This is a genomic window from Maribacter luteus, assembly GCF_009674825.1.
Lineage (GTDB): Bacteria > Bacteroidota > Bacteroidia > Flavobacteriales > Flavobacteriaceae > Maribacter_A > Maribacter_A luteus.
In genome coordinates this window covers 519045-634387 of sequence record NZ_WKJH01000001.1, presented here as the reverse complement: position 1 = coordinate 634387, position 115343 = coordinate 519045, and the positions used below count along the sequence as shown (strand labels likewise).

Annotated in this window: 95 protein-coding genes (2 of these 95 cut by a window edge); 47 read left to right on the top strand and 48 right to left on the bottom strand. The window is 39.2% G+C overall.

Annotated elements, in window-relative coordinates; all coding sequences use genetic code 11:
• Together GJ691_RS02615 and GJ691_RS02610 are read left to right on the top strand one after the other, a co-directional pair.
• Positions 1-294, top strand: partial view of an Hsp20/alpha crystallin family protein gene (locus tag GJ691_RS02615; RefSeq protein ID WP_154363451.1) — the 3' portion only. It extends 201 nt beyond the left edge of the window; the window shows 294 of its 495 coding nt (coding positions 202-495); the start codon falls outside the window, past its left edge; the stop codon is at positions 292-294.
• 122 nt (positions 295-416) lie between these two features.
• The gene (locus GJ691_RS02610) at positions 417-911 is read left to right on the top strand and encodes a hypothetical protein (protein WP_154363449.1); all 495 of its coding nucleotides are present in this window, start codon (positions 417-419) and stop codon (positions 909-911) included.
• A gap of 42 nt (positions 912-953) precedes the next feature.
• Here the strand turns inward: GJ691_RS02610 and dinB are convergent, their stop codons facing one another.
• Positions 954-2054, bottom strand: a complete 1101-nt coding sequence (gene dinB / locus GJ691_RS02605; RefSeq protein WP_154363446.1) for a DNA polymerase IV — start codon at positions 2052-2054, stop codon at positions 954-956.
• A 39-nt stretch (positions 2055-2093) separates the two neighbouring features.
• Between dinB and GJ691_RS02600 the strand changes: the two genes are divergently transcribed.
• The 8 genes from GJ691_RS02600 (at position 2094) to GJ691_RS02565 (ending at position 12640) form a co-directional block, all read left to right on the top strand.
• Positions 2094-2750: an NAD(P)H-binding protein gene (locus tag GJ691_RS02600; protein WP_179955005.1), complete on the top strand. Its 657-nt coding sequence runs from the start codon at positions 2094-2096 to the stop codon at positions 2748-2750.
• Between the two features lie 103 nt (positions 2751-2853).
• Positions 2854-4623, top strand: coding sequence for a class I mannose-6-phosphate isomerase (locus tag GJ691_RS02595; protein ID WP_154363444.1), 1770 nt, complete (start codon positions 2854-2856; stop codon positions 4621-4623).
• An 11-nt stretch (positions 4624-4634) separates the two neighbouring features.
• Positions 4635-7874: a GH92 family glycosyl hydrolase gene (locus GJ691_RS02590; protein ID WP_154363442.1), complete on the top strand. Its 3240-nt coding sequence runs from the start codon at positions 4635-4637 to the stop codon at positions 7872-7874.
• A 7-nt stretch (positions 7875-7881) separates the two neighbouring features.
• Complete coding sequence (locus GJ691_RS02585; protein WP_154363440.1) at positions 7882-9174, top strand: GH36-type glycosyl hydrolase domain-containing protein; 1293 nt, start codon at positions 7882-7884, stop codon at positions 9172-9174.
• 40 nt (positions 9175-9214) lie between these two features.
• Entirely contained in the window at positions 9215-9952 is a 738-nt protein-coding gene (locus GJ691_RS02580; protein ID WP_154363438.1) for a GntR family transcriptional regulator, read from the top strand.
• Between the two features lie 11 nt (positions 9953-9963).
• Positions 9964-10893: an ROK family protein gene (locus GJ691_RS02575; RefSeq protein ID WP_154363435.1), complete on the top strand. Its 930-nt coding sequence runs from the start codon at positions 9964-9966 to the stop codon at positions 10891-10893.
• An 11-nt stretch (positions 10894-10904) separates the two neighbouring features.
• On the top strand, positions 10905-12071 hold the full coding sequence (locus GJ691_RS02570) for an MFS transporter (RefSeq protein ID WP_154363433.1): 1167 nt from the start codon (positions 10905-10907) through the stop codon (positions 12069-12071).
• Between the two features lie 101 nt (positions 12072-12172).
• Positions 12173-12640 (top strand): CYTH domain-containing protein, encoded by a 468-nt coding sequence (locus tag GJ691_RS02565; protein WP_154363431.1) that lies wholly within the window; start codon positions 12173-12175, stop codon positions 12638-12640.
• 133 nt (positions 12641-12773) lie between these two features.
• Here GJ691_RS02565 and GJ691_RS02560 read toward each other — a convergent pair whose 3' ends face one another.
• The 20 genes from GJ691_RS02560 to GJ691_RS02465 form a co-directional block, all read right to left on the bottom strand.
• Positions 12774-14177 carry a TolC family protein gene (locus GJ691_RS02560; protein WP_154363429.1) on the bottom strand — a complete coding sequence of 468 codons (1404 nt, stop codon included), beginning with the start codon at positions 14175-14177 and terminating at the stop codon, positions 12774-12776.
• A gap of 2 nt (positions 14178-14179) precedes the next feature.
• Complete coding sequence (locus tag GJ691_RS02555) at positions 14180-17329, bottom strand: efflux RND transporter permease subunit (protein WP_154363427.1); 3150 nt, start codon at positions 17327-17329, stop codon at positions 14180-14182.
• Positions 17330-17362: 33 nt separating this feature from the next.
• Complete coding sequence (locus tag GJ691_RS02550; RefSeq protein WP_154363424.1) at positions 17363-18448, bottom strand: efflux RND transporter periplasmic adaptor subunit; 1086 nt, start codon at positions 18446-18448, stop codon at positions 17363-17365.
• Positions 18449-18530: 82 nt separating this feature from the next.
• A complete protein-coding gene (locus GJ691_RS02545) occupies positions 18531-19013 on the bottom strand; it encodes a GbsR/MarR family transcriptional regulator (protein WP_154363423.1) in 483 nt (160 codons plus the stop codon).
• 182 nt (positions 19014-19195) lie between these two features.
• Positions 19196-19591 carry a hypothetical protein gene (locus GJ691_RS02540; protein ID WP_154363421.1) on the bottom strand — a complete coding sequence of 132 codons (396 nt, stop codon included), beginning with the start codon at positions 19589-19591 and terminating at the stop codon, positions 19196-19198.
• A 9-nt stretch (positions 19592-19600) separates the two neighbouring features.
• Positions 19601-20620: a phenylalanine--tRNA ligase subunit alpha gene (gene pheS, locus GJ691_RS02535; protein WP_154363419.1), complete on the bottom strand. Its 1020-nt coding sequence runs from the start codon at positions 20618-20620 to the stop codon at positions 19601-19603.
• Between the two features lie 113 nt (positions 20621-20733).
• Positions 20734-22599: a SulP family inorganic anion transporter gene (locus tag GJ691_RS02530; RefSeq protein WP_154363418.1), complete on the bottom strand. Its 1866-nt coding sequence runs from the start codon at positions 22597-22599 to the stop codon at positions 20734-20736.
• Between the two features lie 90 nt (positions 22600-22689).
• A complete protein-coding gene (locus GJ691_RS02525) occupies positions 22690-23316 on the bottom strand; it encodes a carbonic anhydrase (RefSeq protein WP_154363416.1) in 627 nt (208 codons plus the stop codon).
• Between the two features lie 99 nt (positions 23317-23415).
• Positions 23416-24045 (bottom strand): carbonic anhydrase family protein, encoded by a 630-nt coding sequence (locus tag GJ691_RS02520; RefSeq protein WP_154363414.1) that lies wholly within the window; start codon positions 24043-24045, stop codon positions 23416-23418.
• Positions 24042-24917 (bottom strand): universal stress protein, encoded by an 876-nt coding sequence (locus tag GJ691_RS02515; RefSeq protein ID WP_154363412.1) that lies wholly within the window; start codon positions 24915-24917, stop codon positions 24042-24044. Before GJ691_RS02515 ends, GJ691_RS02520 begins: the two co-directional genes overlap by 4 nt.
• Positions 24918-24940: 23 nt before the next feature.
• Positions 24941-26533 carry a SulP family inorganic anion transporter gene (locus GJ691_RS02510; RefSeq protein WP_154363410.1) on the bottom strand — a complete coding sequence of 531 codons (1593 nt, stop codon included), beginning with the start codon at positions 26531-26533 and terminating at the stop codon, positions 24941-24943.
• A gap of 159 nt (positions 26534-26692) precedes the next feature.
• Entirely contained in the window at positions 26693-26992 is a 300-nt protein-coding gene (locus tag GJ691_RS02505) for a hypothetical protein (RefSeq protein ID WP_154363408.1), read from the bottom strand.
• Positions 26993-27050: 58 nt separating this feature from the next.
• Positions 27051-27809, bottom strand: coding sequence for a tetratricopeptide repeat protein (locus tag GJ691_RS02500; RefSeq protein ID WP_154363406.1), 759 nt, complete (start codon positions 27807-27809; stop codon positions 27051-27053).
• A 3-nt stretch (positions 27810-27812) separates the two neighbouring features.
• A complete protein-coding gene (locus GJ691_RS02495; RefSeq protein WP_154363404.1) occupies positions 27813-29591 on the bottom strand; it encodes a BatD family protein in 1779 nt (592 codons plus the stop codon).
• Positions 29591-30499 carry a tetratricopeptide repeat protein gene (locus GJ691_RS02490; RefSeq protein WP_154363402.1) on the bottom strand — a complete coding sequence of 303 codons (909 nt, stop codon included), beginning with the start codon at positions 30497-30499 and terminating at the stop codon, positions 29591-29593. The genes GJ691_RS02495 and GJ691_RS02490 overlap by 1 nt, the downstream gene beginning before the upstream one ends.
• A complete protein-coding gene (locus GJ691_RS02485; protein ID WP_154363400.1) occupies positions 30474-31526 on the bottom strand; it encodes a VWA domain-containing protein in 1053 nt (350 codons plus the stop codon). The genes GJ691_RS02490 and GJ691_RS02485 overlap by 26 nt, the downstream gene beginning before the upstream one ends.
• Before the next feature lie 3 nt (positions 31527-31529).
• Positions 31530-32528: a vWA domain-containing protein gene (locus GJ691_RS02480; RefSeq protein ID WP_154363398.1), complete on the bottom strand. Its 999-nt coding sequence runs from the start codon at positions 32526-32528 to the stop codon at positions 31530-31532.
• Positions 32529-34187: a BatD family protein gene (locus GJ691_RS02475; protein WP_246200088.1), complete on the bottom strand. Its 1659-nt coding sequence runs from the start codon at positions 34185-34187 to the stop codon at positions 32529-32531.
• A 2-nt stretch (positions 34188-34189) separates the two neighbouring features.
• A complete protein-coding gene (locus tag GJ691_RS02470; RefSeq protein WP_154363396.1) occupies positions 34190-35056 on the bottom strand; it encodes a DUF58 domain-containing protein in 867 nt (288 codons plus the stop codon).
• A 90-nt stretch (positions 35057-35146) separates the two neighbouring features.
• On the bottom strand, positions 35147-36148 hold the full coding sequence (locus GJ691_RS02465) for an AAA family ATPase (protein WP_154363393.1): 1002 nt from the start codon (positions 36146-36148) through the stop codon (positions 35147-35149).
• Positions 36149-36533: 385 nt separating this feature from the next.
• Here GJ691_RS02465 and GJ691_RS02460 point away from each other — a divergent pair, with 385 nt between their 5' ends.
• The 3 genes from GJ691_RS02460 (at position 36534) to GJ691_RS02450 (ending at position 39088) form a co-directional block, all read left to right on the top strand.
• Entirely contained in the window at positions 36534-37292 is a 759-nt protein-coding gene (locus tag GJ691_RS02460) for an SDR family NAD(P)-dependent oxidoreductase (RefSeq protein ID WP_154363392.1), read from the top strand.
• A gap of 1 nt (position 37293) precedes the next feature.
• Entirely contained in the window at positions 37294-38430 is a 1137-nt protein-coding gene (locus tag GJ691_RS02455; RefSeq protein ID WP_154363390.1) for an ATP-binding protein, read from the top strand.
• A gap of 148 nt (positions 38431-38578) precedes the next feature.
• Positions 38579-39088 carry a DUF3124 domain-containing protein gene (locus GJ691_RS02450; protein ID WP_154363388.1) on the top strand — a complete coding sequence of 170 codons (510 nt, stop codon included), beginning with the start codon at positions 38579-38581 and terminating at the stop codon, positions 39086-39088.
• A 71-nt stretch (positions 39089-39159) separates the two neighbouring features.
• On the opposite strand, the gene GJ691_RS02445 is transcribed toward GJ691_RS02450, so the two are convergent.
• From GJ691_RS02445 to GJ691_RS02435, 3 genes are all read right to left on the bottom strand, one after another.
• On the bottom strand, positions 39160-41067 hold the full coding sequence (locus GJ691_RS02445) for an alpha-amylase family protein (RefSeq protein ID WP_246200086.1): 1908 nt from the start codon (positions 41065-41067) through the stop codon (positions 39160-39162).
• A gap of 29 nt (positions 41068-41096) precedes the next feature.
• On the bottom strand, positions 41097-42047 hold the full coding sequence (locus GJ691_RS02440) for a carbohydrate kinase family protein (protein ID WP_154363384.1): 951 nt from the start codon (positions 42045-42047) through the stop codon (positions 41097-41099).
• Positions 42048-42243: 196 nt separating this feature from the next.
• The gene (locus GJ691_RS02435; protein WP_154363383.1) at positions 42244-44787 is read right to left on the bottom strand and encodes an adenosylcobalamin-dependent ribonucleoside-diphosphate reductase; all 2544 of its coding nucleotides are present in this window, start codon (positions 44785-44787) and stop codon (positions 42244-42246) included.
• A gap of 289 nt (positions 44788-45076) precedes the next feature.
• On the opposite strand from GJ691_RS02435, the gene GJ691_RS02430 reads away from it, so the two are divergent.
• The 4 genes from GJ691_RS02430 to GJ691_RS02415 all read left to right on the top strand — a co-directional run bounded on the left by GJ691_RS02430 (position 45077) and on the right by GJ691_RS02415 (position 49146).
• Positions 45077-46216, top strand: coding sequence for an SPFH domain-containing protein (locus GJ691_RS02430; protein WP_154363381.1), 1140 nt, complete (start codon positions 45077-45079; stop codon positions 46214-46216).
• Between the two features lie 59 nt (positions 46217-46275).
• A complete protein-coding gene (locus GJ691_RS02425; RefSeq protein WP_154363378.1) occupies positions 46276-47358 on the top strand; it encodes a TFIIB-type zinc ribbon-containing protein in 1083 nt (360 codons plus the stop codon).
• The gene (locus GJ691_RS02420; RefSeq protein WP_154363376.1) at positions 47355-48089 is read left to right on the top strand and encodes a metallophosphoesterase; all 735 of its coding nucleotides are present in this window, start codon (positions 47355-47357) and stop codon (positions 48087-48089) included. The genes GJ691_RS02425 and GJ691_RS02420 overlap by 4 nt, the downstream gene beginning before the upstream one ends.
• Before the next feature lie 61 nt (positions 48090-48150).
• Positions 48151-49146, top strand: coding sequence for an acyl-ACP desaturase (locus GJ691_RS02415; RefSeq protein WP_154363374.1), 996 nt, complete (start codon positions 48151-48153; stop codon positions 49144-49146).
• A gap of 41 nt (positions 49147-49187) precedes the next feature.
• Here the strand turns inward: GJ691_RS02415 and GJ691_RS02410 are convergent, their stop codons facing one another.
• Both GJ691_RS02410 and GJ691_RS02405 read right to left on the bottom strand, forming a co-directional pair.
• Positions 49188-49763: a hypothetical protein gene (locus GJ691_RS02410; RefSeq protein ID WP_154363372.1), complete on the bottom strand. Its 576-nt coding sequence runs from the start codon at positions 49761-49763 to the stop codon at positions 49188-49190.
• A gap of 27 nt (positions 49764-49790) precedes the next feature.
• The gene (locus GJ691_RS02405; RefSeq protein WP_154363370.1) at positions 49791-50696 is read right to left on the bottom strand and encodes an OmpA family protein; all 906 of its coding nucleotides are present in this window, start codon (positions 50694-50696) and stop codon (positions 49791-49793) included.
• Between the two features lie 414 nt (positions 50697-51110).
• Between GJ691_RS02405 and GJ691_RS19785 the strand changes: the two genes are divergently transcribed.
• Complete coding sequence (locus GJ691_RS19785) at positions 51111-51233, top strand: hypothetical protein (RefSeq protein WP_281351200.1); 123 nt, start codon at positions 51111-51113, stop codon at positions 51231-51233.
• A 150-nt stretch (positions 51234-51383) separates the two neighbouring features.
• Here the strand turns inward: GJ691_RS19785 and amaB are convergent, their stop codons facing one another.
• The 4 genes from amaB to GJ691_RS02385 all read right to left on the bottom strand — a co-directional run bounded on the left by amaB (position 51384) and on the right by GJ691_RS02385 (position 54521).
• Positions 51384-52937 carry an L-piperidine-6-carboxylate dehydrogenase gene (amaB, locus tag GJ691_RS02400; RefSeq protein ID WP_154363369.1) on the bottom strand — a complete coding sequence of 518 codons (1554 nt, stop codon included), beginning with the start codon at positions 52935-52937 and terminating at the stop codon, positions 51384-51386.
• 102 nt (positions 52938-53039) lie between these two features.
• Positions 53040-53402 (bottom strand): DUF1304 domain-containing protein, encoded by a 363-nt coding sequence (locus GJ691_RS02395; protein WP_154363368.1) that lies wholly within the window; start codon positions 53400-53402, stop codon positions 53040-53042.
• Positions 53403-53405: 3 nt separating this feature from the next.
• On the bottom strand, positions 53406-53945 hold the full coding sequence (locus tag GJ691_RS02390; RefSeq protein WP_154363366.1) for a 3-hydroxyanthranilate 3,4-dioxygenase: 540 nt from the start codon (positions 53943-53945) through the stop codon (positions 53406-53408).
• 99 nt (positions 53946-54044) lie between these two features.
• The gene (locus GJ691_RS02385; protein WP_154363364.1) at positions 54045-54521 is read right to left on the bottom strand and encodes a CAP domain-containing protein; all 477 of its coding nucleotides are present in this window, start codon (positions 54519-54521) and stop codon (positions 54045-54047) included.
• 333 nt (positions 54522-54854) lie between these two features.
• On the opposite strand from GJ691_RS02385, the gene GJ691_RS02380 reads away from it, so the two are divergent.
• The gene (locus GJ691_RS02380; protein WP_154363362.1) at positions 54855-60374 is read left to right on the top strand and encodes an alpha-2-macroglobulin family protein; all 5520 of its coding nucleotides are present in this window, start codon (positions 54855-54857) and stop codon (positions 60372-60374) included.
• A gap of 18 nt (positions 60375-60392) precedes the next feature.
• Here GJ691_RS02380 and GJ691_RS02375 read toward each other — a convergent pair whose 3' ends face one another.
• Together GJ691_RS02375 and GJ691_RS02370 are read right to left on the bottom strand one after the other, a co-directional pair.
• A complete protein-coding gene (locus GJ691_RS02375) occupies positions 60393-60845 on the bottom strand; it encodes a hypothetical protein (RefSeq protein WP_179955004.1) in 453 nt (150 codons plus the stop codon).
• A gap of 397 nt (positions 60846-61242) precedes the next feature.
• The gene (locus GJ691_RS02370; RefSeq protein WP_154363708.1) at positions 61243-61752 is read right to left on the bottom strand and encodes a CvpA family protein; all 510 of its coding nucleotides are present in this window, start codon (positions 61750-61752) and stop codon (positions 61243-61245) included.
• A gap of 144 nt (positions 61753-61896) precedes the next feature.
• Between GJ691_RS02370 and GJ691_RS02365 the strand changes: the two genes are divergently transcribed.
• The 3 genes from GJ691_RS02365 to pbpC are packed head-to-tail and all read left to right on the top strand — an operon-like array spanning position 61897 to position 64975.
• The gene (locus GJ691_RS02365) at positions 61897-62253 is read left to right on the top strand and encodes a hypothetical protein (protein ID WP_154363360.1); all 357 of its coding nucleotides are present in this window, start codon (positions 61897-61899) and stop codon (positions 62251-62253) included.
• 57 nt (positions 62254-62310) lie between these two features.
• Positions 62311-62613, top strand: a complete 303-nt coding sequence (locus tag GJ691_RS02360) for an antibiotic biosynthesis monooxygenase family protein (protein ID WP_154363358.1) — start codon at positions 62311-62313, stop codon at positions 62611-62613.
• A complete protein-coding gene (gene pbpC / locus GJ691_RS02355) occupies positions 62597-64975 on the top strand; it encodes a penicillin-binding protein 1C (RefSeq protein ID WP_154363356.1) in 2379 nt (792 codons plus the stop codon). The genes GJ691_RS02360 and pbpC overlap by 17 nt, the downstream gene beginning before the upstream one ends.
• A 67-nt stretch (positions 64976-65042) precedes the next feature.
• Here the strand turns inward: pbpC and GJ691_RS02350 are convergent, their stop codons facing one another.
• Positions 65043-66044 carry an NAD(P)H-dependent glycerol-3-phosphate dehydrogenase gene (locus GJ691_RS02350; RefSeq protein ID WP_154363354.1) on the bottom strand — a complete coding sequence of 334 codons (1002 nt, stop codon included), beginning with the start codon at positions 66042-66044 and terminating at the stop codon, positions 65043-65045.
• Between the two features lie 185 nt (positions 66045-66229).
• On the bottom strand, positions 66230-67078 hold the full coding sequence (locus tag GJ691_RS02345) for a helix-turn-helix domain-containing protein (RefSeq protein WP_154363352.1): 849 nt from the start codon (positions 67076-67078) through the stop codon (positions 66230-66232).
• A 216-nt stretch (positions 67079-67294) separates the two neighbouring features.
• Between GJ691_RS02345 and GJ691_RS02340 the strand changes: the two genes are divergently transcribed.
• Positions 67295-68269: a phytanoyl-CoA dioxygenase family protein gene (locus tag GJ691_RS02340; protein WP_246200084.1), complete on the top strand. Its 975-nt coding sequence runs from the start codon at positions 67295-67297 to the stop codon at positions 68267-68269.
• 80 nt (positions 68270-68349) lie between these two features.
• On the top strand, positions 68350-69927 hold the full coding sequence (locus GJ691_RS02335; RefSeq protein WP_154363350.1) for a SulP family inorganic anion transporter: 1578 nt from the start codon (positions 68350-68352) through the stop codon (positions 69925-69927).
• 76 nt (positions 69928-70003) lie between these two features.
• Here the strand turns inward: GJ691_RS02335 and GJ691_RS02330 are convergent, their stop codons facing one another.
• From GJ691_RS02330 to GJ691_RS02320, 3 genes are all read right to left on the bottom strand, one after another.
• A complete protein-coding gene (locus GJ691_RS02330) occupies positions 70004-70483 on the bottom strand; it encodes a c-type cytochrome (RefSeq protein WP_154363348.1) in 480 nt (159 codons plus the stop codon).
• A 75-nt stretch (positions 70484-70558) separates the two neighbouring features.
• Entirely contained in the window at positions 70559-71518 is a 960-nt protein-coding gene (locus tag GJ691_RS02325) for a YheT family hydrolase (RefSeq protein WP_154363346.1), read from the bottom strand.
• Positions 71519-71531: 13 nt separating this feature from the next.
• Positions 71532-72506, bottom strand: a complete 975-nt coding sequence (locus GJ691_RS02320; protein ID WP_154363344.1) for an NAD(P)H-dependent flavin oxidoreductase — start codon at positions 72504-72506, stop codon at positions 71532-71534.
• 120 nt (positions 72507-72626) lie between these two features.
• Between GJ691_RS02320 and GJ691_RS02315 the strand changes: the two genes are divergently transcribed.
• Entirely contained in the window at positions 72627-73103 is a 477-nt protein-coding gene (locus GJ691_RS02315; protein ID WP_154363342.1) for an acyl-CoA thioesterase, read from the top strand.
• On the opposite strand, the gene GJ691_RS02310 is transcribed toward GJ691_RS02315, so the two are convergent.
• Positions 73087-73980, bottom strand: coding sequence for a DMT family transporter (locus tag GJ691_RS02310; RefSeq protein ID WP_154363340.1), 894 nt, complete (start codon positions 73978-73980; stop codon positions 73087-73089). The two genes, GJ691_RS02315 and GJ691_RS02310, sit on opposite strands and share 17 nt — an antisense overlap.
• Positions 73977-74330, bottom strand: coding sequence for an arsenate reductase family protein (locus tag GJ691_RS02305; RefSeq protein WP_154363338.1), 354 nt, complete (start codon positions 74328-74330; stop codon positions 73977-73979). Before GJ691_RS02305 ends, GJ691_RS02310 begins: the two co-directional genes overlap by 4 nt.
• Before the next feature lie 96 nt (positions 74331-74426).
• Between GJ691_RS02305 and GJ691_RS02300 the strand changes: the two genes are divergently transcribed.
• Positions 74427-74894, top strand: coding sequence for a DinB family protein (locus GJ691_RS02300; protein ID WP_154363336.1), 468 nt, complete (start codon positions 74427-74429; stop codon positions 74892-74894).
• A gap of 2 nt (positions 74895-74896) precedes the next feature.
• Here GJ691_RS02300 and GJ691_RS02295 read toward each other — a convergent pair whose 3' ends face one another.
• Positions 74897-75640, bottom strand: coding sequence for a DUF3298 and DUF4163 domain-containing protein (locus GJ691_RS02295; protein WP_154363334.1), 744 nt, complete (start codon positions 75638-75640; stop codon positions 74897-74899).
• A gap of 88 nt (positions 75641-75728) precedes the next feature.
• Between GJ691_RS02295 and GJ691_RS02290 the strand changes: the two genes are divergently transcribed.
• From GJ691_RS02290 to GJ691_RS02275, 4 genes are all read left to right on the top strand, one after another.
• Complete coding sequence (locus tag GJ691_RS02290) at positions 75729-76883, top strand: cystathionine gamma-synthase (protein WP_154363332.1); 1155 nt, start codon at positions 75729-75731, stop codon at positions 76881-76883.
• Positions 76884-77073: 190 nt separating this feature from the next.
• Entirely contained in the window at positions 77074-78417 is a 1344-nt protein-coding gene (gdhA, locus tag GJ691_RS02285; RefSeq protein ID WP_154363330.1) for an NADP-specific glutamate dehydrogenase, read from the top strand.
• 106 nt (positions 78418-78523) lie between these two features.
• Entirely contained in the window at positions 78524-79243 is a 720-nt protein-coding gene (recO, locus tag GJ691_RS02280; RefSeq protein WP_154363328.1) for a DNA repair protein RecO, read from the top strand.
• The gene (locus GJ691_RS02275) at positions 79227-81656 is read left to right on the top strand and encodes a TonB-dependent receptor (protein WP_154363326.1); all 2430 of its coding nucleotides are present in this window, start codon (positions 79227-79229) and stop codon (positions 81654-81656) included. Before recO ends, GJ691_RS02275 begins: the two co-directional genes overlap by 17 nt.
• Positions 81657-81710: 54 nt before the next feature.
• Here GJ691_RS02275 and GJ691_RS02270 read toward each other — a convergent pair whose 3' ends face one another.
• Positions 81711-82130, bottom strand: coding sequence for a hypothetical protein (locus GJ691_RS02270; protein ID WP_154363324.1), 420 nt, complete (start codon positions 82128-82130; stop codon positions 81711-81713).
• Positions 82131-82319: 189 nt separating this feature from the next.
• Between GJ691_RS02270 and ileS the strand changes: the two genes are divergently transcribed.
• The 4 genes from ileS to GJ691_RS02250 all read left to right on the top strand — a co-directional run bounded on the left by ileS (position 82320) and on the right by GJ691_RS02250 (position 87470).
• Positions 82320-85721 carry an isoleucine--tRNA ligase gene (gene ileS / locus GJ691_RS02265; RefSeq protein WP_154363322.1) on the top strand — a complete coding sequence of 1134 codons (3402 nt, stop codon included), beginning with the start codon at positions 82320-82322 and terminating at the stop codon, positions 85719-85721.
• A 3-nt stretch (positions 85722-85724) separates the two neighbouring features.
• Positions 85725-86108: a TraR/DksA family transcriptional regulator gene (locus GJ691_RS02260; protein ID WP_154363320.1), complete on the top strand. Its 384-nt coding sequence runs from the start codon at positions 85725-85727 to the stop codon at positions 86106-86108.
• Between the two features lie 107 nt (positions 86109-86215).
• Positions 86216-86776, top strand: a complete 561-nt coding sequence (locus GJ691_RS02255) for a hypothetical protein (protein WP_343033447.1) — start codon at positions 86216-86218, stop codon at positions 86774-86776.
• Positions 86777-86810: 34 nt separating this feature from the next.
• Positions 86811-87470, top strand: coding sequence for a lipoprotein signal peptidase (locus GJ691_RS02250; protein ID WP_154363316.1), 660 nt, complete (start codon positions 86811-86813; stop codon positions 87468-87470).
• On the opposite strand, the gene GJ691_RS02245 is transcribed toward GJ691_RS02250, so the two are convergent.
• Positions 87455-88015, bottom strand: a complete 561-nt coding sequence (locus GJ691_RS02245) for a 5-formyltetrahydrofolate cyclo-ligase (RefSeq protein ID WP_154363314.1) — start codon at positions 88013-88015, stop codon at positions 87455-87457. The two genes, GJ691_RS02250 and GJ691_RS02245, sit on opposite strands and share 16 nt — an antisense overlap.
• Before the next feature lie 548 nt (positions 88016-88563).
• Here GJ691_RS02245 and uvrC point away from each other — a divergent pair.
• The 8 genes from uvrC (at position 88564) to GJ691_RS02205 (ending at position 101944) form a co-directional block, all read left to right on the top strand.
• Positions 88564-90351 (top strand): excinuclease ABC subunit UvrC, encoded by a 1788-nt coding sequence (uvrC, locus tag GJ691_RS02240; protein ID WP_154363312.1) that lies wholly within the window; start codon positions 88564-88566, stop codon positions 90349-90351.
• Positions 90352-90404: 53 nt separating this feature from the next.
• Positions 90405-92663: a patatin-like phospholipase family protein gene (locus GJ691_RS02235; protein WP_154363310.1), complete on the top strand. Its 2259-nt coding sequence runs from the start codon at positions 90405-90407 to the stop codon at positions 92661-92663.
• A 181-nt stretch (positions 92664-92844) separates the two neighbouring features.
• A complete protein-coding gene (gene hppD, locus GJ691_RS02230; RefSeq protein WP_154363308.1) occupies positions 92845-93987 on the top strand; it encodes a 4-hydroxyphenylpyruvate dioxygenase in 1143 nt (380 codons plus the stop codon).
• Positions 93988-94328: 341 nt separating this feature from the next.
• The gene (locus GJ691_RS02225; RefSeq protein WP_317663056.1) at positions 94329-95075 is read left to right on the top strand and encodes a DUF3108 domain-containing protein; all 747 of its coding nucleotides are present in this window, start codon (positions 94329-94331) and stop codon (positions 95073-95075) included.
• Positions 95076-95082: 7 nt separating this feature from the next.
• Positions 95083-96054, top strand: a complete 972-nt coding sequence (locus GJ691_RS02220) for a tryptophan 2,3-dioxygenase family protein (RefSeq protein ID WP_154363304.1) — start codon at positions 95083-95085, stop codon at positions 96052-96054.
• The gene (locus GJ691_RS02215) at positions 96054-97337 is read left to right on the top strand and encodes a peptidoglycan DD-metalloendopeptidase family protein (protein WP_154363302.1); all 1284 of its coding nucleotides are present in this window, start codon (positions 96054-96056) and stop codon (positions 97335-97337) included. The genes GJ691_RS02220 and GJ691_RS02215 overlap by 1 nt, the downstream gene beginning before the upstream one ends.
• Position 97338: 1 nt before the next feature.
• Positions 97339-98976, top strand: coding sequence for a glucose-6-phosphate isomerase (gene pgi, locus GJ691_RS02210; protein WP_154363300.1), 1638 nt, complete (start codon positions 97339-97341; stop codon positions 98974-98976).
• A 172-nt stretch (positions 98977-99148) separates the two neighbouring features.
• Positions 99149-101944: a TonB-dependent receptor gene (locus GJ691_RS02205; RefSeq protein WP_154363298.1), complete on the top strand. Its 2796-nt coding sequence runs from the start codon at positions 99149-99151 to the stop codon at positions 101942-101944.
• 123 nt (positions 101945-102067) lie between these two features.
• On the opposite strand, the gene GJ691_RS02200 is transcribed toward GJ691_RS02205, so the two are convergent.
• Positions 102068-102559: a threonine/serine exporter family protein gene (locus GJ691_RS02200; protein ID WP_154363296.1), complete on the bottom strand. Its 492-nt coding sequence runs from the start codon at positions 102557-102559 to the stop codon at positions 102068-102070.
• Positions 102559-103317 carry a threonine/serine exporter family protein gene (locus GJ691_RS02195; protein ID WP_154363294.1) on the bottom strand — a complete coding sequence of 253 codons (759 nt, stop codon included), beginning with the start codon at positions 103315-103317 and terminating at the stop codon, positions 102559-102561. The genes GJ691_RS02200 and GJ691_RS02195 overlap by 1 nt, the downstream gene beginning before the upstream one ends.
• A gap of 132 nt (positions 103318-103449) precedes the next feature.
• Between GJ691_RS02195 and GJ691_RS02190 the strand changes: the two genes are divergently transcribed.
• Together GJ691_RS02190 and GJ691_RS02185 are read left to right on the top strand one after the other, a co-directional pair.
• The gene (locus GJ691_RS02190; RefSeq protein WP_154363292.1) at positions 103450-103905 is read left to right on the top strand and encodes a hypothetical protein; all 456 of its coding nucleotides are present in this window, start codon (positions 103450-103452) and stop codon (positions 103903-103905) included.
• Between the two features lie 49 nt (positions 103906-103954).
• On the top strand, positions 103955-104548 hold the full coding sequence (locus tag GJ691_RS02185) for a 3-keto-disaccharide hydrolase (protein WP_154363291.1): 594 nt from the start codon (positions 103955-103957) through the stop codon (positions 104546-104548).
• A gap of 3 nt (positions 104549-104551) precedes the next feature.
• On the opposite strand, the gene GJ691_RS02180 is transcribed toward GJ691_RS02185, so the two are convergent.
• On the bottom strand, positions 104552-105589 hold the full coding sequence (locus GJ691_RS02180) for an endonuclease/exonuclease/phosphatase family protein (RefSeq protein WP_154363289.1): 1038 nt from the start codon (positions 105587-105589) through the stop codon (positions 104552-104554).
• A gap of 157 nt (positions 105590-105746) precedes the next feature.
• On the opposite strand from GJ691_RS02180, the gene GJ691_RS02175 reads away from it, so the two are divergent.
• Both GJ691_RS02175 and GJ691_RS02170 read left to right on the top strand, forming a co-directional pair.
• Complete coding sequence (locus tag GJ691_RS02175; RefSeq protein ID WP_154363287.1) at positions 105747-108428, top strand: peptidase associated domain and porin domain-containing protein; 2682 nt, start codon at positions 105747-105749, stop codon at positions 108426-108428.
• A gap of 133 nt (positions 108429-108561) precedes the next feature.
• Positions 108562-109932, top strand: a complete 1371-nt coding sequence (locus GJ691_RS02170) for a DUF5689 domain-containing protein (protein ID WP_246200082.1) — start codon at positions 108562-108564, stop codon at positions 109930-109932.
• Between the two features lie 10 nt (positions 109933-109942).
• Here the strand turns inward: GJ691_RS02170 and GJ691_RS02165 are convergent, their stop codons facing one another.
• From GJ691_RS02165 to GJ691_RS02155, 3 genes are all read right to left on the bottom strand, one after another.
• Positions 109943-110344, bottom strand: a complete 402-nt coding sequence (locus GJ691_RS02165) for a response regulator (RefSeq protein ID WP_154363285.1) — start codon at positions 110342-110344, stop codon at positions 109943-109945.
• The gene (locus GJ691_RS02160) at positions 110310-112184 is read right to left on the bottom strand and encodes a PAS domain-containing sensor histidine kinase (RefSeq protein ID WP_154363283.1); all 1875 of its coding nucleotides are present in this window, start codon (positions 112182-112184) and stop codon (positions 110310-110312) included. Before GJ691_RS02160 ends, GJ691_RS02165 begins: the two co-directional genes overlap by 35 nt.
• Before the next feature lie 244 nt (positions 112185-112428).
• The gene (locus GJ691_RS02155; RefSeq protein ID WP_154363281.1) at positions 112429-113034 is read right to left on the bottom strand and encodes a DinB family protein; all 606 of its coding nucleotides are present in this window, start codon (positions 113032-113034) and stop codon (positions 112429-112431) included.
• Between the two features lie 237 nt (positions 113035-113271).
• Between GJ691_RS02155 and katG the strand changes: the two genes are divergently transcribed.
• Positions 113272-115343, top strand: the 5' portion of a protein-coding gene (gene katG, locus GJ691_RS02150; protein ID WP_154363279.1) for a catalase/peroxidase HPI. Its footprint extends 127 nt past the window's final position; the window shows 2072 of its 2199 coding nt (coding positions 1-2072); the start codon lies at positions 113272-113274; its stop codon lies off the right edge, out of view.

Below are 115343 nucleotides of genomic sequence, written 5' to 3'. Positions count from 1 at the left end.
GCCGTTCCGGGAATGAAGAAGACCGACTTCCATATTGATCTGGATAATAAAGTGTTGTCCATTTCGAACGATGTCGTAGAAAAAAATAAAGAAGAAAGCGGTAAAAACGAGGAGGAAGGAAATTATACTCGCAGGGAATTCGGGTATGCTTCTTTCAAACGTTCTTTTTCATTACCTGAAACCATTAAGGAAGAGAATATTAAAGCGTCATACTCCGATGGTATTTTGAGCATTCATCTCCCCAAAAAAGAGGAATCTATTCAGAAACCACCAAGAAGTATAAAGATTTCGTGACATTGATTATGGGAGGTCGTTAAAAAGGGCCTCCCATAATTAATTTGCTTAGAAGCTCTTTAAAACGGAATCATAGTCCTTGGAATACGAAACAATAGTAGTAATCATAAAATTATCGTATCATGAAAAAGTATGTTGTATTGGCTATTTCTGCTCTTTTAACCATAAGTTGCAATAGCCAGGAAAAGAAAAGTAAGGATGACACCCATGAAGGAACTAAGGCTCAAATTACCGAAGAACCTAAGGGTAGTTGGAAGGTCAACAGGGAATTTGATGAAGAGGGTAACTTAATTCGTTATGATTCCATTTATTCTTGGTCTTCCGGTACGGATCTTAATGAACTGGCAGCTATGGATCGGGATAGCATATTAAAATCAATGCAATCCAGGTTTTATCGAAATTTCTCCCATTTTGACCATAAGGATTTCCCCATTTTATTCGAAGACGATTCATTGTTCGCTAAACGGTTTTTTAACGATGATTTCTTCGATAGCGATTTTGGTCATGATTTTATGGATATTGACAAAGTGCGTGAGCGAATGGAAAATATGCAACGCAATTTTTTAGAACGTTATGGAGCCGATTTCTCTAGTAAAGAAGAAAAGGATGAAGAATAGTTTCTGTAAAATCTCAGGGCATTTTCTTTTAGGTCAGTGCTTTTAAAATTCAAATTGCAATTGCAATGAAACCGAGTCTTTTTTAGCTTCGGTTTTCTTTTTATCGGTATTAAGATTATGAAGGGAAATGCCCAAAAGACGTACCGAGTTTTCCATCTTCTCTTGGTATAGTAGTTCTTTTGCCGTATCCAATATCAAGGATTTATCAGTTACGAAATAGGGTAGTGTTTTACTACGCGTCTGCAATGTGAAGTCGCTATACTTGATCTTTAGGGTAATGGTCTTACCTGCTATTTTGGATTTTTTCAATCGTTTTTCAAGTTCTGTCGCAATATGTTCCAAACGCTCCAGCATAAAGACCTCACTGCTCAGATTTTCACTGAAAGTACGCTCAGCCCCAACCGACTTGGGTATGCGATGGGGTTTAACGGGACTGTTGTGTATGCCTCGGACGATATTAAAATAATGGCCGCCACCTTTACCAAAATTCTTTTCAAGAAATTCAAGGGATTTTTCTTTTAGGTCCTTCCCGGTAAAAATACCCAAGCGGTACATTTTTTCTGCGGTAACCTTACCAACACCGTAGAATTTCCTTATTTCCAGATCTTCCAAAAATTGCAAAACCTCTTCTGGGTTTACGGTTTTCTGACCGTTGGGTTTATTAAAATCACTTGCTACTTTGGCTATGAATTTATTTATCGATATTCCGGCAGATGCCCTTAAACCAATTTCATCGAAAATCCGCTTCCTGATTTCACGGGCGATCAGGGTTGCTGAAGGATTACCCTTTTTATTGGTTGTGACGTCTAAATAAGCTTCATCCAAAGAAAGGGGTTCTACCAAATCGGTATATTCGAAAAAGATACTGCGTATGCGTTGTGATATTTCTTTATAACGGGCAAAACGTGGTTTTACAAAGGTTAGGTGTGGACAGTTCTTTTTGGCCAAATAACCGCTCATGGCACTCCGGACTCCATACTTTCGAGCCTCATAATTGGCGGCGGACACAACTCCCCTAATTTCATTTCCGCCCACCGCAAGAGGTTTGCCGATTAATTCCGGATTATCCAATTCTTCTACCGATGCATAGAAAGCGTCCATATCAACATGTATGATCTTTCGTAAAGGGAAATCCGTTTTCATGTTGTAAATTTATAATAACTTTTAACCAATTCAACAGCGGTGAAAACAGCAATAATCTTAGGGGCAACAGGACTGACGGGAGGTAGGCTCTTAGAACTCTTGTTGAATGATTCCAGATATTCCAGAATAAAGCTATTCTCGAGAAGTTCGGTAGGTATTTCAGATCCAAAACTCCAAGAATTTCTGGGTGATATGTTCAGCTTGGAAGATTTTAAAGAAAATTTTAAGGGTGATGAGGTTTTCTGTTGTATTGGAACAACAAAATCAAAAACCCCAAATAAGGTTTTTTATAAGAAGATTGACTTAGGTATTCCCAAAAATGCGGCCTTACTTGCGAAAGAGAACGGAATAAAAACATTCATTGTCATGTCGGCTTTGGGGGCCAATGCCAATAGTTCTATTTTTTATAATAGGATAAAAGGACAAATGGAGGAGGCCGTATTAAAGGCTCAAATACCTAGAACGTATATTCTGCAACCCTCATTGATAGGTGGTAAACGAAAGGAAAAAAGAATTGGGGAATGGATCTTTAAACAATTGATGCGGGTGGCCAATTTCGTTATGGCCGGATCTTTGAATAAGTATAGGTCAATTTACCCCGAAACCATTGCAAAAGCCATGATTTGGTTGGCAAATAATGATTTTGAGGTAAATAGGATACCATCCGATGTTATCCAGGATCTAGGTCAACGATAATAAGTAAGTTTAGATAAGGAACTTTTGTTATTATAATTTAATATGTATAGACATATGTACATATAATTTTATTATCTTCGTTTGCTACTATTGAAAACTAATAATGAAAAGAAAGACATCTCAATTTTTGATTCCAGTTGAAAAAGAAAGCCACCAAGATTCGTCCTATGATATTTATCCTTCATTTCCTGTTGAAAATGGGGCTATCAAAAAAGGGTATTCCACCTTGGCAGATGAATTGGCCAATTCCGAAATAGTAATTTTAGATGGTTATGTTGGTATTGACTGGGATGAGGTAATTACCTCAATGCGTGCGGAATTTGATAGAAAAGGACTAAAAACATCTTTCCAGGACATAAATGCTTTTTTGAAGTCGGAAGATGATATTTCTTCCTTGATAACCCCGTTTTTAGGTGGTGATGACCCGATTTTTGGTTATAAAGCTTCGATTCAAATCAGGGATTATTTCGTTGAAGAAAAATTGGGCCATTACAAATTAGACCCAGATGCAAATATCAACATAATCTATGGCACAGGGGCAAGTACACTTCGCGTAGACGGAAGGCTGGTTTATTTTGACTTGCCTAAAAACGAACTTCAATTTCGTATGAGAGCCAATGCCATAACTAATTTGGGTTTTAATTCGCCAAAGGCCCATAAACAAATGTACAAGCATTTTTACTTTGTAGATTGGCCTATGCTCAACAGAGAAAAAAAGAGACTACTACCAAATATTTCAATAATAGTAGATCAACAAAGGCCGGGAAATCCGGTTTGGATGGCTGGTGAAGATTTAAGGGAGGCCCTTACCAGCATGTCTAAATTCTATTTCAGGGTGAGGCCATGGTTTGAACCTGGAGTTTGGGGAGGGCAATGGATGAAAGAAAGGTTTAAGGAATTGAATCCGGATGTGCCCAATTACGCTTGGTCCTTTGAGATGATCGTACCGGAGAACGGTTTGTTGTTTGAAAGTGATGGGGCCTTATTGGAAGTCTCTTTCGACATGTTGATGTTTCAAGAAAGTGAAAACGTTTTAGGAAAGGCAGCAAATAGGTTTGGTGATGAATTTCCGATTCGGTTCGATTTCTTGGATACTTTTCAAGGGGGGAACCTATCGGTGCAATGTCATCCGAAACCGGAGTATATCAAAAAAGAGTTTGGTGAGAATTTTACACAGGACGAAACATATTACATTCTGGATGCCGGTGAAGATGCCGAAGTGTATTTGGGTTTCCAAGAGGGTATTGACCCTAAAGGTTTTAAAAGGGCCTTGGAACATAGTTATACATCGAAGGAGGAATTGGATGTTGAAAAATACGTACAGAAATTCCCAGCCCAAAAACATGATCTTTTTTTAATTCCCCATGGTACCATTCATTGTTCAGGTACTAATAACATGGTATTGGAAATCAGTGCAACACCATACATATTTACTTTTAAGATGTATGACTGGCAACGTATGGATCTAGAGGGCAACCCTAGGCCTATGAATATTGAAAGGGCTTTTGAAAACCTCAATTTTGAAAGACAGGGGAAAAAGGTGCCCGAAACCCTCATAGCACAACCAAAAATCGAAGCATCAGGGGATGATTGGGAGAAAATCCACCTAAAGACCCACAAAGATCATTTTTATGACATCTATAGATATGAATTCGATAGTAAGGTCGATATAGGAACGAACGATCAGTGTCATGTGTTGATGTTGGTCGAGGGAGAGTCCATTGAACTGGAGGTCGAGGGTAGCAAAACCCAAACCTTCCAATTTGCGGAAACTTTTGCGGTTCCTGCATCCGCCGAAAATTATTTTTTGGTGAATAAAGGGAAGAACAGGGCCAAGGTTATTGTATCTTTTGTAAAGGACGAAGCATGTTAAAACTAAAAAAAATGAGTTGTTTAAAGTTTCTATTTTTAATTATCGCGCTAGTATGGTTTACCACTTCGCAGGCACAGGATTCAACGGTTTGGGAAATAGGGAAATCGGATGATAGTTGCTCGGAATTTGCCTTATCTAATTCTGGATATACAAAGTTTTTGGAACATGATTTTGGATGGGAAGACCGGTTTTATTTAGTCGGTTTTTCCGATGAGAAAAAAGACTTTCCTTTTGTGTTGCCAGGTGCGATGGATTATTGGGGAGGTACTTCGGGATTAGCGGGGATACGTCCACATGAAATAAATATCCTGTTTGGAATTAGCGAAAAACCAAGCAAGGGTTCTTGGAGATTGGTAGTTGATGTTTTGGATTGTAACCCGGAAACACCGCCCTTGTTCAAAGTAAGTGTTAATGATGAATCATGGAAATTCAAGCTTGATAAAGGGCAGAATGCTGAAGCCTTAAAAGGGGTTAATGAGGATACCAAGGAACAAAAATTGAGTATCCCTATTCCGGAAGAATTGATAAAACGTGGTGGTAATAGAATACAATTGACGACTTTGGAAGGCAGTTGGTTGGTTTTTGACCAAGTTCGTTTGGAAGGGCCTGAAAATGTGAAGTTGATAAAGCCCGAAAACGCATTCTTGAGAAATGTTACAGCTGCGGACTACGAATTGAAGATCGATAACAAAGAAACCCAGCCCTTATTATTGGATGTTCAGCATCTTTCAGGAAATCCACTGCTTCAGGTAGAGTTGGATGGTAAAGTGATATTCAAAGAAACCGTAGAGCATGGTCGAAGCATTTATGAAGCACCTATGAGGGCCGTTAAAACATTAAAGGCCAGTAGTTACACGGTTTTATTGGATGGTAAACCAATAGAAAAGGGAACTGTGGAAAGGTTGCCTAAAAAACAAAATCTATTAGTTGATTATGTCAACACCAAAATAGGAACAGGGCATTCTAGATGGATGATCGCCCCAGGACCATGGATGCCATTCGGGATGGTTAAAATAAGTCCGGATAACCAGAAAAGTGGGTGGCAGGCAGGGTATCAGCCTTCATTTGAAAGTGTGGGCACATTTAGCCATATCCACGAATGGACTATGGCCGGTTTGGGAACTTTTCCAACCAATGGCCCTTTGGTTACCGAGGTCGGGAACCCCGGAGAACCCGATTCCGGTTATCGTTCACGTGTTGACAAAAATACAGAGCAGGCGCCGTTGGGGTACTATTCCGTATTTTTAAGTGATTATAAGATCAAGGCGGAACTCACGGCAACTACGCGTGCCAGTTTTCAGCGGTACACCTATCCAAAGGATAAGCCCAATTCTAGGATACTTGTTGATTTACAAACACCTTCAGAATACAATTATAAGATTGAAGAAGCTTATATTAAAAAAGTAAGCGATTCTAAGATTGTTGGTTATAGTAAGCAAATATCCCCTTCGGTTTGGGGAGAAGGTTATTATAGGAAACAGTTTGTCGAAGATGGTGATCAACCCAAGGAATGGGATGATATAGCACAAGAGTATACCGTACATTTTGTAATGGAGTTTGATACCCCAATCAAGGATTTTGGTGTTTGGGTAGATGGCGATAAAGAAGGAAAGGATGATGCCGCCATTACGAATACTGCGGAATTTAAGGTTGAAAATCCAGAAGATGTAGTTGCCTTTGTTGAATTTGATACCAAGGATAATCAAGTGGTACAGACAAGAACCGCTATCTCCTATGTAAGTATAGACAACGCTGCCCTCAATTTAGACGAGGAAATAACAAAACCTTTTGGTTGGAGTTTTGAAAAAGTTCGGGAGAATCAAGAAAATGCATGGAACGATTTATTCGAAAGGGTCCTGATCACATCGAATGACCGATTGGAAAAAACAAGGTTTTATTCAAACATGTACCGTGCTTTGGTAAGTAGGAACATATTCAGTGATGTTGATGGTAGCTGGGTCGATGCCGAGGAGCAGGTTCAAAAAATTGAAGACCCTAACGGAGTGGCTTTAGGGTGTGATGCCTTTTGGAATACATTTTGGAACCTTAATCAATTTTGGAATTTGGCAACTCCTGATTGGTCATCGAAATGGGTGAATTCACAATTAGGAATGTATGATGCCAATGGCTGGTTGGCCAAAGGACCTGCTGGAATGGAATATATTCCGGTCATGGTGGCAGAACATGAGATACCACTTATCGTCGGGGCCTATCAAATGGGCGTTGGCAATATCGATGCGGAAAAGGCCTTTGAGGCTGTATATAAAATGCAGACCACTTTAGGTCAAAAGGTAGGAAATGGTTTTGCAGGGAATAGGGACTTGGAACCCTATTTAAAATACCATTATGTGCCCTATAACAAAGGGCGTTTCTCAAATACCTTGGAATATTCTTTTGATGATTTTTCGGTTTCCCAATTGGCAAAGGCATTAGGTAAGGATAAGGAATATGGTGAATTTATACAAAGAGGGTATTGGTGGAAAAATGCCATTAATTCGGACGGCGGTTTTGCCCATTTACGACATTCCGACGGTTCTTGGTTCCCCGATTTCGACCCTATTAAAACGGCAGGGAATTTTCAGTATGTTGAAGGTAATGCATGGCAATTAACATTTTTTGTTCCACAAGATGTGCCTGCACTTGCTGCTATTGTTGGTGAGGAGGAATTCGCAAAACGCTTGGATGATGGGTTTAATATCAGTAGTCCGTGGCGGTACAATGCGCCGAATGAGTTGTATTGGGATTTTCCGGTTACGCAAGGTAACCAACAATCCATGCATTTTTCATTCTTGTTCAATTGGGTTAAAAAACCTTGGTTAACGCAGAAGTGGAGTAGGGATATTATTGATAGGTATTATGGTTTTGGTGTATCCAACGCCTATTTAGGCGATGAGGATCAAGGGCAAATGAGCGCATGGTTCATGATGGCATCCTTAGGGCTTTTTCAAACAGATGGTGGGGTTCGTGTAGATCCCATCTATGAAATAGGAAGTCCAATTTTTGAAAAGGTAGAGATAGATTTAGGAGGACGATATGGAAGGGGTGAAACTTTTGTTATTGAGGCAAAAAACACATCCTTCAATAATAAATACGTACAAAGTGCAACGTTGAACGGAAAAAGATTAAAGAACTTTTGGTTCCCTTCTAAGGAGCTGTTGAAAGGAGGGAAACTAGAATTGGAAATGGGTCCCGAACCTAATAAAAAATGGGGTGTATCAAGCCTTCCACCATCAACGTTGAACGATAAATAATTAAAAAATGAGAATACTGATCACTATTGTATTGGGTTTGGTCTTACTAGGTTGCAAAGACCGTAATGAAAACAAGGAACTCGCCAAAAAAGTACTTTCCAACCAACAATTCGATGCCGTCAAAAAGCGGGCCTTGGCGGTTATCGAAACCGGATTTAATGCTGGTGATGGTTATCGCGAGGTTTGGATTAGGGACTATAATACGTTTATTGAACTTTCAGCGGAAGTATTTCCGCCAGAGGAATTAAAGGAAAACCTTTTGGTGTTTTTTAGAATGCAGGGCGATGATGGCAATATTATCGATGGGTTTACACCTGCCGAGGCCATTACCAAAGAAGAAACCGATTTCAGCTACTTCGAATTAGAGCCCCGTTATGCTGGCCATAAGAACACTGTAGAGACCGATCAGGAAACTTCTTTGATCCAAGCCGTATACAAATATGTAAAGACGACAGGGGATAGCTCCATTCTAGACGTGGAAATAGGGGATAAAACAGTTGCTGAACGTATGGAGTGGGCGGTACAGTTTTTAATGGACAAGCGGTTCTCTAAGGAATACGGCCTTATTTGGGGGGCAACCACTGCCGATTGGGGCGATGTGCAACCAGAGCATGGCTGGGGTGTTGATATTGACGGGAATACACATAGGGCCATTGATATCTATGACAATGCCATGTTGATCATTGCCTTGGACAATATGTTGGAAATAATACCAGAAATCAAAGACCAATGGTTGCCTATCAGGAGACGATTGGCAAAAAATGCCAAAAACCATCTGTGGGATAGTAAGACCCAAAAATTCATACCCCATATTTATTTAGATGGCTCCCCATTTCCTGAGGATTTTAATGAGAACGAAATCTACTATTTTGGGGGTACTGCTGTGGCAATTGAGGCGGGGTTACTTTCAAAGGAGGAAGTTAAAATATCTATCGATGAAATGGTTTCCAGGGTAAAACAAGCAGGTGCTGGATCGATCGGTCTAACATTATATCCCCCATATCCTGCAGGATATTTTGCGAACCAAATCATGAATCCGGAATATAACTACCAAAACGGTGGCGATTGGACCTGGTTCGGGGCAAGAATGATTCAGCAATTGGTGAAATATGGTTTTGTCGAGGATGCGTATGAACAATTATTGCCGATGACCGATAGGGTTATAAAGAACAATGGCTTTTATGAATGGTACACTGTTGATAATAAACCGGAAGGTTCAGGTACTTTTCGTGGATCTGCTGGTGTACTTTACAAAGCAATTCTTAACTTTGAAGAATGGGCGAATTCCCATAACGAATAGGTGAGGATGATTAACGAAGGAATATGGACAGTATTTGGTTATGGACTTTAAATTAGACCAAAATAGCCCAGTACCGCTACATGCACAGATTGAGGCATACCTTAGATCTTTGATCGTGCAAGAAGACTATAGAAGCGGAAAACTTTTCTTACCCAAAGAAGTGACCCTAGCTAAGAAATTAGGGGTATCCCGGAACACGGTTCGCCAAGCCGTAAACACTTTGGTTCAAGAACAACTCATTGAACGTAAAAAAGGGGTCGGCACCAAAGTCCTCAACAAAAAAATCGCTACACGACTTGATAATTGGATCAGTTTCACCAAAGAAATGGATAAACTGGGGATTGAAGTCGTCAATTATTTAGTTAAAATTTCATTTGAAACCGCACCGGACGAAGTTTATGAAGCCTTGTCCGTATCCAATTCAAAGAAAATCTGGAAGCTCGAGAAAGTACGTGGGTCAAAAGAGGCAAAGTACCTATATTCCGTATCCTATTTTCATCCAAGGGTGGGGATAACAGGGGAAGAGGACTTCATTACTCCGCTATATGAACTATTGGAAACCGAACATGATACCATCGTTGCAACGTCCAAAGAGCGGTTAAGCGCCATAAAAGCAGATCAAGAATTGGTTTCCACTTTGGATCTAACTCCAGAAGTACCTATTTTAAAAAGAGAGCGATTGGTATGCGACCCTGGGGAGAGACCAGTCGAATTCAATATCGTATTCTATAATACCGATTACTTTACTTACGATATTGAAATAAAAAGAGAATTCTAAATAAAATTAATATGACCGATCAAATAGCAATAGGGGCAGATATTGGCGGAAGCCATATTACTAGCGCAGCTGTTAATTTAAGAACCTTTGAAATTCTTGAAAATACGACGTTTTCTGCAAAAATAGACAATAAGGCATCGAAGGATGTTATTATGCAGGATTGGGCCAAGGCCATTAATAAGTCCATTGAAAGTGTTTCAATGCAGACCAAGGCAGATATCGGATTCGCGATACCGGGCCCTTTCAATTATAAAACAGGGGTTGCCATGTTCGAAGGGGATAATGATAAGTATGAAAGCTTACATAATGTTTCAGTGCCCGAAGAACTACCAAAATTCATCAATAGCGAAAAAGTAAATCTAAGGTTTCTGAACGATGCCACTTCTTTTGGTGTAGGGGTTTCTACACAAGGTAAGGCCAGAAAATGCAAAAAGGTTATCGTTGTAACCTTGGGTACGGGATTTGGTTCTGCTTTTATCAGCAATGGAGTTCCACAAGTAAATTCCAATGACGTTCCCCAAGATGGTTGTTTGTGGGACAAACCTTATAAAACGGGTATCAGCGATGATTATTTTTCTACCCGTTGGTGTATTGAACGGTACTTTGAACTTACCTCCCAACGTGTAAAGGGTGTAAAGGAAATCGCTGCTGCAGATACCGATGAATCAAGAAAAGTTTTCAATGAATTCGGTGCTAATATGGCAGAATTCATGATACCGTTCGTTAAAAAGTTTCAAGCGGAAATCATAGTCATGGGCGGTAATATCTCAAAAGCCAGTGACCTTTTCTTGCCTAAATTAAAGAACGATTTGGAAAAGGCAGGTTTACAGTTAGAGTTTGAAGTGTCTCCTTTGTTAGAAGACGCGGCCATAATAGGTAGTGCCAAACTTTTTGTGAACGACTTTTGGAATGTAGTGAAAAATGAACTCCCTGAAATTTAAAACAATTATATATGGCTACCAATAAAATACAACTGAACAAATTTTTCCCAGTATTCCTGACCTTCATTATTATGGGGTTTGTTGATATCGTGGGCGTTTCAACAGGATACGTACAGAAAGATTTCGACCTTTCGGATTCCATGGCACAGTTTATCCCGTCCATGGTGTTCATATGGTTTTTCGTCTTTTCAATTCCCGTAGGTGTACTACAAGATAAAATAGGGAAAAAGAAAATGATGAACTTAGGAATTATGATCACTATTTTTGGACTGATCCTACCGTTTATTCACTACTCTTTTGTGGTTATTTTAATAGCCTTTGTCTTTATGGGAATCGGTAATACCATTGTACAGGTCGCCGCAAGTCCATTGTTACAAGAGGTGACCCCCAAGGAGAAACTCTCGAGTTTTTTAAGCCTATCCCAGTTCATGAAGGCCATTACCTCGCTAACAGGACCTATCATTGCAACTTATATGGCTATTACCTATGATAAATGGATTCTTGTATTCGCTGTATATGCATTATTGTCTTTGGCCAATTTGCTTTGGCTTTCAGGTACCAAGATAGATGAGAGCATAAAGTCTGAAACTCCGGCTACCTTCGCATCGTGCATGAAACTGCTTACCAATAAGTTTGTACTTGCCATGGTAATCGCGATATTCCTTATTGTTGGTGCCGATGTAGGAATGAACTCGAACATTCAGGGCTTTCTCATGAAGCTTCACGGACTAACGTTGGAAAACGCATCTTACGGTATAAGTGTTTATTTTACGGCCTTAATGATCAGTAGGTTCGTAGGGGCCATTTTACTCCAATTCCTAAAACCTATTTTCTTTTTGGTAACTACCACGATATTGGCTATTATAGGCACTCTAATGATCATGTTCTCCGCTACCGAAATGATGGCTTATATCGGTATTTTCATTGTTGGCCTTGGAGCGGGTAACTTATTTCCTTTGATATTCTCTATCGCCATAAATAAAATGCCCTCAAGGTCTAATGAAATTTCCGGGTTGTTGATCATGGCAATCGTAGGTGGGGCTGTAATCCCTCCAATTATGGGCTTTGTTAGTTCCAGCTACGGGATTATGGGAAGCCTTATAGTTTTGGTTGCATGTTTTGCATATATGTTGATCATACCGTTTACGGCCAAGCAGGATAAGGTAGAAAAGGCCTAGCTCTTAAAAAAGAATCAATTTAATATTCCAAGAATCCCCATAAAGTTTATGGGGATTTTTGCTTTCATTTACATACTTTTAGTTTTGAAGACTTGTTGATTATGGTAGAAATTGAGCGTAAGTATTTGGTTAAGGACATCTCCTATAGAGAAGTTGCAATCTCACGAAAGAGGATAGTTCAAGGATTTCTGAATACCGATCCCGATAGAACGGTACGTGTGCGGATTAAGGGTGATGAGGGTTTCTTGACCGTTAAGGGTATTTCCAATGCGTCGGGCACTACGAGATTCGAATGGGAAACGGGAATTAAGGTTGAGGAGGCAGAGGCGTTACTACAGCTTTGTGAACCATCGGTAATAGATAAAACAAGGTATGAAATCCCAATGGGAAAGTATTTATTTGAGGTGGATGAATTTCATGGGGACAATGAGGGGTTGATCATCGCCGAAATAGAATTGGATAATGAAAATGATTTTTTTGAACGCCCCGATTGGCTTGGGGAAGAAGTTACCGGTGATATCAAATATTATAATTCACAATTAAGCAAAAATCCTTTTACTGGATGGTAGCGTTTTATCCATAAAATAAACCCTTTAACATGAGTCGATTTGAGTCATGCCAAAGGGTTTTCATTTCCTTTTTCAATAGTTTCTTATACTTGGTTTAACCTATTTTTCAGGTTAATAACCATCGAATTAATCGTTATTGCCATCCGCCGCCCAATGAGCGATATAATTCCACGGTTGCAGATAATTGCGAAAGCTTGTTGCTTACCAGGTTTAACTCGGCATTCAAGGCATTTTCACGAGCTGTAAGCAAATCCAAATAGGTTAAATAGCCACTGTTCAATAATTCTTGGGAATTATCCTCAGCCCTACGTAATGCTACGACCTGTTTAGAGATGTATGTTTCTTTTTCAAGGGATATATTATAATCATACAACGCTTCTGAAACTTCTTTTCCTGCAACTAAAAGAGTCTTTTTAAAGTTCAATAACGCTTGTTCCTGATTGGCTTTTGATACCTCGTAGGCAGTTCTTACCTTTCTCCCATTGAATATGGGTTGGGTAAGACCTCCGACCAAGTTGGCGAAAATAGAACTGGAATCTATCCAATTATCCAACTCCAAGCTTTGAAATCCACTACTTGCTGAAAGGGTAATCGAAGGATAAAAATTACTTCTTGCTACATTCGTAAGTTCAAAACTATTCACTAGGGCATATTCGGCCTGTAAAATATCTGGCCTATTTCTCAATAATAAAGAAGGAACGCCCAATTTCATTTCATTGGCCAAGGTTTGGTCTTCTAGGGTACTCCTTGGATAGGATTGTGGTTCTTCACCTAAAAGAAGACTTAAAGAGTTTTCGGCAATGAACAACGAATTTTTAAGATCTAACAGTTGACTTTGGGCACTATAAAGTTGTGCGGCTGTTTGATCTACACCTACTTGGTTTGCTTGTCCCGCCTCTTTCAGATCCTTTATGGTCTCCAAACTTTTGGATCGGTTTATTATTGTTTCCTCGGTTACTTTTATCTGTTGGTCAAGTGCGAGTATTTGATAATATGTAGCGGCAATGTTCGCGACCAAATCCGTTTTTACCGCCTTGTGGGCGGCAACGGTCTGTAAATAGCTGGCATCACTTGCTCTTTTATTGCTCCTTATCTTGCCCCAGATATCTGCTTCCCAGGATAAAGCCCCGGTAATATCGAATTGATTATAAGGCTCGGTGAAAAAACTTCCGAATTGGCCATTTTCACTGTTCCTGGCGGTTCTTGTAGCTGTGGCAGAAGCGTTCAAGGTAGGGAAGTATCCCATTTTCCCCTGTTTAACATAGGCTTCGGCCGCATTGATATTCTGCAAGGCGATTCTAATATCTAAATTGTTCTCCAGACCTTTTTCAATATACCCTTTTAGATACTCATCGGTAAAAAGGTCTTTGTAAGAGACCGAAGCGAACGATACGCTGTCTTTTGGCAGCTGATCGGTCCTAAAAAGATTCTCTGTCTCAATTGTCGGCCTTTCATAGGTTTTCGCCACAAAACATGATTGCAGTAAAAGAGGAAGAAAAGCGACTAGTATAAGTTTGTTCGTTACTATTTTTTTCATCGTTATTGTTCTTTTATTTCTGGAATTTCTTGATCGGGGGCACCTGTTATCTTTTCTTGTAGTGATTGGAAAATCACGTAAAGTGCAGGAATTATCAATATCCCGAATAGGGTTCCGATAAGCATACCCCCAACAGCACTCATACCTATAGAACGGTTTCCTACGGCACCGATACCGGTTGATAAGGCCAACGGCAATAAACCGAATATAAAGGCGAAGGATGTCATTAATATAGGTCGGAGTCTTGCTTTGGCACCATCGATAGCAGATGCCATTATCGACATTCCGTGTTTTCTACGTTGCAATGCAAATTCAACAATTAGAATCGCATTCTTGGATAGAAGCCCGATCAACATGATCAATGCAATCTGGAAATAGATATTATTCTCTAAACCGGCGAAATTAATAAACGCAATTGCGCCCGCTATACCAACTGGTAGTGATAGTAAAATGGAGAATGGCAAAATATAGGATTCATATTGGGCACTTAGCAAGAAATAAACGAACACCAAACTCAATATGAAAATAAGGATGGTCTGGTTCCCAGCACTGTTTTCTTCCTTGGTAAGACCAGAATATTCATATGTATAATTGTTCGGCAAAACCTTTGCGGACACTTCTTCAATGGCCTTGATGGCATCTCCGGTACTGTAGCCTGGATTTAAGGCCCCGTTGATTTTCACTGAACTTAGCAAATTGAACCTGCTAACCACTTCTGGACCATAAATTTTCTTCAAGGTCACGAATTGTGATACCGGAACTGATTCACCCATGTTGTTCGTTACATACATATGGTTCAGCGAACCTTCATCTGCCCTATCTTCTGGTTTTGACTGGATCATGACGCGGTATTGCTTCCCGAATTTGTTGAAATCCGTAGTATATAATCCACCATAATATCCTTGCATCGCATTAAAGACATCAGTAACGGCCAAACCGGCTGATTTGGTTTTTTCAATATCTACCTGCAGCTCATACTGGGGAAAGTTAGGATTGAACTGTGTAATGGCATACTGAACTTCTGGTCTTGCATTTAACGCGGCCAAAAATTCATTCGTGGTATTTCCTACCGTTTGCCAATCGTCGGCATCCTTACTTTGTAGATTCAATTCAAAACCTGTTGAATTACCGAAACCCTGTACACTTGGAGGCGTAAAGAAGAGAATACGAGCATCTTTTAGTCCAGCCGTTTGAGCAAAAAGACTGCCAACAACAGCTTGTACGGATTCGGAAGGCTCTTTTCTTTCGTCCCAGTTTTTAAGACGCAATACGGAGAAACCATAAGAACCCCCATTAACCCCGTTCAATAAACTGAAACCTGTGACGTTCATTCTAGAGTCAATAATATCCATTGATTCGTAAATGGAATCCAATTTTTTTACGGTTTTCTGGGTCTGTTCCAATGTCGTACCAGCGGGCATGCTAACATCGGCCATGATAAGTCCCCTATCCTCATTAGGAATAAATCCTGTAGGAGTGGTTTGGAATAATAGGATCGTTACACCAGTGAAAATAACAAGTATGGCCACAGTGACCCATTTTCTTTTGGCAATGAACTTTACCGAACCAACATATTTATCCGTAATGGCACCGAACCCAGTATTGAACGCATTAAAGAACCGGTGCTTTAAACTTTTATCATGATTTTCAGAATCTTTATGTGGCTTTAAAAATAGAGCGGCCAATGCCGGACTCAATGTTAAGGCGTTCACGGCAGAGATTACAATGGCAATGGCCAAGGTAATACCGAACTGTTGGTAGAAAACCCCTGAGGATCCGCTAATAAATGAAACCGGAATAAATACGGCTGACATTACCAAGGTAATCGATATGATGGCCCCGGATATTTCGGACATAGCCGTTTTTGTTGCTGTTTTAGCATTGGGAGCACCTTCTTCCATTTTGGCATGTACCGCCTCGACTACCACAATGGCATCATCGACGACAATACCAATGGCGAGTATCATGGCGAAAAGGGTCAACATGTTAATCGAATATCCAAAGAGCGATAAGAAGAAGAACGTACCTACAATGGCCACAGGTACTGCTATGGCCGGGATCAATGTAGACCTAAAATCCTGTAAGAATAGGAATACCACGACGAATACCAATAAAAATGCTTCAATCAATGTTTGTACCACATGCGAGATAGAGGCATCAAGGAAATCCTTGGTATTGTATGGGATTACATAATCCACTCCTTTAGGGAAATCTGCCTTACTTTCACTTAAGATATTTTCAATTTGGGTTATGATATCGTTCGCATTGGAACCGGAAGTTTGGAATACACCGACAGCAGTACCGGGTTTTCCCATACCTTCATTCTTGGTACCATAATTAAAGGCACCAAGTTCAATTTCAGCCACATCCTTCAAACGTAGGAATTGGCCATTATCCTGGGCTTTGATAATAATATCCTCATATTCGGATATTTCGGAAAGCCGACCTTTATATTTTAGAACATATTCAAATACACCATCTGCATTTTCCCCGATTTTACCTGTTGCAGCTTCAAGATTTTGCTCAACAAGTGCACTTTGGATATCCGAAGGCATAAGTTTATAAGCCGCCATCTTATCGGGTTTTAACCAAATACGCATGGAATAATCTTTGGATCCGAAAACCGTTACGTTACCTACACCTTCAATACGTTGAAGTTTTGGTACCAGGTTTATACGTGCATAGTTTTCAACAAAAGTGGCATCATAATCCTCATTGTCAGAAAACAAGGAGAAAAACAACAAGGCACTGGTTTGTGATTTTTGCGTTACCACCCCTGTTTTTGTAACAGCTTCTGGCAAAACACTGTTGGCGCGAGCAACTCTATTCTGTACGTTTACCGCAGCAATATCGGGGTCTATGCCCAACTTAAAATAGACATTGATGGTGGCAGCACCGTCATTACTGGCATTCGATGTCATATAAGTCATTCCCTCGACACCGTTGATCTGTTCCTCTAACGGAATTACGACACTGTTTAATACGGTTTCAGCGTTTGCCCCGGTATAGGTTGTTGTAACCTGTACTGTTGGGGGTGCAATTTCTGGATATTGTTCAATGGGCAGGGAAGTTAGACCCAAGATACCGAGAATAACTATGATGACCGATATCACCGTAGATAGTACGGGACGATCTATAAATCTTTGAAACATGTTATTTTGATTATAGGTTGTTGATCAGATATTTTACTTGATGGGATTAATTGCCATTCCATCCCTCAATTTGGAGACACCTTCGGTAACTATAGTAGTTCCGGGCTCCAAACCACTTGTAACAATGAAACCTTTTTCGGTATTGGCCGAGATTTGAATGGGCTTTGTGGTAACCGTATTGTCATCTTTAACGATGAATATCAGTTTGTTTCCTTGTAAATCGATTGTTGCCGCTTGCGGAATTTCAAAGGCATCTTTATAGAGATAGGGGATTTTTATTTTCCCGGTGCTACCACTTGTCAATAGATTGTTGGGGTTTTTAAAATCAACCCTTGCAGTGGCACTCCCTGTTGTACTGTTTATAATGGTGTTTACCATGGCTATTTTCCCTGGCTCTGAATATTCCTTACCATTGATCATTACCAATTTAACATCATTCGCTTTTTCAAAATCGAATTGGTTTTTACTACTTGTAGGTATAGATTCCTTAAATTTCAAGAGTTCCTTTTCACTTAGGGAGAAGTAGGCACGAACTTCACTTATGTCTGAAACCGTTGTTAAGGGATTAGCCATGGCAGAACTTACCAAAGCCCCTGTCTTATAGGGTATTTCCCCTATAAAACCATCCACCGGACTTGTGATTCGCGAATAATTGATGTTAGAGATTACACTTTCATAATTACTGATGGCTTGTTTCAATTGGGCTTCTGCAGTCTCCAATTGAACTGGACTGATAATGTTTTTTTCTACCAATGGTCTCAGTTTGTCTACTTCTACTTGGGCGACATTTACTGCGGCTTTGGCAGCATTGGCATCTTGGTTCAGGGTTTGTGTCTCCAGTTTGAACAATAATTGCCCCTTTTTTATTTTCTGTCCTTCTTCTACATATATGTCTTGTATAAAACCAGAAACTTTTGGCCATATTTCTACGTTCTGCTTGCCTTCAAGGGTAGTTGAAAATTCATTGAAGATGGTCAAATCTTGTTTTTTCAGCTCGCTTACCTTTAAACTTGATGCCGGCATTGTTGGCCCACCCTGTGATCCTTCAGGAACTTTCCCGAAACACGAACTTAAAAGTACTAATAGGCTTAGTGAACTAATGATTGTTATTTTTCTCATTTTAAATTGGATGCTTAAATTTGTATTAAAGTTTTGTTAATTCTGTTAGTTCGGTATAAAACGAACTAAAATGATAAAAAAATTATTCTTTTAATGCATTGAGTTGATTGATGGTTTTTTGGAAAATATCTTTGTTTTCTTTTAAACAGGTCATATATATTTTCTTCATTTTTTGGGTTGATTTAAATTTTTCAGGATTGAATTTTTTGTTGTAAGCTGCTACTTTATCCATTATTTTCTCTTCATTCTCTAATTGTTTAAGAGCTCTGGACAATTTTTTAACCATAAAGGAATCCTTTTCAGCTACGGTATAGTACCTTTTTCTATCCCTTGATTTCGTAAAATATTTAATAAAGCCCATTTGTAATAAAAGATTGAGCGATGTTGATATTGAACTTTTACTTGCTCCTCTTCTTGTTAAACAATCATCAAAGGTCAACCCGTCTTCTTCTGTCATAACCAACGAGGCAAAGATGCGGGCAGATAAAGGAGCCAAGGAATATTCATTTTCAAAATGAATTCCTAAATCTTCTATAAGTTCCCTTCTGTATTCTTCCTTATCCATAATGTCAAGAATTGAAGGCGCAAAGATATAGTTAGTTCGGAAGTAACCAAACCAAACGAAATTAATTTTATGTTAAATTTTTAAGATTGTTGGGGTTTAAAGGAAACAAATGTTGAATCTACCCTTGTTAAAGGGGTATTCGGCTACCCTTAATTAAGGAACTTTTGTGTCAGGATTATTGTTTATTGCCCTAAAATCCCTGGTTGGTTCATTAGCGGAACCTTGATTACAAGATTTTCGTCAATAGAATTTTTCTTAAAAAGAAATTTCTTTTCATATAATTTGCCGTCGGCAAAGAAGGTAAGATAGAATTCATTGTTCAATTGCAGAACATCATCTTGTACCAGTTCTATCTTGGCATAAGATTTCGGGTCCATAAAAGCGATAGAATGCCTCATGGTTGAGGTTTTTTTATTCCCTTCGTATCCTTTGGAAACCACTAGTGCCATCTCTATCGGTGAATTACGGTCATTCAGGATATAGGCGTTCCATTTTTTTGCCAAAAAATCATCGTTCCATTCCTGGATCATCGCAATATAGACGTTTTTTACGATCGGTATTTCTATGTCCTTCTTCAAGAGGGAAAATTATAGTGTGCTTTTGAATTGTTCTAAGAAACGAACATCATTTTCACTCAATAAACGAATATCTGATATTTGATGCAGTAATAAAGCAATTCGGTCAATACCCATTCCAAAGGCAAAACCGGAGTATTCTTTAGAGTCGATTCCACAATTTTCAAGAACATTGGGGTCTACCATTCCGCAACCCATGATCTCTAACCATCCCGTACCTTTGGTCATTTTGTAGTCCGTTTCGGTTTCTAGGCCCCAGTATACATCAACTTCGGCACTTGGTTCGGTGAAAGGGAAATAAGAAGGGCGTAATCTGATCTTTGATTTTCCGAACAATTCCGTTGTAAAGAATTGTAAGGTCTGTTTTAGGTCGGCAAAAGAAACGTCCTTATCAATATACAATCCTTCCACTTGGTGAAAGAAGCAGTGTGAACGGGCAGATATGGCCTCGTTACGATATACACGACCTGGTGATATGGTTCTAATCGGTGGTTTATTGTTCTCCATATATCTCACCTGTACCGATGAGGTATGGGTACGCAAAAGGATATCTGGATCGGTCTGAATAAAAAAGGTATCCTGCATATCCCTTGCAGGATGATATTCTGGCAAGTTAAGAGCGGTGAAATTATGCCAATCATCCTCGATTTCAGGTCCTTCGGATACATTGAAACCTATTCGTGAAAAAATATCGATGATTTGGTTTTTCACTATTGAGATAGGGTGTCTGGCGCCTAAGGCCATAGCCTCTCCCGGTCTGGTCAAATCACCATATTTACCAGCTTCCTCTGTTTTGCTTTCCAAGGCCTCCTTAAGCAAGTTCACTTTTTCGGTTGCATTGATCTTAAGGGTGTTGATGGTTTGCCCAAACTCTTTTTTTTGATCATTGGGTACATTCTTAAACTCGGCGAAAAATTCGTTCAACAGGCCTTTTTTCCCTAAATACTTAATACGGAAGGCTTCAATAGCATCTTTGGTGTCAGCAGTGAATTTTTCAACTTCTGATATATGTTCCTTTATTTTATCGATCATGATATATAAGTAAGGGGCAAATTTAAAATATTATATGTAGTGATGTATGAATTTAATCAATAAAAAAACCGTGCTTAGGGTCATAGCACGGTTAAATAAAGCATTTAAAAAGTTCAATATACGTCCTTTACATGATTCTTGATCCATGTTGTACAATGGTCAAAGTCCTCAAAAATATGTTCTTCGGGAATAAAATCGGGAATAATGTCAATGCGTTCCATCATATATCGAGGTTGGCGTTGTAGATCGACAAAGAGAACAGTGATTTTGTTTTTGTTCAATTCCTGTAAAACGTCTTCCATGGCATAAAGACCGGATTGGTCCATATACTGCATGCGATCCAAACGTATGATTACGTAGGAGGCCGTATAGGGAATTTGATCGGCCAATGCTTGGAATTCATTGGTGGATCCAAAGAACAATGGGCCTTTTACGTGTTTAATATATACCTCTTCAATAAGGTTTTTGGGAAAATTAGCTTCATCTGACCATCCTTTTTCCTTGCCAAGGGTCTTAACATCGGATCTTTCCGCTGTAAGGTCACCCATTTGTTTCATGAACATAAGGGAAGCGATAACCAGTCCTACCCCTACGGCATAAACCAAGTTCCAGACCGAGGAAAGAACCAATACCACAAGCATGATGACCACTTCTGAACTGAATTTTAAAGGGCCTAATTTTAGATCTTTTGGCATACTGGGAATAGCTTTTAAACCTTTATAGTCCATAACCCCTATTCCTACGGTCACCAGAATCCCCGCTAGCACGGCAGCTGGTATTTGAGAGGCTACAGGTCCTAAGGACAATAAGATGATCAATAATAATAACCCGGCGACCATACCGGATAATTTGGTTTTACCGCCAGCATTGATATTGACTACAGTTCTGATTGTGGCACCTGCTCCGGGAATACCTCCAAAAATGGCACCGATACTGTTTCCGATACCTTGGCCAACCAATTCTTTGTTGGGATTGTGCTTGGTTTTTGTCATATTATCCGCTACGACCGAGGTCAATAGGGAGTCAATAGCTCCCAATAAGGCCAAAGTAAGGGCCGTAAAAAAATAAGGGGTAACCGTACTGAGCTTAAATTCGGTAAATATTTCAAGATTGGGTAAAGGAAAACCACTGGGGATTTCTTCTATAGGCCTATAATCCAATCCAAAACCATAAGCTACACCCGAGACTACCACCAAGGCCACCAAGGCACTAGGTATAGCGGTGGTGATACGCTTAAAGCCATAAATGATTATTATTGTTGAAAGGGCCAGAATTAATTCGATCCAATTAATATTTTGCAATGCCCTCGGAAGTACTTTGATCGAACCGATTACTCCTGATGCTTCCGCTTTGGCAAGTGTTCGTGCTTCTTTAAGCATATCGTCTTCAGTGATGCCTTTTGCCCTTTTAATGGTTTCCTCAAAATCCTCAAGTACCAGAATACCCTCACCGGCCTCATCTTTAAGGATATTATCAAGAATTATTTCTTCTGCTTGTGGCTTAAACTGTTCTACAAAAGCATCATCCTCCTTTGGGTAGTATCCGATAGCAGGTAAAATTTGGGTTACCAATATAATTACACCAATGGCGGTCATGAACCCGGAAACCACGGGGTATGGTATATAACGAATGTACTTACCTACCCCGATTAAGCCAAGCACTATTTGCATTAACCCGGCGAGAAGGAATATGAGAAGAATTGCAGGAAGTGCTTTTTCTACACTACCGTCATAAATAGCGATAATACCAGCTATTACCACCATACTTACGGCGGTCATAGGAGCGGTGGGCCCTGATATCTGTGTATTCGTACCTCCGAAAAGTGCAGCAAAAAAACTAATGAATATAGCCCCGTAAAGACCGGCGCTAGGTCCCAAACCGGAACTTACCCCAAATGCCAATGCAAGGGGTAGGGCTACAATACCTGCGGTAATTCCCCCGAACAAATCGCCCCTTAGATTCGTAAATAGATTTTTCATATGGCTTGTTTTCTATTTGAATTTAGAATATAAGATTTTTCAATTCAAAAGCCAAGATTGCATGGCTTCCTTTTACAATAAAATCAGTGACTAATCTAAGTGGTAGATTTCCATTATATCTTTTAAATACCCTTCAAAATCGATTTTTAGGTCAATCAACTTCCCTGTATGAATATCAAATACCCAACCATGGACTTTGAGACCACGTTCTCGAAAGGCTTTTTGCACAGCTGCCGTTTTAATCAGGTTAACACACTGTTCCTTAACATTGAGTTCTACCAGGCGGTCATATTTTTCTGTATTTTCTTCGATTGCATTAAGCTCGGCCCTATGAATACGGTATACGTCCCTTATGTTACGTAACCAAGGGTTCAGAATTCCCAAGTCTGCAGATTCCATGGCCGCTTGAACGCCTCCGCAAGCATAATGCCCACAGACCACTATTTGTTTCACTTTTAAATGATCTACCGCATAATTGATTACCGACATCGCATTTAAATCAATACTTATGACCATATTGGCGATATTCCTGTGTACGAAAACTTCTCCAGGTTCGGCTCCCATCAATTCCTCGGCAGTAACCCTACTGTCAGAACAGCCGATATACAAAAGTTCGGGCTTTTGTCCTTGCCCCATTTTTTTAAAATAGTCAGAGTCCGTTGAAAGCCTTTCCGCTATCCAATTCTTATTGTTTTCAAATACAGTATCTATGTTCATAATTGCAGTTAACGGGATTAATAAAGGAAAGATAGGTAATAAAGCCCATACTAATTTAGTATGGGCTATATAATAAAATATTCAATGAAAAATTAAATGCTACTCATAAAATTCAACTGCACCAGTAGAGATATCGTACATGGCCCCTATGATCTTAATCTCTCCATTAGATTCCATTTCAGAAAGGATTTTACTCCGTTCATGAATATTCTCAATGGTAAGTTCAACGTTTTTTGCAGATACATTATCTACAAATTCCAAGTTCTTCGAATTACGAAGATTCTCATCCTTAGGTTCCTTTACGGCAGCTACTGCAGGTTCTATTTTATTGATCAGAGCCGTTAAATTACCCATACGGGCATGGTCACAAGCTCCTTTGACCGCTCCACAGCTAGTATGCCCTAGAACAACGACAAGTTTGGTTCCTGCCAATTTACAGGCAAATTCCATGCTTCCTAGAATATCCTCGTTCACGAAATTCCCTGCAATACGAACGCTGAATATATCGCCCAATCCTTGGTCGAACACAAGCTCAGCGGAAACCCTGGAATCAATACAACTTAAAATGGTCGCGAACGGAAATTGTCCGTCACTGGTATCGTTAACCTGTTCTAAAAGGTTCCTGTTCGCTTTAAGGTTATTTTGAAAACGCTGATTCCCTTCCTTTAAAAATTGCAAGGATTTTGCAGGCGTCATAGTTGCTTGTGTTTCTTTTGTGTGTGCTTTCATACTATACTTTTATTAAGTTTTTTTTTATCTTTTACATTTGAATTTTCAATGGATGCCCCACTTTTCTCGGGGAACATGAGATTGGTATCCATTTTACCAATGACCCTTCTCAAATCGGAAGGGATAGAATTACTTGTTTTTGTCCCAAATCCCTTTTCCCTGTCAACAAAAAGTAAATTGATATTGTTTTTATTAATATACTTGGTAAGGTTATTCAAAGCGTTATCGCTATGATTAAAAACATAATCCACCGTTTTCTTGTCAGAAGTAGGTTGTGCAGTATCGGTATTATTTGATGTTTCCTTAACGAATTTATAGTTCTTTAGCGGTTTATCACTGTAGGCCATCAATTCCGTTGGTAATGATTTATTCATTAAAGATTCGGAACCATTGAGAATCCCCAATGAAATTGGATTGTTGGTATCTAGAACGTTTTTATCGTTTGTTATCATAATGTTTCCTGAGAAACGTTTTAGGACGAACGCGTTAATACTATCACCCAAAATCTGGAACGGTTTTGTTTTCCTTTTCCCCAACACCACGATATTTGGTTTATGCTCGTCTAAATACCGGGTAATCTCATTTTTTACGTTTCCGACGGCGTATGAATAATTGATTTCAATACCATACTCCTTGGCTATCGGAGCTATTGTTTTACTCAAAGTACTAATGCTCTTGGTTTGAACTGAATTTATAGATCTCATGGCGGACAGTTGGTTTTCTTTCTCTACTATTTCAGTAGGTTTAAGAACACTGAAAACCTCTATTTCCCCATGTATCATTTTAGCCAGACTAACAGCACTTTTCAACGTGGTTTGCATCGTGTCTTTCATATCTGAAAGTACGACGATTTTATATTTTTTTGTTTTCATTTTTAAAAATCTTTTTGAGATGATTAACTAAGGCTTAATTCTGATTTAGGCCTGCTTTCAAAAAACTCTACGAAGCTCGTCGGATTCTCTACAACACCCCTTTTAGATACCAATTTAATATCGATGTTCCGTTCTTTCGCCTTAAAGGCAAAGTCTTCCAATATTTCGATAATATCATTATCTAAGTATCTGGTTTTCAGTAAATCAAGTTCTAGATAGGTGTCTTGTGGCAAACTATCCAATTCTTTAAGGATTGCACCTTTATTAAAAAAGGTCACCTCCTCGGCCAAGGTCATTTTTATTTTATGCTTACCGTTACTTTTGTCCTCTATATGAAGGAAATGTGAATTTTGGTAGCTCTTTAAAAGAATCACTACAATACCGACTCCAAGGCCAAGACCTATACCTACCAATAAATCGGTGAAAACAATGCCGACTACAGTGACGATAAAAGGTACGAATTGTTTCCATCCTAAGTTGTACATTTTCTTGAACAAAGTAGGTTTTGCCAATTTAAAACCGACAATGAATAGGACCGCTGCCAAGACCGATAAAGGAATCATGTTCAATAATCTTGGAATGAGAATTACAGATATTAGTAGAAGGAAGCCATGAATAATGGCCGATAGCTTGGTTCTTCCCCCAGACTGTATATTGGCCGAACTACGAACGATTACCTGGGTTATGGGCAGTCCGCCGATCATACCGGAAATAATGTTTCCTGTTCCCTGTGCGAGAAGTTCCCGATTCGTTGGGGTTACATTCTTATGGGGATCCAACTTGTCCGTTGCTTCGACACACAATAGGGTCTCAAGACTGGCTACTAAAGCAATTGTAAAGGCAGTGACCCATATTTCAGGATTGGTAATGGCCCCGAAGTTTGGAAAACTGAACTGGGCCAAAAATGAGGATGCATCTTCAGGAATGGGGACACTAACCAAATGGTCTTTTGAAATGGAAAGGGTCTCATGACCTTGGGTAATAATATAAAAAATAATACCGATGGCTACCGCGACCAAAGGTCCTTGGATCAACTGGAATATTTTCCCTTTCTTTGAAAGTACCTTATCCCACAAAAGTAAAATGGCCAGGCCTATAATAGCAACTAATGTAGCTCCAGGACTTATATTGTTTATTGTTCCTAGAATTTCGGAAAAGGTGTTTTCACCATCTACTTGAAAAAAGGCCCAATCGCCTTCAGGGTCAGGATCATATCCGAAAAAATGGGGAATCTGTTTTAAAATGATGATGATACCGATACCGGTTAGCATCCCTTTAATTACCGAGGAAGGAAAATAATATCCAATGACCCCGGCTTTTAAGACGCCGAAAATCAATTGTATAACACCTCCCAGTACCACAGCGACCAAAAAGTTTTCATAACCGCCCAAGGCACCTATGGCGGTAAGGACTATTGCGGCCAAACCTGCAGCCGGACCACTAACACCTATTTTCGAACCACTTAGGGCACCTACAATAACACCACCTACGATACCTGCGATCAATCCTGAGAACAGAGGGGCGCCACTAGCCAAGGCAATACCTAAACATAAAGGTAAAGCCACAAAAAATACCACGACACTTGCGGGAAGGTCGTTTTTAATAAATTTAAACATATTCGTAATAAAATTTTTGTCCCCAAATGACTTGAAGACAGGTTAGTTCATAAAATAAAATGATTTTTGGCCATAATAATGGTTGCAGTGAAGACTCAAAACCTATGGTATAAATCATAAGCTAGCACTACTTTACAATAGCCCGAAAATAAAAATTGACTAACCTAATGGTTCGGGGGGAGGAACCGGTATTTCCAAGGGTATATTATTAATACCATTATAGTAATAAGATCCTATTGAGGAATTTTTAAGCGGTGATAGTGGCGAAAAAAGAGCAATGTTCATTTGCACGTATTTTTCCTCTGCCTGAGATTTTTTTCCGGTTTCTTGTTGTTCTTCCTCAGTAAGATTCGTAATTACAACAGGATTGTCCGTATCGATCAACGTTAATACACTTGGGGCAACTATGGCGAAAATCCATACTACAAGTAGGGTAATAAGAATGTTCGACTTAACCATTTAATAGTGTTTTTGCACAAATATAATAGTATTGCTATTATAGGCTGTTAAAGAAATACTAAAAATCTTTCAACATTTTTATACTGTTGGATGAAATCCAACCTGATTTACCATCTGCGATTTTAATTTTTTTCCATTCATTCAATTCATCAAGTACGTTCACTTTGGTTCCTTCATGTAAAAGGAAAATAGGTTGACTCCCTTTATTGGGTTCTGCCTTTATCTGTACCTCGCTATCGAACACGATAGCTGGTTGGTCGGCCATAAAATCGTTGTATTGCATAAATGCGAAAATTAAGCAAATGATTGACCCTAAAAAGAATATGATGCTGGATATGAATGCAATACGTTTTCTTGTTGCATATTCAAAATAATAAAAAGCTATGTACAATAGTACGAATATAATCATGAATGCAATGGCCAAATAGCTCCATTGATCGAATGATAGTAATCCCGTAACGGATTTGTATATCCTGGCCAAGCCGGTTTCGGGCATAACCTCGATAGCATCCAAGGTCATATTTTGGGCAAACGAAAGGTTGTGTTTGATTTCTTGATCATTGGGGGCAAGTAAAAGTGCCTTTTCGTAATTATATACACTTGGTGCAATTTGGTTCAACTTATAATGCGCATTGCCTAAATTAAAATAAAGTGAAGCGGAATGCTGCCCATTGTCCAATATTTGGGAATAAAGTTCAATGGCTTTTTCGTAGTCACCATTGTTATACGAATCCGTGGCTTTATTGAATAACGCATCATCTTGGGCGGCCCCGATGAAACTAATGAACACTACAATGATGCAAAATACCTTCTTCATTGTCTATAATTGTTTGTCAAGGTTAGAGATGACTTTACTTGCCCGGTCGTAATCTTCTTGCATTTGCACGTCTGAAAATGGACTGTACCTTGCCATTTCACAATTTTTCAATAACCCGATGAATCCTTCGACCGTATCAGTATCAACTTCTTTTTCGTTCAATAAACTTGTGATTTTATCTTTACTGAATTCTGAGGTCTCTATTTTTAATTTTGCCTTGAGGTAGTTATGTAAGGCTTTTTCCAGCGCTATGTAAAAGGCATCTTTTTTACCTAAGGTTTTTTTGGCCTCGGACAAATATTTACGTGCCAACTTATTGGCTCTTTTAATTCTATTGCCTTCAACGTCACTTGCTATGGCGTCTCGTTTTTTGCGGAATACAATGGATAAGGGAATGAGTAAAAGTGGTAGTAACAACCAAAGATAAAAAGCTTTTGAACCAAAGAAATGACTAAAGTTCTTTGTCGTAAGATCAGGATTTAATTTTATAAAATTAAATTGGTTGCCGCTTGTCACGACTGACTGCTTTGAGTTTACCGTATTGTTATTTATAGGGTTTGAGGAATTTGTAGGTCCTTGTATTACATTGATTAATATTTCTTCGGAATTGATCGTTTGGTACGATACCGTTTTAGGATTGAAATAGCTGAATGAAATACTGGGAACCGGATATTTGCCTTTAAATGAGGGTACTATGGTATAGCTGTCGCTGATTTTACCCTGCATGCCAGCTAGTGTTGTTCGTACATCCTCATTGTGTTCGGGGTCATAGACCTCGAGCGAACTTGGTAATTCTGGGGCGGGTAATTGGAATAATTTTAAATTTCCTTGTCCGCTTACCTCAACTATCGCCTGAAGTGATTCAGATGCATTTAGACTTGTTTTACTGGTAGTGACCTTAAAATCAAAGTCACCTACGGCCCCTCCAAAGTTGGCTGGTTTTCCTGCACTTGGCAAAGGTTTTACATTGATCGTACGGTTGCCGGCAGAAACGGTCTTATTGATTTGTGTATATACCCTTCCACCAAAAAAATCACGCTTGTTCGTAGGAACCTCTACGGTTACATCCAAGGAAAGTGGCTCAATATCCAATTTCCCGGATTTTTGAGGGTAGAGCACGATCCGTTTTAAAACAACGTAGCGATAATTCTTTCCTTTAAAGGTCCCATTTTCAGCATTCAATCGTTGAACAGGAATATCTTGACTCCAAAAATTGTTATATTTAGGATTGTCCAATGGCCGATAATTGGATACTCTAATAGATGGACTTACATAAAGTTTATAGACCACACTAATGGCCTCGTTCATGTACGGATTCGTTTTAGATACCTCTGCTACCAAATGAAGGTTATCATCGGCATAATCATCAACGTTAAGTTCATTTGGTTTTTCGACCGCTGCGGTTATCTCAACTGTTTTTGCCAATGATTTATACACTTGGCCATCAATAACGATAGAAGCTTGTTTTATAGTGAATTTGCCCCTGGCTGTCGGCGCCAAGGTATAGGAATATGTTTTTGAATAGGAGCGTACACCGTTTACCCAGGATGAACTAATGGCCTGCGAAGGTCCCATTAATACCCGAAAACCATTAAAATCTGGAGGTGAAAAATCGTCACCATCTTTGTTCATTGTAAATTCTACCCGTAACCGTTCGTTGATCCCGAGCTTTGTTTTACTCAGGTTCATTTCAAAGGTTACGGCATCATCTTGGGCGTTCATAACCAACGCTATGAACAACAATGGAAGTAACGATATAAAATATTTAATATCCTTTTTCATTACCAATCCTTTTCATTTTTAACTTTTGCTCCCTTGACTTTTTTAGCATCAATTTTTTCCTGAACTTTCTTTTCTTCATTTTGCATGGCTTCTAGCAAATTCTGAATCTGTTGTTTGGAAAGTTGATTGGGTCTTGGTTGCTGTTGTTGTTGCTGTGGGTCTTGATCCTTGGGCTGGTCTCCTTGTTCGGGTTTTTTTTGTTCCTCTTCTTTCTTATCTCCATCACCTTCTTTGTTGTCCTCTTTCTCTTCGTCTCCTTTATCCCCTTCGTCGCCTTGGTCTTTCTTATCGCTATCGTCCTTATCTTTTTGGTCCTCCTTATTGTCGCCCTCGTCCTTTTTATCTTGGTCTTTATTGTCTTTTTGATCTTTATTGTCCTGATTATCCTTGTTTTCGTCGTTCTTGTTCTGTTCGTCTTGTTCTTTTTTCAATAGTTCTTTGGCCAGTGCAAGATTGTAACGTGTTTCCTCATCCTTGGGATTGTTCCGTAAAGCCTCTTTATATGCCTCAACTGCCTTTTCATAAGCTTTTTGCTTCATAAAGACATTGCCCATGTTATGATAGGCTTTATGTTTGTCTTCTTTGGCCGTAGCCGCTTCCCCAGCTTGTTTAAACCTTCCGAATGCCTCGCTATAGGTCTCATTGTTATAATAGGCATTTCCTAAATTATAAGGAGCCGTACTGTTCTCCCCACTCTTTGAAATAGCCTTACGATAATCGACCTCAGCAGACACAAAGTCGTTCTCGGACAAGTCTTTGTTTCCCTCCCAAGTAAGATTGGTAGATGCTATACGTGCTTTTTCTTTCAATTTTTCTTCCTCAGTGTCCTGAGCAAAAGAGGCTATAGAAACAAAAAACAATAAAAGTAAGATCTTGTTCATATTATACTGCTTCTTTAGGGTTTTCATTGAAAAGATTCAGCTTTTTAAGCCATTTGGTCTTTTTATCCAATATAAAAATGTCTAAAAATAAGAATAATAGCCCTGCTGCTAAAAACCATTGAAATTGGTCTTTGTATTCAGCAAATTGTTTAGCTTCAAATTCCGTCTTATCCATTTGCAGGAGAATGTCCTTAATCTGGTCTACAGCTTCACTAGTATTGGTGCCGTCTATATACTGTCCATTTCCATCGTTGGCGATTTCCTGTAGAACCGCCTCATTCAGTTTTGTGATTACGACCTCACCCTGTGAATCTTTCTTAAGGCTTTCCACCACACCGTTCCTTTTTATGGGTATGGGGGCACCTTTGCTTTTTCCTACGCCAATCGTAAAAATACGAATGCCTTCTTCCACGGCATCATCAACAGCTTTAGAGGTGGTGCCCTCAGAATGGTCTTCCCCATCGGAAATGATGAACAAAACCCGATTCGTTTGCTCTTCGTCGTCGTAATATGAAGTGGCCAACTCCAAGGCCTGATTGATCGCCGTGCCTTGAGAGGTGAGCATGTCGGTATTCATATTCTGCAAGAACATCTTGGCCGCACCATAATCAGTAGTGATGGGTAATTGGGGAAAAGCTTGTCCGGCATAGGCTATAATTCCGATACGGTCGCTTCCCAATTGGTTTATTATTTCAGAAACCAAACGTTTGGCTTTTTCCAATCGGTTAGGGGCTATATCTTCGGCCAACATACTTTTAGAAACATCCACCGCGAAAACGATGTCTACCCCTTCACGTTTTACCGTTTCCAACTTGGTTCCTATTTTCGGATTCACCAATCCTAAGGTCAAAAATGTTATTCCCAATAGGAAGAACAATAATTTTAAGGCTGATTTAAATCTGGATTTGTTCGGGGTCAACCGTTTAAGCAGTGACGAATCGGCAAATTTTTTCTGTGTTCGTTTTTTCCATATCTGAAGAAATACGAATAATACCACCAAGACAGGGATGATGGCAAGTAAATAGAAATATATTTTTTCGTCGAATTGGATCATAAGCTATATAAAACTTCTAAAAAGGGTATTGCGAAGTAACCACTCTAATAATAGTAAGGCTCCTGCCAAAAACACCCATGGGCGAAATTTTTCTTCGTATTTGTAATATTTGAATTCTTCTATTTCTGTTTTTTCCAATTTATTGATTTCCTCATAAATGGCCTCCAGCTTCTCGTTGTCGGTAGCCCTAAAGTACTGGCCTCCGGTTGCTTGGGCAATATCTTGCAATAATTTCTCATCTATTTCTACCTGCCGCATGCCATATCTGAAAGATCCATCTGCATTGTAGGCAATAGGGGACAGGGCATTTCCATTTGAGCCAAGTCCAATAGTGTATGTTTTTATGCCGTATTCAACAGCTAAATCAGCTGCAGTCTGAGGCTCTATAAAGCCTGAATTATTGACCCCGTCAGTCAGTAAGATGATAATCTTGCTAATGGCCTTGCTTTCCTTTAGCCGGTTTACAGAAGTCGCAAGCCCCATGCCAATTGCCGTACCATCGTTTAATTGGCCATAGGTGATTTCACGAAGCGAATTGAGAACAATGGATTTATCACTCGTAATGGGGGTTTTAGTATAGGCTTCCCCGGCATAGGCCACAAGACCGATCCTATCATTGGGTCTTTCTTTGATAAAATCCGATGCTACTTCTTTTAGGGCCGATAGGCGATTTGGTTTTAAATCCCTTGCCAACATACTCGAAGATACATCTATCGCCATAACTATATCTATACCCTTGGTCGTTTTCGTACGGGTTGAAATGTCCTCGGTCTGTGGTCTTGCCATGGCTACGATAATAGCGGCCAAGGCCAACAACCTGAAGATGAACAGAAGCGGTTTTAATTTGGGAAGGATCCCTACATTTGAAAAACCCTTTATACTCGAAATCCTAAGGGACGCAGACAATTCGTTACGTTTAAAAAAATACCAAAGAATGGCCAGTGGGAGCAATAAAAGCAACCAAAAAAATTCTGGATTCGCAAATGATATATTCTCTAACATTTAGACTTCTGTTTTAACTTCAATGGTACTCAGCACCCTATTAATGATTTCTTCGGCATAGGTATCCTCGTCTTGCCAGGTTAACAAGACTTGTTGTTGAAATCCTTTTCCGCCAAAGCTGAGTATGGCATAATTTGCTTTTACCAACTCTTCGGAATCTGGTATCTTGAATTTTCCGCTACCATAGGTTTTCATTCCTTTTACTCCTGAAATGGTTACAAATTCCTCTTGTTTGGTAATTATGTTTTTAGCTCCTTTCGCCTCGAAACTCTTTAATAATTGTTCAATGGTCTTTTCAAATTCCGGCTCGGCAGGTTGTGTAAAGGTCGTTGAGGTTGCAGCTATGGTCAACAATGATTTTTCATCGTTGAACATAAAAGATTGTAGCTCCTTGATATTGGCTTTTGCCTCGGCGGGGATTTCTACCTTTTGGCGTACCAGTACCTCAGGCGTTTCCATACTTATCGGTGGATAACCGTATGAACTGGCTACCCACTCATTATCTAATAGGGCTTTGGTGGGGTTCCCGGTTACGGTATCCCAAACTTGGGCGGCACCAAAATAATTTATGACCACAATGGCCGAAATTACAACTGCCCCAATAGCGGCTCCACCGGCGATCATCCATTTTTTCTTTTGGCGTTTTTTGGCCAATTCTTCTTTGAATGCCTCTTGGGCCATTAACTCTTCCAAAGTAGGTTCAGGTATGGCCTCATGTGTCTTTACAACGATCTGCTCTACTATTTTCCTGTCTTGAAGGGCGATATTCGTTGGTGGTTTGGATTTTGCGAATTTTACTAAATCCGCGGTTTTTAAAATATTCTTGAATTGATTGATGGTGTCTTTATCGAGTTCAAGTTCACCGGCATCCTTCAGCATCTCCAATTTATCGATCAATTCATCGGTGGTACTTTCCAAGGCTGAAATATTCGCATCTTCGTCCAAGTAAGAGCGAACTATATCCGTCAGTTCGGAATAGTATTGTTTATACTCATCTTGGATAAGGTATTTAGAGTTATCCAATTTTTTCAATTCCAAGAGCGCACGATCGTAAGGAGGTAATTGTGCAACTTTCTCCTCTTCCGTCAAGGGTTTTGGTCTAAAAACGAACCAATACAAAAGTCCGGCTACAACGGCCAAAATACCCAAAACGATTATTAGGACCTTCCACCAACCCGAATTGATTTTCTCAACTTGTATCAAGGGTTTAATGTCGTACATTTTCTGGACCGTGGTATCTACCGGTACGGTGGCTACATTAATACGTAAAGAATCGGTAAAGTAACCTTTTCCGTTTATTTCGATGCGTTGTGCTGGTAATTTATAAGAGCCTGAGTCGAATTGGGTAAGGGCATAGGTTTTCAATAATGTTATCCTATCCTTTTTCCTTGTGGTATCCGTAGCAAAAGCCTCCACGGTTTCTAAGGGTGAAAACGTTTGTCCTTCAGGGAAAATGACCATATCGGTGGAATCTACTTCTACGGTAATCTTGAATTTTAACTGATCACCGATTTTGATGAAAGTAGTATCTACTTCAGACTGAATAGCAGGGGTATCCTGTGCGAATCCATGAAAAGTATATCCCATGAACAGGAATAGAAAAATACATCGCCAAAGTAGCGATGGATGATTTTCTGTTTTTAACTTTTCAACTTTCATTATTACCCTCTTCTTTTAAAATAACCCAACAATTTTTTCACGTAGCTCTCGTCGACCCTACAGCTTATTACCCCGCAACCTGATTTGGAAAAGGTTTCCTGAAAGTAATTCACCATTTGTCTATGATGTTCCCCATAGGCCATCCGAACTTTTTTAGATTGGGTATTGATTAATTGCAAGGTTCCGGTTTCCGCGTCTTGCATTTGTACCATTCCTAAATTCGGAATGTTTTCCTCACGCTCGTCGTACACCCGAATACCTGTAACATCATGTTTATTTCCTGTAATCTTCAGGGTTTTTTTGTAGTCATCATCTATGAAATCCGAAAGCACGAATACGATTGCCTTCTTCTTCATTACGTTGGTTAGGTACTTTAAGGCTTCGGCAATGTTCGTTTTGTTGCTCTTGGGCTTAAACTCCAACAATTCGCGAATGATGCGTAGAACGTGTGACTTTCCTTTTTTTGGCGGGATATAAAGTTCTACTTCATCGGAAAATAGTACGAGTCCTACCTTATCATTGTTCTGCATGGCAGAAAATGCCAATGTCGCCGATATTTCTGTAATGATTTCTTTTTTGAATTGGTTGGTGGTGCCGAAGAATTCCGATCCACTTACATCTACCATTAACATCATGGTAAGTTCCCGTTCCTCCTCAAATACCTTTACATAGGGTTCGTTGTATCTCGCCGTTACGTTCCAATCGATATTCCTAACATCATCACCAAATTGATACTGTCTTACCTCACTGAAGGTCATACCTCGACCTTTGAAAGTAGAATGGTATTCCCCTCCAAAAATATGATCGGAAAGACGACGTGTCTTTATCTCGATCTTACGAACTTTCTTTAGTAATTCTTTGGTATCCATTTTTTAGGGTAAACAGCAATAAGTTTTCAGGAACTGATTTTCGCCTTGGTTCAGAGGAACCCGCATTGGCATTTATAACTGTCGTCTTATTTATGGCACTTCAACTTCATTAACGATTTTATTGATGATCTCCTCGGAGGTGATGTTCTCCGCCTCGGCCTCATAGGTGATACCGATTCTATGTCGTAGGACATCATGTACTATAGCCCGTACATCTTCAGGAACCACATACCCTCTGCGCTTTATAAAGGCATAACATTTGGCAGCGACACCAAGGTTTATACTTCCTCGAGGGGAAGCCCCAAAGCTGATCAAAGGTTTTAGGCTTTCTAGATTGTATTTTTCAGGATAACGTGTGGCGAAAACGATATCCAATATGTATTTTTCTATTTTCTCATCCATATAGACCTCACGAACGGCTTGTTGTGCACTTAAGATCTGCTGGGTGGTAATCACGGGATTTACGGTCTCGTACGCACCTAATAGATTCTGGCGCATGATCAATTGCTCCTCGTTCATTTTCGGATAATCAATAACCGTTTTCAACATAAAACGGTCTACCTGTGCTTCGGGCAATGGGTAAGTACCTTCTTGCTCAACAGGGTTTTGGGTGGCCATTACCAAGAACGGTTTGTCTAAAATAAAGGTTTCATCCCCAATGGTTACCTGCTTTTCCTGCATGGCCTCTAAAAGTGCCGATTGTACTTTCGCCGGGGCCCTATTGATCTCATCTGCCAAAACGAAATTTGCGAAGATGGGGCCTTTCTTTATCGAAAAATCGTTTTCTTTAATATTGTAGATCAGGGTACCGACTACATCAGCAGGTAAAAGATCCGGTGTAAACTGTATTCTGCTAAAACTTCCTTTTACGGCTTTTGCCAAGGTGTTTATGGCAAGTGTCTTTGCCAAACCGGGAACACCTTCCAATAAAATATGACCTTGTCCTAATAGACCAATTAGCAACCTTTCGACCATATGTTTTTGGCCAACGATCACTTTGTTCATTTCCAACATCAATAAGTCTATAAAAGCGCTTTCTTTTGCAATTTTTTCGTTTACTGCGCTAATGTCAACTGAAGTATTTTCTTCCATATGTTTTACTGCATTTTTGGGTATAGGTCTGATTTGATCTAAACAGGAGTGCAAATTGAAAATTTATTCATTGTATCGCTGTTAATGATTGGTTAAAAATTAGGGAAAGCCCTTATTTTTATGAAGTTTTTAAGTGATTTCTTTTTAAATTCACTCCCTTATGGCAAACATAACCAAATTTTAAAAAATAATAGCAGGAAACATGACTTTGGGGCGATTTGGAAAGTGGGTTTTATGGTATGGAAAACCTGTCTAAAATGCATCTTTATGTAGGTGTCAAATCCACGGGATGTTCGATATTTATCGCCAAATTAATTGTAATAGAATAGAGGGTTATATTGTAAAAGGCCAGTTACGGCATTAAGTACCTAAAAATAAAAAGACAATGAATAAAACAGCATTGATTACAGGGGCTACAAGCGGAATAGGTAGGGCAACAGCACAACTTTTCGCTGCAAATGGTTTTAAATTGATCTTATGTGGAAGACGTAAGGAACGATTGGCCGAATTACAACAAGAATTGGGCGGTACATTGAAAGTACATACACTTGCATTCGATGTTCGCGACAAGGAAAAAGTAAATCAACTTATAAACTCACTGCCTACAGAGTTCTCTGAAATCGATATCCTGATCAATAATGCAGGAAACGCCCACGGATTGGAACCCATTGAAGAAGGGAGTCCGGACGATTGGGATGCCATGATCGATATTAATGTAAAAGGATTGCTTTATGTTACCAAAGCGGTATTGCCCAAAATGGTCGAGAAAAAAGCCGGACATATAATAAACATTGGTTCTACGGCAGGTAAGGAAGTATATCCTAGGGGTAATGTGTATTGTGCCAGCAAACATGCGGTCGATGCCATTAACCAAGGTATGCGGATCGATCTAAATCAATACGGTATTAGGGTAGGTGCCATTAACCCAGGGTTGGTTGAGACCGAATTCAGTCAGGTGCGTTTTAAAGGGGATACTGAAAAAGCATCTAAGGTTTATCAAGGGTTTCAACCTTTACGGCCAGAAGATATAGCGGATATCATCCTTTTTACGGTTACGCGACCTTATCATGTGAATATTGCTGATTTGGTGGTAATGCCTACTGCACAAGCTAGTTCTACAATCGTAAATAAAGATCAAGAATAGAATGATCAACAAACGCCTTTTGGTAAAAAACCTTCTCGCCCATAACGACGAGAATAGCTTTTACGATAAAAAGCGTTTCATTTCTATTGGCCATAAGGAAGGGAAGGCCAAATTTCTTAAACACGTTTGTGCCTTGGCCAACAGTAATCCAAAAAACCATTCATTTATTGTTATTGGGGTAGAGGATGATGACAATGCCATAGTTGGTGTCGATTTCTTCGATGATAGTAAAATACAGAACCTGGTCAATGCCTATTTAGACAATCCTCCACTGATTGCCTATGAGAATATCCCTTTTCCGCATCTTCCCGAAGGTAAGGTTGTTGGGCTGGTTACGATTACTTCCAATGGAAAAGTGTGTTCCCTAAGAAAGAATATCTGGAAATATTATGGAGGTTCCGTTTTTTTTAGGGAGGGTAGTATCAGTATGCCAAAAGCATATGATATTGAGTTGAAAGATATTAATTCAGAGGTCGTTGCCACTCTTGAACAACATGCGCAGAACAATATTGAACTTACCTTGGACGGGGTCATCGACTTCATAAACCATAGGCATAAAGATCTGGATAGTAATTACAAGGTGTTTAAAGAGCAATTCGTGGTTTGCTGGGCGGGACATACGAAAAAAGTAAAGGAGAAAACCTACTTCTCACGAGTGGATATAGAACTGATCAACGAGCAGGTCAGGTTGTTTTATTCTACCTTGGACGAGGTTCGGGTATCTTATAATGACGACAGCTTTAACATAACGGAATATGTGCGATTGGGACTGGGAAAGGCCCATAAGTACTATCCTTTGGAAGAGGTTAAGATAGTTTTTGATGATAATGGCACTTACCAGATACATAGTCAAATGATTTTTGACCCTCCTAAATATGAAACAAAAACCTTACATCATATTTATAATACGAACAACGCTTTACTAATGAAATTGGAAAAAGGATTGGTACTTAAACCAAATGAAAAGGCAGATTTGTTGCATTTGCCCGCAACCTATCTTATCTGTTTTTTCAACGGATTTGAAGAAGCACGAACCCAATTGGAAAAAGCCCGTCCCCTATTGAAAAAGACAAATGAAACTGTTTATAATTCCCTGAAGGAAGTTTTACGTATATTAAGGAAAGTGAAGTATAATTGATGTATCAAGTATTCGATAATATCATGTATTTTTATAATGATTTAGATGGATGTTATCCAAGGGGAAAAAGAATCATATTTATAATAATGCCTTGGTGAAAATTGACGAAATATAAATTTTAATTGCCGAATCCTAATATTTTGAACATATGAAAACACATTTCTTATCGCTTATTGTCTTATTGGGTCTACTTGGTTGTCATGAACAAAAAGAAATTAGTTCGGTAAATCCAGAAAACTGGTCAAAAAGAACAATTGATATCAGTAAAAAAGACAGTTTGGAATATGGTAAAACCTATTTATCTACCTATTCCCAGATTTACAGTACCTCGGAACATAAAACCCATAACCTTACGGCTATGGTAAGTTTGAGAAATACGAGCGACAAGGATACCATCTACGTTTTAAAGGCCAATTATTTCGATACGCATGGTAAGCATGTAAGAACATATTTTAACAATCCTATTTTTTTGGGCCCTTTGGAAACAGCGGAAATCATCATTGATGAAATCGATGTTTCAGGAGGTACGGGTTCTAACTTCATTTTTGAATGGAAAGTGCCAAAAGGCTGTTCAGAACCTTTGTTTGAAGGTGTTATGAACTCTACCATGGGCCAACAAGGATTGTCATTTACGACCCAGGGTAGGCGTATAGAGTGATCGGCCGGGTAATTTTATGGGATTATCTGGGAAATGGCTTTGCCTTTAAATTCATGAAAGCATTATCGAGGCTATTCTATATTGTTTTTGGATAGCCATAATATTTCATAGGGATCAAGTTTTAAAGTGCCGTTTACGAAAACTGGCTGCTCGCCTGAAATCAAATCAATGACATTGTTTTCAGATCCATAGGTGCCAAGTGCGTTTTCGTATATAGTTTGTGGTACTTCATCAAAATTACATACGACCAATATTCCGTTGTTCTTACCTAAAGGCCTTTCGTAAATAAAAAAGTGGGGATTATGTGCTTCATAAAGAATTACCTGATTCTTATCTGCGAAAGCATGATAGCTCTTGCGCAGTTTGATCAAGTGCTGTAAGGTCAGGAAAATTTGTGTTTGATGGTTATTTCCAGAATCGATTTGAGCTATGGTATTCCAATCCTGAAAAGGCCTGTTGACCCATCTACCATCTTCTTTTTTGTCGTTATCCTCGAGATAGGAATAATCGTTAAGGGTTCCGATTTCATCTCCTGCATAGATAAGGGGTACGCCCCCATAAGAGAGAATTATCGCATGCATCATAATGATTTTGGCAATGGACTGGTCTATTTTGGCTTGATCGTTTTGTTCCAGAGCCATTTCCAGCCCCAATAATGATGCGGCACTGCCCGTAATCCTGCCATCACCTGTTTTTGGGTTGTACATGAACATATGGCCTTTGGCCGGTGACCAATCAATATTTTGACAGTAGTAATCGAGCAAGAATTTGCGATGCGAAACGGCGTTCCAACCTAATTCATGAATATGATGATCCTCAAACCCAAGCCCAATATCGTCATGGCAACGTATGTAATTGATCCAAGTACTTTCTTTGGGCTTCTCGGGTAAAGATTTAATGTTTTTATAGAGCAACACTGCTTTTTTCGTAGCAATGGCATCCCATAACAAGGCCATTAACGTGGCATTATAGGCAATTTCACACTCATTGCCCATCATTCTTCCCGAACCGAAATATTTGATGATTTCCTTTGGGGCAACGATAGCTTCAGCCAGGAATACGACTCCTGGTGCTATTACCTGTAGGCACATCCTGAATAAGGAAATAAGGGTATGTGCCTCGGGCAGGTTCTGTGACTCAGTGCCCAGTTTTTTCCACATAAAGGCCAAGGCATCCAAACGTACTACATCAACTCCAAGATCGGCAAGCTTTGTTAAGTTTCCCAACATCTCTATGAAAACCATTGGGTTCGAATAGTCAAGGTCCCATTGGTATGGGTTGAATACGGTCATTACCCATTTTTGCATTTCTGCATTGTAGGTAAAATTACCGGGAGAGGTCATAGGGAATATCTCAGGAAGTGTAGTCTCAAACTCATCAGGTATGGTGCGGTCTGGGTAGATATGGTAATAGCCTTGATATTTAAGGTCACCGGCAACGGCCTTTTTTGCCCAAGGATATTCATCGGACGTATGGTTGGCAACGAAGTCCAACATCAAATACATGTTTTTGTCACGCATTTTTTGAGTTAGGCTAAGAAGGTCTTCTTGTGTGCCGTAACGTGGGTCTACTTTGTGATAACTGTTTACGGCATAGCCACCGTCATTTTCCCCTTTAGGTCTTGGGGTAATAGGCATTAGGTGAACGAAATTCACTCCCAATTTTTCGAAATACCCCAATTTCTTTTCCAGCCCCTTAAGATCTTTGTTAAAATGATCCACGTACAATTGCATGCCTACAAGTTCTTGTGACATGTACCAATTTCCTTTTTTGACACGGTCAATATCCATCGATTTTAGGGATGACGGTCTATTTTTGAATAGCTCAGGAAGCGTGGTTAATAGTCTCTTGAATGATTTTTTATGTTGATTTTCAGGATATAGCGAAAAAAACAGGTCTTTAATCAAAGTGAAGTTTGTGGCCAGTCTTTGCTCAAAAAGGGATTCAACATCATTTGCCTTGGTTTTCTTATTTTCCAAAGCAAGGTATTTATGAATGGATGCCTGGTTCATTTAATGGCTTGGAGTTGTTCTAGATTGGGTAAAGAGGGGATTGCTCCAAAATTAGTAGTGGTCAATGCACCGGCCTTGTTTGCTTCTTTTACCATCCCTTTCAATAAATCAATATCTTCAAGAATTTGCATAGGATCATGCAAAAGTGATATTTGATAAAGAAGGCACCCGATAAAGGCATCGCCCGCACCGGTTGTATCGACAGGAGTTACAGGAATACTTGGTATCTTGTGTTTTGTGTTTTCCGTGCTGAGTAAGGTGCCATCCCCTCCCAAGGTAATAACGATTGTTTTGGTGCCTATTTCGTGTAAAACATCACAGCATTCCTCTAAATTGGTCTTACCGGCTATCAGTTGGGCCTCTTCCAGACTGAATTTGCATAAATGGGCTTTTTGTATAAATGGCATGCATTTTTTCACAAATATGGCTTCTTCCTCTTTCCACAGGTCAGCCCTAAAATTAGGGTCAAAGCTTATGAAGGAATTTTGGGTAAGGGCATCGAAAAAGTACCGACCATATGCAGCTTCCAAATCACCCCCCAAAAGTGCGGTGGCCGATCCAAAATGTATAATGTTATCTTGGAATGAATTTTTAATACTGGAGTCGTACTTCAATTTTTTATCCGCTCCACGGCTGAAGACAAAATCGCGCTCCCCGTCTTCGGCAATTGAGACAAAGGCGATCGTGGTAAATGTTTTTGACCGCTGTGCCAAACTGATATCTACATGGTTGTCTTCTAAGACACCTAGTAAAAATGAACCGAACTGTCCAGGACCTACACATCCGATAAATTTGCTCAATCCGCCAAGCTTGGCAATGGCACAGGCTACGTTGGCAGGTGCACCACCTGCTTTTTTTGTGAACACATCGGCTTTGGAAAGGTCGTTTCCTTGATTTTCAGCTATAAAATCAATGAGCAATTCCCCGATACAATAAACTTTCTTCATTTAAAAACGTACTAATAAGTACAAGTTACTTACAAAAAGGGAATTATTCCAGAATTTTATATGAATTTATGGTGAAGGTGGTTTTAAGGTTGGGGAATAACATATGTTAAATATTAAAAAACCGCAATGACCATAAACGGTTATTGCGGTTTTGTACTGAAAATCAATTAATGTCTTTCTTTAAAAGTTCAAATAATCAACCACATTTAGAAGAACCACAGTCCTTACAGGTTAGGCATCCTTCTTGGTAAATTAAATTTGTTGATTTACAATTATCACATTTTTGACCGGTGGCTACGGTGCCATCTTCAACAAAACGTTTTAGGGCACGGGTAACACCATTTTTCCAGGTATTTATCGATTCGCCATCCAATTGAAGACTATTGATCAAGTCGACTATTTTTTCGATAGGCATGCCATGACGCAAGGTACTGGATATCAATTTGGCATAATTCCAGAATTCAGGGTTGAATTTATGGGAAAGTCCTTCAATTGTCGTTTTATATCCTCTCTTGTTCTTGTATTGAAAATCGTAACGGGAAGTGCCGTCCTCATTCCTGTTTTTAATGATCAATCCGTCTTCTACCCAACGAGGTATCAATATACCATCTTCATCATCGGCCAAACCAGTAAAGATTTCATAAGGTTTGTCATCTATCAATCCGATAAAAGCAATCCACTTTTCCTTGTTGTTCTGAAAGCGGACAACATCGGCTTCCAATACTTCTGGTCGCTTTGTAGGGAAGGGTGTCAAGGTCTTGTCCGCTTCCGGTTCGTTGGCGATCAATACGCCTGATCTAGAACCATCACGGTAAACGGTAACCCCTTTACATCCTGATTTCCAAGCTTCTAAATATAATTTGCCGACCAACTCTTCTGGTACATCGTTGGGTAAATTGATGGTTACGCTAATGGAGTGGTCTACCCATTTTTGAACCGCTCCTTGCAAACGTACTTTGCTCAACCAATCAACATCGTTTGAGGTTGCTTTGTAGTAGGGTGATTTTTGAACGATTTTGTCTAGTTCTTCCTGGCTATATCTTTTTTCGGTGCTAATATCATTAGCTTCCATCCATTCTTTGAACCTGTGGTGGAAAACCACATACTCTTCCCATGAATCACCCACTTCATCTACGAAAGTGACTTTAGAGTTCTTGTCGTTCGGGTTTACTTTTCTTCTACGTTTGTAAACTGGCATGAATACCGGCTCTATACCTGAACTGGTTTGGGTCATTAAACTTGTGGTCCCAGTTGGCGCTATGGTCAATAAGGCAATATTACGACGCCCGTATTCCAACATTTCATAATATAATTTTTCATCGGCATCCTTGAGACGAAGTATAAAAGGATTGTCTTTTTCCCTTTCGGCATCAAAGATTTCGAAAGCTCCTCTTTCCTTAGCAGCATGTACGGAGGCCCTGTAGGCCTCAACCGCGATGGTTTTATGGATTTCGACAGAAAAAGTATTGGCTTCATCGCTGCCGTACCTTAAACCTAAAGCGGCCAACATATCCCCTTCAGCTGTAATACCAATACCGGTTCGGCGGCCACTGATCGCTTTTTCCTTGATTTTCTCCCATAAACGTATTTCTACAGCTTTGGTTTCGTCAAGTTCAGGATCCGCAGCGATTTTCTCCAAAATGCGATCAACCTTTTCCAGTTCAAGGTCAATGATATCGTCCATGATACGTTGTGCAGCCCCAATATGCTTTTTAAATAAAGGAAAGTTGAACTTTGCTTTTTTCGTAAAGGGCTGATCTACGTATGAGAAAAGATTCACGGCCAATAATCTACAGGAATCGTAAGGGCATAAAGGAATTTCCCCACAAGGATTCGTTGATACAGTTTTATAACCTAGATCCGCATAACAGTCCGGTACCGATTCATTAATGATGGTATCCCAAAACAAAATTCCAGGTTCCGCAGATTGCCATGCATTATGAACGATTTTGCCCCATAATTTATTCGCTTCTATTTCTTTAGTGAATTTTGGGTCATCGCTGTGAATAGGGAATTTCTGGGTGTAGTTGGTGTTGTTGGCTACCGCCTTCATGAAATCGTCATCGATTCGCACAGAAACATTTGCCCCGGTTACCTTACCTTGTTCCATTTTGGCATCGATAAAATCTTCTGCATCAGGATGGTTTATTGAGACCGAAAGCATTAGGGCACCTCTTCGTCCATCTTGGGCCACTTCCCTTGTGGAATTTGAGTAACGCTCCATAAATGGCACCAGTCCGGTAGAAGTCAATGCGGAATTTTTGACAGCCGAGCCTTTAGGTCTAATATGGGAAAGATCATGGCCTACCCCTCCACGACGTTTCATCAATTGCACCTGTTCTTGGTCAATTTTCATTATGCCGCCATAAGAATCGGAATTGCCTTCATTTCCTATCACAAAACAATTGGATAGGGACGCAACCTGGTACGGATTTCCTATACCCGCCATTGGGCTGCCTTGGGGTACGATATATTTGAAGTTCTTTATTAGATCATAAACCTCTTTTTCAGAAAGGGGATTAGGATATTTTTGCTCAACTCTGCTAATTTCCTTCGCGATTCTGCGATGCATATCGTCAGGGTTGAGTTCATAGATATTGCCATCGGAATCTTTGAGGGCATATTTGTTAACCCATACTTGGGCTGCTAGGTCATCGCCTTTAAAATAAGCAAGGCTGGATTGGTAGGCTTCTTCTTGGGAATAGATTTTCCTTTGGGACTGAACTGTTTTTAACTGCATTTGTGAATGATATGGTTTAAGGTGCTTAGAATTTTAATGTAAAAGTATGCAAAAAGAAAAGAATCACATCATGACAAAAGTCATAAAGTGTACAAGAAAAAGTAGTTAAAAGACTAAAAATCAGATATATAATAAATTATCAACAAAATAAAGTTAACAAATTTATTAAATTTTTGATTCTGGAAAGCTAATAATTGAAACTGTTGGTAGACCAATTAATTATGGGGTTTTGCCCTTTGGAACAATTAAATAAATCCTTATCTTTTAACAAAATAAAAATATTGATACCATGAATATATTTGATGAAATAAAGAATAAACTGAGTCACGAGTTTATAGACATTATTGAATGGTTGGATACTTCTAACGACACCATCGTTCATCGGTTCGAAAGATATCAGAACGAAATCAAGAACAATGCAAAACTCATTGTTCGGGAAGGTCAAACAGCGGTTTTCGTAAACGAAGGACAATTAGCTGATGTATTTAAACCGGGAACATATACCTTAAGTACAAAGAACCTACCCATATTAACAACTTTAAAAGGGTGGAAATATGGTTTTGACAGCCCCTTTAAAGCTGAGGTCTATTTTGTGAACACCCGTTTGTTCACCGATGAGAAATGGGGGACAAAAAATCCTTTTATGTTGAGCGATGAAAGATTTGGGTTGGTCGAGATCAGAGCCTTCGGAACCTATAGTTTTCGAATCAACGATCCTGGGAAATTTGTTGTGGATGTTGTTGGCACCGATGGTAATTTTACCAACTACGAAGTCAATGAACACTTAAAAAGTTTAATCGTGACCCGTTTCACCGATACGGTTGGGGAAGCCAATCTGCCCATAGAATTATATGCAGCCAATACCAGCGAACTTTCGGAAACCTGCCAAGACGTGATGCAACCTGAATTTGGACGGGTGGGCATAGAACTTGAAAAATTCTATATCGAGAATGTTTCAATGCCAGAAGAGCTCAAAAAAGAAATATTCGAATATAGCCGACTCGATAAACTCGATATGACCAAATTATCACAATTCAAAGCAGCCAAGGCCATGGAGGCAGCTGCCAAGAATGAAGGTGGCACTGCTGGAGCAGGCATGGGTATGGGAATGGGCTTTGTGTTGGCACAGCAAATGGGGAACATGATGGGGCATGGGGCAACCCAACAACCTTTTGGTGGGCAACCCCAACAAGCTGCTGTAACCCCTCCGCCAATGCCGGCACAAGTGCTTTACCATTACGCTGTAAATGGTCAACAAGCCGGCCCCGTTACCTTTGATAAGTTGAAAGAGCTTTTTGCCAGTAGAACCATTAATAGGGATTCCTTGGTTTGGAAACCGGGTATGGCCAATTGGTCGGCATTGAAAGATGTTGAGGAACTAAAGGTGTTTTTAGGAGGTAGTACCCCACCACCATTACCAACAGTTTAAATAACCATATAACTATTTCTTGAATTTCCACAGGGTAGTGGTAAATGCAACATTTATATATGGAAGAAATCCTGAATTCCGAAGCCAATAAGTCCTGTGCCAATTGTGGTGCGGAACTTAAATTCAAACCTGGTTCAAATCAGCTTACTTGTGAATATTGTGGTTATGAAGAATTTATTGAACAAACGAAAAGCAGCTTTGAAGAACTGGAACTTGAGCATTACCTTAAAGTTGTTGGGGAAAATGCCTATACGGAATCTATAGATCTACTTCATTGTAAAAACTGTGGTGCGAACCAACATGTGGAGGAAAATTATAAATCCCTCAATTGTGTATATTGTGGAGAACCCCTTATTCGTGAGGATATTGAAAAGGAGGGTTGGATCCTTCCCGGGGCACTGGTGCCTTTTCAATTGGACGGTAAAAAGGCCCGTTCCATTTTTAAAAAATGGGTAAGTAGCATTTGGTTCGCGCCAAATAATTTGAAGCGAGCTGCGCTTGACCCAGAGGGTTTGCGAGGTCTTTATGTTCCGTATTGGACTTTTGATTCTAATTTGTACGCGGAATATCAAGGTCAACGAGGTGATTATTATTATGAAACACGAAAGGTGCGTACCAAAAATGGCACGCAGACCCGACAGGTTCGTAAAACAAGATGGTCAAGCGCATCAGGTACCGTAAGTGGTTTTGTAGATGATATTTTGATAAACGCCTCGGAAAAAAAACGAAGGGAAATACCAGCTAAAATAGCCCATTGGAACCTAAAGGAACTGGCAGTTTTCAATTCAAAGTATTTGGCTGGGTTTGTTACCGAAAAATATACCATTTCCTTGAAAGAAGGTCATCACCGATCATTTCAGGAAGCCAAGGATATTGCCTATAACTGGATTCGGAGGGATATTGGTGGCGATACCCAACGCATAGGGCATGCAGATATAAAATTGTCCGACGAGACATTTAAACACATTTTGCTACCTGTATATATCAGTTCATATAGATATAGCGGTAAGGAGTACCTTTTTTATATTAATGGGCAAACAGGAGCTTTAAGTGGTTCTAGACCATATTCTTTCTGGAAAATATTCTTTTTAGTGCTTTTTATTCTTGTAGTAATCGTCCTTATTGCGATTTTTGCACAATGATGACAAAAAGGACATTGGTAATAGGTGATATTCACTCTGGTTTAAAGGCTCTTGAACAAGTATTGTTGAGGGCCGAAGTTTCCTCGACAGATAGATTGATTTTTTTAGGGGATTACGTTGATGGTTGGAGTACCGCTGTGGAAACCGTGGATTTCTTGATGGATTTTGAAAAGACCCACGAGTGTGTTTTCTTAAGGGGAAACCACGATGAACTTTGCTCCAATTGGCTTCAAACCGCTGAGGATAACCCAACTTGGTTGCAACATGGTGGCGCATCGAGTGTTCAATCTTACAACAAGGCCAATAAATCTACCATAGAAAATCATATAGGTTTTTTCAATTCCTTAGTCAATTATCAACTGGATCCGGATAACCGAATTTATTTACATGCCGGTTTCACCAATATCAAAGGTGTAGAATACGAGTATTTCACTAAGACTTTCTATTGGGACAGAACCCTATGGGAATTGGCACTTTCTCTCAACCCTTCCTTACCGAAAGACCATCAGTATTATCCTAAAAGGTTGGTACATTACGATGAGATATTCATTGGTCACACCCCTGTTACACGAATAGGAAAGACGACTCCACAAAAAGCCGCCAACGTTTGGAATATTGATACCGGTGCTGCTTTTTTCGGACCGATATCGATTATGGATGTACATACCAAACAAGTATGGCAGAGCGATCCTGTACACACTTTATATCCTAACGAAAAGGGCAGGAATTAAATTTTAGCACAACTTTATCTAAATTTTATTGATATAATTGTATCTTATATAAAAAGAAAACATGGTAAAGAAAAATATAAGATTGGAAGTAATGCAGGCCATTGAGCCTAAAGTTGGGGAGTTTATGGAGTCATTCCTGATTCCCATCGAAGACATTTGGCAACCATCTGATTTTCTTCCGGATCCTAAAAGTGATAATTTTTTGAATGACATTGACCAATTGCGCGAAGAGTCAAAAGAATTGGGATATGACTTCTGGGTGACCATGGTAGCCGATACGATTACTGAAGAAGCCTTGCCTACATATGAGGCTTGGTTAATGGATGTTGAGGGAATAAACCAGCATGAAGGAAAAGAAAACGGTTGGTCTAAATGGGTACGTGCCTGGACGGCGGAAGAAAACCGTCATGGTGATGTGCTGAACAAGTACTTATATCTGTCAGGACGCGTTAATATGCGCGAAGTTGAAATTACTACACAGCATTTGATCGCTGACGGATTCGATATCGGTACCGATAGGGATCCGTACAAAAACTTTGTCTACACCTCATTTCAGGAATTGGCCACGAACATATCACACAAAAGGGTAGGACAAATGGCCAAAAAGAAAGGCAATGCCCTTTTAGGAAAAATGTGCACGATAATCGCTGGTGACGAAATGCGACATCATTTAGCATACAGGGAGTTCGTAAAGCACATTTTTGGTGAGGATCCTTCCGGGATGATGTTGGCCTTTGCGGATATGATGAAAAAGAAGATAGTAATGCCAGCCCATTTTTTAAGGGAGTCAGGAGGGAATATTGGTACCGCCTTTGAAAATTTCTCCAATTGTGCCCAGCGTTTGGGGGTTTATACGGCCCAAGACTATATTGATATTCTTAAGAAATTAAATGCTTATTGGGAATTGGATGCTGTTAGAAGTTTAACCGATGAAGCTGAAAAAGCACGTGATTATTTAATGAAATTGCCGCAAAGGTTGCAACGTATTTCCGAACGAATGTCGTTTCCTGAAGACCAATACCACTTTAAATGGGTTGAGGCCAACGGAGCATTATAGAATAAAAATCCCTGACGTTTATGTCAGGGATTTTTTTTGGGTTATAATTTTCCGTGATCGTGTTCATCTTGCCACTTGGCAAGTTCTTTCCATTTACCTTCATAGCACATTTTTGCTTGCATTGGCCATGAGGCTGGATCGTGTACTTTATAACGGTCACCACCGCCGGCAAGTACTTTTCTACAATCGGCTACCGATGTTTCGGAAAGTGCCTTCCAAGTTTTTATTCCTGAATCAATGAACATTCCTGAAATTTTTGGGCCAATACCTTCGACAACTTTAAGGTCATCTTGTTTTATTGTCTTGCCCATCGCAGCTTTCGCGGCAGCGGCATCAAAAGGAATCAGCTTCTCTTTTGGGGGTTCGGGAGCCATTGAAGCGGCAGCCACCGCACCTCCTGCAGCTGCCATAGCGGCCCCGGCGGATAGTTTTCCTTTACAGGCATCAAGATCTGCTTGTAATTTTGCGTTTTTATCCTGTAGAAGTTTTAAATCTGCAGAATTATCTATAGTTGTTGTGCTTTTGTTTTTACCCAGGAGATATCCAAAGTAAGCACATAGTAAACCTACCAATAGCGGAATTAACCAGCACCAAATATTCATAGTTGAAAAATCCATTTTTTTATACGTTTTAAGGTTAGTGATTTAATTTAAAGTAATTACGGTTCGTCTATTTTGTGCTTTTCCTTCTTCGGTAGCATTACTCGCAATAGGTTCATCAGGACCTTTTGAAGTTGCATTTATTTTACTTTCAGGAATTCCATTGCGCATTAAATAGGATTTTGCGAAGTCCGCTCTCTGTTGGCCCAATACGATATTGGCAGCTCTTTGTCCGGTATTGTCGCTATGGCCTACAACATTGGCCATTGAACCATCAACCTTATCTAAATAGGAAGAGATATCAGCGAATTTTTGTCGTTGTGCGGCGGTCATGTTTATTGAAGCTTCCGCAGTGTTGAACTGAAGAACTAATGGATCGTTGTTTATGCGATCATATAATTCTTTTAATTTGGCATCGGCATCCTCAGATCGATCTCCCAAACCATATTCCAAAGGTCCTAAGTATATATTGTCTTTAGGAATCAGGTCATCATTCAAGACGCCTACGGGATTTAATACGCTAGACGGAATACCTTTAGAAACAAAATAGTTCTTTACGGCATTGGCCCTTGCCAATCCCAAATTGGGGAATGCGGAATCGTTTTCCTCATCGCTTTTATAAAAACCGGTTATGTTGACCACTTTACCGGCATTGTTGGTCAAGAAAGATTTTAATCCGTCGATTCCATTTTCAACATTTTGGGAAACCGGCATAAGAATATCGGCGGATGATGGATTAAAATTGAAATTGTCGTTTGTACTGTAGTCATAGCCTCCAGAGTTGAAAGCAAAGGGGTATGACGTAGCTTCAGGTACCACTGGGGCCATAACCTCTTTCTGGGGCTTTTCGTTAGACGCCATTCCACATTCACTGCAACAGGTAATGTAAAAATACGTCCCTGCCAGAATAATGATGATTATCCCTAGTAGGTTTGTAGATTTTTTTGTCATTGTTTATGATCATTTAGTGTTTAGATCCCCAATGTAGTAAAAAAACTTAAAAAATGTTAAAAAATCCATACTAAATCCTCTGAATCAAGGGGGTAGAAATAGACATGGTTTACCATTCACACAACTTTCCTTACCAAGTATGAAAAAAAGGGAATGACTGTACGGGTATTTTTTGGAAATTGCCCTAAATATAAGATTTGGCCCTATCTCTCCCGACAAGGTTCCGGCATTGGGATCGGGTTTGCTATTGAATTGAAATAACATTTAGAATGAATGGAGTTGTTTAGGAATGTCAATAACAATGACAATCGATACATTCATACAAAAGATGTGACCAATGGCACAGAAATACTTGGTTTTAATTAAAGTTACTAGTAGGTTTATGTAATCGGGAACTTGTTAGAAAACAACTATATGAAAGCCAAAATCAAGAACCTGTTCACTTTTTGCTGTATGGTGGTTGTCCTTGGCACCCAAGCCTTATTGGAAGGTAGTTGGAAAGTAGAACAGCACGAACGAAGAAAATTGGAATCTTGACCTAAGTATGGAATGGTCAGAACAATGGAACTTTAATTATTTCTTTATAATTTGAGTTAGTTAGTTGGTTGAGAACCCGCTGACCGTTTTAGATGGTATAGCTTACAGCAAGATACCTAATTGAAACGGTCAGCGGGTTTTTTTATGGGGTTATAAGTCAAATTTAATTCCTTGGGCAAGAGGTAGTTCGGTAGTATAGTTTATGGTATTGGTTTGTCTGCGCATATAAATCTTCCATGCATCGGAACCTGATTCACGCCCTCCACCTGTTTCTTTTTCACCACCAAAAGCACCTCCGATTTCTGCACCAGAGGTACCTATGTTCACATTTGCAATACCACAGTCGCTTCCCGCACAGGAAAGAAAGTTTTCAGCTTCACGAAGATTGTTGGTCATAATTGCCGATGATAGGCCTTGAACTACTCCGTTCTGTAAAGCAATGGCATTTTGTACCTCGCCGGAATATTTTAATAGATATAAAATGGGTGCGAAAGTTTCGTGTTGAACAATCCCGAAATCGTTTTTAGCTTCAGCAATGGCTGGTTTTACATAGCATCCACTTTCAAAGCCTTCACCTTTTAGAACTCCACCTTCGACAATCATTTTGCCTCCTTCTTCCTCAACTTGTTTCAAAGCTTTTTCATATAGGGTAACGGCAGCGGTGTCTATTAAAGGGCCTACATGGTTGTTTTCGTCTAAAGGATTTCCGATCCTTAATTGGTTATAGGCCTTAATAAGGGCATCTTTTACGGTATCGTAAACAGATTCATGAACGATCAACCTTCTTGTAGATGTACAACGTTGGCCAGCTGTACCGACCGCACCAAAGACCGCTCCGATAATAGTCATTTTAATATCAGCATCAGGGGTAACGATTATGGCATTGTTCCCTCCAAGTTCTAACAGTGATTTCCCTAGCCTTGAGGCAACGGCCTGAGCTACGATTTTTCCCATTCGAATTGAACCTGTCGCGGAAACCAAAGGTATGCGATTATCATGGGTCATCAGTTCCCCGACTTTATAGTCGCCATTGATCAAACAAGAAATACCTTCAGGCAAGTTATTGGCCTTAAAAACCGTGGCAGCTATATTTTGGCAGGCGATGCCACAAAGCGGTGCTTTTTCTGAAGGTTTCCAGATGCAAACATCACCACATACCCATGCCAAGGCAGTATTCCAAGCCCAAACGGCCACTGGGAAGTTAAAAGCCGAGATTATGCCTACAACACCTAAAGGATGGTATTGTTCGTACATGCGATGTCCTGGGCGTTCGGAGTGCATGGTTAAGCCGTGGAGCTGCCGTGAGAGTCCGACCGCAAAGTCACAGATGTCTATCATTTCCTGTACTTCACCTAAGCCTTCTTGATAGCTTTTTCCCATTTCATAGGAAACTAATTTGCCCAATGGTTCTTTGAGTTCCCTGAGTTTATCCCCGAACTGACGAACGATTTCACCACGTTGGGGCGCAGGGGTGGTTCTCCAGGTTTTGAAAGAGCTGGTTGCACTGTTCATTACTTTCTCAAAATCCGATGCGGTTGTGGTTTTTACCTTTCCGATGAGGGCGCCATCTACAGGGGAGTATGATGAAATGATATCCCCGGAACCAAAATTGACCGAACCTGTTGATGTACCTTCATTAATATCTTTTATACCTAATTTTTGGAGGGCATCATCGATGCCGAATTCCTTTGCTATTTTTGACATTTTATAACTTTTTGACTTAGTATTGTTAAATCTATGACAAAATTATGAATAATTATGGGTATTGAACTTTAATTGGACGTACTGTGGTTATCCAAGTTCTGTTTAACCAAATAAAATTAGGGAAATTGCGATAAGTGCCGGTACGGCTTGTACAAAGAATATCTTTTTGTCTACTGAGAGTGCACCATAAATACCAGCAACTGAAACACATGCTAAAAAAAAGAGTGCGATGTTCATTGCCCAAGTAGGATCTTTGATAAAAAAAGACCAAAGGAGTCCCGCGGCCAAAAAGCCATTGTACAACCCTTGGTTTGCCGCTAGGGTTTTTGTAGGTTCGAAAAGGTCTTTTGGAAACGTATTGAATATTTTTTTGCCTTTGGTGGTCCAAGCGAACATTTCGAACCAAAGAAAATATAAATGCAATGCGGCAACCAGTCCTATGAGTATGTTTATTGCTATTTTCATGGTCTAATTGTCTTGGGTAAAACGTTCATCTACTGGCATTACCGTTCCGCAATGATCACAAGTGCGCAATTCTTCGGAACCATAGAAACGTTTAAAATGCCCTAGAAAATCCTTTTCAATATCATTTAACGTAAAATAGACCTCATATAACTTATGGTTGCAGTTGTCGCAGAACCAGAGTAAACCATCATCAACTTTCATATGAACCCTTTTTCGTTCTATGACCAAACCTATTGATCCTTGATGCCTAACGGGTGAATGTGGTATTTTCGCAGGATGCAGGTACATGTCACCAGGGCCAAGCTTCATGGTTTTTTTTTGTCCTTCTTCTTGAATATGTACCTCTATATTCCCTTCTAATTGATAAAAAAGTTCTTCGGTCTCATTATAATGGTAATCTTTACGGGCATTTGGCCCGGCCACTATCATTACAATATAATCCCCGGATTGTTTGTAAAGATTTTTATTCCCAACAGGTGGTTTGAGTAATTCACGATTTTCTTCGATCCACTTATTAAGGTTAAAAGGAGGTAGAACAGGCATAATAAAAATTTGAATATTTAAAGGCTATTATAGGCGACTTGTACCGATCTTAATAAGATCAGAGATTCAAATGTAAGAAAAGAATGCCGTACTTGGAGGTTACCTGTAAAAGAGCTGGGTAAAGTATAGATTGCCTTCGGAATCTTTCTTTACACTTACCGCAGTATGGGTGAAATCACCTTCCATTGTTTTTTTATGATCGGAACTTGCCAGCCAATTTTCAAAAGCCTCGTTCGCCGTAGTATAATCCTTGGCTACATTTTCGGCTACCATTTCGGCATTGACCTCAGCTGCTATACTTGAGGCTCTTGAACTGAAACCATCATGGCTTAGGTTGCCGGTAGCTATCATATAATCGTTATGCTCATTGGCATATTTATAGGCAAGGGTGCTGGACTCCAAAGATGTATAGCCTAATGACAAGCGATGGTCATTGACTATATCCAAGAGTTTGTTCTCTACTTCAATGTCATTCTTTGCCTCAAGAATGTTCGCGTCATCCAAAGATTCTTCACTACAAGAACCTAAAATGAAGACAAACATTATGAGGAATGCATGCGGCAATCTCATTTTCATACAATGTTCTAAATTGTAAGTAGGTGTTTTCCGGTATAAGTAGGTGGAGAATTGGGGTCTCGTGCTCTAAAGTTGAATGGGGTCTTTTCAACTGTGGTAATGATATAAAAAATTGCTGTAAATCCGTATGAAAATATCTTTTTTTTCGATGAACTGCATCCCACTTTTACATTTATCATATATATCACGGTCAAAATCTGATGATTCATAATCGATAAATGAAGCCAAGGTCCACCCTCAATTTAAAATTAATATAACCTTCTTTTACTTTTCTGCGAATTAGGACGTTTATTAATAAAATCCCTCTTATTTTTATATATAAATTATCATTTCATGAAAATCTTTCGGTTTTTAAGTTCCGCTGTTCTTCTCCTAATTTTTATCGGATGTAACCCAAAAAAAGAAAATACAATTGATCGTTTGGACGACCTTGGTAAATATCAAGAATATATTTCTGAGGTTAGTCATGGTATAATTTCCGTAAAAAGTGATATTCGGGTTGTATTTCAACAACCTGTAACATCATGGGAAAGTGGTGATGAGTTGAATAGTGACCTACTTTCAGTCTCCCCTAAAGTAAAAGGGAAAGTCGTGGCCCTGAACAATAGAACCTTAGCTTTTATTCCGGAAAAAGGTTTTGAACAAGATACCGATTATACCTTTACTTTAATGTTGAAGGATATTGTTGATGAACTCCCAAAAGAGTTGGGAAGCATGGCATTTGGAGTGAAGACACAAAAACAACAATTTAATCTTTATACAGAACCGTTACAATCTTATTCAAAACAATTACAGTTCATAAATGGCCAAGTACGTAGCTCGGATGTAATGTCGTTAGAAGTATTGAAACAACTCATATCGGTAAAACAAGAAGGTAAAGAAATTAAAGTAAGTTTTGAAGAGACCGTTAAGGAAGGTACCCAATTCTATTTTAAAATTGACAGTATACAGCGATTCGAAGAAGATACTTCATTGGAAATCTCATGGGATGGATCTAAGCATCAAATAGAAAGCTCAGGGAAGAATACGATAAATATTCCCGGTAAGAACAATTTCACGGTGTTGGAAGCATTAGTGCAAACCGGAGAAGAGCAATTGGTCTTGATCAATTTTTCGGACCCTATAAAAAAAGGCCAGAACTTGAAAGGATTGGTGGTCTTGGAAGGCTCTTCAGGTCCCAAATTCTCTATAAATGGGAATGTGCTTAAAGTATATCCCGGCGAAGAAATCAAAGGTTCTTCGCTGCTCGAGGTTTTTGAGGGAATCGAAAGTGCAGATGGTTATAAATTGAAATCCAAGTTCGAAGAACGTGTGGCCTTTGAGCAAATAAAACCCGAAGTTCGATTTTTATCGAACGGTACCATATTACCTTCATCAAGCAACCTAAAGATTAATTTTGAGACGGTAAACCTTAAAGCAGTTGACGTCACTGTTTTAAAGATATATGAGAACAATGTACTGCAATTTCTTCAGGGCAATGAAATGAACGGCAATTATAACCTACGTTCCGTAGCACGCCCGATTGCAGCCAAGAAAATAAAATTACACACCCAATTGTCGAATACTTACGGAAAATGGTCGGCACATGCATTGGATCTTAAGACATTGATAAGTCCTGACCCGGGTGCCATTTATCGGGTGGAATTCAACTTTAAACCTTCCTACAGTTCCTATAAATGTGATAGCACCAATTTTAGTACAGAGGAAGAAACTGAAGAGAACTTTGATGAAGAGCAGGAAGCTAGTTCATGGGACGGTGTTGAAACCTATTATGAAGATTATTATTACAACTATGATTGGAACGAGCGTGAAAACCCTTGCCACACTTCGTACTACTATAACAAGAAAATAGGGATCAACGTTCTGGCCAGTGACTTAGGACTGACCATAAAAAAGGGAGTCAATAACAGTTATTTTGTTGCGGTGAACGATATCTTGAATACCAATCCCATCGCAGGTGCCAAGGTTACTTTCTTTAATTTTCAACAACAGCCAATAGGTAATGTAATCACCGATGCGGATGGTACATCCCTATTCGACGCCGACAAAACGGCATTCTTTGCCATGGCCGAGAACAATGGGCAGAAAACCTATGTAAAACTTAATGATGGTAATGCACTATCGGTAAGTAAGTTCAATGTTTCGGGAGTACAACTACAAAAAGGCATTAAAGGATTCATTTTTGGGGAACGTGGGGTTTGGCGTCCTGGAGATCAAATCTACCTTTCGTTCTTGCTTAACGATAATGCCAATAAATTGCCCGAAAACCATCCGGTTAAATTGGAACTTATGGATCCCTATAATAAAGTGGTCCTACGTGAAGTACAAACTTCAGGATTGAATAATTTTTATCATTTCAATCTAAAAACCGATGAAAATGCCCCAACAGGAAATTGGTTGGCGAAAGTATCGGTAGGTGGGGCTTCGTTCACCAAAACGATTAAGGTCGAGACCATAAAACCCAATCGTTTAAAGATCAAATCTGAATTTGACGGGGAGGTTCTTTCAGGAGCCAAACCCATAGCCGGTCATTTAGAAGTGAAATGGTTACATGGGGCCATTGCCAAAAACCTTAAAGTAGATGTTATCACTAAGTTCAATGCACAAAAAACGAGTTTCAAATCTTTTCCAGGGTACGTCTTCGATGACCCTACAAGGGTTTTTGCCGCTGAGGAACAACGTATTTTTGAAGGTAGGTTGAATGCCGAGGGTAAGGCTGATTTTAACATGAATGCCCAACCGACAAATAGTTCTCCAGGTATGCTAAGTGCGGCATTCATGACCAAAGTTTATGAAAACGGCGGTGATTTCAGTACCGATGTATTTGTTAAGCCATATTCCCCTTATGAAACTTATGTTGGACTAAACACCCCGAAAGGAGACAAAACAAGAGGAATGCTATTGACCGATACCAAACACCTTTTCGAGGTGGTTTCGGTTGATGAAAAAGGTAAACCCAAGGCAGCAAAAAACCTGAAGGTAACCATTCATAAGGTGAATTGGAGATGGTGGTGGGACACTTCTGCGGATAATCTCAGTAATTTCAGTAGTAGTAATTATAGGGAGAAGGTATTTGATGAAACCATAAGTACGGATTCAAAGGGCAAGGCATCTTTTTCCTTTGAATTGAAATATCCCAATTGGGGCCGTTATTTAGTACGTGTTGAGGATCTCAAAGGGGGCCATGCAACAGGAAAGACCATATACATAGATTGGCCGGGATGGGCAGGGAAATCAAGGAAGAATGACCCTTCGGCAGCAACTATGTTGGTTTTTTCCACTGACAAGGAAAAGTATAATGTTGGGGAAATCGCAAATGTAACTTTCCCCAGTTCCGAAGGAGGCAGGGCTTTGGTTACCGTTGAAAATGGTAGCGAGGTGTTAGAATCGCTTTGGGTCGAGACCACAAAAGGGGAAACCCAGTTTCAATTGCCTATCAAGGATCTGTACACGCCCAATGTCTTTATCCACATATCATTACTGCAGCCCCATGCATCTTCCCTAAACGATTCACCCCTTCGTTTATATGGGGTTATTCCCATTTCCGTGGAGGATAAAAATACCAAATTGGAACCTGTTCTCGCTATGCCCGATGTACTTCGCCCAGAAGAAAGCATAACCCTAAAAGTAAGTGAGAAGAACAAAAAGGCAATGACCTACAGTATAGCCATGGTAGATGAAGGTCTATTGGATCTTACCCGATTTAAAACGCCGGATCCTTGGAACACTTTCTATGCCAAAGAAGCATTGGGTGTAAAGACTTGGGATATTTATGATGATGTTATAGGGGCTTTCGGTGGTCGAATCGATCAGGTTTTCGCCATTGGTGGAGACGGGGAAATGGCAGGTGCCAAGAATAAGAAAGCGAACCGTTTTGAACCTATGGTCATTTATTTAGGTCCGTTCGAATTAAAATCAGGCCAGACCCAATCACATAAAATAAAAATACCAAAGTATGTGGGGTCGGTGAGGACCATGGTTGTGGCCGGTGATAATATCAAAGAAGCATATGGAAGAATCGAAAAGACCACTCCCGTTCGTAAACCGCTAATGGTATTGGCTTCCTTGCCCCGTAAGATAACCCCAGGGGAAAAGGTAACCCTGCCAATTACTGTTTTTGCGATGGAAAAAAAGGTGAAGAATGTAACTGTTAAGATCAAACAGGATCAAGCATTCACTATTGATGGTGCCTCTTCACAGACGATCACGTTTGCCCAGCCCGATGAGAAAATGGTCTATTTTAATTTGAATGTTTCCGATTTTAAAGGTGTTGGCAAAGTAATCGTTGAGGCTTCCGGTAATGGAGAAAAGGCTTCGTTTGAAATTCCTATTGATGTGGTCAATCCCAACCCGATGACTTCCACGGTACAGGATTTGGTACTTGAAGGCCATGAAAGCCAAACATTCGATTTACAGACCTTTGGTATTTCAGGTAGCAATACTGCACAAATTGAAATTTCGACCTTACCTCCCATGAACTTCAATGGTAGAATGAACTATCTGATCCGTTATCCGCATGGTTGTATAGAGCAGACTACATCGGCCGCTTTTCCTCAGTTGTACTTGTCAGATATATTTGATTTGGACAGCAATCGAAAAAGTCAGGTCCAGAAACACCTGGAATATGCCATTCAGCGTTTAGGGGGGTATCAGTTGCCGAACGGGGGATTCTCCTATTGGCCCGGACAGGGAAGTGTCAATGATTGGGGAACCTCTTATGCCGGACATTTTTTATTGGAGGCCGAGAAAAAAGGGTTCGTATTACCGATAGGATTTAAGTCTAGTTGGGTCGGTTATCAGCAGCAGGTTGCAAAACAATGGCGCAGTGGTTCTGGAAATTCGGATTTGGCACAGGCCTATCGTTTATACACCTTGGCCTTGTCTGGTAATGCCGATGTGGCCTCGATGAACCGATTGCGGGAAACGAATAACCTTTCCAATGAATCGAAATACCGATTGGCTGCTACTTATGCCTTGATCGGTCAAAAGAGTGTTTCGGAAGAAATTATTTCCGGTGCCACTTTTGATTTTTCCGATAATAAATTCAATTATTACACCTATGGTTCGGAAAGCAGGAATAGGGCAATGGCCTTGGAAACCTTTGTGCTTTTAAAGAACATGGACAAGGCCAAGGAATTGGCGAATACCGTAGCCCAGAATTTAGGGGATAAAAGATGGATGAGTACCCAAAGCACGGCATATAGCCTTCTGGCAATGTCAAAGTTTGCGGGGATGATCGGTGGTAAAGGAATCAAGGCCAAGATTACCCTAAATGGGAATTCAACCGCTATAAAAACCGCTAAAACCTTGGTGACTAACGAGTTGAAAATCAAAGAAGGGAATAACTCCATAACCATGGTAAACGAAGAACAGAACATTCTTTATGCGACTATTGTGAACAGTGGAATTTTACCTGTGGGAGAAGAAAAAGTAGTGGAACGTAATCTTAGGGTGAGTTCGGTTTTTAAAGGAAGGGATGGTTCTCGAATAGACGTTTCAAAGATCATGCAAGGAACGGATTTTGTGGCAGAGGTAACTTTGACCAATATAACCGCTAACAAAATCGAGAATGTCGCGTTGACAACAATTTTCCCTAGTGGGTGGGAAATTGTTAATACCCGATTTACCGATTTTGGTTCTTTTGCCCAGAATAAAGTCGATCATACAGATGTCCGGGATGATCGAACAAATTTCTATTTTGATCTTGGTAAGAATGAAACCAAAACTTTCAAGGTGTTGCTTAATGCGTCTTATTTGGGTACTTATTATTTACCGGGAGTGCAGGCAGAAGCTATGTACGACAATGATTATGTTGCACGTACGAAGGGTAAATGGATAGAAGTTGTTCAGTAAACCAATTAATCTTAAGGGTTAAATAGAAGCCCTTTTGGAAATGGGTTGAAATACGTTTGAATCAGAAATTTCGCTAACCCATTGAATGGCATCTTCCAATGAATTGAACCATCTTAGTTTGGTGTTTACGAACATTCGTTCTAACATGGCATTGAAATATCCTGTTTTGGTATAACTGATAATGCCATAGGCTTTTAGGTTATAACTCATTTTGAAGAATTTCTTCCAATCCGTAGGAACCAATGAATAGTCATTTACCCTATTGGAAATATAAACGAGATCTTTGCCGTTATTGTCGTAAAGGTTGGATAGTTCTTCGGTAATCAACCTTCCGTGGTCTTTCCAGGACGCATGTACGTTCTCATGGATTTCACCAACGATAAAAGTGTCGAATAAATAAAAATCCCCAAAACTATAATTTATTTCGTGTATTGCCCTATGGTAATATGGAGTGTCCTTTAGTCTTTTCACTGTGCCCTCATTTCATTGTTCTCACTTACAAAAGAAAAAAACCTAATCTATTCCTAAGTTTTAAATCGTTAAATGGCCAAATTAATCTCTAAACTACGGGAATAGCCTCATTGTAATTTATTGTAATACAATTCGTTATACGAAACGGATTACAAGATGATATTTAACCGAAGACCCAATTGTAGGATGTTGTTTCTTACAATGTATGGTCATGTGGCCAATTTACTTTAAATGCATTGATAATTCAGTTAATGAAACACTATATTTTTTGAAAACTTATCATGGGCATTTATAAGGTTTTGCTTTGTAAAAGCAATGGTTCTTGCCGAAAGGTAAGTTTAGGCTAGTCATTTCAAAATTAAGGAACAAAGAAATAAATTGAAGGTTTTTTTAGGTTCTATTCCTCCTCAGTGCCATTTTCTTCTTTTCCTTCAAGAACCTTGGAAAACACCAATGCGCCGATTTCCTTAACAGGCTCATAAAGGACAGATTCGGCCAATGTTTCGCTTTTCACCATATTAACCGAAGAGTTTGCACGTTCAAAAAATACCAAAAGGGCGCCAACGATAACGGCAACCTTTAACGCCCCAAAAATAGCTCCTGCCAGTTTGTTCAAAAGGCCTAACATGGCAAAATCGGCGATTTTTGTCAAGAACTTTCCTGCGAGATGAACTGCTATAACAATAATGATAAAAGTGATGATAAAAGCTGTTATGTTCATATATCGCTCGTTCCATTCCATGTTCTGGGCAAGGTAATCACCTGCGATATAAGAAAAATGAATGGCCCCGTAGAGTCCTGCGATCAAAGCAATGATCGAAGCGATTTCAATGAATAACCCGTTTCTAAAACCTTTGTAAAGTCCGTAAACCAGCAGTAAACCTAAAACGATATCCAATACTCCCATCATGATTGTTTTTAAAGGTAGATCCTTGGCTTGGCCTAGGATTTAATACAACACTGTGCTTTAATAGTTCTTTTAAATACCAAAACACGTTTCATAAACAAATATAAAACATTGATTTGTACCTTTGAGGCTGAAAACAGATCTATGTCAAGAGACCTACAATTAAAAGAACGCTGGGAGCAGTTGGTACAGAAACTATCGGTACAATTTGCCGATGGGGACACTATGGAGTTGGATGCCATTATTTATTTGGTCGGGGTTCAAGAATTGGGACAGATCCATAATACGTTCAAGAAAGACGAAAAATTGAATCTGATGCACATTGCCATCTGTCGATTATTGGAACCTTATGGGTATTACGAGTTCGAATATTTTGATGAAGATGGATGGCCCCATTATGCCATTAAAGAGGAATTACCTGCATTAAAGGCAGGAGAACAATCCGTTCTTATGAAAGAAGCGATAGTTACCTATTTTTTAGAGAAGGAGTATATCATTTAATGGCTTTGGCCGGTATTGCCTAAAAGGAATAATCCGTAAACAGTAAGCAAACATATTATGCAACCACCTTATTATGCTGTGATTTTTACGAATAAAAGAACGGAAGGCGAAAATGGGTATGCAGAAATGGCCCAAAAAATGGAAGACCTTGCAAGGAAGCAAACGGGTTTTTTAGGTTTTGAAAGTGCCCGTGATGAAATAGGTATTTCCGTGAGCTATTGGGAGAGCTTAGAGGATATATTAAAGTGGAAAACAAATACCGAACATTTATTCGCCCAGCAAAAAGGGAAATCCGATTGGTATGCCTGGTATAAGGTTAGAATTTGCTTTGTAGAGCGGGAATATGGATTCAATATTTAAATTTTTATCCAAGGCAAGGAATATATCTACGAAGATTATTACCGAACATCCCAAGAAATCCATACTTCTATTGGTTCTTCTTGTGGCATATTACTTCTGTTTGCCCAAAAAACTGTTTGAACCTCCTACGGCCACTGTTGTGGAAAGTAATGAGGGAAAGCTTTTGGGAGCATTGATTGCCGAAGATGGGCAATGGAGATTCCCTGAGGTAGACAGTGTTCCCCTAAAGTTCAAAATTTGTATTACTCAGTTTGAGGACGCCTATTTTTATAAGCACCCGGGTTTTAATCCCATATCCATGTTCAAGGCGATCGGATCTAATTTAAAAGCAGGAAAAACGGTTCGGGGCGGAAGTACATTGACACAACAGGTCATTCGCTTATCCAGAAATGGTAAAAAACGTACTTATTGGGAAAAAACAATTGAATTGATTCTTGCTACCCGACTGGAATTTAGGTATTCCAAAGAGGAAATATTGAAACTCTATGCAAGTTATGCCCCTTTTGGTGGTAATGTGGTGGGTTTGGATGTTGCCGCTTGGCGTTTCTTTGGTTTACAAGCTCATCAATTATCATGGGCCGAATCTGCAACTTTGGCAGTTTTACCCAATGCCCCGAGTTTAATCTACCCTGGGAAAAACCAAGAACGATTACTTAAGAAAAGAAATCGATTACTACAAAAACTGTTTCAAAAAGGCATCTTGGATAGTACCACATACCAACTTGCCCTATTGGAGAAATTACCTCAAAAGCCTTATCATTTACCGAAAATAGCACCACATCTGTTGCAATACTTAGCAAAGAACCATAAAGGGGAACGTATAGCATCGACCATAGATGCGAATCTACAGGTAAATGCAAATTCCATTTTAAAAAAGCACTATCAAAACCTAAAACAAAATCAAGTTCATAATGCGGCCATATTGGTAATGGATGTGCATTCGAGAAAGGTTTTGGCCTATGTTGGCAACACACCAACAGATAACCATCACCAAAAAGATGTAGATATGGTCCAGGCCAACAGAAGTACTGGGAGTACTATAAAACCATTGTTATATACCGCCATGTTGGATGCCGGTGAACTTTTGCCTGGAATGTTGGTCCCCGATGTGCCCACTCAAATTTCGGGTTACACACCGGAGAATTATAATGAGGATTATAGCGGTGCGGTTGAGGCCAAAAAAGCGTTGGCACGTTCATTGAATATCCCCGCAGTTCGTTTATTACAAAAATATGGACTCCAGAAATTCCGGGACCAATTGAACTTTTTTAACCTTAAGGGCATTGATAAGCCTGCCGATTATTATGGTCTTACTTTAATATTGGGAGGGGCAGAGAGCAGTCTTTGGGATCTTTGTAAAACGTATGCTTCAATGGCCTCGACCATAAATCACTTTAATGAGACTTCGAGTGAGTATTATGATAAGGAATTTTCCGAACCGATTATTTTGGAAGAAAAACAAATAGATTTTGGTAATAAATCTTTAGAAAAGACCATTTTTGATGCAGGTAGCATATACCTCACGTTTGAGGCTATGAAAGAGGTGAACCGTCCTGAAGGCCAAGAGTCGTGGGAGTTTTACGATAGTAGTAAGGAAATTGCATGGAAAACAGGAACAAGTTTTGGAAATAAAGATGCTTGGGCCGTGGGCATTACAAAGGATTATGTGGTAGGCGTTTGGGTGGGTAATGCCGATGGGGAAGGTAGGCCCAATGTAACAGGTGTGTCAAGCGCGGCACCTATACTTTTTGATGTATTCGACGTACTTCCGAAATCTGCTTGGTTCCAAAAGCCTTTAGATGAGTTTGTTGAGGTAGAAGTATGCCGAAACAGTGGTTTTTTGGCAACTAATATTTGTCCTACGAAGACAATTACCATTCCTAGAAAGAACAATTATGTAAAGGCATGTCATTACCACAGGAATATTCTTTTAAATCAAAACAAGCAATTTCGGTTGAATTCTTCTTGTGTAAATGTAGCCGAAGCGCATAATGAATCTTGGTTCGTACTTCCTCCTTTGATGGAGTTTTATTATAAAAAAAGCCATCCTACCTACCGCCCATTACCTCCTTTTAGGGAAGATTGTAAAAATGCACTAGAGCCTTCAATGGAATTCATTTATCCTAAAAACAATAGTAGAATCGGCTTAACCAAGAACTTTGAAGGGCACTTGAACGAGTTGGTGCTGAAAATTGCCCATACGAAGCCAAGGTCCCGGGTTTTTTGGTATTTGGATGAAAAGTATTTGGGACAGACAACGAACTTTCATGAAATGGGAATTTTACCCCCAAAGGGAAAACATAGGATAACAGCTGTTGATGAATTAGGTAATGAGACTATGGTAAACATTCAAATCGAGTAAATCTGCGGTGTAATCAAAGGATAATCAAGATAATGTGAACCTAGGTTTCAGGAAAGCAACGATTTGATCAGTCAATTTTATTGGTTAATTCCGCGAAAGTTTTCCTTGCATTTTTATTCAAATAAAGTACATCGTAAACCGCATTGATTATCGGTGTTTGTACCTTACTTTTAAAACCCGATTTTAGCTCATAGGCACTTTTCGTGGCATAGTACCCTTCGGCAACCATACTCATTTCCATCATGGCACTTTTAACGGTATAGCCTTTTCCGATCATGTTTCCGAACATGCGGTTACGGCTGAATGTAGAATAACCTGTAACCAAAAGATCACCCAAATAAGCGGAGTTGTTAATGTTGCGTTTCATTTTGTGTACACGTTTTATATAACGCTTCATTTCACGAATGCTATTACTCATGAGTACACTTTGAAAGTTGTCACCGTAACCCAATCCATGGAATATACCTGCTGCAATGGCATAAATATTCTTTAACATCGCCGCATATTCGGTGCCGATGATATCATCAGAGATCTTGGTTTTTATATAGTCACTTTTTAAGGAGTTTGCGACCAACTCGGCTTTTGCTTTATCACCACTGGCAATGGTAAGATATGAAAGTCGTTCCAAGGCCACTTCTTCTGCGTGGCAGGGACCGGTCAATACCCCGATATTCTCAAAAGGTATTTTGTAAACATTATGAAAATGTTCTCCTACGATCAAACCCGTTTCGGGAACAATTCCTTTGATTGCGGAAAAAATGATTTTATCCTCAAGTGAGGTAGTCAGCTTTTTTAGTTCCGAAGCAAGAAATGCAGAAGGGATGGCAAAGATTAATATGTCGTTGTTTTTAACGGCAGAGTCAATATCAGCCGTTAATACCAATTGATCTAAATTGAATTCAACTGAACTCAGATAATTGGGGTTGTGTTTTTGTGTTCGTATGTGGTCTATGGCATCTTCATTTCGCATATACCAAGTGATTTTCTGTAGGTTTTCGGTAAGCATTTTAACAATGGCCGTTGCCCAGCTTCCTCCTCCTAAAACTGCAAATCTTAAATTTTTATCCATTGGAAAGCTTTAATAGAGGTCAAATGTAAATAAATTTAGTTGAGGGCTAGGAATTGATTTATTTAAATAAATGATAAAAAAACCACTGTATTCGGCAAAAGGAAACCTAAAACCATGTTGTGGCCATTAAATGAACTGACCCTACTTATTATTCGAAAAGTTAGTGAGAAGGGTTTCAACATATCTTAATTTTTCAAATATCTTTTTTTGAAATCTGACGGATTCTCATCGGTAATCTTCCTAAACGTTCGGTTGAAATAGGACATACTTTCAAATCCGCAGGCATAGCAGGCTTCAGTGATATTCTTGCCGGATAAAAGTAATCGCTTTGCCTGACTGATGCGATATTGGTTCAAAAAACCAATGAAGGTACTTCCCGTAGCCTTTTTAAAATATCGACAAAATGCGGGCTTGGTCAGGTTGCATAATTGGGCAACTTCATCAACTGATATTTTTTCCTGATAGCGCTCATCTATCAATGCGTAGATCGTACGAATACGGTCCTGTTCTTTTTTATTGTATTTATTTACAAAAGGTTTTTTATGTAATAGCTCAAATTCTTTGCTTTGGGAAAGTAGTTTTAGAATGTTGATGACCCGCATGAAAAAATCAAAAGGGGTTAAGGTGTAAAGTGTTTTTAAAAGTTCGCCTACTTCCTTTTTGGTGTTTCCGAAAAAAGCAATGCCATACTTGGATAATTCCAAGAGGTGTTCCAAAGATTGTAGTTCAGGGGTTTTTTGGATAAAATCTGTCTTGAAATAAGGTTTAATATGTAAGACCTCCTTTTGGTAGGTAGTGGTTACACCATGGTCAAAATTTAAATGGGGAATATTGGAACCGATGAGAACCAAATCACTTTCCTTATAACTGGAAATATGGTCTCCTACATGTCTGGTTGCACTTGCCCCTTCAATATAGACCAACTCGAATTCTGGATGAAAATGCCAATAGAACAAGTCGCTTAGTTTGGGATCGTGCAGAAGAAGAAAGGGACTTTTGGATTGCTGATCAAAGGTTTCTAATTGAATTTTCATACGTTAATGAAACAAAATTATCGCAAAAAGGATAAAAAAATATTTATAATGTCAATATAGTTCAAATATATATCAATATCAAGGTAGAATGGCACATATGGTATTTATAGTTTTAAACTATGGAAAACAATGCCAATGATCAATTCATCTATAGAAATAAGGTGTTATTAAAAGTACATCAGATGCATTATTAGTAAATAAATTAAGTTAGAACCAATGGGAAAGAATAAGATAGATATGGGAATGGCCAAAATGGGCCATAAGGATATTCCAGGAAATCCATCAACGGCAACTACCAGTAGTTCAAAATTGAACGACCGTTCCAATGGAAAACCATTGAAGGTGCTAAGTGAAACCGATTGGGATTTTTGGAAGCATAATGGCTATATCATAATCAAGAATGCCGTGCCTCAAGAGCAAGTGCTTACAACAGCGAATTTTCTATGGGAATTCGAGGAAAAGGATCCAGATGATAGGGAGACTTGGTATGCCCCGCCACGAGCTGAAATGAAGATGAAAGAATTGACCGGTACTGGAATGGTAGAAGTTTACAACCATCAATATTTATGGGATAATAGGCAAATGCCTAGGGTTTATGATGCGTTTGTTGATATTTGGGGCACCGAGAAACTTTGGGTTACCATTGATCGGGCAAATTTAAATTTCCCCAATAGACCGGGACATGAACAGCAAGGTTTTATTCATTGGGATTATGATCCAGAGACCCGGCCACAAAATGTCCAAGGCGTTTTGGCTCTTGCCGACCAAACCGATGAGGAAATGGGTGGTTTTCAATGTATTCCATGGCTTTACAGGAATTATGATTCTTGGAAATCAACTCAACCCGAAGACCGTGATCATTTCCAACCCAATATCGAAGGACTTGAGGATAAAATCGTAAAAGTAAAATTGAAAGCAGGCGATTTATTGATATTCAACAGTACCCAACCCCATGGTATTCGTCCGAACAAATCAAAAAACAAGGTTCGTGTGGCCCAGTATATTTCAATGATGCCTGCAGAGGAAAATGATGAGGGATTAAGGAAATGGCGGATCAATTCTTGGAAGAATAGAATTGCTCCTGAAGGCTATGCTTTTCCTGGTGACCCTCGAAATTGGGAGCAAAATAAATACGAAACTGCCAAATTATCACCTCTGGGGGAGAAATTGTTGGGATTAACCCCATGGTAAGTTGTCAAATCTTTAATAATCTGAGGATATAAGGACAAACCAACAATAAATACTATTTTTGCGCCCTTAAATTGCTGGGTATGAAGAAGTATTTGAATATTTTCGATTTTAAACAAAAAGTAGATTACAAGACAGAGGTGTTATCCGGTCTTACCGTAGCCTTGGCTTTGGTGCCAGAAGCCATTGCCTTTGCTTTGATTCCTGGGTTTTCGCCTTTAACAGGTTTATATGCAGCATTCGTTTTGGCTCTGGTCACTTCTATTTTTGGAGGTAGGCCGGGAATGATATCAGGTGCAACCGGGGCTGTGGCCGTTGTTTTTGTTGGCTTGATCTTGGAGCTTAAGAATACTTTTCCAGGCATAGAACCAGAGACCATTCTGCATTATGTCTTCGCAACTGTCATTTTAGCTGGAGTTTTACAGGTAGTGGCCGGATTTTTACGTTTGGGTAAATTTATTCGATTGGTGCCCCATCCTGTTATGTTCGGTTTCGTAAACGGACTGGCAATTATCATATTTATGGCCCAGTTTCCGAATTTTTACCAAAAAGGGACCGATGAACTATTGACAGGTGCTCCTATGTACACTATGTTGGGGCTAACCTTGTTGACCATGTTGATCATATGGGGATTTCCAAAACTTACCAAAGCTATTCCGTCTTCTTTATTGGCTATAGTCGTCGTTTCTGCCATTGTTATAGGTTTTGGGGTAGATACCCTTACCGTTGCGGATACCATGAAAGAAGGACAGTCGATTCAAGGTGGTTTTCCACCATTGTCTATTCCTGAAATACCGGTTACGTTGCAATCCCTCAAAATCATATTTCCATTTGCATTGATAGTTGCCGTTGTCGGTTTAACAGAAAGCTTACTTACCCTGAACATTATTGATGAAATAACCGAAACCCGTGGTAGGGGCAACAAAGAATGTGTAGCCCAAGGAACTGCCAATATACTTTCCGGATTTTTATCGGGAATGGGTGGGTGTGCCATGATCGGGCAGAGTTTGATAAACACGTCTTCGGGTGCTCGTGCCCGTTTGTCCGGGATTACCGCAGCCGTAATGCTATTGGTTTTTATCATGTTCGGATCCAGCCTTATAGAACGTTTGCCTATGGCCGCTTTAGTCGGACTAATGTTCATGGTGGCTATCGGGACTTTTGAATGGGCCAGTTTTAAGACTTTCCGAAAAATGCCGAATTCTGATGTTATCGTAATGGTCTTGGTTACATTGATTACTGCAATTACCCATAATCTGGCTATTGCGGTTTTGTTTGGGGTCATTATTTCGGCCTTGGCCTATTCTTGGGAAAATGCAAAGCGTATTCGTGCTAGAAAATATGTAGATGATAACGGGATAAAGCATTATGAAATTTACGGACCTTTATTTTTCGGATCTACCACCTTGTTCAATGAAAAGTTCGATGTTCAGGGTGATCCCGAAGAAGTAATTATCGATTTCCAAGAAAGTCGAGTTGCCGATATGTCGGGAATAGAGGCCTTGAACAAACTAACGGAACGTTATGCAAAGGCAGGCAAAAAGGTGCATTTAAAGCATTTAAGTAAGGACTGTATATTGCTTTTGAAAAATGCCGAGGATATCATTGATGTGAACGTACTGGAAGATCCAACATATAAGGTTGCCGTTGATGAATTATAATATATTTTATTGTTGTAATCAAAAAAATGCTGTTATCCATCTATAAATGGATAACAGCATTCTATCTTTTATTGAATTAAAGTGTTCGCAAGTACTCGGCAATGGCTCTTGCGTCTTCCTTACTTAGGTTCTGGTTTAACATTACTGCATTATTGTATTCTTTCAATAGTGCTTTGGCAATAGGGTCCTCCTTAAGCATGCCATCAGGGTTCAATATCATGTTCATTACCCATTCCGGACTTCTTCTATCATAAACTCCTTTTAGGGCAGGGCCTATCATTCGTTGTTCCGCCATATGGCAGGCAACGCAAATGGTCGAATAGGTTTTTTCTCCTTTGGCAGCCATCTCTTTATCGATTTTAGCTCCGAAATCCACCGAGGTAATTGGTCCTACCCCTTTGTTATTTAGGTCAACAGGAACTTCTTCAACGGTTTTTTCTGCTTTAACTTCTTTTTTTGTGCGGTTCATTTCAAAACCACCCTTCTTTTCTTCTTTTTTTTCGCCACAACTTATGATAAGGCTTACAATGGCTAAGACAGCAAGTGTTTTTTTCATGTTTTGGATTTTATGCCGCTGGTACTTCAGCATCTGTTAGTTTTAACCTACTAAGATAATAATTAGAACCTTTGCCTATACCTCTTCAAAGAACTTTAATGCCCTTTTTTCGGTATAGGTAATATTCTTATTTCCATAAAACCCTACATGTCCGCCAGAGGATGGAATTTCCAAAAGAACGGAACTGTTTTCTTCTGCTTCTTTGTACGGATAACATTCAGGGCCCAAAAATGAATCGTTCCGTGCGTTTATGATGAGTGAAGGAAGGGTTATGTGTGGCAAGAACTGCAAGCAACTACATTTTTTATAATAGTCCATAGCATCTTTAAAGCCATGAGCCTTACTGGTGTATATATCATCAAAATCTTTCAAGGTTATGATATTGGCAATATCGCTATCTGATATTTTAGAAGGGAATAACTGCTGCTTAATGCGCATTTTGGCAACCAAATGTTCTTTAAAACGTTTGGCATAAAGAAAATTTTTAGGTAATAACAATTGTTTTAAAGAGCTATAAAGATCACAAGGAACCGATACGGCGACGACGGCTTTCACCTCCTTTGGGAGTTCCCTATTCTCACCAACATACTTCAATGAAAGGTTTCCGCCCAAACTGAAACCCTTGAGGTAGAGTGAGTCATATGTATTCAAGGATAAAATATGTTCAATAACAGCATCAAGATCTTCCGTTGCGCCCGAATGGTATGAACGATAAAGGGTATTTGCGACCCCACTGCATCCCCTGAAATTGATCGCGCATGCATCATATCCATTGGCATTGGCCACTTTTGCGCTTCCCGTAATATAGGGCCTTTGCGCGCTTCCTTCCAGACCATGCAATAGAATAAGTACTTTTCTACTTGGTGTTTGGGCATAACTCCAATCCAGATCCAAGAAATCCCCATCGGAAAGGGTAATACGTTCCCGTTCTTGATCTACTCCCGATACTTTTCTTACCACCCCGGAATAAATGGTCGAAAAATGGGCATTTTTAAATAAGAATGGCGGATTGTATTCCGATGTAATTGTTGGCATTCCGATTTTAGGGTTATTTAGGGAAAACTTCCAGTACCTTTATTTGCTCTTCTATTGAAGTTTTGAATTCTGTCTTCAGGTTGTTTACCAATGTAGAAACAGGAAGTACATTCTCAATGGTCGCGACCCCTTGCCCGGCAGACCAAATGGTTTTCCATGCTTTTGCCTCGGTATCCATCTCTTTTCCAAAATCTATTTTTCTATCCTTTTTCAAGTCTTCTTCGGTAATTCCCGCGGCTTTAAGGCTTGCTCCCAAAAAGTTGGCATGAACACCTGAAATAGCTGCGGTATAAACCACATCACTGGCACCGGAGGCTATGATCATTTCTTTATAATCGTCAGTAGCCTTACTCTCTTCTGCATTTATGAAACGTGTTCCCATATAAGCAAGATCGGCTCCCATTTGTAATGCGGAGGCGATATCCCTACCGGAACTTATACAACCTGAAAGTATAATGGTCTTGTAAAAGAATTTTTTGATTTCCGCCACCAAGGTCATTGGGTTAATGGTGCCCGCATGGCCACCCGCACCCGCCGAAACCAAAATGAGTCCGTCTACCCCCGCTTCTGCAGCTTTTTGGGCATGTCTTTTTTTGATAACATCGTGAAAAACGAGTCCACCATAACTATGTATGGCATCGACCACCTGTGAAACGGCCCCGAGGGATGTAATGATCAATGGCACCTTATGTTTTATACAAAGCTTAATATCGGCTTCCAAACGTGGATTTGTTGGATGCACAATTAAGTTGACCCCGAACGGGGCTGCTTTTTTCCCCGTCTCTTTTTCAAAAGTATCCAATGCGGTCTTGATTTCGACAAGCCATTCCTCAAAACCATCACTCGTTCGTTGGTTCAAGGCCGGGAAGGTACCTACGATTCCGTTTTTACAACATTCAATAACCAATTTTGGTCCGGATATAAGGAACATTGGTGCTGCAATGACAGGAAGTGAAAGGTCTTTGATAAAAGGTGCTTTGGTGCTCATATTTTATGATTTATTGTTTTAAAAGTAGGGATAATTTTTTCGAAATAACATTCGAGGTTTTCCAAAACTATGGTATTTTTGCTTTTCTTATGCGTGCATAATAAAAATAATTTTAAATAAATGTTTGTAAAGGAGTTTGAAGTTCGGTGGAGTGATGTGGATGCTAACCGACATTTGGCCAATTCGGCTTATATCAATTTTATGAGCCATACTCGCATGGCTTGTTTGTTAGAACTTGGTTTTGGTCATGAGGTTATGGCCAAAAATAAACTTGGTCCTGTGGTTTTTTATGAGCACATGTACTATTTTAAAGAGGTGTTCCCCGGGAAACCCGTAAAGGTCTCTTTAGAGGTTATGGGAATGAGTGAAGATGGTTCGTTCTTTGAGTTTCATCATAATTTTTACGATAGTAAAGGCCGTAATGTGGCCCATTGTGAGATGATGGGGGCTTGGATAAGTTTGGAGACAAGACAAATTTGTGCGCTTACCGAGGAACTTTTAGGTCGTTTTCAAGAATTGGAAAAGCCGGAAGGTTATCGCACATTGACCAAGGAAGATACCCGTAAATTTGCCAAAAGGCCTAAAGATTTGACTTAGTCTTTCTACTAGACAGGTATACCCCGAAAAAAACCAATGCGGCTGATAGGATTTTTACAGCGGTAAGGGCATCCTTACCTACGGCAATGGCAAAGAGAATACCGATTAACGGTTGCACATAAACAAAGGCACTTAGCGTTGATGCTTTTAATTGTGTGAGTGCGAATATGTTGAAGAGGTACGTGCAAAATGTGGTCCCGATAATTACAAAAGCAATTCGCCAAACAATATCGAACGGTAAAAGGGACCATTCTATCTCTGTTAATTCGGTGTAGCCGAAAGGCAGACAAATAAGGATTCCCAATGAGAACAGCCATTTCATAAAGGTGAACGGGTGGTATTTGGAGATCAATATTTTGGCCAATATCAGATAGGTGCCATAGAAAAAGGAATTCATTAGAATCAAAAAATTCCCCAAGGGAATGTTCGGGGCATCGTGCCGAAGTTCCGAACCGAACAATATAAGTCCCATTGCACCTAGGAGCCCTACAAATATCCCGAATACTTTTTTTCCTGAAATTTTTTCCTTGATCCAGAGGGCAGATAAGATCAATACGATAATTGGTGTTGTGGTAATTAGTACCGCACTATTTATTGGTGTTGACAGTGACAGCCCTTTAAAGAAAACAAGCATATTAAGACCCATTCCAAAGATGGCGCAAACGACCATTCTTAGGTAATCTTTTTTTGCGATTTTTTCTTTGGGCCCAAATAACGAAATAATCCAAAATAAGGTTGCGGCACCTATTACCCTAAGCACAACAAATGCATAAGCACCCACATAATTGGGCATTACACCTTTGGCAATGGTATGGTTAACCCCATAAATTGCGGTAGCACCGATTGCAGCAAGTATAGCTAAGGTTCGTTTATTCAAGGGTGAATGCTTTGCTTAGCTGCTTCAACCACTTTTTTGCTGTTGCCAACAAAGATGTTATTATTGAAAAGAATTACCGGACGTTTTAAAAAAGTATAATGTTCCAGAATCAAATTTTTATAATCGTCTTCGGTCAAGTCTTTTTGGGCCAATCCCCTCTCTTTATAAAGTCGGGCACGTTTACTGAAAAGGGATTCATAACTACCTGACAATGATTTCATTTCCTCCAATTGGGGAATTGTTATAGGTTCTGTTTTGATGTCTTGCAATTGAAATCCATCTAAAGGATCCAATTCTTTCAATATTCTTTTACAGGTATCACAAGTGCTTAGGTAGTATACTTTTTTCATGAAGTTGATGTTGTGTTCCTTGATAAATTGGTTTACAAAGAAACCGAATTCCATCGAATTTTTCTATTTTTATGCACATCACTTAAATTATATCCATTGGAAAGATTATTTAATATTACCCTACAAAACCGGAAAGCACTTTATTCGGTACTTACAAAAACCCCGAAAGAATTATTGTTGAAAATCCCTAATGGTTATCGTAACAATATCTGGTGGAACATTGCCCATGTAGTGGTGACCCAACAACTGTTGGTTTATAAATTAAGTGGGGTTGATATGAAGATCCCGTTGGAATTAGTCGATAAATTCAAAAAGGGATCCGTACCGGATGGGACAGCAACCGATGACGAAATTGATATGATCAAAGGATTTTTGTTCTCAACGATCGAATGGGCGCAAGAAGATTACGGGAATGGGGTCTTCAAAGATTTCGTGGTTTACGAAACAAGTGCTAAAGTAACCCTGAACAATGTTGAAGATGCCATTGCCTTCAATCTGTTTCATGAAGGGTTGCACTTAGGGGTTGTCCTATCGCTTAAAAAAGTGTTGTTGGCCGAAGCCTAGATTTACGATTCGATTTTCGTGGCCAAATAATTTTTCACTTCATTAAAAGGTAAGACCAAGGTTATGGCACCATCGGCATAGGACGCCACTTCGTATTGGTTGAAAAGCAGTACCAAACCTTCTTGGGTGAACCCTATGTTTTCAGGTAGGTAAAACCTATCTTCCTCGAACATAAAACCGGTACTGTTGATCGGGCCTTCTTGGGGTATGTCTTCCTGTATCCTGAATTTTGTCTCGGCAAAGTGTTCAAAATGTTCTTTATCCTTGAACAATTCCCAACTTTCGATTTCTTCCCCTTTCCTTTTATCGAAATTCAAGAACCTTCGGGTTGTATACCCATGTGCCCCTCCTGTAAAAAGATATGAATTAAGAGCTATGGTAAGCATGTTCTTGTCTTCATAGGAAACGGTTCCTGTAATTTTGGCTTCCCAACGGGTTGTTTCGTCAGGGTATAGTTTCTGAAGTTCATTGTAACCGTTCTTAAATGAACGTATGGCTTCGGAAACGGTAGTCGCTTCAATTTCATCATCATATACCAATAGGGAAATCAGCTCCTCATTCAGTGCCGTATTGATCGTTTCGGACAATTTGGATTCCTCTAAAGGTTTAGGGATTTCAATGTTTATTTTTGGACATTCTTCACATGCTTCCTCAGAAATAATTTGAGGTTCAAAGACAAGTTTGCCATCGTCTTTACATCCCAATAAAATCAAGATAAAAAGAAAAAAGGAGATTTGGGTTTTCATTTATTTTCAGTGTTTGTCTATCACAAAATTAACGCTTCATTGCAATCTTTGAAAGATAAGTATACTTTTATCCCCTAAAATATGAGGTATGGGCAAGAAAGGCTTAAAATTCAATAGTAAAACCATTCATGGTGGGCAACATCCAGATAAGGCTTATGGTGCTGTAATGACTCCGATATACCAAACTTCTACTTTTGCGCAGACAACTCCGGGAGGGCATAAAGGTTTTGAGTATTCCCGAAGTGCAAATCCAACGCGTACTGCTTTGGAGAATGCTTTGGCAAGTATTGAAAATGGTACGTACGGCCTGGCTTTTGGCAGCGGGTTGGCAGCTATAGACGCGGTCATTAAACTATTCGCCCCTGGGGATGAGGTAGTATGTACAAGTGATATCTATGGAGGTAGTTATCGCCTGTTTAAACGTGTTTTCGAGAAGTATGGTATTGTTTTTCATTTTGTAGATATGCAGGACCCAAAAAATTTAGAGGGCCATATCAATAAAAACACGAAATTGATTTGGGTAGAGACTCCGACCAATCCCATGATGAATATTGTTGATATAAAAGGTGTCGCAAGTATTGCCAAAAAACACAAAGTACTTTTGGCTGTCGATAATACCTTTGCGACCCCTTTTCTACAACAACCGTTGGATTTAGGTGCGGATATCGTAATGCATTCAGCGACCAAGTATTTAGGAGGTCATAGTGATGTAATCGTTGGCGGATTGGTGGTAAAGGACAAAGCATTGGCAGATCAACTGCATTTTATACAAAATGCAAGTGGGGCGGTTTGCGGGCCAATGGATAGCTTTTTGGTATTGAGGGGCATAAAGACTCTACATGTAAGAATGCAGAGACATTGTGAAAACGGAGAGGCCGTAGCGAATTATTTGGCTAATCATCCTAAAATTGAACATGTTTATTGGCCGGGATTCGAAAACCATCCTAACCATGCTATCGCCAAGGAACAAATGAAAGGTTTCGGCGGCATGATCTCTTTTATTCCAAAAAATGGTGGGCTTAAAGAAGCGATTGGCATTGTGGAAAAATTAGAGCTTTTTACCTTGGCCGAATCATTGGGAGGGGTAGAGAGCCTTGTTGGTCATCCGGCCAGTATGTCCCATGCCGGTATCCCCAAGGAGGAGCGTGAAAAAAGTGGGGTGCTCGATTCATTGATCAGATTAAGTGTGGGTATAGAAGATAAAGAGGACCTAATAGCCGATTTAGACCAAGCATTGATGTAATGTATCGGCATGTTTTGAGACAAATTTCGGAAGTTTTACTACACGATTGATTACGTATTGCATAATTAGACTGCGGTAATTCGAAATATAATTACAGTATTTTTAAAAAAACAAGTCATAAATTATAGGAATATTATAATTTTGACGTTATATTTTAAATTCATCAAAAACTAAAAGCATTAAATAATATATGGAGGCAAAAATCAAAGCATTCATGGATGAGGTTAAGACCCGAAACGGTCATGAGCCCGAGTTTATACAAGCAGTTCAAGAAGTAGCGGAAACAGTAATTCCCTACATTGCCAGCAATGAGATTTACAACGGCAAGAATATTCTTCTCAGAATGGTAGAACCGGAACGATTGATTTCTTTCAGGGTTGCTTGGGTAGACGATAAAGGTGAAATACATGTGAACCGCGGATACCGTATTCAGATGAACTCCGCAATCGGACCTTATAAAGGTGGGTTGCGCTTTCATCCTTCAGTAAATGCGAGTATTCTAAAGTTTTTGGCCTTTGAACAGGTATTCAAAAACAGTTTAACAACCTTGCCAATGGGCGGGGGTAAAGGTGGTTCCGATTTTGATCCAAAAGGAAAATCAGATGATGAGGTAATGCGTTTTTGTCACGCTTTTATGTCCGAATTATGCCGTCATATAGGTCCAAATACTGATGTACCTGCCGGTGATATCGGGGTAGGAGCTCGGGAAATAGGATTCCTTTTCGGTAAGTATAAAAAAATAAGAAATGAGTTTACAGGTGTTCTAACAGGAAAAGGCCTTTCTTGGGGAGGTTCAAAAATTAGACCCGAAGCAACGGGTTATGGTACGGTTTACTTTGCCCAAAGTATGTTGAAGACCAAGAACGACGATGTTAAAGGTAAAACCGTGGTTATTTCCGGTTCAGGAAATGTAGCCCAATTTGCTGCGGAAAAGGTAATACAGCTTGGGGGCAAGGTTGTAACCATGTCAGACTCCAGTGGATTCATTTATGATAAGGATGGTATCAATGAAGAAAAGTTGGCCTTTATTATGGATCTAAAGAACAACAAACGTGGTCGTATTTCTGAATATGCAGATAAATATTCTTCAGCCACCTTCCATAAGGGAGAAAAGCCATGGGGTGTTAAATGTGAGATCGCATTACCATGTGCTACCCAGAACGAATTGAACCTTGATCACGCGAAAGAACTTATGAAGAATGGTTGTATCTGTGTTGCGGAAGGTGCAAATATGCCTTCTACAGCGGAAGCCATTCATGCATTCCATGATGCCAAGTTGCTTTTTGCACCGGGTAAGGCTTCAAATGCAGGAGGTGTTGCCACTTCCGGTTTGGAAATGTCCCAGAATTCATTGCGTATCAGTTGGACAAGGGAAGAAGTTGATGAACGTTTAAAAGGAATTATGGAAGATATTCATGATTCTTGTATCGAATTCGGTAAAGAAGAAGATGGATATTGTAATTATGTAAAAGGGGCGAATATCGCGGGCTTTGTAAAAGTAGCCGACGCAATGCTGGCCCAAGGGGTTATTTAATTGATCTATGAAAACAGCAATTAGGCCTTCCGGATAACGGAAGGCCTTTTTTTATACCCGATTCTTGCAGATAGTTTTATATTTGATACCCTTCAACAAACCTATTATGCAAGTCACTACCAAAGCAATTGTGTTATCGGCCCTAAAGTATGGTGACACAAGTTTGATCGTTAAGGCCTTTACGTTGTCAGATGGGTTAAAATCTTACCTCTTAAAAGGGGTAATGGCTTCAAGAAAAGGAAAGGTAAAGATCGGTTATTTTCAACCGCTGACCCAATTGGAGCTGGTGGCCAACCATAAGAACAAAGGGAGTTTGGAAACCATTAGAGAGGTGAGGGTCTCCTATCCATACCAAACTTTACATTCTGATATTTCTAAAAATGCCATAACCCTATTTTTGGCCGAGATGTTGGCGAACAGTATCCAAGAAGAGGAATCGAATGAAGGACTTTTTCTTTATGTTGAAAGTGCATTGCAATGGTTAGATGCCAATGGCCGAATAACCAATTTTCACATATATTTCTTGATTGACCTAACCAAATACCTCGGCTTCTATCCTGATACGAACAATATGTTCGGTAATTACTTTGACCTGCTTGAAGGTGAATTTACTAATGCCATTAGTTTAAATCCTAATATTTCAGGTGAAAATTTAAATTACTTCAAAAGGTTCTTAGGCATAAATTTTGATACGATTCATACGATTAAGATGAAGAAGCCGGCTAGGCAGCAGTTGCTGCAAACGATAGTCCTTTATTTTGAATTACATTTACAGGGGTTTCGAAAACCCAAGTCACTCGATATTTTAAATGAAGTTTTCAGTTAGTATGGGAAGGGTAGTTATCATCATGATTTTTTTGATTTTCACTACTGGGAAGTCCCAAGAAATTAAGGTTCTGGATTTTTACACCAAAGAGCCTATTGTGAATGTTGCCGTTTATAATCATGATAAGTCCACCACAGCGCTGTCTGATCTTGGTGGCCTATGTGACATATCCCATTTCAAAGCCAATGAAAGAATAACCTTTAAGCATTTGAGCTATGAGGTATATAGGACCACAAAGGCACAGTTGTTAAAGAATGGTTCAAATGCCCTGATGGTATTAAAACACGAACAGTTGGATGAGGTTGTAATGTCAATCTCAAAATGGGAACAGCAAAAAAAAGACATACCGCATAAAATAGTCACCGTTAATGCTAGGACCGTAGCATTTACGAACCCACAAACTTCGGCTGATCTACTCCAAAATAGCGGTAAGGTGTTTGTGCAAAAAAGCCAATTAGGTGGTGGTAGTCCAATGATCAGAGGTTTTGCGACAAACAGGTTATTGTTGACTGTTGATGGTGTGCGAATGAACAATGCCATTTTTAGGGGGGGCAACCTTCAAAATGTTATATCCATAGATCCTTTTACGATTAACAAAACTGAGGTCATTTTTGGACCGGGGTCGGTAATTTATGGTAGTGATGCCCTGGGTGGCGTAATGAACTTTTATACCAAAAGGGCTACATTTTCGGAAACTGACAGCCTTTCTATATCTGGGAATTCCAGTTTAAGATATGCGTCGGCCAACAATGAAAAAACAGGCCATTTCGATATTAATCTGGGAAAAGGAAAATGGGCGTTTTTAAGCAGTGTGTCCTACAACGATTTTGATGATCTGAAAATGGGATCTCATGGTCCCGATGAATATTTACGAAACAATTATGTGGTTACAAATAATGGTGTTGATGTTTTGGTTGCAAACAAAGACCCAAGAAAACAAGTGATCACAGGTTATGACCAATGGAATTTTATGCAGAAGATATCCCATAAACCCAATAATAATTGGGATTTGGATATGGGATTGTTCTATTCAGAAACATCTGATTACTCAAGGTACGATCGCTTAATACGGCCCGATAGTGAAGGTTCAGGTTTACGTTCTTCAGAATGGTACTATGGTCCCCAGAGATGGTTCATGGGTAATGTACAGTTAAATAAAAAAGGCAAGGGTAAGTTTTATGACGGTCTTAAACTAACTACGGCATATCAATATTTTGAGGAGAGCAGGAATGATCGGAGTTTTCAAGACCCGGTTTTATATTCGACCAAGGAAATGGTCAATGCACTTTCTGCGAATGTCGATTTCGAGAACAAGAAAATAGGTGATTTGCGATTGTACTATGGGGTGTCCTATGTTTATAACCAAGTGAACTCCGATGGTAGTCAAAAAGATATCACCACTGATATCAGTTCAGATTCCCCATCTCGGTATCCCGATGGTTCAACATGGCAAACAGCGGCAGCTTATTTAAATGGGGAGTATAAGGCAAAGCCGAATTTTACTTTGCTTTCTGGTTTACGGTATAGCCATGTTTGGATCAATGCGGATTTTGACAAGACCTTTTATCCGTTTCCTTTTGATGATGCCAACCTAAGTACGGGTGCACTCACGGGAAGTTTAGGTTTTAGTTGGTTCCCACGGGCCAATTTACAAGTTACTTTAAATGGATCTACGGGATTCCGGGCCCCGAATATAGATGATGTGGGAAAGGTGTTTGATTCCGAACCTGGTTCTGTTGTTGTTCCCAATCCCGATTTGGAACCTGAATATGCATATAATATGGAGCTTGGGATTCGAAAAAATTATAACGACAAGTTGGTTTTCAAAGGTGCGGCATTTTATACGTACCTGGTAGATGCATTGGTTCGAAGGGATTATCTTTTCAATGGGGAATCCCAAATCGAATATAATGGGGAATTAAGCAACGTACAAGCTATGCAAAATGCGGCCAAAGCATATGTTTATGGATTTGAACTTGGGTTGGAGGCCTTTTTGACCGAGAATATTTCCTTGGTTTCCAATTTAACATTGACAGAGGGTATAGAGGAAGAAGATGATGGGTCCGATACACCGGCTAGGCATGTGCCTCCGACTTTTGGCGATATTCATTTGGTTTTCAAGAACAGGAACTTGAAAACAGATTTGTTCTTCAATTATAACGGTGAAATATCAAATGGTGATTTGGCAATTTCTGAACAGTCGAAAGCATATATATATGCGAAAGATTCAAATGGTCTGCCTTATTCGCCTTCTTGGTATACTTTGAATTTACGAACCCAATATCAATTGAACAGGGCGGTTAAATTAAGTTGTAGTATTGAGAACATTACGAATCAACTTTATAGGTCGTATTCCTCTGGGATCGCAGCACCGGGAACGAACCTTATTTTGGCGGTTGAATATGGTTTTTAAAATAAAAAACCCTGACGATAACGCCAGGGTTCAATACTTTAAAAGGAAAAACGTTTAGTTTTTGATAACGTCTTTAACCTCAGTGGCTTTTTCTTTGGCCTTGTCAGCAGCATCAGTAGCCGCATCTTTAACATCAGTACCAACTTCTTTAGCCTTGTCAACGGCGGCACCAGCAGCATCTTTTACTCCTTCGGCAGCGTTTTCACCAGCTTCTTTGGCACTATCAACGGCTTCACCAGCTTTTTCCATTGCACCTTCAGCAGCTTCACCAGCAGCTTCGGTAGCATTGTCAATAGCTTCACCGGTAGCATCGGCAGCTTCATCAATGGCTTCACCTGCAGCTTCTGCAGCATCACCCATAGCTTCACCAGCTTGTTCGGTTGCATCTTTTGCTTTTTCAGCAGTTTCTCTACATGAAACGAATGATACACTCATTGCGACCATCAAAATTGCACTTAAAATTAATCTTTTCATTTTGTTTTTGATTTAATATTTGATTTCGATTCTTTAGATATACGTTAAATATCCACTTTTGGATGCTTTAATTTAACATTTCTTTTATATGCCCCTAACTCCCTGTATTTCATTTGGTATAATATGAAATTAATTCAATCAAAATTTATAATTTTGCAGCCTTATTAAAAAAGCAATATCAGAGATACGATGAAGTTTGCAGGATACAAAGGATTGGATTTACCAAGGGTTGCAAAAGAAGAACTCAAACACTGGAAAGAACACTCTATTTTCGAGAAGAGTATAACCAGTAGGGAAGGGAATCCCAGCTATGTTTTTTATGAAGGTCCACCTTCTGCAAATGGCATGCCCGGCATTCACCATGTAATTGCCAGAACGATCAAGGATATTTTCCCCCGTTACAAAACAATGAAGGGTTTCCAGGTAAAACGTAAAGCCGGTTGGGATACCCATGGTCTTCCCGTAGAATTGGGAGTAGAGAAAGAACTGGGAATCACTAAAGAGGATATCGGGGTTAAGATTTCTGTAGAGGAGTATAACGAAGCTTGTAAAAAAGCGGTAATGCGCTATACCGATGTGTGGAATGAAATGACCGAAAGGGTCGGTTATTGGGTAGATATGGAAGACCCTTACATCACCTATAAGTCAAAATACATGGAATCTGTTTGGTGGTTGCTAAAGCAGATTTATGATAAAGGGCTTATTTATAAAGGATATACCGTTCAACCATATTCGCCAAAAGCGGGAACAGGCTTAAGTTCGCACGAAGTGAATCAGCCTGGGACATATCAAGATGTAACGGATACCACGGTTACCGCACAATTTAAAGTAAAGAAGGAAACACTCCCATCCGTATTTGAAAATATCGTTGGGGATGTACATCTTATGGCATGGACGACCACACCATGGACATTGCCTTCTAATACAGCTTTAACCGTTGGTCTTAAAATAGATTATGTACTCGTTAAGTCATTCAACCAATACACTTTTGAACCGATTCAGGTACTATTGGCTAAAAATCTGGTTAGTAAACAATTTAGTGGCAAGTTCTTTGAATCCAAAGAGGAAAGTGACTTCACAAACTATTCCGCTAAGGATAAAAAAATCCCTTATAAAATAGTAGCGGAGGCCACAGGTAAAGATTTAGTGGGTATTCGTTATGAACAGTTAATGCCATATACGCTTCCCTATCAAAATCCGGAAAATGCATTTAGGGTTATTTCAGGGGATTTTGTGACAACTGAAGATGGTACGGGTATTGTGCATACCGCACCCACCTTTGGAGCAGATGATGCCTTGGTGGCCAAACAGGCCAAACCAGAAGTACCGCCAATGCTGGTATTGGATGAAAACAACAATCCGGTTCCACTTGTAGATTTGCAAGGGAAGTTCAGACCGGAAATGAAAGAGCTTGGGGGCAAATACGTTAAGAACGAATATTATGACGAAGGCGAAGCTCCTGAAAGGTCTGTAGATGTTGAGATCGCTATTCGATTAAAGGAAGAGAACAAGGCCTTTAAGGTCGAAAAATATGTGCACAGTTATCCACATAGCTGGCGTACCGATGAACCGCTTTTATATTATCCGTTGGATTCTTGGTTCATTAAAATATCGGACGTCAAAGATCGTATGTTCGAATTGAACCAGACCATAAACTGGAAACCCAAAGCCACAGGTGAGGGTAGATTCGGAAATTGGTTGGCAAATGCCAATGATTGGAACCTTTCCCGTTCCCGATATTGGGGAATACCATTGCCCATTTGGCGTACAGAGGACGGTAAAGAGGCATTGATGATAGGTTCTGTGGAAGAACTTAAGGTAGAAATGGCCAAGGCTGTAGATGCAGGGGTTCTCGAGAAAGATATTTTCGCCGATTTCGTAGTTGGTGATATGAGTGAGGAAAATTATGGGAAGGTTGACCTTCATAAAAATATTGTTGATCAAATTACCTTGGTTTCCAAATCAGGGAAACCGATGAAACGTGAAAGCGACCTAATCGATGTTTGGTTCGATAGTGGTTCCATGCCATATGCCCAATGGCACTATCCTTTTGAAAATCAAGATTTCATTGACAAGGCCGAAACGTTCCCTGCCGATTTTATCGCAGAGGGGGTAGATCAGACCCGCGGATGGTTCTATACCTTACATGCCATTGCGACAATGGTTTTCGATTCTGTAGCGTATAAGAATGTTGTTTCTAACGGACTTGTACTTGACAAGGAGGGCAAGAAAATGTCGAAAAGATTGGGCAATGCCGTTGATCCATTTGAAACAATGGATGAGCACGGACCCGATGCCACACGTTGGTATATGATTTCAAATGCAAATCCTTGGGACAATCTAAAGTTCGATATTGATGGAATTGTTGAGGTAAAAAGAAAGTTCTTCGGAACATTGTACAATACCTATTCATTTTTCGCACTTTATGCCAATCTTGATGAATTTAAATATACCGAGGAAGACATTCAGTTAAATGAACGACCTGAGATTGACCGATGGATTTTGTCAGAATTACACACCTTGATCAAAAAGGTAGACGAAGCCTATACCGATTATGAACCTACCAGGGCTGCACGTGCGATTTCCGATTATGTACAAGAAAACTTAAGTAACTGGTATGTACGTTTGTGCAGAAGACGTTTTTGGAAAGGTGAATATGAAAAAGATAAAATATCCGCCTATCAAACATTGTATACGTGTTTGGTGACTGTTGCCAAATTATCAGCGCCTATTGCTCCTTTCTTTATGGATCGTTTGTATAAGGATCTGACCAATACTACTGTTAAGGATTCTTTTGAGAGTGTGCATTTGTCCCATTTCCCAGAATGTGATCCTGCGGTAATCGATGAGGAGTTGCAAAGTAAAATGGCCAAGGCACAGACAATTTCTTCTTTGGTTCTTTCTATACGCCAAAAAGAAAAAATAAAAGTGAGACAACCTTTGCAAAAGATCATGATCCCGGTTTTGGATGAAAATCAGCGACATGAGATTGAAGCAGTGGCCGATTTGATCAAGTCAGAGGTAAATGTTAAGGAAATAGAATTATTGGACGATGCATCAGGAATCCTCGTGAAACGGATAAAACCTAATTTCAAGGTTTTAGGTCCAAAATTCGGCAAGGATATGAAGTTGATCGCACAAGCTGTAAGTGCTTTAGGACAGGAAGACATCCAAAAAATTGAGCAGGAGGGCGAAATATCATTAGGAATCAATAATAAAAGTATTAAATTACAGTTACAGGATGTAGAGATAACCTCTCAAGACATAGAAGGTTGGCTGGTTGCTAGCCAAGGACCATTAACGGTTGCCTTGGACGTTACCATCAACGAAGATCTTAAAAAAGAGGGTATTGCTCGCGAATTGGTAAATAGGATTCAAAATATTAGAAAAGAATCGGGTTACGAAGTAACCGACAGAATTGATATTAAAATCCTTAAAGACGGTTTGGTAGAAAACGCGGTCGAAAGTAACCTTGGTTATATTAAGGCCGAAACGTTAACAGCCAATCTTGTATTTGAGGATAATTTGGAAAATGGCACAGCTATTGCTTTTGACCAAGTGAACACAAGATTGTTTATTGAAAAACATTAAATTATGGCAGAAGATTTAAAAGTAAGATATTCAGATAAGGATTTGGCGGAATTCAAAACCTTGATTGAAGAAAAAATCGTTAAAGCAAAAAGTGACTTGGAACTTTTAAAGAGTTCATATATGAACAATGGTAATAACGGTACCGATGATACTTCACCTACATTCAAGGCTTTCGAAGAAGGTTCCCAAACCATGAGTAAAGAAGCGAATACCCAATTGGCGATTCGTCAGGAAAAATTCATAAGGGACTTAAAGAATGCCTTGTTACGTATTGAGAACAAAACATATGGAATCTGCAGGGTAACAGGAAAATTGATCAATAAGGAACGATTGAAATTGGTGCCCCATGCAACGCTGAGTATTGAGGCAAAAAACATGCAGAAATAATTTAAAACGCCCTTACGGGGCGTTTTTTTATATCAATGGTGAAAAGAATCGGAAGTATATTCGTAGTTCTATTGCTTGTGTGTTTTCAAATGCTAAACGCCCAAAAAGTGATACGGAAATCCCTCCAGGACCCTGAAGCCACATATCTGGAAATCAATACCGAAAATTGTTTTAAAGTTGAGCTTTCAACCTCGGAATCAAAGGAGATTTTGGTCGAAGCCCGAATAGATGGTGAATATAAAAATGATTTATTGGTAAGGGTCGGGCATAAAGGCCCTGTAGTTGGGATAAGCGCAGGTTTTCAACCAAATTTCATTGTACCCGATGATAAGTTAAGTGCTCACAAAGTTATTTCCATATCACTCCAAATTCAAATACCTGAAAACATGAAGGTGCATATTTTGGGAACCTCTACCCAAGTAATTGCCGAAGGAAATTATTCTGAATTCAAAGCAATACTTGACGATGGCAGTTGTAACTTGAACAGGATACATGGATCAGCTCTTGTAACCACCCGTAGTGGTGATATAAATGTGTATTCGACTCAAGGTACATTCAGTATAAATAATAGCTTTGGGCCTGTTTTCAGGGATAATATACCTAGAGGGAAAGATTATTTTGACTTGACCACAACTACAGGGGAAATCCGTCTTACTAAAATCGAATAATATACCTATTTTTGCCCATCAAGATTAGTATCGAATGAGTATAAAAAAATCAGTACTGCTTATTTTCTTAGTATTGCTTATAGATCAAATAAGTAAGATTTATATTAAGACACATTTTGTTCTTGGGGAATCCTATGAGGTTTTCGAATGGTTTAAAATTCACTTCATTGAAAATTCCGGTGCTGCTTGGGGGGCAAAGTTGAATGATTTTCTTCCTATAACCGAGAACACGGCAAAATTGATTTTGACGGTATTTCGACTTTTTGCGGTTGCGGGCATCGGCTATTGGCTTTATGATAGTATAAAAAAACATTTTTCTACAACGCTGATCTTAGCCGTTTCATTGATTTTCGCCGGAGCATTGGGCAATATTATCGATTCGGTATTCTATGGCGTCCTTTTCAATGAAAGTAATGGTCAGGTGGCCACAATGTTTTCAGATGAACCATACGGAAGTTGGTTTTTCGGTAAAGTAGTGGATATGCTTTATTTTCCTATGATAGATACCACATGGCCAAGTTGGGTCCCTTTTTTCGGAGGAAAGAACTTCAGCTTTTTTGATCCTGTTTTCAATATAGCCGATATGGCGATTAGTACAGGGGTCGGTATTTTATTGGTGTTCAATAAAAAGGCATTTGGACATAAATCTGAAGAAATCCCTACTGATGAATCCGCGCTTCAGGAAAATGAATAAATTTTATTTGGCGTAATACAATAATCCAAAGGAATATCATTTTCAAAAACATCCTCAATTTTATCTTCAGGTTCAAATAAGGAAAGACCGATTTTTATCACATCAGGGTTACATTGTTGCAGGAAACGATCATAAAACCCCTTGCCGTAACCTACCCTATTTCCTTTTGTATCATAGGCCATTAGGGGTATGAACACAACCTCAATCTTATTCGGTGGGATCTGAATGCCGTCCACAGGCTCAGGAACATTCCATTTATTGGTTTTGAGCTTGGTATTGTCCGTAAGTAAATAGTGAATTAAAGAACCGCGCTCCATTTTTGGCAGGATAACGTTTTTGTCCCTCCCTTGAAGTATTGATAATAAAAAAACGGTGTCAATTTCTTTCTTACCTAATATAGGTAAGAAAATGTGGTAATACGAGAAATTCCAAATAGGAAGTTCCAAAGACTTATTCGCAATCAATAGACTCTCTTGTGAAATTTTTTCCAGAGAAATTTGATTCCTAAGTTGGGAATATTGTAATCGTAAATCTGATTTCAACATGTGGGGTGGTTGAATAGTTACGATTAAAGATACTAAGTGATTTTTACTCTTTTACAGCTACTGCGATATAAATTTTAAAAAATAGCATTAAAATCAAGTAGGTCCCGAGGGTTATTATATAATTGTCCATGTGAAATGTGATTTTGATTATCTAAATGTAAATAAAAAATCATTACAATCACTATTAAGTGCGCATTTTTATCGATGAAATACACTATTTGAAGGAAATTTTAACAATTCGTTAAAAGAAAGAAGGGGTTTAATTAATGATTATCTTTATATACTCATTGAATTATTAATGGCTAAAGGCAAAATTTGTATTCAACTTATAAACGCTTCGGGTCATTGTTAAATGCATTGAAAATTTATCTACCGGCCCTTAAAGGGTTTATTTTTGTTATAAGGTTCATGCTGCCAAAAAAAAGTATAGTCCATATACAGACGTTCTTATTTTGAAAAGGTAAAAAAAGAAGGGAACATCTTTCTTTTGTTCAAAAACATAGTAACTTAACATATTAGTTAAAAAAGTAAATTTCCCACAAGAAATAATGACCGAATTACCCTTAAAAATACAAATCAGCACATTGCCGAAAAGTCCTGGGGTATATCAATTCTATGATGATGAGAATAAGATCCTATATGTGGGTAAGGCGAAGAACTTAAAGAAAAGAGTTTCGTCTTACTTTACAAAAAACCACGAATATGGGAAAACGAGGATATTGGTCAAGAAAATAAAGCATATTAAGCATATTGTTGTCTCGACCGAGTCTGATGCATTATTACTAGAGAATAATCTTATCAAAAAGTATAGGCCCCGTTATAATGTTTTGCTTAAAGATGATAAATCGTATCCTTGGATCTGTATAAAGAATGAACGTTTCCCAAGAATCTTCCCGACCCGTAAATTAATCAAGGATGGGTCAGAATATTTTGGTCCTTATACCAGTATGTATACGGTAAAGACTTTGCTGGAATTGATCAAGAACATTTATCCCATAAGAACCTGTAATTATGATCTGTCCCAAGAAAAAATAAATGCAGGAAAATACAAGGTGTGTTTAGAATATCATTTGGGAAACTGTTTGGGGCCGTGTGAAGGGTTTCAATCCATCGGGGATTATGATCGACAGGTTAGTGAGATTCGTGATATCCTAAAAGGTAATTTTAAATCTTCATTGCAATCCTTCAAAAACAAAATGAAATCGCTTGCAGATGAAATGCGTTTTGAAGAGGCACAACAATTTAAGGATAAGATCAACGTGCTTGAGAATTATCAATCAAAGACTACCATTGTAAATCCGAAAATCAACAATGTAGATGTTTTTTCCATAATTACGGATGATGCCTTTGCCTATATCAACTTTTTACAATTGTCGCACGGTTCGATCATTAGGTCCCATACCATGGAAATTAAAAAGAAGTTAGATGAAAAGGATGAGGATTTGTTACAATTGGCGATCTTTGAACTAAGGCAAAGATTCAATTCGGAATCAAAAGAGTTATATGTGCCTTTTAAGGTCGTGGTCGAGCCTCATTTAAAGGTGACCATTCCCAAATTGGGGGATAAACGAAAGATTCTTGATCTTTCCATTCGAAATGCCAAATACTATAGGCAGGAAAGGTTTAATCAGATCAAGATCATGGATCCGGAAAGACATACGAATAGGATCATGGCCCAAATGAAAATAGATTTGCGGTTATCCGAAGAGCCAAGGCACATAGAGTGTTTTGATAATAGCAATATTCAAGGAAGCAATCCTGTGGCGGCCTGTGTGGTATTCAAGAACGGGAAACCATCTAAAAAAGACTATAGGCATTACAACATAAAAACGGTAGATGGCCCCGATGATTTTGCATCTATGGAGGAAGTGGTTTTCAGGCGATATAAAAGATTGTTGAATGAGGAGCAACCTTTGCCTCAATTAATCGTCATAGATGGGGGTAAGGGCCAGTTGTCATCTGCCCTCAGGAGTTTGGATGTTCTTGGGTTAAGAGGGAAGATTGCCATAATTGGTATCGCCAAACGGTTGGAAGAAATTTACTTTCCCGAAGACCCTATCCCCCTTTATCTGGACAAGAAGTCGGAAAGCCTGAAAATAGTACAGCAACTAAGGAATGAAGCCCATAGGTTCGGTATTACCTTTCATAGGAATAAAAGAAGTAAGGCGGCCATTAATTCGGAGCTGGAGAATATTGAAGGTATCGGGGAGAAAACGGCAAGCGATTTATTGAAAAAATTCAAGTCAGTGAAAAGGATCAAGTCGGCCTCGCTCGATAATTTAACGGCAGTGGTAGGTATGGCCAAAGCAAAAAAGATTTTTGAAGCATTTCATTGAATAAAAGGGCATGTAAAGTTTGGAGTATGGGTATGAATAAAATTCGATTTAAGATGAAGACCTTACCTTTTATGATATTGTTGCTTTTAGTGCTTCATGTAAAGGCTCAAGATCCTGAACCTAAAAAGGAATTGAAGGTAGGTCTGGTACTTAGTGGCGGGGGGGCAAAAGGATTGGCCCATATAGGAGCGCTTAGGGTCATAGAGGAAGCCGGGGTAAAGATCGACTATATTGGTGGTACCAGCATGGGGGCCATTGTGGGGGCATTGTATGCTTCTGGTTATTCGGCGACCCAACTGGATTCTATATTCAGGAATATCGATTTTGAAAGTCTCATCAGCGATGAATTACCCAGGAATGTCAAAACATTTTATGAAAAGGAAGATTCCGAGAGGTATGCCATAAACCTACCATTTGATAATTTCAAACTAACTATACCCCAAGGTTTTTCCGGAGGTCAGAATATCTATAACGAAATGGTGAAATATCTTTATCATGTCAAGGATATAAATGACTTTAGTAAATTACCCATTCCGTTCGTATGTATAGCCACCAATGTTGAAACAGGTAAACCTGTTATATTGGACAGGGGCTATTTGCCAGAGGCTATAATGGCATCGGGCACCCTTCCTTCCTTATTTGAGCCTGCAACTATTGATGGCAAAGTGCTTATAGATGGTGGTGTTGTAAATAATTACCCTTTAGAGGAGGTTAAGAAAATGGGTGCCGATATTATTATTGGGGTAGACGTGCAACACGCCTTAAGGGATAGGAGTGAGCTTTTGTCCGCTACCGAGATTTTATTTCAGATCAACAATTATAGGACTGTCGGGGACATGGTCAATAAAGCGGCATCTACAGATGTTTACATTAAACCCGACATGTCAAACTATTCTGTAATGGATTTTGATTTGGATGATGAGATTATCGAAAAAGGAAAAAATGCCGCAGAGGATAAATTGGAACAATTAGAGAAAATTGCTTCGCAGCAATCGGTTCATTTTCCTAAGGCTCATATAAAACCCGTTGATACTTTAGTGATTTCCAGATTATCGCTCCAAGGGGATAATGAAAGATATACACGTGGGTACGTAAAAGGAAAACTTAGGTTTAAATTGGGAGAGAAGACCACCTTTAAAAAATTGCAACAAGGTATAAGCAATTTAGCGGCGACCGGTAACTTTAAGACCATTCGATATGAGCTTTTATCATACGATATTGGGGAAGAACTTATTCTTAAACTGAACGAAAGCCCTAACAGGACTTTCTTAAAGATCGGCGCCCATTACGATGATCTTTATCATAGTGCGGCAATCATTAATCTTACCCATAAGAATCTGTTTTTCGGTGATGATGTTGCGTCCTTTGATTTTATTTTGGGGGATCAACTACGATATAATATGCAATATTATATAGATAAGGGCTCATATTGGAGTTTTGGGATAAATTCCAGGTTCGATAATTTTGGGGAAGAGATAAATTTTGATTTAATAGAAAGTAATTTTCCTGTTTCACCCGGCCTGAACATCAATAATTTGAATATGGATGTTCTGGATCTAACCAATCAAATCTATGTACAGACGGTCCTTCAAGAAGAATTCAGCTTTAGTTTAGGTGTTGAGCATAAGTTTTTGAAATACAGCACCGATACTTTTGGGGCTTCTACAGATGAGGATAATGAAATGCTTGCCAATTCAACGGACGATCGCACGTATTTTGATAAAAGCAATTATTTCAGTGCTTATGGCAAGTTGAAATTAGATACCTATGACGACACCTATTTTCCTACTCGGGGATTGTTTTTTGACGGGGATTTTCACTTTTATTTATTATCCTCTGATTTCAACAATAATTTCAAGGAATTTTCCGTGGCAAAAGCTAGAATGGGAGGAGCATTTTCTTTGGCCAATAATTTATATTTAAACCTTGAAACGGAAGGAGGTTTTAAGCTGGGGACTTCAGGGGTAACCTCTTTTGATTTTATTTTGGGCGGCTATGGGAATAACCTCATTAATAATCTGGTCCCTTTCGTAGGTTATGATTTTCTCTCGTTTCTTGGCAATAGTTACGTAAAATCATATGCACGTGTTGATTTTGAATTTGCCCCGAAAAACCATTTGATGTTGACTGCTAATTATGCCAATGTCGATGATGACCTTTTTAGGACGGGAGAGTGGTTCACTGCTCCCAATTATTCGGGTTATGGTATAAGTTACGGGCTAGAATCTTTGATGGGCCCCATACAGGTAATGTACTCTTGGTCGCCGGAAGGTAGTAGCAGGCTTTTCTTTAGTGTAGGATATTGGTTTTAAGTTGGATAAGAACGCATTACAGGATTTTTACGATATTTGTCTTAGAGCAAATTCACGTGATAAAAAAAAGAATTGATATAACGGCCCATCTTAGGGCAATGTGGTAAGGCATAGCTTCGGTTTAAAAAATGGCTGTAAGGCCGAATATGCTTTTTTATATCATTCTAAAAACTTAAATATCATGTCTACCTTAGATAATACTTCTTTGCGATTGCCGAAAGAAAATCCAGAAGCTGAAGATTTTTTACCCCTTTTGGGAACAGACCATGTAGAGCTTTATGTGGGTAACGCTAAACAGGCGGCACATTACTATATTTCCGCTTGGGGGTTTCAGCCCTTGGCCTATGCAGGTTTGGAAACCGGTCTAAAGGATCGGGTTTCCTATGTATTGCAACAAGATAAAATTCGATTGGTTCTTACATCACCTCTAAAATCAGGTGGCCCCATCAACAAACATATAGATGCCCATGGCGACGGTGTAAAGGCCATAGCCCTTTGGGTAGATAATGCAACCAAAAGCTTTAAGGAAACTTTGGCAAGGGGTGCTGAAAGTTATATGGAACCTCAGGAATTAACTGACGAACACGGGGAGGTTGTACTGTCAGGTATTCATACCTATGGGGAAACCGTTCATATTTTTGTTGAAAGAACAAATTACAACGGTGTCTTTCTACCCGGATATAAAAGTTGGGACCCCTATTACAAAGCCCCTGGGGTGGGCTTAAAATATATAGACCATATGGTCGGTAATGTAGGGTGGAACGAAATGGATAAATGGTGCCGATTTTACGAAAAAGTTATGGGTTTTGCCCAATTGGTCTCCTTTGATGACAAGGATATTTCAACGGAGTACACTGCTTTAATGAGTAAGGTAATGAGTAATGGTAACGGCAGGATCAAGTTTCCGATCAACGAACCGGCCGAAGGTAGAAGAAAGTCCCAAATAGAGGAGTATATCGAGTTTTATAATGGGGCAGGGGTGCAACATATGGCCATGGCCACCGATAATATTATCGAAACGGTATCGGCATTAAAGAATCGGGGAGTTGAGTTTTTAACCGTTCCCCCCACCTATTACGAAGACGTTTTGGACCGTGTCGGGGAAATAGATGAGGATCTGGCACCGTTAAAAGAACTGAGTATACTTATAGATAGGGATGATGAAGGTTATTTGCTTCAAATATTCACCAAACCCATATTAGATCGGCCAACCATGTTCATTGAGATAATTCAAAGGAAAGGTGCCAAATCTTTCGGGAAAGGAAATTTCAAGGCACTTTTTGAAGCTATAGAAAGGGAACAGGAATTAAGGGGTACGCTCTGATTTTTTCTTAACGATTTGCCAAATATGAAGCTGCAACCCTTAATAACTGTTAAGGCTTTAGTTAAAGTACGTTAAAAGGGTTTTTAGGACCAAGGGTATGTATTAAATTTGTACTCGTAAGGGGTGGTTCCCTTACAACTTTAAGTATTGGTTTTTCATAATTTAAAGTTTGGTTGGTTATTTAGGAAAAGCCCAGTTGTAAGACTGGGCTTTTTTTTATACAATACTTTGGAACAAATATTGTTTAAGTAAATGTAAACATTAAGATAGATTGATTCTGTTTTAGTAGCTTTACTTTAGATTTAGGTATGAGGGTATTTTTTACAATTTTGTTTTTGACCATTTCATTTGGCATTAATGCACAGAATGGTGATTCGGTTTTTGAACCAGGGGAATGGTTAAAGTTCCGCATGCATTATGGTTGGTTGAATGCTAGCTATGCTACTTTGCAGGTCAGTTCTTCCAATATAAACGGCAAACCGGTCTACCATGTTATAGGAAAAGGAAAGACTACAGGTTTTGCAAGTATCTTTTTTAAGGTCGATGATAGATATGAAAGTTATTTTGACAAAGAAAATGGCCAACCCTATCGGTTTATAAGAAAAATTGATGAAGGGGGATATAAGAAAGATGTCGAAATCAATTTTGACCATAATAAGGATAAAGCGGTCCTTAATGATAAAAAAAACAAGAAAAAGATTAATTTTGCACTTCAAGATAGCATTCAGGATCTTATTTCAGCCTTTTATTATCTAAGGAACAATTATGAGCCAAAAGATCTGGTAAAAGGTGAAGCCATAAAATTGAAACTATTATATGATGATGATGGTATTTTCGATTTTAAATTAAAGTATTTGGGCGATGAGGTAATAAAGACCAAATATGGGAAGGTCGAATGTTATAAATTTAGACCATTGGTGCAATCGGGAAGGGTGTTCAAAGAGCAAGAGAGCCTCACCCTGTGGGTGTCGAAGGACCAGAACAGGATACCCATTAGAATTAAGGCCGATTTGGCCGTAGGTTCAATTAAGGCCGATTTAGACGGGTATAAGGGCTTAAAGCACCAGTTCAAAATATTAATGGAATGACTTTATAATGGATAATAAAGAGCAGATTGAATCCCAAATATCGAAGCTAGAAGAGAAATACAAGGATTCTGGTCAAGATCTCAGCTCTTATTTAGACGGACTTCTTTATCAACGTTATCTCACTTACTGGGATTATATTCATTTAGACACCCTATTAAGTCTTCAAGTACCTCGAACATATTTTCCCGATGAGGAAATATTCATCATGTACCATCAGATCACCGAGTTGTACTTTAAACTTATTCTCCACGAACAAAAACAATTCGTGGATCATAAGGCACAGGATGTTGATTTTTATATAGAAAAAGCGAGGCGGATCAATAGTTATTTCGAAGCCTTGATTTCTTCGTTCAGTATTATGATCAAGGGTATGGAGCGCGAGCAGTTCCTTAAATATAGAATGGCACTTTTGCCCGCAAGTGGGTTTCAATCTGCCCAGTATCGAATGATCGAGGTATACGCCACGGGAATGGAGAATTTGGTACACTTGGATGAACGTGATCAGTTTTCATCCAATAATTCCATCGAAGACCTTTATGAGCATATCTATTGGAAAAAAGGGGCCACTGATATAGTAACGGGTGAAAAGACCTTGACCCTTAAACAATTTGAATATAGGTATACCCCCCGATTGATACGTATAGCAAAACAAGTAAAGAACAGCACTATATATGATAAGTATTTAGAGCTTCCAGAAGATAAAAAGGGCAATTCAACGCTTATCCAGGCGCTAAAAACCTTGGATATCAACGCGAACATAAACTGGCCACTCATGCATATGGGTTCTGCCCATAGATATTTGGGAAAAGAAGGGGGGCAAGTAGCTGCGACCGGTGGCACCAATTGGAAAAAATATTTGCCACCAAGTTTTCAAAAAATAATATTTTTTCCAGAAATTTATTCAAAAGAAGAGTTGAACGACTGGGGCAAACAATGGGTAGATCATATGTTCAATCCAGACAAAATCAAAAAAGGCTGATGCAGAAATTTTGGGGCATTTTTATAATATTCATTCTGGTTGCTTCCTGCAAGGATAACAATGCAAATCGATTAAATGAAAACAAGGATAATGAATTGGCATTAATCGAAGAGCCGACTATTGTAAAGCAATACGGTTTTAACTTTGATGACTTTACCGTACAGCACGATACGGTTAGGAACGGAGATAGTTTTGGCGAACTTATGTTGAGTAACAAAGTGGATTACCCTAAAATCGCCAAGATTTCAGAAGAGTTCAAAGATACTTTCGATGTTCGAAGAATTCGGGTTGGTAAACCATATGTGATCTTAAAGTCAAAAGATACGATAGAGCAGGCCCAAGTTTTCATTTATGAAAATGACCCGATCAATTATACCGTCGTTGATTTAAGGGACAGTGTCGTTGCTTATAAAGATAGGAAACAGGTCACCTTTGTGGAGCGCGAGGCGTCGGGAGTAATCGATTCCTATTTGGACCAAGCCATAATCGACCAAAACATAGATTACAGCATGTCGTTCAAATTATCCGAGATTTATGCATGGACGATTGACTTTTTCAAACTTCAAAAAGGCGACCGTTTCAAGGTCATCTATAAAGAGAAGTATATTAATGATTCCATTTATGTCGGTGCCGGTCCTATAGAAGCGGCTTATTTTGAGCATAATGGTAGACCGATCTATGCTTTTCCGTACCAAAGTGATTCGTTAAAGAATATTTCCGATTATTATGATGAAGAGGCGAATAACTTAAGACGAACATTCCTTAAGGCGCCCATCAAATTCAATTACAGAATTTCTTCGAGATATAATCTAAAAAGAAAGATCCGCTATTATGGCTATAAGGTACGGCCCCATAAGGGAACGGACTACGCCGCACCTATCGGAACCCCTATCGTAGCAACCGCAGACGGTACGGTAACCGAATCTACACGACGTGGTGGAAATGGTAAATATGTAAAGATCAGGCATAACGGCACCTATTCTACCCAGTATCTGCATATGCGAAATCAAAAGGTTAAAAAAGGGGAGTATGTGAGACAAGGGGATGTAATTGGTTGGGTAGGAATGACAGGTAATACCGGCGGTCCCCATGTATGCTATCGTTTCTGGAAAAATGGTAGTCAGGTAGACCCATTGAAAGAAGAATTACCTTTGGCAGAACCACTTGCTGAAGAATTAAGATCCGATTATTTTGAGTTCATTGCGCCTTTAAGGGAGCAATTGGATTGTATTGAATATATAGAAAAGCCCAAAGAGGAAGAATTGATAACACTTAACGAGTAACATGGCACTAAACAACACAAACCCTACGAAAACTGCAGCTTGGGAGAAACTGGCTCAACATTATAAGAATACTAAAGATACTGATTTAAAGGAATTATTTGCGAACGATAGTGGTCGAGGTAAAGACTTTACTATTCAATGGAATGATTTTTTATTCGATTTTTCTAAGAATAGGATTACGAAGGAAACATTATCCCTGTTGTTGGAATTGGCCGATGAGGTAGGTTTAAAAGATGCGATTTCAAAATATTTTGGAGGCGAGGCTATAAACCAAACCGAAAACAGGGCGGTGTTACATACCGCTTTACGTGCCAAAAAATCTGATTCGGTAAAGGTAGATGGTGTAGATGTTGTTCCCGAGGTATATGAGGTGAAAGAACACATAAAAACCTTTACAGAGGAAATTATCTCCGGGAAAAAGAAAGGGTATACTGGAAAAGCATTCACCGATGTCGTAAATATTGGTATTGGTGGATCGGATCTTGGACCCGCTATGGTCGTAGAAGCCCTAAAATATTATAAAAACCATTTAAAGACCCATTTTGTAAGTAATGTGGATGGGGACCACGTTCACGAGGTTTTAAAGGAACTGGATCCAGAAACGACATTGTTCGTTGTCGTGTCAAAGACCTTTACTACACAGGAAACCCTTAGTAATGCCACCACCATAAAAAATTGGTTTTTAAAACATGCGACCCAAGAAGATGTAGCCAAACATTTTGCCGCTGTTTCTACGAACACTGAGAAAATTTCGGAATTCGGAATATCTGCAGATAATGTTTTTCCAATGTGGGATTGGGTAGGCGGTCGATTTTCTTTATGGAGTGCTGTGGGTATTACGATTGCACTTGCTGTAGGCTACGAAAATTTTGACGCTCTTTTAATGGGGGCAAATGCCATGGATGATCATTTCGAAAATACGGAATTCGATAGTAACATCCCGGTTATTATGGCATTGCTTAGTATTTGGTACAATAATTTCCATAAAGCGGAAACTGAAGCGATAATTCCTTATACCCAATATTTAAGCAGATTCTCTGCCTATTTGCAGCAAGGGATTATGGAAAGTAATGGAAAAAGCGTGGATCGTAATGGGGATCCCGTCGATTACCAAACTGGTACTATTATCTGGGGTGAACCTGGGACCAATGCCCAACATGCATTTTTTCAATTGATCCACCAAGGAACCAAATTGATTCCGGCGGACTTTATAGGGTATAAAAAATCCCTTCATGGCGATGCTGATCACCATAATAAATTAATGGCCAATTTCTTTGCACAGACTGAAGCTTTAATGAACGGTAAAACTACCGAGGAGGTTCTTTCGGAATTGAAAGGAAAAAACCTCTCCGAAGAAGAAATATCGGCATTATTGCCTTTTAAGGTTTTCGCAGGTAATAAGCCCACCAATACTTTTTTAATTGATAAGTTAACACCACATAGTTTAGGGGCCTTGATATCGGCTTATGAGCATAAAATATTTGTTCAGGGTGTAGTTTGGAATATTTTCAGCTATGATCAATGGGGTGTTGAATTGGGAAAACAATTGGCAACGAATATTTTAAAGGATATCAATGATTTGGGAATATCCGATCATGACTCCTCTACATTGAGTCTTTTGCAAAAATTTAAGAAATAACCTTGTTATTTTTCATTTCTTAATAAAGGTTGATAACTTCTTGTCTGTCAGCTGGCATTAGTGTTTTTTTATGTTAATTTTAACACGCTAAATTTAACATAGGCTTAATATACGGTCCATTAAAAAAGATCACATTTGCACTTTGTATTAAACCAAATTAAACACTCAAAAAATGAAAAGAATGTACATGGTCTTAGCAGCATTTTTAATGACTGCTTTGGCGTTTTCCCAAGAAACAATCACTGGTACTATCGTAGACGGTGAGACTAATGACCCGCTTCCGGGTGCGAGTATTGTTGTTAAAGGAACAACAAAGGGAGCTACCACCGATTTTGATGGTAATTTTTCTGTAAGTGTAGCTAAAAGCTCAGGAACATTGGTAGTATCTTACATGGGTTATGTGAGTAAAAGTGTTGCTTTTACCAGTGCTGGCAGTGTTGGTTCAATTTCTTTAGAGCCAGATGCTGAGCAATTGGGAGAGGTTGTGGTAACCGGTGTTATGGATATTGCCAAGGATAGGCAAACACCAGTTGCGGTTTCTACTATTAGAGCTTCTGAAATAGTTGAAAAACTTGGTTCTCAAGAATTTCCTGAGTTGTTGAAGTCAACACCATCTGTATACGTAACGAAACAAGGGGGTGGTTTTGGTGATTCTAGAATTAATATTCGAGGTTTCAACCAAAGAAATACGGCTATAATGATTAATGGCGTGCCTGTAAACGATATGGAAAATGGTTGGGTATACTGGAGTAACTGGGCAGGTCTTTCCGATGTAACATCGGCAATGCAAGTTCAAAGAGGGCTTGGTTCTTCTAAACTTGCCATTAGTTCAGTTGGTGGTACCATTAATATTGTGACAAAGGCTGCGGATTTGGTGGAAGGAGGAGTTGTTTCTTCTACAGTTGGTAACCACAATTACTTAAAAACCACTGCTTCTTACAACACTGGTTTAATGGAAAATGGGCTATCTGCTAGTGTTTTGCTTGGTAGAACAGCAGGAGATGGTTATGTTCAAGGTACGCCTTTCGAAGGTTACAACTATTTTGTGGCACTTGGTTACAGACCAAACGATAAACATGATTTTCAATTCATGGTGACCGGAGCACCACAGCAGCATTTTCAAAGAGGCTATGCTGAATCTATCAGTAATTATATTAGGTATGGTAGTAATGGGGTAGATCCAAATATTCAATATAACTCTGATTATGGTTATAGAAATGGAAAAGAGGAAACATTCTCTGGAAACTTCTACCATAAGCCTAAGGCAATGATTAATTGGGATTATAAAATATCTGAAAAATCTACATTATCATCAGTTTTATATGCTTCATTAGGGCGTGGAGGTTCTATTGGCTCTATTGGTAATATAAACGGTGGAAGGTCTTTTTATGGTCAGTTCAAAGATGAGAACGGTCATGTTAGGTTCGATGACATTATTGCTTATAATAAAGGAGCGAATATTTCTGATTTCGGTGATCCAAGAGAAGGTTATACTGGTGGCGGAGATGCTGCATATCAAGGATTGTACATAAATGGTAATAATTCGTCTTATGGTTTCGAAGACGATGGGGCCCATGTGTTTGGTTCAGAAAATGGTATTTCACAACGTTCTTCAATGAACTCACATAACTGGTATGGTGCCATTATCAATTTTAACCATAAAATTAATGACAATTGGTCGTATGATTTGGGTGTGGACGCCAGAACTTATAAGGGATATCATTACAGAAGACTGGTAGATCTATTAGGCGCGGATGCTTATGTAGATAATGATGACATCAATAACACTTATAATTTCACCACTGAAACCTACGCGCCTACTATCGGAAATATCTGGAATGTTTTCAAAAATGTAGATGACGAAGTTAAAATTGACTATTATAATATAGGAAAAGTAAACTGGATTGGTGGCTTTGGTCAATTAGAGTATACCAATGACAAGATTTCTGCTTTTCTTCAAGGAGGTTTCTCTAACCAAGGATTCAAACGTATTGATCCTTTTAATTATTTAGATTCTGACCCAGAACAAGAAACAGAATGGATCAACATTATCGGTGGTAATATCAAAGGTGGTTTAAATTACAATATCGATGAAAAGCACAATGTTTTTGCAAATGCTGGTTATTACTCCAAGCAACCGATTTTCGATGCAATATTTTTGAATTATGTTAATGATATTAATGATAATTATCAGAACGAAAAAGTTTTAGGTCTCGAGGTCGGGTATGGTTTCAGAAGTCAGTTCTTTAATGCTAATGTGAATTTATATAGAACTTCTTGGTCAGATAGGTTCCTTTCTGAAGGAGTAAATGTTACAGATCCAGATGGAAACCTATTGTTTCAAGGTACAGCAAACTATGATGGTATAGAACAAGTGCATATGGGTGTCGAAGTTGATTTCACTGCCAAGCCAACTTCTTTCATTACAGTTAATGGTATGTTGTCTATAGGTGATTGGCAATATGCTGGTAATCCAACAGCAACTGTTTTTGATGATGGTCAAAATCAACTAGGTCAGGCCGAATTAATTCTTGATGGTGTAAAAGTTGACGATGCTGCTCAGACTACCGCAAGATTAGGAGTTTCTGTAGAGCCGGTAGAGAGACTGTATTTTGATGCTAGTTGGTATCATGCGGCAAAATTATTTGGTCAATTCGATGTTGTTGATTTTCAGGATGAGAATACTGATGGACAGCCAGATGGGGGGGATTTTCAATTAGAATTACCTGCATACGATTTGTTTGATGCAGGACTTAGTTATAAGATGTTAGTTGGTAAAGACAAAGATAATTCTGTTAGTCTTAGATTAAATGTTAACAATGTATTTAACGAAGTTTATATTTCAGAATCTACTTCAAATGATGAGGTAGAGGCAGGTGATGACACCTGGAATGGTGTAAACGTTTCTAACAATGTTTTCTGGGGCTTTGGAAGAACTTGGAATTTTGGAATAAGATACAAATTCTAAAAATTAATATTTAGCACAGATAAAAAACCCTGACGGTAACGTTAGGGTTTTTTTATACTTAAAAAGAAGTTGATTTTAAGGCGTAATAACCGGTGTTAATCCGGCATTTTAATGTTCAAGTGGTTATTTACCATCGTTTTTTTTAACCGTTTCCTTTCTAGATAGCAGCAAGGGCAAGGATACTCCTATGGTTATGGCAATTAGAATGAATATCGTGGTAAAACCATTAAAGAAAATGGATGCCATTAATTCCATCCTTTTTTGAGGGTCTTTTTCCATAAAAGTAAAGGACATTATAGACAAAACGGTTTCATAGGCATAATACCCCGGAATCATAGGAATAACGGCAGGAATCGAAAAAACGACCGGAGGATGGTGAACCTTGTGTGCCAAGGGGCTACTTAAGATTCCGACAAAACTCGCCGCAACTAATGTAGACAATACGATATTGATGTTAAGATCTATTAGAAAGAATTTTACCAAGCCTGCAGCTAAACCAAGAAAAAATACGACCAAAATAGTTTTACGGGGAATATTGAATAGTATTCCAAATCCAACGGCCGCAATACCTGACCATATCGATAACTCCGATACTTTTATTATAGCTTCTTCCATCAATTCAATTGAAATATTAACATAGTAATGAAAAGACCTAGGGCAATGGAAAGAAAGGTCATCGCTCCGTTTGTGAATCTAACCATGCCATTTAGGATATTGTTGTCTAAAAGATCTGTAAAAGAGTTTATTAAAGGGACACCTGGAACTAAAAACAATACAGAGGTTGCCAAAGCTGCTTGGGGGTGGCTCCCTAAGCTGTATGATACACCCAATGAAGCAATGAAAGAGGCCGAAAAAGAGGCCAGGAAAGTTGCGATATTACCGTTGATTTTGTGGTTATGGGCGGTCTGTAGTATATATAGGCCCAATAATGTACTGATGAAAGCCACTAACATATTTAGATAATCCCCCTTAAAAATATTGCAAAACCCCGCACCGGCAAGACTAACGGCTATAAGTACTATAGCTCTTGGATATCTGCCCTGTGATTTTATTGTTTGTAATTCCTTTTCTATTTGGGCTATGGTCCAATCCTCGCTTAAAGCACTCCAACTCGCTCTACTGATCGAGGAAATGGTAGAAAAATTGATTTGGTATTTAGGTATTTTCTTAACTCTCGTGAAAGTTGCTTCAGTTTCATTATCGGTGACGGTTAAAACCAAGGTTTTATGGGTAACCATACTATAGGCTTGACAATTTAAGGTGGTAGCGAACCGGGTAAGACTTAGGTTTATTCTGTTGGTGTTAGCTCCGGATACCATTAAAAGGGAGGATATGTCTAACAGCAGATCCGCCGTTTTTTTTAGCTTGTCCATAATATTTATGCATAAGGGAAAAGTAAAAGCAAAATTACTGTTTTTGGAGGTTCGTGGTATACGGCATAGTTCTTATTTTTTATGCGTAAAAAGTAGTATTTTTAGACCATCATATTAATCAACTTAAATATTATGGAAGAACCAGGACTTGCGTATCAATGGGTATTGCAATTACACTCGTATTTGGCTTATGTGGCATTAGCCGTTTTATTTTTGGCTGTTGCCAATGCTATTATCGGTTTAGTAAGCAATAAAATGTTTTTGCCCCAAAAAGATTTTCGAATTAGCCTTTTCGCACTTATCCTTTGCCATTTACAATTATTGGTGGGACTTATTCTCTTTTTCGTATCACCGAGTGGTTTAAACGCCATTCAGTCTTTAGGTATGGGGGGTATGAATTCCGCTGCCAGGTTATTGGCCGTTGAACATCCCTTTATCAACATTATCGCTTTGGTTTTGATTACCATAGGTTGGTCCAGGCATAAGAAATTTATGGAAGGCAATAAAAAATTTAAAAGTATTGCCATATTTTACGGTTTGGGATTAGTACTTATTTTGAGTAGGATTCCTTGGAGCCAGTGGTTTTAAAAATAGTTTTTTAGTACATACATCCTGTCAACTTTAAAAAGTATCAACAATGAAAAACATATTGATTTTAACAGCATTAGTCTTTTCAACACTTGGTTTTGCCCAAGAAATATCATTATTCAATGGGGAGGATCTTTCTGGATGGACGGTCTATGGTACCGAAAAATGGTATGTTGAAGATGGTTTGTTGGTATGTGAAAGTGGTCCGGATGAACAATACGGATATTTGGCAACTGACAAGCACTATAAGGATTTTACCCTAACACTCGAATTTAAACAAGAAGCTGATGGCAATAGTGGGGTATTCATTCGTTCTACCGTAGATGGCACCAAAGTCAGTGGTTGGCAGGTTGAAGTTGCTCCTCCAGGGCATAGCACAGGTGGGGTTTATGAATCTTATGGTCGTGGTTGGCTGATCAAACCGGACCCTGAAAAGGACAAGGCCTTGAAGATGGGCGAATGGAATGAGATGAAAATCCGGGTATATGGTGATAAATTGACTTCTTGGTTAAATGGTGTTGAGATGGTAACCATTAGGGATAAAAAAATCGGGGCCGGAGAGGGCTCTATTGCATTGCAGATCCATGATGGGGGTGGTATAAAGGTTAATTGGAGGAACATAAAGATTGCATTGCCGCAATAAAGTCTATTCAGCACTTTTTATCAAATACAGGTATACGGGAAAATGGTCACTATAACCCCCGGTATAGTTTCCGCCTGCATAGGTCCGGTAAGGATACCCTTTATATCTGCCTTTTTTGCTGAAAAGATAGGGTGGGGTAAAAACATTCGCTTTCCAGAAATGGTAGCCACTATCATTGTTCAATAAATTCGAGGTGAAATATATTTGATCGAATAGGTTCCATTTGTCACGGTAGGCCAATGATCCAATCCCTTTTTTGTACAATTTCTCCATAGGGTTAAATAAATCGTTTGTTTCCAGTTTCTTTTTCTTGCCCTTTGTTTTTAAAATTTTCTTAAGGCTGTCATCTGTGGGGTCATCGTTTAAATCGCCCATACTTATGATCTTTGCCGAACGGTCTATTTTTATGATAGAATCAATGATTTTTTTGTTCAACGTGGCCGCGGCCAAACGATTTGGTCTGCTCCTTGCTTCGCCACCACTTCGGGAAGGCCAATGGTTTACGATGCAATATATCTGTTCATTATCCAATAAACCGCCAACAACCAATTGATCTCGTGTATAATCTCGATAACCGTCTTCCTTATGAAGTAAGAGTCGTCTACTTTGAAAGCTTGTTGGTAGAAAAACTGACTCCTTATAAATTAGGGCAACATCAATGCCGCGCTCATCCGGGGAATCAAAATGAACTATTCTGTAATTCATTTTTTCAAGTGTTTTGTGGTGAACCAAGTCTTCGATTACTTTTCTGTTTTCCACCTCACAAACGCCAAGAATATCAGGAGAAGAGGATCCTTTCCCTTTACCGATTTCAGAAATTACCTTGGCCATATTGGCAATCTTATGTAGGTACCGCTCTTCGGTCCACCTGTCTTTACCTTCGGGAGTGCGATCATCGTCATGGGTCAATGAATCATTTTCAATATCGAATAGGTTTTCAAGATTGTAGAATGCGATAGTTCTTATTTTGTAAGTATTTCCTTTTTGGGAAAAAATAAAAATTGGAAAAATCAACACAAAAAACAGTAATCGAATATTCATAAAAAAATATTGAATTCAACGAAAATACATCAAAACATAAATAAATACTTACAAAATTAAGAGTATTATTAATATATTTAACCAGAACACCAACCAAAGTATATTAAGATTGCGTTTTGCCCTAGTTTTATTTTTTGCATTTAGCCTGTGCCAAGTGATGTATGGCCAAGTGTCTGGTTATGCATCCGGTTACGTGCTTTCAGGGTATTCCAATGAACCTATTTCAGGAGGTGTGATTACCTTGGAAGGCGGTTTAAATTCCATAAAAACAGATGACAAAGGTTTTTTTTCAATTTCTATGGATAATCCCGATGATTTTATCCTAAGTATTACGGCTTCGGGGTACGTTTCCAAAAGAATTCCCATTTTTTATGAAGGAAATCATATTGATTTAGGGAATGTTTTATTGGACAAGGATATTGAATTCGACAAAACCGATAACCTGGTTACTTTAACGGATACTGAATTTTCAGAGGAAGAAAATTCGATGGTAACAGTAGGGTTGTTACAAGCTACCAAGGATATTTTTTTAAGAAGGGCGGCCTTTGATTTTGGTCAGGCTTTTTTTAGGGTGCGGGGGTATGATTCCCGAAATGGAACGGTCATGATCAATGGCCTGCCCATGAATAAGTTGTTTGATGGTCGTCCGCAATGGAATAATTGGGGTGGTTTGAACGATGTAACACGGAATCAACAATTCTCTAACGGACTTAATGCTTCTGACTATACCTTCGGCGGTATTCTTGGAAACACCAATATAGATACCAGACCCTCTGGTTTACGCCCAGGATTTCGATTTTCAGCCTCAGCATCGAATAGGACGTATACAGGGCGGGTAATGGCCACTTATACCTCCCCAAAACAAAACAACGGATTATCATATACCATATCGAGCTCCCGAAGATGGGCAACTGAAGGCTTCATTGATGGCACATTGTATGATGCCTTTTCTGTATATGGGGCGATGGAATACCAGCTGGATGCTAAAAATAGTTTAATGGCGACGGCAATTTTAGCTTCTAACAGGCGAGGACGTTCTTCAGCGATAACCGAGGAAGTGCACGATCTGGTCGGTGGTAGCTATAATCCGTATTGGGGATATCAAAATGGAAAAATTCGAAATTCAAGGGAACGTAAAATAGCTGAACCTGTAGTAATATTGAATCACTTTTTTGAGTCTGATAATTTTAATTTGAATACAGGTATTTCTTATCAATTCGGTAATCACGCCAAAAGTAGATTGGGGTATTACAACGCCCCAAATCCCGAGCCTGTCTATTACAGGTACCTCCCTAGTTTTTATATCAACAGTCCTATAGGTGCTAATTTCATAAGTGCCGATATGGCAAAGCAAGGTTTCTTGGATGATCCGCAAATGAAATGGGAATCGGTATATGCCGCTAATTCAAAAGAAAAAGCAGCTTATGTTTTATATGATGATGTGGTCGAAGACAATCAATTAACGATCAACAGTATTGGTAATATCAACTTCCCAAATCATTTGAAAATGGATTTCGGTTTTACTTTTAAACAATTGGAATCGGATAATTACGCCAAGATAATCGACCTTTTTGGGGCAGAATACCATGAAGATATTGATCCTTTCTCAAATACGGCGAATAATCTGGATGGTGAAACGAATCGATATGACGGGGATATTTTTAATTATCATTATGGGTTAACGGCCGCTCAATGGAGTGCTTTTGTACAGTTAGGATATGCCTATAAAAAATGGAATGGGTTTATTGCCTTCAACCAAACCGGAACAAAGTATCAAAGAAACGGATTGTTCAGAAATGAACGCTATTTAGAGAATTCCCTGGGAAAAAGCGAAACAATTAACTTCTCGAATTTTGGGTTTAAAGGAGGGTTATCATATCAGATTACAGGAAGACATTGGTTAAGGGCCAATGGGGCTTTGATTCAAAGGCCAGCGGTAATTCAAAACACTTTTGTGAACCCTAGGGAAAACAATGGGGTCGTACCCGATCTTCAAAGTGAAACGGTAAGTAGTGTAGATGTCAATTATTTTTTAAGACTACCGAAATTAATAGGCAGAATCACTGGTTTTTATACACGATTTCAGAATACCACCGATGTCAATTATTTCTATGTGGATGCTGGTGTGGGTTCAGATTTTGTTCAGGAAGTCATAACAGATCTTGATAAATTACATATGGGTACCGAATTGGGGTTGGAGTATGAGTTGTCGTCATCGGTAAAACTTTCAGTTGCAGGGGCGATTGGTAAATATTTGTATGCCAGTGACCCCAATGTCACTATTAATTTTGATACGGAAGGGGCCGAAGAAGATTTGATAAATCTAGAAGGCACCATTGATTTAGGAATTGCCAAGGTAAAGGATTATAAGCTGTCGCAAGGTCCTCAAAAAGCTTTTGCACTAGGTATTGAATATCGCGACCCGAAATATTGGTGGGTATCGGCCACCACAAATTACTTAGCGAATAATTATGCGAATATATCAACCATAACAAGAATACCAAGTTTTTATATAGATCCGGAAACCGGAGAGCGATTTCCTGATGCTACCGAGGAAAATGTGGCTAGGTTATTAAAACAGAAGCCATTGGACGAATTTTATTTATTGAATTTGGTTGGTGGTAAATCTTGGTTGAAAAAAGGAAAGTATATCAGTGTTTTTGCCAGTATCAACAATGTATTTGATGCGGTGTTCAGAACCGGAGGTTATGAACAGAGCAGGAATGGTAATTACGGGCAATTAAAACAGGACAACCTAAGTGGCAATCCGTCTTTTGCCCCAAAATATTGGTATGGTTACGGACGAACGTATTTTTTGAATGTGGCATATAGTTTTTAAAAGTGGTAAGTACATGCGAATGACGGGTTGTGATCTTAAGGATTTTCTTGTAGTTCGAGTTCCCAAAAGGTCTAACTACATAAAAATTGAACGGGCACTTTATGTCCATATTTTACCAACAAAATGAATTGGTATGGCAAATAAATTAGTGAAATTTGAAGCATGCATTGCTCTTTTGGTTCTAATAATGCAGATTGGGTGTGTTAAAGACCGAAATTTTGATAAGCCAGAGGAATCATGTGCTTTGGGGCTTGAACCAAATTCGACTTTTGCAGAAGTGAAGGGTTTATATGAAGATGGGACGATAAAGATTCAGGATGATCTCATTATTGAGGGGTACGTGGTCTCATCTGATGAGAAGGGCAATTTTTTTAGTTCGTTGCATTTTCAAGATAGTCCTGAAAATCCTTCAGAAGGATTCCAGTTGGATTTTGATATTAGGGATTCCCATCTATTCTATCCGATAGGGAGTAAAATCTATCTAAAATTAAAGGGACTTTATTTAGGTAAACAACAAGGTGTTTATAAGCTGGGAGGGGTTTTCACTTCTTTCGGTAATCTCTCCGTCGGTAGGTTGCCAGCCAATATTGTGCCTCAACACCTGTTTGTATCTTGTGATGAAGAAGTATCGTTGATTCCGGTAGAGGCGCAAATTGATCGGTTGGATGATCAAATGGTCAACACGCTTGTACAGTTCGAAGATGTTGAGTTCATAGAAGAGGAACTGGGATTGCCATTTGCAGATGTTGAGGAAGAAACCGAGCGAACGTTAATAGATTGCGATGATAATGACATTGTATTACTGAATAGTGGGTATTCAGATTTTCAGTCAAGTATGTTACCAGACGGAAATGGTTCTGTCGTAGGTGTGTTATTAAGGGATAATTCCGGTTTTAAGATAGTTGTAAGGGATTTGGATGATATAGATTTTCAAAATGAAAGATGTGCCGAAGTTATCGATGAATTTACGTCAAATTCAATATTCATTTCAGAATTGGCCGATCCCAACAATAATTCCGGAGCACGTTTTGTTGAGTTATACAATGCAGGTTCAACGGGATTGTCCTTAAAGGGATGGACCTTGATTCGCTACACTAATGATAATACTGAAATTAGTTCAACTATCGATTTAACAGGATATGAAATTGGGGCTGAACGTACGTTGTTGATTTCGCCAAATGCTTCAGAATTTGAAGCCGTTTATGGGTTTGCACCGGATTTGGCCGTTGGCACTAACAGCCCAGCGGATTCTAACGGGGATGATAATCTACAACTTGTAGATCCCTTTGGGACTGTCATTGATTCTTTTGGTGTAATAGGGGAAGATGGTTCGGGTACCGACCATGAGTTCGAAGATGGTGGGGCATTCAGGAGACCGGAAATTACCCTAGCAAATGCGACCTTTACCTTCAGTGAATGGGTAATTTACAATGATACCGGGGCATCGGGCACAATAAACCAGCCACAAAATGCCCCGGAAAATTTTTCGCCGGGAAGTCGATAAATCTCCTTACTTATGCTACTTCGGCAAGGACATTCTGAAGGTCTTGAGGGGTAATTGGTTTAAGAATATAGTTGTTGACCACATCATAATCCTTAACGCGTTCAACATCACGGGGATCTACAGAAGAGCTTATGATATAAACGGTAACCTTTTCCCTATTATGATTTGGAATTTTTACGAAATCTTCCAAAAACTCCCATCCGTCCATGATAGGCATATTCAAGTCCAAGAAAATTACCGAGGGTAATTTTTTGCCTTGCGCGGTAATATCCATTAATCCGTCAATGGCATCTTGTCCATTGTTGAATACAAGAATGTCATCGCAGAAATCCATTTCTTTCATGATTCTTTTGGTGCCGTAAATGAATATCGGGTCATCATCGATAATACAAGTGCTCTCTATCTTTTTCATTTTTTTTATGGTGTTCGTTTTCTATTGTTTTCTTAAAAGTCAGTTTAAATGAAGTTCCAACATCCTCTGTACTCTCAACCTCTATCTTGCCGTTCATGGCTTCAATTTGGTTTTTGGTAATGAAGAGGCCTATACCTTTGGAGTCCTTGTTCTTATGGAAGGTTTTGTACATTCCAAATAACTTTTTACCATGTTTTTCCAAATTTATGCCTAATCCATTATCCGCAAATGTAAATAGGACCACATCATCCTTTACTTCAGCTTTGATATCTATGATAGGTTTTCTTTTGGGTGAACTATATTTAATACTGTTTGTGAACAGATTCAACAAGATACTATCTAGATAGGCCGGTACTGCTTGAATATTTATGGATGCATCAACACTAATATTGCAAACCGCTTCTTTTTCGTTGAGTAGGGCCCTAATATTTTTTTCAACAGCGATTATTGCCTTAAGAAGATTGGTTTTTTTCATTTTCTCTTCCGAATTGGTCTTTACATGAACCACTTCACTCAGATGTGTTACAGTTTCATTTAGGCTGATCGATGCATCATTCAACATTTTAACAAGGCTAGATTTTTCATTCTCATCCTCTTCCTGGGTGAGGAACCCGGTTAGCATGGATAGGTTGCTTGAGTGCGACCTTAAATTGTGGGAAACGATATGGGCGAAATTCATGAGACTATCGTTCTGCTCACTGGTAACTTCCAATAATTCCTTCAGGTTCTGTTCGGCGGTTTTCGCTTCTGTTATATCCCAAGTAGCCCCGATTAGTCGTGAAGGTACGCCATTTTGGTAACGGCTTATCGTGAACTCCGATCGTATATATCTTAATTCACCGTTGGGCCATATTATCCTAAATTCAATGGTGCATTTTTTATTGTTGACAATTGCCAATTCTATTTCATTATGACAGTGTATTTTGTCATCTGGGTGTATAATGGCTTCCCAGGCATCGATGGTTTCCTCGAATTTATCTCTTGTAACACCGTAGATACGATATAGATTATCGTCCCAAGTGACCTTTCTATTGAATATATTATATTCCCATATACCGATGTTAGCGGCATCGGTGGTTGCAATGGTCAACCTTTCGGAAATTTCTTGATTATGAAGTTCAATTCTTTTCTTTTGGTCTATATCTTGAAAAGTGCCATATATACGAATACATTTATTGTCAACAACTTCACATTCCCCTATGCTTCTTACCCAGCGTTCATTACCCTTGGCGGTTATGAGGATTGTTTCAATATCCCAAGGCATATGATGGGTCACGGCCTCATTGACCACCCTTGTTATTTTGTCACGATGTTCACCCTCTTTGTAAAATTCCAAACCTTTTTCCAAATCCATTTCATAATCCAAGGGTAGTTCATGTATTTCTTTGGTGATATCACTTAGATAAGCCTTGTTTGCTACGAAATCGAACTCCCAACCCCCTATTTTGGCAACACGTTGTATATTTAGCAATAGTTCTTCCTTTCTCTTTTTCAAGGTGATGTCCTCAGCAACGATTAAAAGACCACTGAGTTTTTTCGATTCTTCTTTCCAACCTTTGATTTGCCAATCTACCCATTTTTGACTACCATCAGATTGGGTTATTGTTTGGATCTTACTCTGCTTAACGGTATGTCTTAGGCAGTGCTGGTGAATAATTTTTATTTCTTCGGGAGTATTCGGGAAAACATCATAAAAGGTTTTTCCGATAATATTAGAATCCTTTATACCTAAATCTTGTAACCATAATTTCGAATGGTTCAAAAAACGCATTTCATGATCCACTATGGCCATGGGGTAAATAGATTCTTTGAACAGGAAATTAAAGGAATGTGTTTCCAAAAGCTTGTTATTTAGTTTTTTAAATATACAAAATTAACAGTATAACGTAGGAAAAGACTTCTATAGTGTGTAGAATTAAATCCATTTCGTTGATAATTAGATGTTTTCGTTGAACAGCCTATCCATTGGCTATCAATTAGCCTAATCTTTTTTCCATAGATGTTTGATGATCATGCATGGCCATTGTAATTACTTTTATAAGATGGGATAGTGCGATCCAAAAAATATAAAGACCAATTAGACTTTAAGGCATCGGAAAATTTTCGTGGGTCATAATTTCTTCCATCTGAAATATATGACGCTCTGTATGTCCGCTCATGAAAAGGAATATTTGAAGTCCGTCTATAGTAGCGAAAGGGAGCTGACCATAATGGTTTCGTAAATCGTCCTCTGTAGATTTTATATATTCAATATGTTGTCCTCGTTTTTCTATAAATGATTCGAGCGTTTCTGTATGTGAACCGTATTTTCCGGTCGGCTCAAAAGCCTTGCTGGTTTTCACCTTTTCCTCCCTATTCGTGATCATCTGTATTAAATCCTCATCGCTCATTTGAACCGAACTCCTTTTTGTGGGATCTGCCGGTGTTTTTAGGGCTTCCTCTAACATCGACGCAAACATTTCCTCAGAAATGGCCAAATGTTCCACACATTCTGCAATAGACCAAGATTCTGCATTTGGTTTAAAATTCAGTTGGGCTTCATTAAGACCTTCTAGGGTCATTATTAAGTAATCCTGGGTTCTTGTCAACTCCGTTTCTGTCATTATCCGGTCTTCTTCACTTATTCCTGTCGTTATTATTCCAAAGGAAATTAGGAATAAGGCTAAAATGGGTATAGTTATCTTTTTCATTTTTTTAACGTTTATGCTCGGTAAGCTACGATATTAAGATATATAATTTATCGTTCAGTAGAATTGATAAGTAAATGATATTGAAAAAATAAAAAACATAGATAAAACCAATCGCTCTATAATCTATAAATATAATAAATCCGGTTTGGTTGTTATTCTATGTCGTATCTTTAAATACCTATAAATATTACTTTAAATAGCTAGTATATAAAGAATTAAAATTAAAAAAGATTAGTAATGGATCCAAAAAACAGTAATGACAGTACACTTTCAGAAGTGAACAGTGGAGGTAAATGCCCGTTTCATCATGGCGGTATCACAGCGAGCGGTACGTCGGTGATGGATTGGTGGCCGAACGCTCTCAATTTGGATATTTTGCACCAGCACGATACCAAAACAAATCCTTTAGGTGAGGATTTTGATTATCACGAGGAGTTGAAGAAGTTGAATGTAGAGGAGTTAAAGAAAGATTTACATAAGCTAATGACCGATAGCCAAGACTGGTGGCCGGCAGATTGGGGACATTATGGTGGCCTAATGATCCGTATGGCTTGGCATGCTGCCGGTTCATATAGAATTGCGGATGGTCGTGGTGGTGGTGGAACAGGGAACCAGCGTTTTGCTCCCTTGAATTCTTGGCCGGACAATGTTAGTCTGGATAAGGCCAGAAGGTTATTATGGCCTATTAAAAAGAAGTATGGTAACAAGGTTAGCTGGGCAGATTTGATTATACTGGCAGGCACCATTGCTTATGAAAGTATGGGACTTAAAACCTATGGTTTTGCGTTTGGCCGGGAAGATATTTGGCACCCGGAGAAAGATGTGTATTGGGGGGCTGAAAAAGAATGGTTGGCACCAAGTGATGAGCGTTATGACGATGTGGATAATCCTGAATCTATGGAAAATCCATTGGCTGCCGTACAAATGGGATTGATTTATGTTAACCCAGAGGGAGTAAACGGAAAGCCAGATCCATTAAAAACCGCTGCTCAAGTACGTGAGACTTTTGCACGTATGGCCATGAACGATGAAGAAACCGTTGCATTGACAGCAGGAGGGCATACCGTTGGAAAAACCCATGGTAATGGTGATGCAAGTATTTTGGGTCCAGATCCAGAATCGGCTCCGGTCGAAGCCCAAGGAATGGGATGGGCCAACCCACATAAAACGGGCGTAGGGCGATATACCGTGACTTCTGGTCTGGAAGGTGCTTGGACCACCCATCCGACCAAATGGGACGGAGGGTTCTTTGAAATGCTTTTTAAACATGAATGGGAACTGCGTAAAAGTCCGGCAGGGGCATGGCAATGGGAACCCGTAACTATTAAGGAAGAGGACAGGCCTGTAGATGTCGAAGATCCATCCATTCGCCATAACCCTATGATGACAGATGCGGATATGGCCATGAAAATGGACCCTATATACAAGGAAATTTCTAAAAAATTCATGGCTGACCAAGAATATTTCTCAGATACTTTTGCTCGGGCTTGGTTTAAACTTACACATAGGGATATGGGACCAAAATCACGTTATTTTGGCCCAGATGCGCCGCAAGAAGATTTAATCTGGCAAGATCCGGTTCCTGTAGGGAAAACAGATTACGATGTGGAGGCCGTAAAGGCTAAAATCGGAGCAACAGGCTTATCTATTCCTGATATGGTTTCTACTGCTTGGGACAGTGCAAGAACCTTCCGTGGTTCGGATATGCGTGGTGGAGCCAACGGGGCTAGAATAAGATTGGCCCCTCAAAAAGATTGGGAAGGTAATGAACCGAAACGCTTGGCACGTGTATTGTCCGTTCTTGAACCAATTGCTGCAGAATTCGGTATTAGTGTAGCCGATACCATTGTATTAGCAGGCAATATTGGGGTAGAACGAGCTGCCAAGGAGGCTGGTTTCAATATAACCGTACCTTTTTCGGCGGGCCGTGGAGATGCAACAGATGAAATGACAGACGCCGATTCTTTTGCCCCGTTAGAGCCTTTATCAGATGGTTACCGCAATTGGATGAAAAAGGATTATGTGGTAAGTCCTGAAGAAATGATGTTGGATCGTACGCAATTAATGGGACTTACAGCACCGGAAATGACCGTTTTGGTTGGTGGAATGCGTGTTATGGGAACCAATTATGGGGGTACCAAGCATGGGGTATTTACAGATAATGAAGGTGCCTTGACCAATGATTTTTTCGTGAACCTTACAGACATGGGCAATGTTTGGAAACCGGCTAGTAAATCGCTTTACGAGATAAGGGATAGAAAAACCGGGGATTTAAAATGGACCGCGACCCGAATGGATCTTGTTTTCGG

Excerpts from the sequence above, each read along its gene's own strand:
- GJ691_RS02610 (WP_154363449.1), top strand. The coding sequence starts at position 417 with ATGAAAAAGTATGTTGTATTGGCTATTTCTGCTCTTTTAACCATAAGT.
- dinB (WP_154363446.1), bottom strand. The coding sequence starts at position 2,054 with ATGAAAACGGATTTCCCTTTACGAAAGATCATACATGTTGATATGGAC.
- GJ691_RS02595 (WP_154363444.1), top strand. The coding sequence starts at position 2,854 with ATGAAAAGAAAGACATCTCAATTTTTGATTCCAGTTGAAAAAGAAAGC.
- GJ691_RS02590 (WP_154363442.1), top strand. The coding sequence starts at position 4,635 with ATGAGTTGTTTAAAGTTTCTATTTTTAATTATCGCGCTAGTATGGTTT.
- GJ691_RS02585 (WP_154363440.1), top strand. The coding sequence starts at position 7,882 with ATGAGAATACTGATCACTATTGTATTGGGTTTGGTCTTACTAGGTTGC.
- GJ691_RS02580 (WP_154363438.1), top strand. The coding sequence starts at position 9,215 with ATGGACTTTAAATTAGACCAAAATAGCCCAGTACCGCTACATGCACAG.
- GJ691_RS02575 (WP_154363435.1), top strand. The coding sequence starts at position 9,964 with ATGACCGATCAAATAGCAATAGGGGCAGATATTGGCGGAAGCCATATT.
- GJ691_RS02570 (WP_154363433.1), top strand. The coding sequence starts at position 10,905 with ATGGCTACCAATAAAATACAACTGAACAAATTTTTCCCAGTATTCCTG.
- GJ691_RS02565 (WP_154363431.1), top strand. The coding sequence starts at position 12,173 with ATGGTAGAAATTGAGCGTAAGTATTTGGTTAAGGACATCTCCTATAGA.
- GJ691_RS02560 (WP_154363429.1), bottom strand. The coding sequence starts at position 14,177 with ATGAAAAAAATAGTAACGAACAAACTTATACTAGTCGCTTTTCTTCCT.
- GJ691_RS02555 (WP_154363427.1), bottom strand. The coding sequence starts at position 17,329 with ATGTTTCAAAGATTTATAGATCGTCCCGTACTATCTACGGTGATATCG.
- GJ691_RS02550 (WP_154363424.1), bottom strand. The coding sequence starts at position 18,448 with ATGAGAAAAATAACAATCATTAGTTCACTAAGCCTATTAGTACTTTTA.
- GJ691_RS02545 (WP_154363423.1), bottom strand. The coding sequence starts at position 19,013 with ATGGATAAGGAAGAATACAGAAGGGAACTTATAGAAGATTTAGGAATT.
- pheS (WP_154363419.1), bottom strand. The coding sequence starts at position 20,620 with ATGATCGATAAAATAAAGGAACATATATCAGAAGTTGAAAAATTCACT.
- GJ691_RS02530 (WP_154363418.1), bottom strand. The coding sequence starts at position 22,599 with ATGAAAAATCTATTTACGAATCTAAGGGGCGATTTGTTCGGGGGAATT.
- GJ691_RS02525 (WP_154363416.1), bottom strand. The coding sequence starts at position 23,316 with ATGAACATAGATACTGTATTTGAAAACAATAAGAATTGGATAGCGGAA.
- GJ691_RS02520 (WP_154363414.1), bottom strand. The coding sequence starts at position 24,045 with ATGAAAGCACACACAAAAGAAACACAAGCAACTATGACGCCTGCAAAA.
- GJ691_RS02515 (WP_154363412.1), bottom strand. The coding sequence starts at position 24,917 with ATGAAAACAAAAAAATATAAAATCGTCGTACTTTCAGATATGAAAGAC.
- GJ691_RS02510 (WP_154363410.1), bottom strand. The coding sequence starts at position 26,533 with ATGTTTAAATTTATTAAAAACGACCTTCCCGCAAGTGTCGTGGTATTT.
- GJ691_RS02505 (WP_154363408.1), bottom strand. The coding sequence starts at position 26,992 with ATGGTTAAGTCGAACATTCTTATTACCCTACTTGTAGTATGGATTTTC.
- GJ691_RS02500 (WP_154363406.1), bottom strand. The coding sequence starts at position 27,809 with ATGAAGAAGGTATTTTGCATCATTGTAGTGTTCATTAGTTTCATCGGG.
- GJ691_RS02495 (WP_154363404.1), bottom strand. The coding sequence starts at position 29,591 with ATGAAAAAGGATATTAAATATTTTATATCGTTACTTCCATTGTTGTTC.
- GJ691_RS02490 (WP_154363402.1), bottom strand. The coding sequence starts at position 30,499 with ATGAAAACCCTAAAGAAGCAGTATAATATGAACAAGATCTTACTTTTA.
- GJ691_RS02485 (WP_154363400.1), bottom strand. The coding sequence starts at position 31,526 with ATGATCCAATTCGACGAAAAAATATATTTCTATTTACTTGCCATCATC.
- GJ691_RS02480 (WP_154363398.1), bottom strand. The coding sequence starts at position 32,528 with ATGTTAGAGAATATATCATTTGCGAATCCAGAATTTTTTTGGTTGCTT.
- GJ691_RS02475 (WP_246200088.1), bottom strand. The coding sequence starts at position 34,187 with ATGAAAGTTGAAAAGTTAAAAACAGAAAATCATCCATCGCTACTTTGG.
- GJ691_RS02470 (WP_154363396.1), bottom strand. The coding sequence starts at position 35,056 with ATGGATACCAAAGAATTACTAAAGAAAGTTCGTAAGATCGAGATAAAG.
- GJ691_RS02465 (WP_154363393.1), bottom strand. The coding sequence starts at position 36,148 with ATGGAAGAAAATACTTCAGTTGACATTAGCGCAGTAAACGAAAAAATT.
- GJ691_RS02460 (WP_154363392.1), top strand. The coding sequence starts at position 36,534 with ATGAATAAAACAGCATTGATTACAGGGGCTACAAGCGGAATAGGTAGG.
- GJ691_RS02455 (WP_154363390.1), top strand. The coding sequence starts at position 37,294 with ATGATCAACAAACGCCTTTTGGTAAAAAACCTTCTCGCCCATAACGAC.
- GJ691_RS02450 (WP_154363388.1), top strand. The coding sequence starts at position 38,579 with ATGAAAACACATTTCTTATCGCTTATTGTCTTATTGGGTCTACTTGGT.
- GJ691_RS02440 (WP_154363384.1), bottom strand. The coding sequence starts at position 42,047 with ATGAAGAAAGTTTATTGTATCGGGGAATTGCTCATTGATTTTATAGCT.
- GJ691_RS02435 (WP_154363383.1), bottom strand. The coding sequence starts at position 44,787 with ATGCAGTTAAAAACAGTTCAGTCCCAAAGGAAAATCTATTCCCAAGAA.
- GJ691_RS02430 (WP_154363381.1), top strand. The coding sequence starts at position 45,077 with ATGAATATATTTGATGAAATAAAGAATAAACTGAGTCACGAGTTTATA.
- GJ691_RS02425 (WP_154363378.1), top strand. The coding sequence starts at position 46,276 with ATGGAAGAAATCCTGAATTCCGAAGCCAATAAGTCCTGTGCCAATTGT.
- GJ691_RS02420 (WP_154363376.1), top strand. The coding sequence starts at position 47,355 with ATGATGACAAAAAGGACATTGGTAATAGGTGATATTCACTCTGGTTTA.
- GJ691_RS02415 (WP_154363374.1), top strand. The coding sequence starts at position 48,151 with ATGGTAAAGAAAAATATAAGATTGGAAGTAATGCAGGCCATTGAGCCT.
- GJ691_RS02410 (WP_154363372.1), bottom strand. The coding sequence starts at position 49,763 with ATGGATTTTTCAACTATGAATATTTGGTGCTGGTTAATTCCGCTATTG.
- GJ691_RS02405 (WP_154363370.1), bottom strand. The coding sequence starts at position 50,696 with ATGACAAAAAAATCTACAAACCTACTAGGGATAATCATCATTATTCTG.
- GJ691_RS19785 (WP_281351200.1), top strand. The coding sequence starts at position 51,111 with ATGAAAGCCAAAATCAAGAACCTGTTCACTTTTTGCTGTATGGTGGTT.
- amaB (WP_154363369.1), bottom strand. The coding sequence starts at position 52,937 with ATGTCAAAAATAGCAAAGGAATTCGGCATCGATGATGCCCTCCAAAAA.
- GJ691_RS02395 (WP_154363368.1), bottom strand. The coding sequence starts at position 53,402 with ATGAAAATAGCAATAAACATACTCATAGGACTGGTTGCCGCATTGCAT.
- GJ691_RS02390 (WP_154363366.1), bottom strand. The coding sequence starts at position 53,945 with ATGCCTGTTCTACCTCCTTTTAACCTTAATAAGTGGATCGAAGAAAAT.
- GJ691_RS02385 (WP_154363364.1), bottom strand. The coding sequence starts at position 54,521 with ATGAAAATGAGATTGCCGCATGCATTCCTCATAATGTTTGTCTTCATT.
- GJ691_RS02380 (WP_154363362.1), top strand. The coding sequence starts at position 54,855 with ATGAAAATCTTTCGGTTTTTAAGTTCCGCTGTTCTTCTCCTAATTTTT.
- GJ691_RS02370 (WP_154363708.1), bottom strand. The coding sequence starts at position 61,752 with ATGGGAGTATTGGATATCGTTTTAGGTTTACTGCTGGTTTACGGACTT.
- GJ691_RS02365 (WP_154363360.1), top strand. The coding sequence starts at position 61,897 with ATGTCAAGAGACCTACAATTAAAAGAACGCTGGGAGCAGTTGGTACAG.
- GJ691_RS02360 (WP_154363358.1), top strand. The coding sequence starts at position 62,311 with ATGCAACCACCTTATTATGCTGTGATTTTTACGAATAAAAGAACGGAA.
- pbpC (WP_154363356.1), top strand. The coding sequence starts at position 62,597 with ATGGATTCAATATTTAAATTTTTATCCAAGGCAAGGAATATATCTACG.
- GJ691_RS02350 (WP_154363354.1), bottom strand. The coding sequence starts at position 66,044 with ATGGATAAAAATTTAAGATTTGCAGTTTTAGGAGGAGGAAGCTGGGCA.
- GJ691_RS02345 (WP_154363352.1), bottom strand. The coding sequence starts at position 67,078 with ATGAAAATTCAATTAGAAACCTTTGATCAGCAATCCAAAAGTCCCTTT.
- GJ691_RS02340 (WP_246200084.1), top strand. The coding sequence starts at position 67,295 with ATGGGAAAGAATAAGATAGATATGGGAATGGCCAAAATGGGCCATAAG.
- GJ691_RS02335 (WP_154363350.1), top strand. The coding sequence starts at position 68,350 with ATGAAGAAGTATTTGAATATTTTCGATTTTAAACAAAAAGTAGATTAC.
- GJ691_RS02330 (WP_154363348.1), bottom strand. The coding sequence starts at position 70,483 with ATGAAAAAAACACTTGCTGTCTTAGCCATTGTAAGCCTTATCATAAGT.
- GJ691_RS02325 (WP_154363346.1), bottom strand. The coding sequence starts at position 71,518 with ATGCCAACAATTACATCGGAATACAATCCGCCATTCTTATTTAAAAAT.
- GJ691_RS02320 (WP_154363344.1), bottom strand. The coding sequence starts at position 72,506 with ATGAGCACCAAAGCACCTTTTATCAAAGACCTTTCACTTCCTGTCATT.
- GJ691_RS02315 (WP_154363342.1), top strand. The coding sequence starts at position 72,627 with ATGTTTGTAAAGGAGTTTGAAGTTCGGTGGAGTGATGTGGATGCTAAC.
- GJ691_RS02305 (WP_154363338.1), bottom strand. The coding sequence starts at position 74,330 with ATGAAAAAAGTATACTACCTAAGCACTTGTGATACCTGTAAAAGAATA.
- GJ691_RS02295 (WP_154363334.1), bottom strand. The coding sequence starts at position 75,640 with ATGAAAACCCAAATCTCCTTTTTTCTTTTTATCTTGATTTTATTGGGA.
- GJ691_RS02290 (WP_154363332.1), top strand. The coding sequence starts at position 75,729 with ATGGGCAAGAAAGGCTTAAAATTCAATAGTAAAACCATTCATGGTGGG.
- gdhA (WP_154363330.1), top strand. The coding sequence starts at position 77,074 with ATGGAGGCAAAAATCAAAGCATTCATGGATGAGGTTAAGACCCGAAAC.
- recO (WP_154363328.1), top strand. The coding sequence starts at position 78,524 with ATGCAAGTCACTACCAAAGCAATTGTGTTATCGGCCCTAAAGTATGGT.
- GJ691_RS02275 (WP_154363326.1), top strand. The coding sequence starts at position 79,227 with ATGAAGTTTTCAGTTAGTATGGGAAGGGTAGTTATCATCATGATTTTT.
- GJ691_RS02270 (WP_154363324.1), bottom strand. The coding sequence starts at position 82,130 with ATGAAAAGATTAATTTTAAGTGCAATTTTGATGGTCGCAATGAGTGTA.
- ileS (WP_154363322.1), top strand. The coding sequence starts at position 82,320 with ATGAAGTTTGCAGGATACAAAGGATTGGATTTACCAAGGGTTGCAAAA.
- GJ691_RS02260 (WP_154363320.1), top strand. The coding sequence starts at position 85,725 with ATGGCAGAAGATTTAAAAGTAAGATATTCAGATAAGGATTTGGCGGAA.
- GJ691_RS02250 (WP_154363316.1), top strand. The coding sequence starts at position 86,811 with ATGAGTATAAAAAAATCAGTACTGCTTATTTTCTTAGTATTGCTTATA.
- GJ691_RS02245 (WP_154363314.1), bottom strand. The coding sequence starts at position 88,015 with ATGTTGAAATCAGATTTACGATTACAATATTCCCAACTTAGGAATCAA.
- uvrC (WP_154363312.1), top strand. The coding sequence starts at position 88,564 with ATGACCGAATTACCCTTAAAAATACAAATCAGCACATTGCCGAAAAGT.
- GJ691_RS02235 (WP_154363310.1), top strand. The coding sequence starts at position 90,405 with ATGAAGACCTTACCTTTTATGATATTGTTGCTTTTAGTGCTTCATGTA.
- hppD (WP_154363308.1), top strand. The coding sequence starts at position 92,845 with ATGTCTACCTTAGATAATACTTCTTTGCGATTGCCGAAAGAAAATCCA.
- GJ691_RS02220 (WP_154363304.1), top strand. The coding sequence starts at position 95,083 with ATGGATAATAAAGAGCAGATTGAATCCCAAATATCGAAGCTAGAAGAG.
- GJ691_RS02215 (WP_154363302.1), top strand. The coding sequence starts at position 96,054 with ATGCAGAAATTTTGGGGCATTTTTATAATATTCATTCTGGTTGCTTCC.
- pgi (WP_154363300.1), top strand. The coding sequence starts at position 97,339 with ATGGCACTAAACAACACAAACCCTACGAAAACTGCAGCTTGGGAGAAA.
- GJ691_RS02205 (WP_154363298.1), top strand. The coding sequence starts at position 99,149 with ATGAAAAGAATGTACATGGTCTTAGCAGCATTTTTAATGACTGCTTTG.
- GJ691_RS02200 (WP_154363296.1), bottom strand. The coding sequence starts at position 102,559 with ATGGAAGAAGCTATAATAAAAGTATCGGAGTTATCGATATGGTCAGGT.
- GJ691_RS02195 (WP_154363294.1), bottom strand. The coding sequence starts at position 103,317 with ATGGACAAGCTAAAAAAAACGGCGGATCTGCTGTTAGACATATCCTCC.
- GJ691_RS02190 (WP_154363292.1), top strand. The coding sequence starts at position 103,450 with ATGGAAGAACCAGGACTTGCGTATCAATGGGTATTGCAATTACACTCG.
- GJ691_RS02185 (WP_154363291.1), top strand. The coding sequence starts at position 103,955 with ATGAAAAACATATTGATTTTAACAGCATTAGTCTTTTCAACACTTGGT.
- GJ691_RS02180 (WP_154363289.1), bottom strand. The coding sequence starts at position 105,589 with ATGAATATTCGATTACTGTTTTTTGTGTTGATTTTTCCAATTTTTATT.
- GJ691_RS02175 (WP_154363287.1), top strand. The coding sequence starts at position 105,747 with ATGTATGGCCAAGTGTCTGGTTATGCATCCGGTTACGTGCTTTCAGGG.
- GJ691_RS02170 (WP_246200082.1), top strand. The coding sequence starts at position 108,562 with ATGGCAAATAAATTAGTGAAATTTGAAGCATGCATTGCTCTTTTGGTT.
- GJ691_RS02165 (WP_154363285.1), bottom strand. The coding sequence starts at position 110,344 with ATGAAAAAGATAGAGAGCACTTGTATTATCGATGATGACCCGATATTC.
- GJ691_RS02155 (WP_154363281.1), bottom strand. The coding sequence starts at position 113,034 with ATGAAAAAGATAACTATACCCATTTTAGCCTTATTCCTAATTTCCTTT.